This window comes from Kingella bonacorsii, from assembly GCF_016623605.1.
GTDB classification, from domain to species: domain Bacteria; phylum Pseudomonadota; class Gammaproteobacteria; order Burkholderiales; family Neisseriaceae; genus Kingella_B; species Kingella_B oralis.
The window spans coordinates 484288-595174 of record NZ_JAEHNZ010000002.1; the positions used below are offsets into that span (position 1 = coordinate 484288).

A 110887-nucleotide genomic window follows, 5' to 3' on the forward strand; every position below is an offset into this window, starting at 1 on the left:
CGCTTTCCAAAAAAGCTGCCTGAAACTCGCCAACCAAGCCAAATGGCAATACACCTGCGCCCGCGCCAACCAAACCGCCCGCAACACCGCTGCCGCCAAAGCCTTTTTTGAACAAAACTTCACCCCGTGGCAAGTGAGCGAAAGAGGGCAAGCCAGCGGCAAAATTACAGGCTACTACGAGCCCGTGCTACACGGCGACACCCGCAACACCAGCACCGCCCGCTTTCCCATCTACGGCATCCCCAGCGATTTCGTCTCCATCCCCCTTCCCGCTAACCTACGCAACAGCAAAGCCAGCGTGCGCGTTGCCCCCACAGGCAACAACCGCGGCGCGATTCAAAGCAACGGCGCATACATCGCCAACCTCGCCCAGTTCCCCATCACCGCGCGCACCACCGCGCTCAAAGGACGGTTTGTCGGCAACCAATTTGTCCCCTATTTCACCCGCGCCCAAATCAACGCAGGCGCGCTCAACGGACGCGCGCCCATCTTGGGCTACGCCAACGACCCTGTGGAACTGTTTTTCATGCACATCCAAGGCTCGGGCAGGCTGCGCACGCCCGCAGGCAATTTTGTGCGCCTCGGCTTTGCCGATAAAAACGAATACCCCTATGTTTCCATCGGTCAATATATGTCCACCCGCGGCTATTTGCCGCTGGCGCAAACCTCCATGCAAAACATCAAATCATGGATGGGCAGAAACCCAAACCGCCTCGCCGAAGTGCTCGGGCAAAACCCCAGCTATGTGTTTTTTAAAGTGCTGGACGGCTCGTCCGACCAAGGGCCTGTGGGCGCGTTGGGCGTGCCGCTTACCGGCGGCTATTCGGGCGCGGTGGACAAACACCACATCACGCTCGGCGCGCCGCTTTTCTTGGCGACTTCGCATCCTGCCAACGCCAACGCCGGCCTAAACCGTCTGATTGTCGCCCAAGACACAGGCAGCGCGATTAAAGGCGCGGTGCGCGTGGATTATTTTTGGGGCTACGGCGACGAAGCGGGGCAGCTGGCAGGGCGGCACAACGCCACGGGTTATGTGTGGCAACTGCTGCCGCTGGGCGTGTTGCCGACTTACCAGCCGTAAACCAAACTATCGCCGCACAATTTTCGGGCTGCCTCATACGATTGCGTAAGGCAGCCTGAAAACGTGTTGGGCATAGCGGGCAGGATGATTTTCAGGCTGCCTTTGTTGAACATGCAAAGGCAGCCTGAAAACATGGGGCGCGGGCAAAGCAAACCGCATCGCGGCTTAAACGGGCGAGCAAAAAATTCAGGCTGCCTAAAACGCGATAACACGTTCTAGGCAGCCTGAAAACCGATACGGCTAATTAATGCCACTTATGCACTTGGCTGCCAATCACGCCGCCCAATGCCGCGCCGCCCAAAGTGGAGCCGGTGTCGCCGCCGATGAGCGAGCCTGCCGCGCCGCCGATTACCGCGCCGGCGGCGGTGTTGCGTTGCTGCGTCGTCATGCTGTTGCACGCGCTTAAACCCACAGCCAAAGAGGCAACAAACAGAATATTCAAAACAGATTTTTTCATGATTTTGTCCTTTCACAAGGTGTTTATGCGGCGCGAATGCAACCGCATCGCAGCCATCTTATAGGCAACCCGAGTATTTGGCAACGGCGAACCCGCGCTTTTGCGGTAACTTAAAAAACGTTGCGCTTGCTTAAAGATTGGTTAAGCCGCCTTAACCCGATTGGCGCGCGGCAAACAAGCGCCGCCGCAGAGGCAGCCTGAAAATGCAGTTGGTTAAACGCGATGATACGGCGTTGCCGCCTTGTCTCAATTTTCATCAGCCATACACTCCTTAACGCTTCTTAAAACATCTTATCCGTTTCTTGCCAATTGCCACCCCGCCCCCTATACTGCCCCGCACAACCACGCGCAACAACATTCTGTTTTCTTCGCATTATCAACCGCTAACCCAAAGAGGCCCGCATGGAAAAAAACACCAGCCACGCCAAAGTTCACCCCCCGGCGGAACACAAAACCGATTTCATCCACGACGACACGCAGCAAAACCTGCCCGAAAACCTATCGCTCAAAAGCGCGCAGCCCACGGCAACCAGTTGGCGCGGCGTGCTGTTTACGCTGATGGCGGCGGCGATAAGTTTTGCGGCATATTGCCTCCTGCCCTACGACAACAACGCCAACAAAGGTTTGGCGATTTTGTTATTCGTGGGCCTGCTGTGGCTCACCGAAGCGGTGCACATCACGATTACCGCGCTGCTGGTGCCCGTGCTCGCGGTGGTGTTCAAAATCCCCAACATGAACACCGGCGCGGCGCTCGCAGGCTTTGCCGACCCTGTGATTTTTGTTTTTTTCGGCGGCTTTGCCCTTGCCAGCGCGTTGCACATCCAGCGGCTGGATAGAAAAATCGCCTTGCAGGTCATCGCCTTGTCGCGCGGTAGCCTGTTTACCGCGGTGATGCTGATTTTTGCCGTAACCGCGTTTCTTTCCATGTGGATCAGCAACACCGCCACCGCCGCCATGATGCTGCCGCTCGCCATGGGGCTGATGTCGCATCTGGACCCCGAAAAAGACCGCCGCACGTTTGCCTTTGTGTTGCTGGGCATCGCTTATTGCGCGGGCATCGGCGGCATGGGCACTTTGGTGGGGTCGCCGCCCAACGCCATCGCCGCCAAAGCCTTGGGGCTGGATTTCACCGGCTGGATGGGCTACGGCTTGCCGATTATGCTGGTGTTGCTGCCCATGATGCTGGTTTCGCTGTTTGTGGTGTTGCGCCCGCAATTTTCTGCCGGCACGGTGCAGGCACAAACCGAAGACATCCCGTGGAATCTGCACCGCGTGCTCACCGTGCTGATTGCGGTGGGCACGGCGTTGGCGTGGATGCTGAGCGGTAAAATCGGCAAGGCAACGGGCATCGCTTCGATTGACAGCATCATCGCGCTGATTGCCGCCGCGCTGGTGGTGGTATTTGGTACGGTGGGCTGGCGCGAAGTGGCGCGCAACACCGACTTGGGCGTGTTGTTTTTGTTTGGCGGCGGCATTGCATTGAGCAGCATGATGAACCATTCGGGCGCGTCTGCCGCGCTGGGCAACGAAGTCGCCCGTTTGCTCAGCGGCGCGCCGCACGGCGTGGTGATTGTTGCCGTTACCACCTTCATCATCCTGCTCACCAATTTCACCAGCAACACCGCCTCTGCCGCGCTGCTGGTGCCGATGTTTGCCAGCATTGCCGCGCAAATGGGGCTGCCCGAGCGCGTGTTGGCGCTGGTGATTGGTATCGGCGCGTCGTGCGCGTTTATGCTGCCGGTTGGCACGCCGCCCAACGCGATTGTGTTTGCCACGGGCAAAATCCGTCAGCGTGATATGGTGGGCGCGGGTTTTATGCTGAGCGTGCTGAGCATCGCCGCGATTTCGGTGTGGGCGTATTGCTTTTTGATGTAAGACCTGTGGTTTTAGCTTCGCTGAAACTCACTTCGTTCGTTTTCAGGCTGCCTATTTGTGCCCGCCCGGTAAGGCAGCCTGAAAAGCTATAATCCTCCTTTTTATCACCGTTTCATTTGTAGCCATGATTACCGTAAACTGCCCCACCTGCCACGCGCCCGTTCAATGGCAGCCTGAAAACGCATACCGCCCCTTTTGCAGCGAACGCTGCAAGCTGATTGACCTGGGCGCATGGGCGGACGAACAACACGCCTTGCCCGCGCTGCCCGAAACGCCCGAAGAATGGGATGCCTTGCACCATGACTGATTACATCGTGCTGCCCGGTCATGCGGGCGTGGACGAAGCGGGGCGCGGCTGCTTGGTGGGCAGCGTGTTTGCCGCCGCCGTGATGCTGCCCGCGCATTATGACTTGCCCGGCTTAACCGATTCCAAAAAACTCAGCGAAGCCAAGCGCGACGCGCTGGCGGCGCAAATCAAACGGCAGGCAACCGCATGGGCGGTGGCATCCGCCAACCCTGCCGAAATCCAACGGCTGAATATTTTGCACGCCACCATGCTTGCCATGCGCCGCGCCGTTGCCGCGCTGCCGAGGCAGCCTGAAAAAGTGTGGATAGACGGCAACCGCGTGCCGCCCGATTTGGCGGTGCCCGCCGAAGCGGTGGTGAAAGGCGATGCCAAAATCGCCGCCGTTTCCGCCGCGTCGATTCTCGCCAAAACCGCGCGCGATGCCGAAATGTATGCCCTGCACGAGCGGCATCCCGAATACGGCTTCGCGCAACACAAGGGCTACGGCACGGCAGCGCATCTGGTGGCGCTGCAACGCTATGGCGCATTGCCTGAGCATCGCGCGGATTTTGCGCCGGTGAAGCAGATTTTGGCGCAAGGGCGGCTGTTTGGCTGACGGCTGAACCATCAGGCAAAAGCAGCCTGAAACCGAGGGATACACGGTTTCAGGCTGCCTTTTGTCTGCCCGAGCTTGCCTGTTTGGGCTGCGCCGAAACCCGCTGCGCCCGTTTGGGCTTCGTTGCGGCCTGCGGTTTTCAGGCTGCCCTGACGCGCGGGCGCAATGCGGGTAAAATCTGCGTTTTCCAACCCGCCATAAAGGAAGCATCATGTCCAAACTGACCCCCCGCGAAATTCTCACCGCCAGCCCCGTTGTGCCCGTGATGGCGATTGACGATTTGTCCACCGCCGTTGATTTGGCGCACGCCTTGGTGGCAGGCGGCATCCGCACGCTGGAAATCACGCTGCGCACGCCCGCGGGCTTGGATGCCATCCGCCTGATTAAAAAGGAAGTGAAGGGCGCGATTGTGGGCGCGGGCACAGTCATCAACGAAAAACAACTGAAAGCCGTTGCCGATGCGGGAGCGGCGTTCGCCATCAGCCCCGGTTTGCACAAAGCGCTCGCCAAAGCCGGCGACAAGGCGAACATTCCGCTCATCCCCGGGGTTGCCACGCCTAGCGAAGTGCAGCTGGCGTTGGAATACGGCATGGAAACGCTCAAACTGTTCCCCGCCGAAGTGGTGGGCGGCACAGCCATGCTCAAAGCCCTGTATGGCCCGTATGCTAACGTGCGCTTCTGCCCCACGGGCGGCATCACGCTGCAATCCGCGCCCGAATATTTGGCGCTGCCCAACGTGTTGTGCGTGGGCGGCTCGTGGCTCACGCCCAAAGAAGCGGTGAAAAACAAAGATTGGGACGCAATTGTGCGCTTGGCAAAAGAAGCCGCGGCGTTGAAAGCATAACGGCAGCCTGAAAACCCCAACCGTTTGATGTTTCGCCAAACGGTTTTCTGTTAGGCGCGGTTGGTTAAAATGAAATTCGGTTTTCAGGCTGCCCTATCCGCCGACAAAGGCAGCCTGAAACGCAAAAACCCGCTAAAATCCGCCTTATTTTTCGCACAAACCCTACCATGCAAACCTTATCCATCCTCGGCAGCACAGGCAGCATCGGCGTTTCCACGCTGGATGTGGTCGCCCGCCATCCCGACCGATTCCAAATCTTCGCCCTCGCCGGGCACACCCAAACCGCCAAGCTCGCCGAGCAATGCCGCCAATTTAAGCCGCGCTACGCCGTGGTTGCCGATGAAGCGCACGCCGCCGCACTGCGCCAACAATTAGGCAGCCTGAAAACCAAAATCAACACCGAAGTCCTGCACGGCAAACAAGCCCTGATTGACATCGCCGCCGCAAGCGAAGTCAGCGGCGTGATGTGCGCGATTGTGGGCGCGGCAGGGCTGCCCTCGGCGCTGGCCGCCGCCGCGCACGGCAAAACCATCTATCTGGCGAACAAAGAAACGCTGGTGGTGGCGGGCAGCCTGTTTATGGAAACCGCCCGCCAAAACGGCGCCGCCATCCTGCCTATCGACAGCGAACACAACGCCATCTTCCAAGTGCTGCCGCGCGACTATTCGGGCAGCCTGAACGCGCACGGTATCGCCTCCATCATCCTCACCGCCAGCGGCGGCTCGTTTTTGCACACCGATTTAACCGACTTCCCCGCCATCACGCCCGCGCAAGCGGTCAAACACCCCAATTGGTCGATGGGGCAGAAAATCTCGGTGGATTCCTCCACCATGATGAACAAAGGCTTGGAGCTGATTGAAGCGCGCTGGCTGTTCAACTGCCCGCCCGAGAGGCTGGAAGTGGTCATCCACCCGCAATCGGTGGTGCACAGCATGGTGCGCTATGCCGACGGCAGCGTGCTCGCCCAGCTGGGCACACCCGATATGCGCATCCCCATCGCAAACTGCCTCGGGCTGCCGCAGCGCATCGCATCGGGCGCCGCCGCGCTGGATTTCAGCCGACTTGCCGCGCTCACCTTCCAGCCGCCCGATTTCCAACGCTTCCCCTGCCTGAAACTCGCCTACGACGCGCTCGCCATCGGCGGCGGCGCCCCCTGCGTGCTCAACGCCGCCAACGAAATCGCCGTTGCCGCCTTTTTGCGCGGGCAAATCCTGTTCACCGACATCGCCCGCGTGGTGGAACACAGCCTCGCGCAGCACAGCCGTTCAGGCAGCCTGAAAACGCAAACCCTGGCAGACTTGCTTGCCTTGGATAACGAAGTGCGCCACACGGCGGCAGAATTCATCCAATCGGGCAGCCTGAAAGCGGGTTTGTGAGCTTCTGCGAAGCTAAAACCGCCTAGCGCAATCCGCCCAATACAAAAAGATACTGTATTTCACGTCAAGGCTAAAATGCAAAAATTGTTGATTTGCGTCAAGTTTTGTTAATGTTTTGCCAGTGCATGGCGTTGCGCCACCATACCCACGCTTTTTGCTGGGCTTTGAATTGGCTTTGCTAGTTGGTTTGCCGTTTTGCGGGGGCTAGCCCCCACACCCCCAGTCTAACTTGCGACGCCGCGCGGGCAGGCGGGCGGGGCGTTGCCCCTTTCACCTGCCCTTTCGGCATAGTGTGGGGTCGCTTCCAAACAGTAAAGGGGGTATTCATAAAGGCTTCGCCTTTACAAAGCTTCCCCCTTGACTGTTTTCCAGCTCTGCTCTGCCCTAACATGCCGTTTCTCATCAAACAGCTCATTGTGTTTGATGCAGTAGTAAGCGTATTTGACCAGCTTAACCATCATCAGCACATAGACTTGTTTTACAGGCTTTGTCTTTACTTTTTCGTCAAACCAGCCGCGCCATAGCTTGCTTCTTGTACAAGCTACCCTTGCGGGGGTGTAAAGGGCTTTGCGGATTGACCTATCGCCCATCTTAGATAGCTTTGCAATTCCTTTGTGTTTGCCTGATTGTCGCACTACGGGCGATAAACCTAGCCAACTGATTAGCTTTTTGGCGGTAGAAAATTTGTCTATATCCACCAGCACGGACAGCAGGATTTGGGCAGTGGTTTGCCCGATGCCGACGATGCTCGTTAGGATTTGTTGTTGCTTCTGTAAGGTTTTGTCTTGCTTTATCAGGTTTGCAACGCTTGCTCGGCAGCTATTTAATTCTTGTTCCAGCCATTCAATAGCCCGCTTAATCGACTCTTGGCTAAATTCGTCTGCTACGTGGGCGCGGTTCTTTTCCATGGTAAGCAGTTGGTTGATTTGCTCTGCTCTGCGACATAGGCTTTTTAGTTGGGCTTTGGTTTTACTTTGAGGTTGCCATAGGTTAGGGCATTCTGTTTGGCAGTATTGTGCGATTAACTTTGCATCTTGTTTGTCGGTTTTGATGCGTTTGAGTTTGAGTGCTGCGTAAGATTTTATGATGCTGGGATTGACTACGCTTATAGCAATTTGGCTTTGGTGTAGATGGATGGCGACGGCGATATAGTACACGTTGGTTGCTTCGCAGCAGACGTGTACTCTATTCAGTTCTACTTGCTGCTCAATCAACCAGTTTTGCAGCTCTGCAAAACCTGTTTCGTTGTTGTCTATGATTTTGTGCATTGGTGGGGCTTCATTCCTTAATAAAGCACAGTCTATTTTGTCTTTTGAGATGTCTAGACCTAAATAGCTGTGATACTTTGCTTGGCTGTTTCCTTGTGTGTGATTCATAATCAAACCTTATGAATGCGGGCTTTTGACCAAGATACTGTGATGATTGCGCTCAAAGAGATAACCGCATGAACCAATCTTTTTGAATGCTTGCAAAACAAGGCAGCTATACGGTGGTTTCATGCGGTTAGGAAGTTTATTGGATAACGGCAAGTTTGTCAGAACGTCCTGCGGTTAAACTGGGTAGCGGTTTGCCATCCAACTCCAAGATTTGATTACTGGACACATTTTCAGGCTGTCCTATGCTTTGGCTTTGCGCTGTGTCTTGGGCATATGTACTTTGTGGCTCTCTGAATGGGTCAAATGGCAAACCGTTTTCTACATAGTCTAAACACACTTCTTGGCTAATTTCTTTTAGCTTGGTTGCTTGGTCGGAATAGCAAGTACAGCCTGATTTGCCGCCTTTGATACACGCGGCGATGCGCTCATATTGTTTGACTTGGCGGACGCTGTTGTAAAGCGGTTTGGATTCGGGGCGCTCTGCCAAAGTGGGAATAAACATATCTGGATTTAAATCTGCACCTTGATTAACTTGTGGGATAGCGTTTTGTTTTAGATTCTCTATGTTGCCTGTAAGTGTGGCGGGGCTGGATGCGCTTGGATTATCGCTGCTCTCGACTGCCATGCCCGCTTTGACCTTATAGCCTTGATACATCCGATAGCCCATCCAACCGACTAAACCAAAGATAAACGGGATAAAAATCAGCATGGCAATAATCACATAATACCAGCGCGATTTAACATGACCGTGCCCTGTATGGGCTTCTGCTGATTTGTAATACTGAAAGACCTCTTCACGGATTTTATGGCTGCTGGATAGGGCATTTCTTGCTTGAGCAGTGGGATTTAGGGCTACTTCATTCCATTCTAAGCGCGTCAATCCGCCCATTTTGTTAGCGGCGATATGGATATGTTTACCGACTACTTCACGCAAGTTGATGTCTATGATTTTGGGTGATTGGGTAATTAGGATTAAATCAATCGCCGAATGTCCGTGTACATTCAACCATGCGACTTTATCGGGCATCTTGCTACCGGGTGAACGAGCGGGAAACAGATTTTGCACTTCGTCGTAAACGACAACAGAACCAACATTCTCTTTCCATTGCAGCCATACATTTAAATCTTCCCAGCTATGTCCCTCGGGTGGTTTGTGGTGTGGTATTTCTAGCCCATTGATATTGCTAAATAGTTTACGACCTTTGTAATAATCATCAAACATCAGCATTTCTACAACAAAGGCTGTTTTGCCAATTCTTGGTTTACCTGTTACCAGAACAATTTGTGCCATTGCCTTTCCTTTATTGCTTCACTAGCCTTTTTTGCCTGTCGGCATCAATTTGGTTAATGTTTTGAACGTCAAAATAAAGGTTAAGCAGCCTAGAAAAATATTCAGAACCGTGCCACCACCTGAAATATAAAAGAGTTGCAATAGACCAGCAGGAACGCCTTGTACGGATGCTGCGATGCGCTCCTTAAAGCCTGAAATCAATGCTTCCAAGCCTACATAAGTTACAGCGGATAAGCCGAACGCCGTCATAATTCTGCCTGCGAGCGTGCCTAAACCATTTAATAACATGGGTATTAAAGCAGCTAGAAATTTCATGTTTTCCCTTATTCACGAATCGTGCGAGCACAAAAAAACGCAGCAACGAGCCAAGCAAACGCAATAATCATTGGACGCAGCATGCTGGCTAAATCACATGCGGGTTGTAGGCTAAATCCAAAGGTTGAACCGAATGCTTGAAATTGCACAGGAACAGGACACACGCCATCCGTTGGGAAGACGTTGTCGGGTGTGAATTTAAGCGAGACTTCCTCTTTTGGAATATCAAAATCGGTATCTGTTGTTTCAGGTTTATCAGGGACGGTATCACACGCGAGAATGTCGGGATGCTCTTTGCACAAGTCTATCGGTGCGGGCTGGGATGCGGGTTGTGTCTTTTTGTCGGGGTTGTCGGTTTTTTTGTCGGGGACGGCGTTGGGGTCTAGCTTGGGCGCTTGTGGGCTGTCAGGGGTTAAGTCGGGACGGTCTGTTATCACTTCTTTAACTGAACCGTCGCTGTTAAACGTCCACTTGCTTTGCTTGGCTTTGCCGTCGGCAGGGTCGGTGTAGGGGCGGGATTGGGCGATTGTGCCATCTGTAATGAGTATTTTTGGTTCGCCATCTGGTTGTACTTCAGAAGTTTTTACCCACTCATCTGGGGATTCAGCCGCTTCTGGCGTGCCTTCTTCTATAAATTCGTCTAGCGTCATGGGGACGTAATCAACGTATTTAAAAATGACTACGCCATAATCATAGGTCATCCTGTTATATTCAGGAGCAGAAAAACAATGACCACCCCAACCGACATAATCAAAATGGTGAGTTTTACCATCCTCGACAAATGTTTTAGATTGGCAATAGGCTTTGGCTACTGCACTAGCGGATTCAATTCCTTTGGCATAGTCCAGTACTTCGCATTCGTTGTTTAAATTGTATTTACATAGGTTTTCTACTTCGAGAGATGTCTTGTTAGAGCCACTTACAACAGTATGTGAATTTTTAGTAGCGATTACAATGTAGGTGTTGTCGTCGGCTTCGCGGACGAAGTCTTTGCGTTCGTCGTTCCATGAGAATTTGGAGCCAGAAATTGCACTAGAAACAAGTTGCCAAACTAGGAATTGCCAACCTGTTCTTAAAGTAAGGCTACCTAATGCTTTTCCACCTTTTAAAATCGCTGGTCCCGCTGCCCGAGCCTTTTGTAATAAACTCGCAAATACTTTTCTTTTATCAACTGATGCTCTTACCGATGCTGGAATCGTACTTGCGGATTGTGCTCCGTTACTGCCAACTACTGTTGAAGGAAGTGTTGCGCTGCCCTCAAACGAACTTCCTCTTAATTTGTGAGCAAGTCCGCTTATATCGCGTGTTCTGTCGTATTCAACAGTATATTTACCATCTCTAACAACGGTTCTTAACCCATTTTGGTTAAAACCGCTATCAGCAAGAGCGATGCAAGGGATAAGGGTACAGACTAGAAATAGTTTTTTCATTCTCTACGGATTAACTCTTTTTCCCTTTCCTGCTCACGCTGCTTTTTCATAAATTCCGCAAATTCTATTTGTTCGGAAGTAGGTGGATTTGTTGGCGGCGGAGTGGGATTAGGGGCATTGTCAAAAAACATATCGTCATCACTATTATCAGAATATGTTTCAGATTTTTTATCTTTCATATCTAAAATAGCATATAAAGAACCACATAAAATAAATAAAAAAATACTTAAAAACTTTCCAAACCCTGTTAAGCCCTGATATTTATTCATCCAAACATGGATAATGGCAGCCCCAACGGCTAATAATGTCCCTTTCAACATTTCAAACCCTTTCATAATGAAAGGTTTGAATGTAGCACGCTCATTGCGCTTTTGCTAGATGAATAGCTTCAATATCAGCATTAGGGCAAAAAAACTGTATAGCGTCCATATGTCAATCATGGGGTTTCTCGTCTTGTTCACTCATGCTGCGGATTAGGCTGTATATTTGTCTGAATAGGAATATCAGGGATACGATGCCAATAATGGGGGCGGCGAGTTCTGCGCCCAGTTGTATTTGTTCTTCTAGGCTGCATTCGGGAAAGCTGAGTTGGATTTTTTGACCGTTTAAGTACCAATCTTTCCCTTGTTTTACTGGACGAATCATTAAGCCTTCTGCGGTTATGGTTGGGGGCTGCTGACTGAGTAGATAGTCATGCGCTGCTTCGCTGTTGACAAAGCATTGGTAGCCGATTCTGTAACCCATTCAGTACCCCCTTTGGTTTATTTCGCAGTTTTGGTCATACCAGCTGCCAAGCGAAAGCCTTGAATCAAGACGATTACGGACAATACGGCTGTACCGATTGCAGTAATCATCACGGCAAACTTGGCAATTTCGGTTGCTGCTGCTGTACCGATTGATGCAATATCTGCACCGCCATCAGCAAGAGCGAGCATCGGGGTTGCCATTGCTGCTGCGAATAAGGCACGTTTATTTGCGATTGCGCCTTTGGCTTTTTGAATAAGGTTCATGATGTGAACTCCTTAAAAGTTGATAAAAGGCTTTTATTTTTCAGGCAGCCTGAAACCTGATTACTTCATCCGCGCTTATTAGCCGTATAGGTAATAGGCGGATGTAAATAATCCTATAAGGCAGATGACTAGTGCGACAACGCAGAACTTAAACCAAAATGGGATGGGTTGTTTCATGCTCATAATGTTTCCTTTGCCTTTCATATTGTTTGGGGGCGGTTAGTTGGGCTTTTATCCGCGCGACCGCCCGACACGCGGCAAGGTTTTGGGTTGTTTAGCCTTTGGCTTTGTCTTGGCTAGTTGCTGATTGCCCCAGCACTTCTAGCTTGGTTACTAGGTTGATCATGCCGTTACCTTTTTTAACGGGCATGAACTCCACTTCTACTTGACAGGGGAGTTTGCCGCGTAAGTGGGCTAATTTGATGTGGTCGGCTTCTGTGCCGTATTCCAGCTCTAAGACATCTACGCCAAACTCTTTTTGCTGTTGCTCGTAAACGGGAATTTCTACGTAAACGCGGGTGTAGTCGTATTCTTGTCCTGAACCTTCTACTGTGCCTTTGTTCCATTTGACTTTACGAAGTTGTGCTTTCATGTTTTGCCCTTTCTTGGCGGTTGGTTAAAGTTGGTCATACCATGCTGCCTGCCAGCTTTTGTCAAAGGCTTGCTGCATTCGGAATAGCTTGGCTTCTTGGGCGAGCTTGTCCATTCGTTGATGGAATTTGGCTTGCCGTTCTCTTTCGCTGATTTCGTGCATGTAGTTTTTGACTTCGGTATTGTGCTGTTTGGCTATGTGTTGCATTTGATGGATGTACTGGACGTTGGCTTGGCGGCAGTCGTGTTTGTCTGCGCCTAGGCGTTTGGGTAGTTTGGTTTTGCCCCCTTTCAACAAAACTTTGATTTCTTCGTCGTCAAAGCCAAACCGTTCCAGTGCGTTAATACAGGGGCTGCAGGCTTGGCTTGCGTACTTTAAAACGTGTTCCAAGTTAATCATTTCGGTTTTTTTGATGCGCTCGGCTTTCTTTGGCTGTTCGAGAAATCGGCTGAATAGGTCTTGGCAAATGGGGTAGGCGGCGGTTAGGTAGCTGCCTGCGCTGATTAAAATATCGTGTGGGATGATGTAGTCGCGGTTGCGGAGTTGTAATTCAAAGCGTACCCATGGGCTGCTGTTGTCGCCTTGTTCGCAACCTTTGTCGTAAACGCGTACCATGCGGCTGCTGTTGGGTGTGCCTACATAAAAGGTTTTGCCGGTGCGTTTGTCATCTAGCCAGTCGTAGCCGTGTAGCCTTGCTCTTGGGCGTTGTCCTTTGTTGTCAAAGCAGCCGCTTTCCAATGCGGTTTTGGCTTGGTCGGGGGTGAATTCGCCATCGATGAAGTCGTGGGCTAGGTCTATGCGGGTGATTTTGGCAAAGGGGGCGAAGACGGTTAGCCAGCTATGTAGGCGCTCTTCCCAGCCGTCTTGGGCTGCGGTTAAGCCGTCGCCGTATAGGTGGATCATGATGCTGTCTTTTTGGTTGATGCCGCCAAAGGCGATTACGCCGTATTTGGCTGTTTCCGTACCCATGACAAAGCTGTATTTGTAGCCGTTGATGCCGTTTTTTTGTTGGTAGATGCCGAAGCCCATTAGGGTGTGCATGAGTTCGGAGAGTTTTTCGGCAAGCTGGCGGATGTTGTCGGGATGTTGGTCGTCTATGGGTAGGTCGGGTTCAACTAATACGTCTTGGGTAAAGGTGAAAGTTAATGTGTCTATGTGGGCTGCGGTGGCGTTGCCTTGACGAAGTAGGATCTCTTTGAGTTTGCCGTTTACCATGACGAATTGGCTGGTTTTGGTGCTGTGGGCGTGTAGGGTGGGTTTTTGGGCTTTGCTGCTTTTGTCCGCCGTTTCACAAGATGCGCCGTTTTGTCCCCCCGTGTTACTAGCGGGGGCGCTTTGCGCCGCCGTGTCTGCAATCGCCTGACGGCTGCTTGCCGCCACGTCGTCGCGACCGCTCGCCGCTTGCTTTTCTAGGCGTGAAAAACCGCGTTTGGCATCGGCTTTGCGGGTGTAGCTGCGGATGAATTGACCGTTGATGTATAAATCAAATGTGCCTTGTTGGTTTTGAGTAATTTCGCAGATGTTCATTTGCTTACCCCTGTTTTCTTAATTTTTCCACGCCGTATGCTTTGGCGGCTACAACCTTCCCCGCATTCACATAGCGAATTTTCTCGCCGTCCGCCGAGCGGTGCCGCTCTCCATACACCTTGATTTTCAACCTGCCATCGGGCATTTGCTTGATGATGTCGCAGTACATCAGGTAACGGATTTCCGAAACCGAATTAAACGCGTGGGTACATTTCAACAGATACCGCCCCTGCCATTTTTCAGGCTGCCTTTGCATGATTTTTCTCATTGCCTAAACCCTCGCAAAATCCAAAGCCAGATGCTCGTATTCGCCCTTTTCTTCGTTGCGCTATCTTCTTGCTTCTCTCTTTGCGGCTTGTTGGTTTTGACGGGCGAGTTGTCGCCAGTCGGTTTTTTCGTAATCAATCGCGTGCTCAAAAATGTTTAGATGCTTGGCTTCAAACTGGGCTACTCTTTCGCAAACTTCGGCTAGGGTTTGACAAATGCTGGTTTCTATTGCGCCTGTGTTTGTTGCGTTAATAACTAGCATGTTTAGCTGGTAGTTTTGGCTTTCGGCATTGCGTTTGATTTGGACGGATAGATCGATGTTCATGAGAAAAGCCCCTTAACTCTTTTAAGTAAGGGGCTATCAGCCTTATGCTTGAATAATTGCTTGGCTTGCCAGCAAATGATACTTTGTCAGATTTAGCCCCTATGGAGTTTGTAATATATAAGGCAGCCTGAAATCCGTTTTCAGGCTGCCTTGTTTTTATTCGCAGCAACAGGTTGCCCCGTTTCCCACAGCGCGCGCTTTTGCGCCGCCGTCATCCGTTTCAACACCCGTTCCAGCTTGCTCGCCGCGCTGCGGTCCAAACAGCACGCCACAATCCGCATTTCCCGCGCCCGATGGCTGCGGGTGTATTTCGCCCCCTTGCCCGCCAAATGCGCCGCCAGCCGCGCCTGCGGGCGGTTGCTGATGCCCGCGTATAACGCGCCGTTGGCGCACAGCAATAAATAAACACACCAATTCATAACGTTGTCCGATGGTTGGAACGCGCGGATTTTAGCAAAACGGCGGGCGCAAACGGCAGCCTGAAAGCGGGTTTGCGCGCTTTTGCGAAGCAAAACCGTAAAACGGCTTGGCGGCTTGCCAACCGCTTGCCCGCAAGCGCCGCCCGATTCGCCCAACACAAAAGGCAGATAAGCCTATCTGCCTTTGCGAACTGCGGGGTTCGGCTGCCCTTTCGGCGTTGCCGCGCTGCGATGCGCCGCCAGTCGTTTTCAGGCTGCCGCTGTGTTACATCCCGTCGTGGTGATGGTCGTCATGGTGGTGGTCATCATCGTCGTGGTCATGGTCATCATCGCGGTGCACGGAAATCACTTTGCCGGTTTTGGCGTTCACGCGCACTTCGTATTCGCCTTTGCGGTTTTCAATGTCGATTTCGTAGTACGCGCCGTGGTGGCTGCTGCGTTCAAAATCCACATTATCCACTTTGCCGCCGCCCACGCGGGTTTTGGCGATGGATACGGCTTTGGCGCGGCTGATGTAGCTGCCGCTGTTTTTCGCTTGCGCGGGCAAAGCGGCAAAGCCAAGCGACAGGATGATGCTGGCTAGGATGGTTTTTTTCATGGAACACTCCTTGGAGGTTGCGGCAATCATGCCGGGAAGCGCAGCATTATAAAGGTTTTTGCCCGGCTGAAATTGAACTCGGGTTAAGGGCGGGTAAAATCGGGAGAGATGGGCGCGGTGGCCGGTCTGCGAAGCGCCCCAACTAATCTGTTTGCTCCGTTCCGCGCTGGTGGGGATGCCTAACAACAAGGCTTCAAAATACCCCAAACCATCATCACAATAAACGGCGAAACAGCAAAGGCAGCCATCGCCAAGCCAATCAAAATAAAACGAACAAATAACCTGCCGCTTCCTTCAAACCCCGCTCATGGAAAGCGTGAATGCAGGTGCCAAGATAAAGTAAAATAGCCTTTTCAGGCAGCCTGAAAAGCATTCCGACCATGTATGGCATCATAGATTTCCCCTTATATCTTATCGGCGCGGTTACCATTGTGTTGATACCCGGTCCCAATTCGCTCTATTGCCTTGCCGTTGCCACCCAACAAGGCGCGCGCCAAGCGGCAAAGGTGATGGCCGCCATTTTCTTGGGCGACAGCGTGCTGATTTTATGCGCCGTGGGCGGAGTCGCATCACTGCTCAAAAGCCACCCCCTATTGTTTGGCGCACTCAAATGCGCGGGCGGCTTATACCTTGCCTATCTCGGCATCAATATGCTGCGCGGCGCATGGGCAGCCCGCCGCCGCACCGCTGCCCAAGCCCCCGCCACCGTACACGCCAATGATAACGTTTTCCGCCACGCCCTGCTGCTGAGCCTGTCCAACCCCAAAGCCGCCCTGTTTTTCCTATCGTTTTTTATCCCCTTTGTGAACCCGCAGTATCCCCACCCCGCGCTCAGCTTCTTTATCCTTGCCGCTGTGATGCAAACGCTCAGCATGTGCTACCTTGCCACGCTTGCCCTAGCAGGCGACAAACTGCTCGCCAAACTGCGCCACAAACGTAACCTTGCCGCGCTTGGTGCCGCCGCTGTCGGCTTACTCTTTTGCCTGTTTGCCGTTAAACTTTGGCAGTCTGTGTTTTTTGCTTGATATTTCGCTTGCACACGGCTTGCCGGCAAGCTGCCTGTCATCCGCACCCGCACTAAGGCAGCCCGCGTAGCGAAGCGGAGTTGCGAAGCCAAAAACCCAAAGGAACCCCACCATGACCGACTTTGAACGCATCTACACCCAATGGCACGAATACGCCCGCACCCGCAACACCGAAGCGCTGATTAGCCTCTACGCCGACGACGCGCAATTTGAAAGCCCACTGGTGCCCGTTATCATGCAGCAAGACAGCGGCACGCTGCACGGGCGCGCAGCCATCCTCGCCTTTTTGCAGGAAGGCACGCGCCGCCGCCCCAACGAGCTGGTGCGCTGGTATCGCACGGGGCAGTATTTTGTGGCAGGCGACACGCTGGTGTGGGAATACCCGCGCCACACGCCCGAGGGCAACCAAGTGGACATCTTGGAGCTGATGCAGATTCAAAACGGCAAAATCCAAGCGCACCGCATCTATTGGGGCTGGTTTGGCACGCAGATGCTGATACAGTCCGCCGCCAATAAAAAATAGATTTCAGGCTGCCTATCGGCACGCGTATACGCCCCCAAGGCAGCCTGAAAACCCCTTTCAACCCAACCCAACCGAAAGCGCATCCCATGACCATCCGTTTCACCGAAACCGCTTCCGCCGCCCAATCCGCGCAAGCCCTTGCCCAAGCCGTCGCCCAAAACCTGCGCGACACGCTGGCAACGCAAGAACGCGCCACGCTTGCCGTATCGGGCGGCAAATCGCCCATCGCCTTTTTCCAAGCGTTAAGCCGGCAAGATTTGGACTGGGCGCGGGTCAACATCACGCTGGTAGACGAGCGCATCGTCCCCACCGCCCACGCCGACAGCAACACCGGCTTGGTGCGCCAACACCTGCTGCAAAACCGCGCCGCCGCGGCGACATGGCTGCCGATGATTGACGATGCCGCCAGCGAAGGCAGCCTGAAAACCCCTGCCGCCGCCGTTGAATTTGCCCTGCGCCATTATGTGCAACCCGACGTGCTGGTGCTCGGCATGGGCGGCGACGGGCACACCGCCAGCATCTTCCCGCAAGCCCCGCAGTTTGCCGATGCCGTGCGCGCCGATTACCCCCAGCCCCTGCTGCACACCAGCCCCATCACTGCGCCGCACGAGCGCATCAGCATGACGCTGGCCGCCATCGAAGCCACGCTGCACGTTTATCTCGCCATCGCAGGCGCAGACAAACGCCGCGTGTACGATGCCGCCGCGCAAGCGCAAACCGCGCAATACCCCATTAGCTATGTTCTCCACTCGCAAAAGGTCAATGCCCATGTCTTCTACAACGACTAACTACCCCCGCCTGATTGCCGACATCGGCGGCACCAACGCCCGCTTCGCGCTGGAAACCGCGCGGCAGCAGTTTGAACACATCGAAGTGCTGCCCTGCGCCGACTACGACACCATCGTGGATGCCGCCAAAGAATATTTGAAACGCGTGGGTAACCCCAGCGTGCGCAACGCCGCCATCGCCATCGCTAACCCCATCGTGGGCGACTGGGTGCAAATGACCAACCACCACTGGGCGTTTTCCATTGAAACCACGCGCCAAGCCCTGCATTTGGACAACCTGCTGCTGCTCAACGACTTCACCGCGCAAGCGCTCGCCATCACCCAAACCGCCGCCGCCGATTTGGTGCAGGTGGGCGGCGCGCAGCCGATTGAACACGCCCCCAAAGCCGTTATCGGGCCGGGCACAGGCTTGGGCGTGAGCGGCTTAATCCCCGCGCCAAACGGCGCCTACGTTCCCCTTGCGGGCGAGGGCGGGCACACCAGCTTCCCCCCGTTTGACGATGCCGAAATCATGGTGTGGCAATACGCCAAGCGCAAACACGGACACGTTTCCGCCGAACGCTTTTTAAGCGGCTCGGGTTTAATGTTGATTCACGAGGCCCTTGCCGAGCGCGAAGGCGTGAAACGGCAAAAGCTCACCGCCGCCGAAATCAGCGAAAAAGCCCTCAGCGGCACCTCGCCCCTTTGCCGCCTCACGCTGGATATGTTCTGCGCCATGCTCGGCACGGTCGCCTCCAACCTCGCGCTCACGCTGGGCGCGCGCGGCGGCGTGTATCTTTGCGGCGGCATCATCCCGCGCTTTATTGATTATTTTCAATCGTCGCCGTTTCGCCAGCGTTTTGAAAGCAAAGGGCGGTTTGATGCCTACCTTGCCGCCATCCCCGTTTACATCGTGCAAAGCCGATACCCTGGTATTGTGGGTGCAGCGGTGGCATTGGATAACCACTTGCAGCATTTGTAGCAATGGGTAAGGCAGCCTGAAAACGGTATTTCCCATTTTCAGGCTGCCTATTTATAGAATTGGATAGATAAAAAAATGGGTATAACAAATAAAGCAAAGCCTTGGTTTGATGATACAGACCCCAGTAAGCCCTATTATGGAAAGCTAAGCGATAGCGAAATAGAATTTGTAAAAAATCAGATGGTTTTCTTTGATTCCGAAGGTGTTTTTACAAAAGATGCCTTGGTTGATTTTCATATTTTGTTGGATTTTGAAGCGTATAAAGATTTTGAAATCTTATATCCATTATTTAGATGGATTTGTAACCACAAAAAAATAAATAGCAATAATGAAATATATTGGTTTCCCTTGGGCATAAATATTGATGATTACAATCCCATAATGCTAGCGAAAACAGGGTTGGATTTTTCTTTTTTAGAGATAATTTCAGCATCTATGATGCAAATGCTTAATGGTGCATATTGTGCCGCCGACAAAAATGGAAATTTTTTAGCTATTTTTGTTGATGGGTATTATTTATTAGTGGCTCTAAAAAAAGAATGGTGTGTTAAGGATATAAACAAGTATCTGAATACATGGTTTGATTTAGAAAATAGCTGCGATTGTTATGTGCTTGGAAAACTTAATTTCGCTAAATCGCTATACGAAAAGGCAGCCTGAAATGCCGCCTATCCCATCACCCGCAAGGGCAGAGATTCAACCTCTGCCCTGTTTGCTTGTGCCGTTACAACGCTTTGCCCGCTTCGCCGATAATCTGCAAGCCGCCGCTGGGGGTGTAGCGCAGCAGGGTGGCGCTGGCGTTGGGCACGCTGCGGTAGGCGATGGCTTGCGGGTTGATGCTGCGCAACAGGGCGGTGATGGCCATGCCGTGCGACACGATGAGCACGTTTTGCGCGGGGGATTCGGTTTTAGCTTCGCAGAAACGCGCGTTGCTCGTTTTCAGGCTGCCTTGATTTATATCGGCAAGGCTGTTGGCGATGATGTGTTGGATGCCGCGATGCAGGCGACGGATGAATTGGCTTTCTTGCTCGGCGCGTGGGTCTATGCGGTGGAGCGTGTGCATCAGTTGGTTGTTGCTGTGTTTGCCGCTGCGGTAGTCGGCGAGCCAGTCTTCCGTGCTGTCGTAGCCCAATTCTTGCGCGATGGTTTGGTGGATGTGGCGCGAGGGTTGTCGTTCAAACGAGCCGAAGTGGTATTCGCGCAGGTCGTCCAACGCGACGGGCGTGATGTGCGGCTGGCGGGCGTGTTGTAGGATGATTTGCGCGGTGGCGGCGGTGCGCGGGCTGGTGCTGCAATAGGCGGCGGCGATGGGGATTTGGGCTTGGGCGATGGCGTTGCCTGTTTGCGCGGCGCCTGCTTTGCCTTCGGCGGTGAGCGGGGAGTCGCACCAGCCTTGCACGATGCCTGCGGCGTTGTATTCGGTTTGCCCGTGGCGGATAAGATAGAGGTTGAGGGTGGCGGGCATGGGGTGTCCTTTTGCTTGGGGGGATTGCGTTGAAGGGATGTTTTCAGGCTGCCGCATGATGTTGGGGCAGCCTGAAAACGCTGCGGGGCGTTGTTAAAAAGGCAGCCTGAAAGAATGATTTTCAGGCTGTCTTGCGTTGTTTATGCCACCCAGCCGTACACCACATAAGCCAGGCAGCCAAGCAACGCGCCGGCAGGCAGGTCAACCAGATAATGCTGCTTGGTGTACACGCACGATAGGGCAATCAACAGCGGGAACAGCAGCCCCCACGCGCCCAAGCCGCTCCATGCGTGCAGCGTGGTGAGCATGGCAACGGAAACGTGCATACTGGGGAAGCAGTTGGTGGATTGGTCAAACTTTTGCACGAACAGCAAAAATTTTTCCGACCACGTTTTGCCGGTGTTGATGCTGCGCCAATGCTCGGGCGTGGAGACGGGAAACAGCCAGAAAAAAATCATCTGCATAAACAGCAATACCAAAAAGCTGAACGCCATTTTGTTGAAATGGCCGCTGTCTTCGGCAAGCAGGTTCAGATACAAAATGGCGGGGTAATACAAAAAGCTGTACACCCAAGACCATTGCGGTTTGAAAGGGATGGCTTCATCAATCGGCGAGCGCCATACGATGGGTTTGCGCAGCGGATGGCGTTGGGTGAAAAAATAAAACTGATACGCGCCAACGATTAAGATGCCGCTTAATACCAGATTGACGAAGTAGTCGCTAAATTCCATGTGAGCGTCCTTGCGGTTGAAAAACCGGGCGATGCTGCCTGAAAACGGGGTTTTGCGCAAGGTTTTCAGGCTGCCTTGGCGGCGAAACCGCTATAATCGCGCGTTTTTATGTTTACGAGTGGGCAAGATGGTTCAACGTTTGATTATCGGCATCAGCGGCGCAAGCGGGTTTGCCTATGGCTACAAGGCATTGCAACTGCTGCGAGCCGTGCCGCAGGTGGAAACGCATTTGGTGGTTTCCAAAGGGGCGGAGCTGACCCGCGCTTCGGAAACCGCCCTCAGCCGCGACGAAGTGTACGCGCTGGCGGATGTGGTGCATCCGATTGGCAACCTCGCCGCCAGCATCGCCAGCGGTTCATTTCGCACAGCGGGGATGCTGGTTGCGCCCTGCTCCATGCGCACGCTGTCGGCGATTGCCCATGCCACCAGCGATAATTTGCTTACCCGCGCGGCGGATGTAACGCTCAAAGAGCGGCGGCGGCTGGTGTTGATGGTGCGCGAAACGCCGCTGAACCTCGCCCATTTGGACAATATGCGCCGCGTAAGCGAAATGGGCGGCATCGTGTTCCCGCCCGTGCCCGCGCTTTATATGCAGCCTGAAAGCGTTGACGACATCATCACGCAAAGCGTGGCGCGCGCGCTGGGCTTGCTGGGCGTGGAATTGGCGCAGCAGCAGGAATGGCAGCCTGAAAACAGGTAAAACGGGCGATGCGGACGGTTTGATAAATGGCGGCGAACCTTGATTTTCAGGCAGCCTGAAACCATATAGCGGCTCACTGTTCATTCACACTTAAAGGAAAAACCATGACCGACCAACGCACCCGCTTTATTTTTGATAACCAGCCCATACGCGGTATCCACGTTCAGCTCACCGACGTTTGGCAACACATCGCCCAGCAAAAACCCTACCCCAAAGCCATCCGCCGCGCCCTAGGCGAACTACTGGCCGCCGGCGCGATTCTATCCAGCAATTTGAAACTGGACGGCACGCTCATCGTGCAAGTGCAAGGGCAAGGCAGCCTGAAAATGCTGGTGGTGGAAGCCACCTCCGAAGACACCGTGCGCGCCACCGCCCGCTGGGACGAAACCGCCGCCATCGCCGATGATGCCGATTTAACCCAACTGTTGGGCGACAACAGCGTGTTCGTGCTCACCGTGCAGCCCAAAAACGGCGAACCGTGGCAAGGTGTCGTGCCGCTGGAAGGCGGCAGCATCGCCGATATGCTGATGCACTACATGACCCGCAGCGAACAGCTGCAAACCCACATCGCCCTCGCCGCAGACGACAACCACATCGGCGGCTTGCTGCTGCAACGCCTGCCCGAAGAAGAGCTGGACGATGCCGCATGGGAACACGTTACCACGCTGGCGGGCACGCTCACCGCCACCGAGCTTTTGCACCTAGATGCGCAAAACCTGCTGTATCGCCTGTTCCACGAAACTCCGCCGCGTGTGTTCCCCGCCGAAGATTTGGAGTTCGCCTGCACCTGCTCGCGCGGCAAAGTGAGCGACATGCTGCTGATGCTCGGCGGCGAAGAAGTGGGTAAAGTGGTGGCCGAAGAAGGCAGCATCACCGTGGATTGCGATTTCTGCAACCAACACTACACCTTCGACGAAACCGACATCAACGCGCTGTTCGGCATGGACGTGGTGGCGGCGGTGCAGCGGCATCCCGCGCATTGATTTTGAATCAAGTATCGTTTTCAGGCTGCCTGATTGGAGACAACAGGCAGCCTGAAATTTTTGTATTCAATAGGGCGGTAATGAGCCGTTGCCGTTCCATTTGGATTTCAGGCTGCCTACCGCATCGCCCCATTGTTCTCCTGCATCATCGCCGCCCGCTGCTGTTGCCGATACGCCCACGGCGCAAGCGGGTTTTTACCGTGCCATAAGCCGATTCTTTCCTGCTTCGCCCGCGCTTCGGCTTGGCTGTATTGCGCGTAATCCGTTGGGTTTTGCCGTTTGCGCGCGATGCTGCGGTAGTGCCACGCGTTGCCGTTTTCAATTTGCGCGCGGTTGATGTCTTGCCCGCCCAGCGTGATGGTGGCGATTTGGCGTTGGTAGCGGTCGGTGTCGTGGATGGTGAGCCGCACCGTTTGCCGCTCAACCAGCTGCCGCAGCGCGTCGCGGCTGGCGATGCCGTGCGCTTGGTCCAGCTCGGGCGCGTCGATGTAGGCAAGGCGGATGCGCCGTTTTGCGCCGTGCGCATCGGTTACGCGCACTGTGTCGCCATCGTGCACGCCGGTTACGCGGGCGGTGTAGCTGATGGGCAGTTGGGCGCAGGCGGCGAGCGGAAGCAGCAGCGCGAAAAGGGGGAGCGTGTGTTTCATGGTTTCAATCGTTTGAGTGGTGCGGTTAAACGGAAATGCCGCCCGATAGGATGCCCCTTGCAGAGGTTCAACCATACGGGGCAGCTTGAAAATAGCGTTGCCCGTTGCGGCGAAATCGGCTGCGTAGTGTACTGGATGATGCGGCGCAGAGAAAGCCGAATGCGGCACGGCAAATCATTTATAATTTCAGGCAGCCTGAAAGCCGCAGGCTTCAACGAAGCTAAAACGAGCAACGCACGTTGCCGCGAAACGAAAACCGCAAAGGAACCCCCATGTTTGCAAAATTCATCCCCATGCTCGCCCTCGCCGCCATCCCCGCCGCCCAAGCCGCCGCGCCCAATCTGATGCTGGCGCAAGAATACAAAAACCAAAACATCCAAGGCTGGGCGATGAGCGAAAAGCTGGACGGCGTGCGCGCCTATTGGGACGGCAAGCAGCTAATCAGCCGCCAAGGCAACGTGTTCGCCCCGCCTGCGGGCTTCACCCGCGATTTTCCGCCGTTCGCGCTGGATGGCGAGCTGTATATCGGGCGCGGCAAGTTTGAAGCGGTATCGGCGGCGGTGCGCACGGCGGGGCATTCTTGGCAGGGCATCAAGCTGTATGTGTTTGATGCGCCAAAAGAAAGCGGCAACCTGTATCAGCGTTTAGCCAAGGCGAAGCAGCATCTCGCCAAGCATCCCAACGCCAATTTTGCCGTGCTCGCGCAAACGCCGGTGCAAAACGAAGCCCACGCGCGGCGGTTTTTGCGCGAAATCGAAGCGCAAGGCGGCGAGGGCGTGATGCTGCGCAACCCCGACACGCCGTATCAAGGCGGGCGCAGCAGCGATTTGTTGAAGCTCAAATCCGCCCACGATGCCGAATGCGTGGTTACGCAACACCATGAAGGCAAAGGCAAATATGCGGGCATGCTCGGCGCGTTGTCGTGCAAAAACCAGCTCGGCGAATTTCGCATCGGCTCGGGCTTTAAAGACGCACAGCGCAAAAACCCGCCCAAAATCGGCAGCACCATCACTTATAAATACCGCGGCTTCACCAGCAAAGGCACGCCGCGCTTTGCCACGTTTTTGCGCGCGCGAACGGACAAATAAAACGCAAATCATTGCATTGAGGTCGCATTGAGGCAGCCTGAAAAGCGGAAAGCGGGTTTTCAGGCTGCCTCAAAGCCCTTAAAATCCACCGCTTTATCGCAGCCCCAGCCAAAGGAATCCCATGAAAACCCAACTGCTCGCCCTTTTGCTCCTTGCCGCCGGCGCATCGGCATGGGCGCACACCGCAACGGAAAAGGCGTTCACCTGCCCGATTGGCGGCGAAACCTTCTCGCAAACCATTGACACCTCGGGCACCAGCTTCGGTATGATGACCGACACACGCCCGGTCGGGCCGATTGCCGCGCCGTTTGCCATTCCGCAATGCCCCAAAAACAAATTCGTGATGTTTAAAAACCAATTCAGCAAGGCAGAATTGGCGAAGTTTGAGCGCGTGGTCAACAGCGCGGAATACCAGCAAATCGCCGCGCAGTCGCCCAGCTATTTCGCATGGGGGCGTATGATGGAGCTGGCGGGCGAAAACACCGATGCGCAGCAAATGATGAATATTTTTTTAAAGGCAAGCTGGCAGAGCGAAAGCCAAGAATCGTTTAGCAAAACGCTGGAATACGCCGATAAGGTGTTGGCAAACAAGGCAATCAGCAGCAAAGATGCCATTAACACGCAATTTTTGCGTGGCGAAATGCTGCGCAAGCTGGGGCGGTTTGACGAAGCCAAGCGCGTGTTTACCGCGCTGCAAAAAAATCCTGAAGTGAAAAAAGACCAACTGTTTAGCCAGCTTGCCGCGCTGCAACTGAGCTTGGTTGCCAAAAAAAGCATGGTGTCGGAGATTATTGATTTTGATAAGAAATAGGGTTTTCAGGCTGCCTATGTGAACACAAGGCAGCCTGAAAAAGAATAAATAGATGACTATAAAAGAAAATTTCGCAAACCAAACGGTTAGCCCATTACCCCACGCTTATTCACAAATTACTCAATCCAATAAGAGAAAGTCATGCTCGGTGTTGCCATTTTGCTCGGTTTAGCCCTGTGGTTCATTATTGTTTGTCTTGCCACATTTTTACCGTTGATACTGATTAAAAACAAGCGTGCTGCGTGCATCGTTGCTTTTATTGGTTTTATGCTCACCTTTGGTGGCTGGTGGATTAAATGGTTCATTGAGGGGCAACGTACCTATTGGGCAGGAGTGGAAGCCTGCAAGCAGGCAAAACTGACTATCTATGTACAGCCTGAAAAATGGATTGAAATGGTAGGCGGGCATAAGGCTTGGCAGGAACTTGCCGATTCCGAAGAAAAAGAAATGTCCGAGCTCTCCGAAAAAGAAAAGCAGACATATCCCGCTACATTCACTTTTAAAGGAATTAAATATGACTTTCACTACATAACCCATAAGCGTGTATTAGTCTATGGTACAGACCATTATGCATTTAATGATTACGCAAGTTTAGATAGCTATCTTTACTACGATTGGGAAACCAAGACCGTACTATATACATATACTTGGTTCTCTGGAAATGGCAATTCTATCGTAAACGTAGCTGGCGTAAGTTTATCCAATCTACTCGGCATCCGAAATGGGCATAAAGAGTGTAACCCTGAGAATGAACTTGAAATATATAAAAAATATTTTTATTGGAAATAACCTAAACTAGGAGATGAACAAATGAGTAAACATACCATTCAACAAATTGCCAATTACACCGCTCTGGTAAAAGTTAACCATGCCAATTTTGCCAACAGCAAGCAAATCGGATAATTGACACAAAGTAAAGCTAAACATAGCGCACCATAATGTCGCAAAATGATTTCTGCTCCCCCTTAACCCCAAAATAAATTTTAGGCTGCCTTTATGAAACACACAAAGGCAGCCTGAAAACAATCCCCCCAACACGCTTTCAGGCTGCCTAACATCCCATTAGGCAGCCTGAAAACTATTTTTCTATCACCAACTCAATGCGGCAAGTGATAAACCTGCGCCAACGCTTTGACTACATGAATATCATGCGAATCGGCTTTGTTTAACGCGCGCGTGGGCGAATGCAGCAGCTTGTTGGTGAGCTGCACCGACAGCCGTTCCAGCACTTCTTCGGGCGGCGTGCCTTTGGCAAGCTGGCGCATGGCGTGGTTGAGCACTTGCTGGCGGGCGCGTTCACCTTCATCGCGCAGGGCGCAAATCAGCGGCACGCGCTGGCGGCTTTGCTGCCATGCCACAAATTCGTTCACTTTGGCTTGCACCATCGCTTCGGCTTGGGCGGCGGCGGCGGCGCGAGCTTCTTTGCCGTGCACCACACGCTCTGCCATGTCGTCCACGGTAAACAGGGCGATGTGCGGCAGCTCGGCAATGCTGGCTTCTATGTCGCGTGGCACAGCCAAATCCAGCATAAATTGCCGGTCGGTTTTATCAAAGCCTACGGTTTTCAGGCTGCTTGTGCGTTGCGCGGCGGCGCGTGCCATCATCTCGCGTGTTATCACGGGCAATTCGCTGCCGGTGCAAGAGATGATGATGTCGTAGCGGTGCAAAATTTCGGGCAGGGCTTCCAGTTTGCAGGCTTGCGCGCCGTTGCCCAGTTTGCTGCATAAATTGGCAGCTCGGGTGAGCGTGCGGTTGGTAATCATCAGGCTGCGCGGTTGTTTGGCGGCAAAATAGGTTGCCACGCTTTCGTTCATTTCGCCCGCGCCCACAAATAACACGTTCAGGCGGCTGATGTCGCCCACGCTTTGTTCCGCCATACGCACCGCCGCGCTTGCCATGGAAACCACGTTGTCGCCCACGCCGCTTAGGCTGCGCACTTCTTTGGCAGCCTGAAACGTGCGTTGAAACAGGGCGTTGAGCCATGTGCTGATGCTGCCTTGTTCGCGCGCGATGCGCACGGCTTCTTTCATTTGCCCCAAAATTTGCGCCTCGCCCAGCACCATGCTGTCCAAACCGCAGGCAACGCGGAAGGCGTGGCGGATGGTTTCGCTGCATCCGAGCGTGTAAAGATAGGGGCGGATGTCGGCGGCGTTCACGCCTTGGTAGTGCGCCAGCCAGCTGATAATCATGTCGGCATCGCCCACGCAATAGAGCTCGGTGCGGTTGCAGGTGGAAAGGATAACGGCTTCGGCTGCGGCGTTCACGCTCAAATCGCGCACGGCATCCGCCAAGGCTGCGGCGGAAAAGGCGAGTTGTTCGCGGATGGCCAGGGGGGCGGTTTGGTGGTTGAGCCCAATAACGGTGAGTTTCATAACGTGGTTTGTATTATTGGAAATGATTGGCGCGATTATAGCAAAAAATAAAGAGCTTATTGAAACTTTAAGATTTTGACTATTAAATGCGATTCATTCTCATCTGGGATGTCAGTTTTGCTCTATATTTGGCATAGGCATATAATTAAATTTTCCACGCATGTTTGGGGAATCACATGGATTTGCACGCGATCCGGCAGGATTACAGCAAGCAGGAATTATCCGAGGCGCAATGTTTGGCGGACCCGATTGAGCAGTTTGAATTGTGGCTGAACGAGGCGATGGCGGCGCAGGTAAACGAGCCGACGGCGATGAACGTGGCAACGGTGGGTGCGGATAACCGCCCCACTAATCGCGTGGTGCTGTTGAAAGAAGTGAACCCGCAGGGTTTTGTTTTTTTTACCAATTACGCCAGCCGCAAGGGGCAGGCGCTGGCGCAGCATCCGTTTGCCGCGCTCACTTTCTTTTGGCCTGAATTGGAACGACAGGTGCGCATCGAGGGGCAGGTTTTCAGGCTGCCCGAACACGAATCGGATGCCTATTTTGCCAGCCGCCCCTACACCAACCGCGTGGGCGCGTGGGCGAGCGAGCAAAGCCGGCCGATTGCGAACAAGGCGGTGCTGGTGGCGCGGGCGGCGATGTTTGGCGCGCGGCATCCGTTGAAAGTGCCGCGCCCGCCGCATTGGGGCGGCTATGTGGTGCGGCCCGACCGCGTGGAATTTTGGCAGGGGCGGCCCAGCCGTTTGCACGACCGCGTGTGTTATGTGCTGGCGGATGGCGCGTGGCAAAAAATGCGGCTTGCGCCGTAGTTTTCAGGCTGCCTTGATAGGCAAACTGATAGGCAGCCTGAAAATGGCGTAAACATGGTTTTCAGGCTGCCAATTGAGCGATAAAACAATAATCAAGAGGAACAAAAACAATGGCAAAAAAATTTCCAATTTTCCCCAAGCATCCCGAGCGGATTTGCTGGGGCTGCGACAAATATTGCAAGGATGATGATTTGCTGTGCGGCAACGGCTGCGAGCGGATTCAGCATCCGATTGAGCTGGACGGCCCCGAGTGGTACAAAAACGGCGATTGGAGCAATTTGCTGAGCAAAGAGCAGCAGATTGAGTTGGGCTTGATTGCGCCCGAGCCGGAGCCTGCGGCTGCGCCGAAAGTGAAGCCGCATATCAAGCTGCCGGTTAAGCGATAAGGTCGGGGCAGCCTGAAAAGGCAAACACGCTTTGCGGCGGGGCAAAGCGTGTTTTTGTTGGTTGCAGCCAATCACATGTTGCAACGAAAAAGGCAGCCTGAAAACGAGTTCCCCCGTTTTCAGGCTGCCTTTGCGGGCATAAATCAAACCGAACGTTTGAACATATTGCCGTATTTTTGATTGAATTTGTCCACGCGGCCTGCGGTGTCCACAATTTTTTGTTTGCCTGTGTAGAAAGGATGGCAGTTTGAGCAAACCTCAATGTTGAAGTTTTCTTTTGCCATGGTGGATTTGGTTACGAATTGGTTGCCGCAAGAGCAGGTAACGTTGACTTCATGGTATTCGGGATGAATTTCAGGTTTCATGTTTTTTCCTTAAAAAAGCGAGCGTAGGGGTTTTGCCTGCGCCTCATTGAACGAAGCCGCGCATTATCCTGATTTTTCATTTGTTTGGCAAGAAGCCGGTGCTTTTGTGCATTTAAGGCAGCCTGAAAATCCAGTACAATCCCCCGCTTTATTTTTCCAAGCGCAAACCGATGAAATACCTACCCTATTGGCTGGTGGCGATTGCCGCCGTCATCCTTGACCAAATCAGCAAATCCGCCGTTCTCGCCCGCTTTGCCTACCAAGAGCGGCTCAACATCATCCCCCATTTTTTTGACCTCACCCTTGTGTACAACCCCGGCGCGGCGTTCAGCTTCCTTGCCGACATGGGCGGCGCGCAGAAATATTTGTTTATCGTGCTGGCGTTTGTGATTAGCGGCTATCTGGCGCGCGGCATCGCCAAAAACGAATTCGGCAAGCTGGGCAACTGGGCAGCGGCGATGATTATCGGCGGCGCGTTGGGCAACGTGATTGACCGCTTTGTGCACGAGAAAGTGGTGGATTTTTTGCTGTTTTACTGGGGCGAGCATTATTACCCCGCGTTTAACGTTGCCGACAGTTTTATCTGCGTGGGCGCGGTGTTGCTGGCGATTGACAGCATCAAGCATAAAAAGGCAGCCTGAAAATGGCACAGCGCCACGACAGCCAAAAACCTGTTTTCAGGCTGCTTCGCCCAATCGGTTTCCCCCGCCAAGGCAGCCTGAAACCACCAACATCATCAAGAGAAAAACCATGACCCAAAAAACCATTATGCTCGCTAACCCACGCGGTTTTTGCGCGGGCGTGGACAGAGCCATTTCCATCGTAGAACGCGCGTTGGAGTTATTTGGCGCGCCGATTTATGTGCGCCACGAAGTCGTGCACAACAAATTTGTGGTGGATGGCTTGCGCGATAAAGGTGCGATTTTTATTGACGACTTGGCGGAAGTGCCGCAGGGCGCAACGCTGATTTACTCGGCGCACGGCGTATCCAAAGCGGTGCAAGCCGAAGCCGCCGAGCGCGGTTTTCGCGTGTTTGATGCCACTTGCCCGCTGGTTACCAAAGTGCACAAGCAAGTGGCGCGACTGGATGCGCAGGGCTATCAGATTATTATGATTGGGCACGCGGGGCACGTGGAAGTGGAAGGCACAATGGGGCAACTGCCCAGCGGCAAAATGCTGTTGGTGCAAACGGTGGAGGATGTGGCGGATTTGGTGGTAGCCAACCCCGATAAGCTGGCGTATGTGAGCCAAACCACGCTGTCGGTGGACGAAACCGCCGATATCATCGCCACCCTCAACGCGCGTTTCCCGCTTATCAAAAACCCGCACAAGGAAGACATTTGCTACGCCACCACCAATCGCCAAGCGGCGGTGAAAGATTTGGCGGCGGATTGCGATATTGTGATTGTGGTTGGCTCGCCCAATTCGTCTAACAGCAACCGTTTGCGCGAAGTGGCAACGCAGCGCGGCGTGGAGGCATATATGGTGGACAACGCTTCGTTGTTGCAACGCGAATGGTTTGACGGCAAGAATAAGGTGGGCGTAACGGCGGGAGCGAGCGCGCCCGAGGTGCTGGTGCAGCAAGTGATTCAGCAAATTAAAGATTGGGGCGTGGATAAGGTGGAACAGGGCGATGCGGTGGATGAGCATATGGTGTTTGCCTTGCCCAAGGAGTTGCGCGAATAGTAGAGGCAGCCTGAAAATTGGATTTCAGGCTGCCTTAAACCTTGCGTGGTAAGCTACGCCGATATCTATCAAAAAAGATATCATCATGCAAACCGCCAAAATCTTTATTACAGGGCGTTCCCAAGCCGTTCGCTTACCCCAAGCCTTTCAGTTTGATACATCAGAAGTCATCATCCAGCATTTTGGCAACGGTATTTTACTGATGCCCAAAAACAATAATTGGCAAAGCCTGCGCGAAGCCGTTGCCGAGTTTGAACCCGATTTTGTGCTGGAACGCGGCGAGCAAGCCTAAAAACGAGTTGCGAGGCATATCTGTTTATACTGGATAACTGGATTACCCCCCAAAGGCAGCCTGAAAATGAATCCCCCATTTTCAGGCTGCCTTTTACCCACGCCCTTAACCGCTTTAAGCTATAATCGCGCCCATTTTTCAAGCAAAAATTTCAGGGAATTGACCATGGACAAACTCAAAATCATCGCCAATGGCAAACTTAACGGCGAAATCACCGTATCGGGCGCAAAAAACGCCGCGCTGCCGCTGATGTGCGCGGGCCTGCTCACATCGGGCACGTTGCGGCTCAAAAACGTGCCCATGTTGGCGGATGTCAAAACCACGCAAAAGCTGCTGCAAGGCATGGGCGCGCGCGTGATGACCGACAACATCAGCGAGTTTGAAATCAACGGCGGCACGGTAAACAACACCCACGCGCCGTATGATTTGGTCAGCACCATGCGCGCTTCTATTTTGGTACTCGGTCCTACTCTGGCGCGCTTTGGCAAAGCCGAAGTGAGCCTGCCGGGGGGCTGCGCGATTGGCAGCCGCCCTGTGGACCAGCATCTGAAAGGCTTGGAAGCGATGGGCGCGCAGATTACGATTGAACACGGCTATGTGAAAGCCGTTGCGCCCCAAGGCAAGCTGCAAGGCGCGCGCGTGGTGATGGACGTAGTAACCGTGGGCGGCACAGAAAACCTGCTGATGGCGGCGACTTTGGCGCAAGGCGTTACCACGCTGGAAAACTGCGCGGTTGAGCCCGAAGTGGTGGACTTGGCGGAATGCTTGGTGAAAATGGGCGCGAAAATCAGCGGCATCGGCACGGCCACCATGACGGTGGAAGGCGTGAACGAGCTGCACGGCTGCGAACACAGCGTAGTGCCCGACCGCATTGAAGCGGGCACGTTCCTGTGCGCGGTGGCGATGACCGGCGGCAAAGTAACCCTGCGCCATGCCGCGCCCAAAACCATGGAAGCGGTGTTGGACAAGCTCACCGAAGCGGGCGCCATCATCACCACGGGCGAGGATTGGATTACGATAGAAATGCAGCAACGCCCCAAAGCAGTAAATATCCGCACCGCCGTGCACCCCGCCTTCCCCACCGATATGCAGGCGCAATTTATGGCGATGAACGTGGTGGCAGACGGCGTGAGCAAAGTAACTGAAACCATTTTTGAAAACCGCTTCATGCATGTGCCCGAGCTCAACCGCATGGGCGCGAACATTTCGGTGGACGGGCATACCGCGCTGCTCACGGGCGTAGAAACGCTCTCGGGCGCAACCGTGATGGCAACCGATTTGCGCGCCTCCGCCAGCTTGGTGCTGGCAGGCTTGGTGGCCAGCGGCGAAACGATTGTGGACCGAATCTACCACCTAGACCGCGGTTACGAATACATTGAGAAAAAACTCGGCGGCGTGGGCGCAAAGATTGAGCGCATCCGCGGATAAGCGTTTTCAGGCTGCCTTTACTGGATAAGGCAGCCTGAAAACGCTAATGCACTCATCTTTTTCGTTAATTTTTGTTTGCGCCCTTTTCTAAACCCATAAAATCGCCTACCCTTACGCCTTTGCGTTTTCAGGCTGCCTGAAACAACACGACAACAAAAGGAAAGACACACAACTATGTCTCAAACTTGGAAAAAAATCGCCCTCTACACCTGTGGCGCAATCAGCGGTGTGGCGCTGAGCATCGGTGCGCAAAGTTTCGCCGCCGACAAAAAAACCGACGACAACCTGCCCATCCAATCGCTCAAAACCATGGCGGAAGTGTATGGGCAAATTAAAGCCAACTATGTGAACAAATCCGACGACGACAAGCTGCTGGAAGAAGCCATCAAAGGCATGGTGGCGGGGCTGGACCCGCATTCGGAATACATGAACAAAAAAGGTTATGCCGAAATGAAAGAATCCACCACTGGCGAATTCGGCGGCTTGGGCATGGAAGTCGGCTCGGAAGACGGCTTTGTGAAAGTGATCGCGCCGATTGAAGACACCCCCGCCGAGCGCGCAGGCGTGAAAAGCGGCGATTTCATCGTGAAAATCGACAACGAATCCACGCGCGGCATGACGGTGAACGATGCCGTCAAAAGAATGCGCGGCAAACCAGGCACCAAAATCACGCTCACGCTCTCGCGCAAAGATGCCGACAAACCGATTGTCGTGAACCTGACCCGCGCGGTGATTAAAGTGCAAAGCGTGCGCTCGCATTTGCTGGAAAACGGCTACGGCTACATCCGCGTAACCCAGTTCCAAGAGCGCACGGTGGCTTCGGTTGCCGAAGCGGTGAACAAATTAACCCAAGAAAACAAAGCCCCGCTCAAAGGCTTGGTGCTGGATTTGCGCGACGACCCCGGCGGCCTGCTTAACGGCGCGGTGGGCGTGTCTGCCGTGTTCCTGCCCAAAGATTCCGTAGTCGTAAGCACCAAAGGGCGCGACAACAAACAAGGCATGCTGCTCAAAGCCCGCCCCGAGGATTACATCTTGTCGGTAGGCACCGACCCCTTGGCTTCGCTGCCCGCCGAAATCAAAAACATCCCCATCACCGTGTTGATTAACTCAGGCTCGGCTTCGGCTTCGGAGATTGTGTCAGGCGCGTTGCAAGACCACAAACGCGCGGTCATCGTGGGCACGCGCAGCTTCGGCAAAGGCTCGGTGCAATCGGTGATTCCGATGTCTGGCGGCGGCGCGTTGAAAATCACCACCGCGCTGTATTACACGCCCAACGACCGCTCCATCCAAGCCACCGGCATCGTGCCCGACGTGGAAGTGAAAGACAAAACCCGCACGTTTGAAAGCCACGAGGCGGATTTGTCAGGACACATTGACAACCCGCTGGGCGAAAACGGCGTAAAAACCGCCATTTCCGCTTCCGAACCCGACAGCAAGGAAGAAACCCAGCCCGCTGCCGCCAGCGAGCCAAAACCAAAATTGGAAGATTTGGCTTCGCGCCGAAAACCCGACCCCAGCAAAGACGACCAACTGCGCAAAGCGTTGGACTTGCTGAAAAACCCAAGCGAATGGCAGCAGTCTTTGGGGCAGGGCGTGCAAAAGCTAGCGGAAGAGAAAAAGAAAGCCGATGAGAAAAAAGCGGCGGAAGAGAAGAAAAAATAAACGGTAAACAAAACCCCGCCCGATGCGGGGTTGCGCTGAATTTCAGGCTGCCTGTCGGTTACGCGACAGGCAGCCTGAAAACCAATGGGCAGCCATCCGCTCAATTTTTATCTAAACGGGAAACATCATGAAAACACCCATTCTTGCCTTTTTATTGCTCCTGACCGCGTGCCACACCGCAAGCGCTCATGCCGATGCGCCCAATCCGGCCGTTGATATGAACGGCATCGTCCAAATTTCGTTTGAACAGGCGGAGTTTAGCTATCAGGGGCAAACGTATTATCTGGACGACGAGCGCGGCGTGTTAAACGAATGGATTAAGCAGCAACGGGCGGCGAGCAAGGCGTTTTTTATCAAACAAAACGTTTGCTTGAACGGCACAATCCGAACCCGAGCGCAAAACAATCCGCACGGCTTTGGCGCGTTGGGGCGGTATGAGCGGGCGGTTGTGGTGCGCAAGATGTGTTGATGCGGGGCGATAAGGCAGCCTGAAAGTGTGCGAATGCGTTTTCAGGCTGCCTTTGCTATGCGGTAAAAGGCAGCCTGAAAACGGCGTAACGCTTCCCGCCGCACGCCGTCCCGACACAAAAAAGACGGATTCTCAAAAAATCCGTCTTTTTGTTTGCGTTTCGTTTTTCAGGCTGCCTAAACCACTTCGCTCACTTGCGGTTCGCGCCGCAGCAGGGTAATCAAATCGGCAAGGCGTTTTTTCATCTCGCGGCGATCGATGATTTGGTCAATCGCGCCTTTTTCCAGCAAGAATTCGGCGCGTTGGAAGCCTTCGGGCAGTTTTTCGCGCACGGTTTGCTCAATCACGCGCGGGCCGGCAAAGCCAATCAGGGCTTTGGGTTCGGCGACCACGATGTCGCCCAAGAAGGCGAAACTGGCGGACACGCCGCCCATGGTGGGGTCGGTGAGCACGGAGATGAACGGCAACCCTTTTTCGTTGAGCAGGTGCAGCGAGGCGCTGGTTTTGGTCATTTGCATCAGCGAGTTCAGCCCTTCTTGCATGCGCGCGCCGCCCGATGCGGCCACGCAGATGAAGGTGCAGTTGTCGGCAACGGCGCGGCGCACGCCTTGCACGAAGCGCTCGCCCACCACCGAGCCCATTGAGCCGCCGATAAAGCGAAATTCAAACGCGGCAATCACCACGGGCAAGCCGTGCATCTGCCCGCGCATCACCACGAGCGCGTCGTCTTCGCCCGTGGCTTTTTTGGCGGCGGCAAGGCGGTCGGGGTATTTTTTGCTGTCTTTGAATTTCAGGATATCGGTGGGGTGGATGTTGGCACCGATTTCTTCGCGGTTGGCTTCATCCAGCAAGAGGTTTAGGCGTTCGCGGGCGGTGAGGGCTTCGTGGTGCCCGCATTTGGGGCAGACTTTGTGGTTTTGGCTCAGCTCGGTGGCGTATTGGGTTTCGCCGCAGGATGAGCATTTGTGCCACAAGCCTTCGGGCACGCCTGATTTTTTGTCGTCATTTTTTTTGATTTTCGGGGGGAGGATTTTGTCAAACCAGCTCATGGGGTTGTCCTTATGTGGGTTTCAGGCTGCCTTGGGGTTTCAGGCTGCCTGATGTTGGGGTTTAGAACCTGTATCCACTATTTCCATAGGCATCTTCTATGCCCTAAAAACGCGGCTACTGCGTTAAAAATGCTCGCAAGGTGTTCAACCTTGCTGCGCTTTTTGCCTTGTATCCACGCTTTTATGTCATAAAATCTACCTATGGAAATAGTGAATACAGGTTCTTAGATTGCTTGTACTAATTTTTGCGGGGTGGAATATAGCGGGTATTGTTGCGCTTGGCAAAGGGCAGCCTGAAAATTGTGTTCGGGTTTAACGCGCGGGCAGCGCAATCGGTTTTCAGGCTGCCTTATCAGGCGGGGAAACAATAATAGGCAGCCTGAAAAGTATGACTCACAAATTCTGCGCCAGCCAATTCCATGCGCGGCGCAACACGCCCGCTTGGTTTTCAGGCTGCATCAGTTGCGGCGCAGGCTCGCGCGCCATCGCTTCAAAATATTGCCAATCGCTCTCGTCGATGGTGGGTTTGAGCAGAAAATACACTTCGCCGTGGATGGGGAAGCCCGATTCGTGCACCATGCGGGTGAGCATTTGCAGTTCGCTTTGCGTCATGTCGCTGGCAAAATGGCTTTGCGGATGCAACACGACGATGCACGGCTGGTTGCGTTGCACCATGCCGCTTTTGGCGAGTGCGTTTTGAAAAATATCGACGGCCACTTGCTCGTCGTCGATGGCAACGCGCGGATGCGAAAACGGGCAAGGCTTCATCACATCGTCCACCAAGCCGATGCGCAGCGTGGTGGGCATTTTGAAGCTGGCGCGGTGGTTGGACATATTGTGAATTTCAATGATGCCAGCCGACAGCGACACCAGCAGCACGGGAATATGCGTTTGAATAACAGCCATGATTGTCGTTCCTAAAATGTGTAGCCCGTTTGCAATTCATCATCGCCCACCAGTTGCAACAGCAGCGCATAAAGCGGCGCCAGCTCTTCGTAACGGCGCGATGTGCGGCGCAAGTAGTTCAAAAAGCGCGGGATTTCGGGGCGGTATTTGTCTTTGCCGTCGCGGTGCCACAGCCGCGCAAAAATGCCCGCCACTTTCAAATGCCGCTGCACGCCCATGAATTCATACCATTTATAAAACGTGTCAAACTGCGCAGGCACAGGCAAGCCCGCCGCGCGCGCTTTTTCCCAATAGCGGATCACCAAATCCAGCGTAAACTCTTCATCCCATTCAATAAACGCATCGCGCAGCAGCGAAACCAAATCGTAAGTGATTGCGCCGCATAAGGCATCCTGAAAATCCAACACCGCAGGGCGACCGCGCGTGAGCATCAGATTGCGCACGATAAAATCGCGGTGCACATACACTTTGGGCTGCGCTTCAATCACAGGCAGCAGCGTGTCCATCGTTTGTTGCCATAATTGGCGTTGCGCAAAATTCAGGCTGCCGTTTAATTCTTTTGCCACAAACCATTCGGGAAACAAATTCATCTCGCGCAGCAAAATCTCGCGGCTGTATTCGGGCAAGCGGTCGGGCCGGCTGGATTGCTGCAACACAATCAGCTCGTCAATCGCTTCCAGCAGCAAGGCTTTGTGCGCCTCGGGCGTGTTTTCTTGCTGCATCGCTTTTAAGTATTGCACATCGCCCAAATCGTTTAACACGATAAACCCCAGCTCCAAATTTTTGGCGAGCACGGTGGGCACATTCAGGCTGCTGAATAAATCGCGCACTTTCAAATAATTCGCCACGCTTTCGCGCATTTTTTCGGGCGGCGCGTCCATGCAAATTACCGTGCTGCCATCGGCAAAGGTGGCGCGAAAATAACGGCGAAAATCGGCATCCGCAGCAGCAAAGCTTAGTTCAAAGGGTTGATTGGGGTAAACGCTGGTGAGCCAGTCTTTTAGCAGGGTTTCTCGTTGCATACTGTGAATTATCGGGTTTTCGGTTAAAATAGCCCGTCATTTTAACTTTAAAACCGTTGCAAGGTGTGATTTTGTCTCGTTCATTTGTAAGCAAACCATTAGTCGCCATGCTGGGCATTGCCTTTTCAGGCAGCGCGTGGGCGGTGTCGGACACATGGCAGCCTGAAAAGCTGGGCTGGGTGTGCCGCGCGCCCAATCCGCAAGCTAAAGGCGTTGCCCCCGCCCGCAAAACAGGGCTGCCCAAGCTGCCGCAAGATGTAACCCGCATCGAAGCAGATAAAGCCGCAGGGCAAACCAATGTGCGCCACCGCGCGCAGGGCGATGTGATTATTGAGCGCAACGACGAAACGCTGAACGCCGATTGGGTGGACTACGACCAGCCCAGCGAACACGTTTACGCGGGCGACCAATTCACGCTCACCCGCGCCGATGGGCAAACCGTGCAAGGCGATAAGCTGGATTACGACCTCGCCAAGCATTCGGGCAACGCCAACAACACCGAATTTGTTGCCGAGCAAAACAGCAAACGGCTGCAAGGCGTGGCACGCAGCCTGAAAATGTATGACGACAACCATCACGCCGCGCAAGAAGTCAAATTCAACACCTGCGAAACAGGCGACACATCGTGGTACATCCAAGCCGAAGAGCTGACCACCAACCGCGAAACAGGCATCGGCGTGGCAAAAAAAGCCAAGCTGGTGTTTGCAGGCGTGCCGATTTTGTACACGCCGTGGGTGGATTTTCCGATTAACGGCAACCGCAAAAGCGGTTTTTTAGTGCCGACCATGTCGGTGGGCTCGGATGGCGCGTCGGTTGATTTGCCGTATTACTTCAACCTTGCGCCCAACTACGATGCCACGCTCACCCCCGGCTACATCGGCTCGCGCGGCGCGCGCATCGGCGGCGAGTTTCGCTATTTGCAGCCCAAATACACAGGCAGCGTAAACGTTAAATATATGCCGCACGACAGCAAACGCGGCTTAAACAACCGCGCGGCGCTAAGCCTGAAACACAGCCAAACCTTCACATCCAAGCTCACAGGCGGCATCGATTTCAACCAAGTTTCCGATGACGACTACTACCGCGATTTTGCAGGACGCAACGAGTTAGCCGAAAGCACCAACCTCAACCGCAAAGCATGGCTAAACTACCATCAAGACCTATGGGGCGCGCCGTTCAACGCAGAATTGATGGTGCAGAAATACCAGATTCTCAACGACTCCAACGGCAACAAAAACCCCGTGTATTCCATCTTGCCGCGCTTGTCTGCCACTTGGGCAAAAAACATCAACCCCCACGCCGAGCTAGACATCAAAACGCAGTTCACCCGTTTTGACCACAAAGACATGCAAAGCGGCAACCGCGCCGTGATTTACCCCAGCATCCAATGGGATTTCCACAATACATGGGGTTATGTGCGCCCCAAAGTGGGCGTGCACGCCACGCGCTATTGGCTGGACAAATTTGGCAGCCTGAATTCGCGCAACACCTCGCGCATTTTGCCGATTGTCAATGTGGACAGCGGCATCACGCTGGAACGCCAAGCCAAGCTGTTTGGCGGCAGCTTCGTGCAAACCGTTGAACCCCGCCTGTTCTACAACTACACCCCCAGCAAATCGCAAAACGATTTGCCCAATTTTGACTCGTCGCTCAACGATTTTAGCTACGACCAACTGTTCCGTGAAAACATCTATTCAGGCAACGACCGCATCAACGCCAACAACAGCCTATCCGCAGGCTTGCAAACCCGCTTGCTTAATCCCAACACAGGCTACGAATACTTCCGCGCAGGCATAGGCGAAAAATATTATTTCACGGGCGATGAAGTCGCCCTTTCAGGCAGCCTGAATCAAAACGAGCGCAAAAACGGCGACATTGTTGCCTTTGCCAGCGGGCAAGTTGCCCCCAGCTGGTTTGCCGACAGCAACTGGCATTGGAGCGCCGACAACAAAGCCACCCAACGCTACGACTTAGGCATCCGCTACAACCCCGAAGCAGGCAAAGTGTTGAGCGCGCGCTTCAAATACGGGCGCAACGAAGAAATCTATTCAGGCTTCTACGACAAACTGCGCCACATAGACCTTGCCGCGCAATGGCCCATCAGCAGCAACCTATACGCCGTGGGACGGCTCAATTACAGCACTTCCCCGCGTGCCATCTTGGAGCAAACCGCAGGGCTGGAATACAAAAACCCCTGCGGCTGTTGGAGCGCGAGCTTTGTTGCCCAACGCTATGTAACCGAATGGCAGCCCGTGCAAGACAAATACAAATACAAAACCGCCTTCTTCTTCACTTTGCAGCTGAAAGACCTCAGCAACGCAGGCACCAACGCCCAAGAGCAACTGCGCCTAGGCATACCCGGCTACACCAAAACCAACGAGGTAAACAAATGAACCGCAAAATCGTCCCCCTAATCCTAGCAACCACACTCGGCATCGCTTTTCAGGCTGCCCATGCCGACACCATCAAACCGCTCAACCGCATTGCGATGGAAGTCAATTCTAGCGTGATTACCTACCGCGACATCGAACGCACCGTGCGCGAGCTTAAATCGCGCAACGCAGGGCAAAACATCCCCGAAGAGCAATTTGTTCAGGCTGCCAAGCAACGCCTGCTGGAACGCGCCCTGATTGCCGATGCCGCCCGCCAGCAGCAGCTTAAAGCCACGCCCAGCGGCATAGACGAAGAGCTCAAACGCCGCGCCGCAGCGGAAAACACCAGCGTAGAAAATCTATACAAAAAAGCCCAAGCCAACGGCTACACCCGCGAAGCCTACCGCCTAGAAGTCGCCAAAGACGTGCTGGCGGATTATCTGTTAAGCGATTTGAACAACAATGTAAACATCAGCGATGCCCAAATCAACGAAGCGCTAAAAAGTGGCGCAGCCCTGCCGCAAGGCACGCCCTATCCCGTGTACACCATCCGCCGCATCATCTTGCAAGCGGGCAACCAAGCCAACATGGGCGCGGTAGAAAAACGGATGCAGCAAATCGCCCAAGCCATCCAACAAGGCAGCGACTTTGCCACCATCGCCAAACGTTACTCGCAAGAAGCCGAAGCCGTGAACGGCGGGTTGCACGAAGTAAGCGACGATATGCTGCCTGAAAACGTGGAAAAACTGATTCACCAAATGCAGCCCAACCAAATCACTTCGCCGCAGCGCGTGGGCACAAGCTGGCAAATCGTGCAACTGGTATCCAGCCGCACCGAAAACGACCCCGCCAAAATGCAACGCGAAGCCGTGCGTCGCCAGCTAGTGCAACAAGCGCGACAAGCCAACCAAGCGCAATTTGTGCAACAGCTACAACAAAACGCCGTAGTGCGCGAGTATTAAGTTTATAGAGAGGCAGCCTGAAAACATGAAATAGCGTTTTCAGGCTGCCTAAAATATATTTGAACGAGTAAACAGACGCGCAGCAACCTAAGGCAGCCTGAAAAATAAGAAATGCCGTCATTCCCGCGTAGGCGGGAATCTTGTTTGATATTCAGAAATAATTGTAAAAACAAAATGTTGTTTAAGATTAACCAAGATTCCCGCCTACGCGGGAATGACGGGCGTTACTATTTTTATTTTGATTTTAGGTTTTGCAAAAGTTTCAGGCTGCCTGATTATCCATCCCTCAAAGGCAGCCTGAAAATAGCCCGCAGCCCAACCCCATTTTCAGGCTGCCTCCCTTTCCCTCTCCACCCCACAAGGACAAAACATGAAACTGCTCATCATCGGCAACGGCGGGCGCGAACACGCCCTCGCATGGAAGCTCGCCCAATCGCCCAAAGTCGCTACCGTTTACGTTGCCACGGGCAACGCAGGCACAGCCGCCGAGCCGAAAGTGCACAATCTCGCGCTCACCGCCCATGCCGATTTGATTGCCTTTTGCCAACGCGAAAACATCGCCTTCACCGTAGTCGGGCCCGAAGCGCCGCTTGCCTCAGGCATCGTGGACGATTTTCGCGCTGCAGGGCTGCCCATTTTCGGGCCCACCCGCGCCGCCGCCCAGCTGGAAAGCTCCAAAGATTTTGCCAAAGCCTTTATGCTGCGGCACGGCATTCCCACCGCGCAGTATCAAACCTTTGAACACGCCCCCGCCGCGCACGATTATGTGAACCAAAAAGGCGCGCCCATCGTCATCAAAGCCGACGGGCTGGCGGCGGGCAAAGGCGTCATCGTTGCCATGACTTTGGACGAAGCCCACGCCGCCATCGACGATATGCTGCTGGGCAACAAAATGGGCAACGCAGGCGCGCGCGTGGTGATTGAAGATTTTTTGCAGGGCGAAGAAGCCAGCTTTATCGTGATGTCCGACGGCGACAACGTGCTGCCGATGGCAACCAGCCAAGACCACAAACGCCTGCTGGACGGCGACAAAGGCCCGAACACAGGCGGCATGGGCGCATACAGCCCTGCGCCCGTGGTCAGCGAAGCCGTGTATCGGCGCGTGATGGACGAAATCATCCTGCCCACCGTTCGCGGCATGAAAGCAGACGGCATTGAATTCACGGGATTTTTATACGCGGGCTTGATGATAGACGCGGCAGGCGCACCGCGCACGATTGAGTTTAACTGCCGCTTCGGCGACCCCGAAACGCAGCCGATTATGAGCCGCTTGGACAGCGATTTGGTGGATTTGATTGAAGCCGCGTTGCAGCGCAAACTGGACAGCGCAAGCGCGCAATGGAAGCCGCAAACCGCCGTGGGCGTGGTGCTTGCCGCGCAAAATTATCCCGACACACCGAAAAAAGGCGATGTCATCCACGGCATCGACGCGGCGAACCAAATCGGCAAAGTATTCCACGCGGGCACGGCGTTGAACGAGCGCGGCGAAGTCATCGCCAACGGCGGGCGCGTGTTGTGCGTGGTGGGTTTGGGCGACGATGTTGCCGCCGCCAAACAGCGGGCGTATCAGGCGTTGGCAGAGGTTCGGTTTGACGGGATGCAGTATCGGACGGATATTGCGGATAAGGCGATGGGACGGTGAGGGGGGTGATGGCGTTTCAGGCTGCCTCTCTTGCATTCAACAAACGCATGAGGCAGCCTGAAAAAGCGTAAACAACGCGACAATTGCCAACATATCATGCCCAACAAGGCGCAGCACAGGTATCGGAGAAGCACATGGAATCGCTTTGGACTGAAACACTGCGCTTATATATTCGGCACACCATTAGCCCGGACGGGCGCGATACCTTTGAATCCACGCCCCAACTTGCAAAAGCCTTGCGGCGTGTTGCCAGCCGCCCATCGGGCGACACGCTGCTGGATTTGGGCTGCGGTTGGGGCGCTTCGCTGAAACCGTTTGCCAACCATTTTGCGCATATTATCGGCGTGGATTGCAATGCTGAAAATCTGCGGGCAGCACGGCAAAAATATCAGGAAATGCCGCATATTTCGTTTATGCAGGGCAATCTGTTGCAGCTGCCATTGCCGCCCGGCTCGGTGGATTTGCTGGTTTCTTCGCTGATGCTGCATCAGGTATCAGATGAAAATCAGCTTGCCCTTTTTCAGAAAATCCATTCTTTGCTGAAAGATGATGGTGAAATGGTGTTTGCCGATGAGCTGATTCTGTTTGACCCCGAAGCAGAACCCGAACGCTTTAACCGCGTTTACCGCTATTTGCTGGCAAACACCACGCCAAAAGACGTTTACGAACAGCAAATCAAACCCTATCTGGCAGATGGCTATGTTTACACTTGGCAGGACATGAAAGCCAACACGCCGCCCGAATTTTGGTTTCATACGCTGCCTCATCTTCAAACCAAGCTCCATGCTGCCAATCTTGTGTTACGCGAAGTGAAGGAATTAACGCCTTTTTTGGGGCTGTTTAGAGTAACCAAGCAGGCGTAGGCTATTGCCGTGCAAAACATAATAAAGCAGCCTGAAAATCCATTCAGGCTGCTTTGTTTTTATTCTCTTATTAACGCTGCGGCGCAACGGGCGCGGAAGCGGGTTGCGCTTTTTGTTTGGCCGCTTCTTTTTCCTTGCGCTGCTGTTCGCGGATAAGGGCGCGGCTTTCACGCGTGCGTTTGGCTTTGGCGAGCGCGCCGTCGATGCGTTCAATCAGCGGTTTTTTCAGATGGTTTTTCGCTTGGGCAAGCGGCGCGCCTGTCAGCAAGCCGAATGCGGCAACAAGGGTGATAAAGGATTGGCGTTGCATAGTGTTTCCTTTCGTTTGCGGCAGCCTGCACAGCGTAGTGGAGTTGCGAAGCTAAAGCGGGCTAGGGTTATTTTACTGCGTTTCATCGTCTGATTTAATGGTGTGGGGCTCATCAAGGGCAGCTAAAACCGTAAAGCCAAGCCACCAACACGGCGGCAGGATAAGCCCCCACCAATAGCTGTATTGGAGCATCAAATAAACGGGCAGCCCGATTAAAAACAAACCCGTGCCGCCAAACAGCATAATGGGCAGCGCGGCAAGAACGGCGGCCAGCAAAGCGAAAAAAAAAGCCAGCCCGAGTAGCGCAAGAATGCCGTAACCCACAACCGTCAGTATGAAATCCAGCATTTCAGGCTGCCTTTTGTTTACGATGCCAGCAGCACAATCACGCTATACACGCAAACAAACGCCGCCACCGCCATCATGCGTTTGAGCGCAGAAGGATTGGGCAGCGGGGCCAACCAACTGTCCGCCGCGCCCGCCAAGCCGCCCAGCGAGAATAGGGCGATGGCGTAGTCAAACCAGCGTGCGGCAGCCTGAAAATCGGCGGCGCCAAATTGGGCGTTAAACGCGGCGTTGCCTTGCGTTTTGCAGTAAATGCCTGCGCCCAACGCGACAAGGCTCGCAACGGCGGCAAGGGCAAAAGGGCGGGAGCGTTTCATGGTTCAGCCCCTCTTTAATTTGTTTACAGGGTTAATCGAGGGATGGGATAACAGGTTTTCAGGCTGCCTCATGGCATCTAACGACACTCCGCCAACACCGCACTCGCCGCCAATTCATCCGTGTTCAATTTCAACATTTCGTGCAACTGGGCAAAATCGGCTTCCAGCGCGGCGACTTTTTCAGGCTGCCGATACCAATCCAGCAGCGCGGCGGCGAGTTTTTCGGGCGTGGCATCCGCTTGCAACAGCTCGGGCACAACGGCTTTGTTTAACAGGATATTCGGCAGCCCCACGTGCGGCACTTGGATTTTGCGCTTCACCAGCCAATAAGTGAGCGCGGAAAGTTTGTAGCTGATGACCATCGGGCGTTTGCACAACGCCACTTCCAGCGTTGCCGTGCCGCTGGTAACCAGCACCGCATCCGCCGCCGCGCAAGCCAATTCGGTGCGCGCCGCTTGCAGGCGAATGGGCAGTTTTTCAAATTCAGGCTGCGCCAGAAAATGCTGCAAACGCGCGCGCGCGGCGGCGGTGGGGTAGGGCGAGATGAACTGCGCGTTGGGCAGCTCGCGCAAAACAAGCTGCGCCGTGCGAAAGTAAATCGGCGCCATTTGGTTGATTTCGTTCACTTGGCTGCCCGCCAGCAGCACGAACACGGGCGTATCCGCCGCCAGTTTCAGGCGTTCGCGCGCGGCGGCTTTGTCGGGCTGCATCGGCAGCGTTTGCGCCAGCGGATGCCCCACAAACAACGCTTTGCCGCCCGCTGCTTGGTATAACGGCGCTTCCATGGGAAACAGGCACAGCACTTGGTTCACTTGCCGCACAATCTTGTTCACGCGCTCGCGCTTCCACGCCCACACCGAGGGCGAAACATAATGCACGGTGGGAATACCCGCCGCTTTAAGCTGCGCCGCCACGCCCAGATTGAAATCGGGCGCGTCAATGCCCACAAACACAGACGGGCGGATTTGCTTTAACCGCGCCACCAATTCGCGGCGGATTTTTAAAATTTCAGGCAGCCGCTTGATGACTTCGGCATAGCCGCGCACGGCAAGGCGTTCTTGGTCAAACAGGCTTTGGCAGCCTGCGGCTATCATGCGCGCGCCACCAATGCCGATAAATTGGGCATCGGGGCGTTGTTTTTTGATGGCTTCAATCAGATGTGCGCCGAGCAAATCGCCCGAGGCTTCGCCTGCACACAGGGCGATGGTTAGAGGTTTGGACATGATGTTTTTTGAATAAGCAAGAACGGGGCTATTTTAAAGGAAATGGCAAAGGGCAGCCTGAAAAGATAGTTAGATTGATATATATCTCGCTAAAATAATCAGCCTGAAAATAGTTTTTCAGGCTGAAGTTACGTTCAGTAAAAATTTATTATTTTAGTTTATCAAGAAGATTCTGAATGACATCTTTTAGTGGAATGTTATCAGTTAGGATGGTAAAACTAGATTTTTCCTCATTTTCTTTATCATCTCTATCATGCTGCACTCCAAACTTTGCAGTTAATGTGAGAAGAATAGATAAAACAGTACTCGCCATAAAAATTAGCATTAACGGAATATGCCAAAAGTACGATGTGGTTTTTTGACAAAATGCTAGTATTAGATAAATAACAATACATGCAGATAAAAGAATTACTAAAATAGCAAGAGTAGAAAGTGCACCTATTACAGCCCAATGAAATAATTTAATTCTTGCTCCATCAAATTGTTGCTGTCGAAAGGAACTATTTAATTCTTCATTGGCTACTGCTATGGTTTGTGCTGGAGGAGGAGTCTCTGGTGTGGTTTCAGATTGCTCGTTTGATAAAGGAAAACCATTTTCAGTTAAATTTGTCATGATATAAAACCTAATTTTTTTAATCGAAATAGCATTGCCTGCTCTGAGACCCAAAAACTTTGAGCGAGAGTTGTAACATTTACTATTCCTTGCTCAAAAATAAGGTGTCTTAGGGCTCCACTAGGCATAAGTAACTCAGCAGCAAACTCATTCGCCTCTATTTCATCTGGTTCATACATACCATTTGTATCACGATACAAGGTATCTTCTTTATTACCATGATTAAGCATGTAATGTCCTAATTCGTGTGCAATAGTAAATCTTTGACGATTGGGATGATGATTTGAGTTTATAGTAATAATATATTTCTTTTTGGTTAAATCATAATTAAGTTTTCCTGAAATATTATCTGGCATTGATTTGTAAATAAGCTCTACATCATCAATTTTGTTGATAATTTTATCAGGTGCTATTGGGATTTCTCTATCCCATAAGCGCGTTAATAGGCTTTGGGCATAGTTGACAGCTTTGGTTGACATAGTGTCCTCCTATTCTCGAAGTCATTAACAAAATGAGTTAATTTGCGTAATTATACGGATAAAAATACTACTCATGTCAATGAAGTGTAAATTATTTAAAAGTTCTAGTATTTTTCAGGCTACCTATTGCCTGCATTCAAACAGTTAAGCTGCCACGTTCACATACTTCAACGCCACAAACTGCTTCTCGCTGTCCACTTCGCTCACCGCCAGCTTGATTAGCGTTTTGGGCGCGATTTCCAGCGGGATGCCCGTGGCGCGCGCCACCAGCGGCAGGCCGTCGATGCGCACGAGGTCGTCTTTCAACACCGTGGCGTTGATTTCGCGCACGTTTTCCTGTTCCAGCCACACCAGCGACCAATAGCTTTCCATGTTGTCTTGGAACTCGCGGTAGGCGGCGTAGGTGGTTTCAAACGCGGTTAGCTCGGTAAACAACGCGCTGTCGTTTTTGCCAAAGCACGGCGGGCGGTTTTGCAGCAGCGTTTGCAGCTGCTTTTGGTTCACATAATCGCAGGCGCGGCGCAAGGGCGATGTGAACCAGCCATAATGTTGCACGTTCATGCCGATGTGTGGCTCGGATTGGGTGCTCATGCGCACGCGCCCGCTCGGCTGCACGCGGAAAATACCGCTGGTGTCGTTGTCGTGCAGCATTTGCGCCCATGTGGTGTTTGCCAGAATCATCATTTCGCTCACCAGCGTGTCTATCGGCGAACCGCGCTCGCGGCGGGTGATTTGCACTTTGCCGTGTTCGTCAAATTCAATGCCGTAGTCGTATTTTTTGGGCGCGGCGGGGTCTTCGTAGCGGTCGCGGCGTTTTTGCAATTCGTGCGCCAAATGGAGCAAGTAGATTAAATCGGCATGATGGGGAAACTGCGGCTCAGTCGCGCTGCCGATGCCTGTTTCGCTGTTGAAAAAGGGTTCAATGTCTTGAATACGCAGGTTGGTTTCAATGAACACGCGCTCAATTTTGGTTTCGGGCGCGGAAAGCTCGCCCTCGGCGGACACGTTGAAATACACGCTGAATGCGGGCCGCGCCGCGCCGGCGTCCAGGCTGAACGTGCCAATCCAGCTTTCGGGCAGCATGGTGATTTTGTGCGCGGGGTAGTACACGGTAGATTGGCGTTGGAACACGATGCGTTCCATTTCGCTGTCGGCTTCGATGGCGAGCGCGGGGGCGGCGATGTGGATGCCGATGCGTTTGGCGCCGCCGCCCAAGTCTTGCACGGAAAGCGCGTCGTCCACTTCGCTGGTGTCTTGGTCGTCAATGGAAAAGGCGGCGACGTTTTCGGCAAGGGGTAAATCGTTTTCAGGCTGCCTTGGCGCGGCGATGTGGGCAAAGCCTGTGCCTTGCGGGAAGTTTTTGTATTCAAAACGTTGCACTAGATAATCGGGCAGCGCGTGAATTGCGCCGATGTGTTTGGCAAGCTCATAGGCGGAGCATTTGAGCGCGTCGGCGGCTTTGTTAAACGCTTTGTAGGACAAGGCTTGTTTATCGGGCGCGTGCAAAATTTGCGGCAAATCAGCGGCGATTTCGGCGGGGAGGCAGCCTGAAACCATGCTTTGCGCCCACGCTGCTATTTGCGCTTCTTGCTCGGCTTTGCGTGCCATGCTGGCGAGGGCTTGCTGCAAGATGTCGGCGGGCGCGGCGCGGAAGTTGTTTTTGCCTTTTTTGTGGAAATACATCGGCGCGGCGTAGAGCGCGATGAGCGTGGCTGCAAGCTGGGTTTTGCCGGGTTGGCTGCCGAAATATTCGGCGGCGGCGTGTTCGGCGGAAAATTCGTCTTCGCCCACGGCTTCCCACAGCAGCGCGGTGTCTATTTCGGCGGCTTCGCTTTGCGCGGCGGCTAAAAAGGCTTCCATGTCGCCGTCAAATTCTATGAATGCGTTGGCGGCTTTGATTTTGACGCGCTTGCCGTGTTGGGTGTCGGCTTGGTAGGTGGCGTCGTTTTTTTGGACGATGCTGGCAACTTTCAGGCTGCCGCCGTCTTCGTAAAAGATGTTCATGGGCGTGGGCTTGGATGGGGTAAAAGGGGGCGATTATAGCCCAAAGGCAGGCTGAAAACCGATTGGCTAGATAAATTGGGCTGAACTGAGCCGATATGAAAAAACCCTGTTCGCTTGGAACAGGGTTTGGGGATTTGGTGCCCAGGGTCGGACTCGAACCGACACACCTTGCGGCGGGGGATTTTGAGTCCCCTGCGTCTACCAATTTCGCCACCTGGGCAGGTGTTGAAGTGCGCCATTTTACGGATTTTTGCGGGGGTGTCAAATGGTATTTGGGTGGAGGTGGATAGGGGGTTGTTTGGTATGGGGATTTTGTTTTAAGGGCTGTTTGTGCAAAATCTATTGCTACCAATAGAGCGATGGTGGTTTGCTGACGTTTTACTAATCTGCACACTATCGTTTTATGTGGCTGGCGTTTAAGGCAGCCTGAAAATGGGTTACTGCTTTGTGGTTGGCTTTTGGGTGTATAGTCGCTCCAATTAAGCCTTATACAGCGTTGGCTCGCCTTGCTGTACTACTTGTACTATCTGCGGCTCGCCGCCTTGTATAAGACTTAATTGGAGCGACTATAGTTTTAACCATGCGCTTCATGCCGACGGGGCACTTACTTTTCTTTGCTTCGCCAAAGAATGAGAACCTGTATTCGCTATCTGCACGGCTGCTTTTGTATTCATTGAACGCGCCTACTGCGTTGCCAAGCCAAGTTAATAGAACCACTATTAACTTGGCTTGGCGCCTTGTATTCGTATTCACTGAATACAAAATCCGCTCGCGCAGATAATGAATACAGGTTCTGGCAAAAGAAAGGCGACCCCGACGTGCAGGTTTGGCTGCGCCAAACTTCCCGAAGGCTGCATCCTTTTTTCGGTGCGTGCGAACTAGTCGCACTTCGTGCGCCGTCGGACAAGCGCACGCTTGTTCCCGAAAAAAGGATGCTGCGTTCGGCTGGACGTAGGGGAGAGTGGCGGCAGCATTAAATATTTGTGAAGCGTTAGGCAGCCTGAAAGCCAATTCATTCAGCACAAAACCGTTTGGCTCAACATTAAACGGTTTTGTTTTTCAGGCTGCCTTTGGTTTCGCAAGGTTTTCAGGCTGCCTCATCTGCCAGTTTTTTCAATTCGTACACCAAATCTAGGGCTGCGCGGGCGGTTAAGTCGTCGGGGTGGATGTGGCGCAGTTTTTCGGCTAGGGGGTTGGGCGTGTGCTTGGCATCGTGTTCGGCATTGTGTTCGGGCAGGGGGGCGAACATATCCAGCTGGGGATGCTGTTGCGCGGTTTGGGCTTCTAGCGCGGCAAGGTGTTTGCGCGCGGTGTTGAGCGTGCGGCTGGGGATGCCTGCGAGTTTGGCAACGGCAATGCCGTAGCTTTTTTCGGCGGGGCCGGCTTCTATGTGGTGCAGGAACACGATGTCTTGCCCTTGTTCTAGCGCGGATAGGTGCATATTGAATGCGCTGGGGTGGTTTTCAGGCAGCCTTGTGAGTTCAAAATAGTGGGTGGCAAATAGGGTGAGCGATTGGTTTTTGCTAATCAGGTGTTCGGCGATGGCTTGGGCGAGGGCGAGCCCGTCGAAGGTGGAGGTGCCGCGCCCGACTTCGTCCATAAGCACGAGGGATTGCGCGGTGGCGTGGTGCAGGATGTAGGCGGTTTCGGACATTTCCACCATAAAGGTGGAGCGGTTGCCTGCCAAATCGTCGGATGCGCCGATGCGGGTGTGGATTTGGTCTATGGTGCCGATGGTGGCGGCTTCGGCGGGAACGTAGCTGCCGGTGTGGGCGAGCAGGGCGATGAGGGCGACTTGGCGCATATAGGTGGATTTGCCGCCCATGTTGGGGCCGGTGAGCAGGGTTAGGCGGCGGCTGGGGGTGAGCTGGGTGTGGTTGGGGGTGAAGTGTTGGACTTGTTGTTCTACTACGGGGTGGCGGCCGTTTTGGATGTGTAGGCTGCTGTGGTCGGTGAACTGGGGGGCGGTGTAGTGGTGCGTGCGGGCGGTGTGGGCGAAGCTGTTGAGCACGTCTAGCGTGGCGGCGGCGCGGGCGCTGCGTTGGATTTGGGGGAGTTGTGCTTGCAGCTGGCGCAGCAGTTCTTCGTAGAGTTGTTTTTCTAGGGCGAGACTGCGCTCTTGGGCGGCTAGGTATTTGTCTTCAAAGGCTTTGAGTTCGGGGGTGATGAAGCGTTCGGCGTTTTTGAGGGTTTGGCGGCGTTGGTAGTGGGCGGGGGCGTGTTCGGCTTGGGCTTTGGTGAGTTCTATATAAAAGCCGTGTACGCGGTTGTATTCTAGTTTCAGGCTGCCTATGCCTGTGCTTTGGCGTTCTTGTTCTTCCATTTGGCGCAGGGTTTCGCTGCCGTGGGTGTGCAAATGGCGCAGTTCGTCTAGCTCGGCGTGGTAGCCGTGGTTGATGACGTTGCCGTCTTTGAGCCATACGGATGGCTCGGGCAACAGGGCGCGTTGCAGCTGCTCGGCGATGGCGGCGGTGGCGGGGAAGCTGTCGCCTAGAGTTTGCAGCAGGGGGCTGGGGGGCAGCCTGAAAGTGGATAGGGTGAGCAGGCTGTCGCGCAGGGCGGATAAATCGCGCGGGCGGGCGCTGCCTAGGGCGATGCGGGCGGCGATGCGTTCTAGGTCGGCGATGGTTTTCAGGCTGTCTGAAAGCTCGGTGCTGGTGTTATCGGCGAGCAGGGCGGCGACGGCGTCTAATCGGGCTTGGATGTGGTCGCGATTGCGCAGGGGGTGGTGCAGCCATTGGGCAAGCAGGCGGCTGCCCATGTGGGTGGCGCAGTTATCCAGCGTGGAAAACAGGGTGGGGGCTTTTTTGCCCGATAGGGTGGCGGTGATTTCCAGATTGCGGCGGGTGGCGGCATCTAGGGCAATGTATTGGTTTTCTTGTTCTAGCGTGATGGCATCCAGATGCGGCGGCAGCTGGCTTTGGGTGAGTTTGAGGTAGTTGAGCAGCGCGCCTGCGGCGGCGATGGCGGCGGGGTGGTTTTCAGGCTGCATCCCGTATGCGCTTAAATCTTGGCTGCCGAAGTATTGGGTGAGCAGGGAGAACGCGGTGTCGGGGGCGAACTGCCAGTTGTTGAGGCGGGTGATGCTGGTTTGTGCGGCGATGTGTTCAGGCAGCCTGAAATTATCGGGGGCGAGCAGTTCGGCTACTTGCAGGCGGGCGAGTTCATCGGCAAGCTGGTCGGCATGGATGATTTTGGCTTTAAATTCGCCGCTTTCCAGCGCCGCCCATGCCAGCGCGGTTTGTTTTTTCAGCACGGCAAGCGCGCCGATGCGGTTGGGCTGTTTGTCTTCCAGCAGGGCACTGTCGGTGAGTGTGCCAGGGGTGATGATGCGCACGACTTTGCGCTCCACCACTTTGCCCGCCACAGGCTCGCCGATTTGTTCGCAGATGGCAACGCTTTTGCCCAGCTTCACCAGTTTGGCGAGGTATTGCTCCACGGCGTGATACGGCACGCCTGCCATTTTGATGGGTTCGCCGCTGATTTGCCCGCGCGTGGTGAGCGTGATGTCCAACAGCTTGGCGGCTTCGATGGCGTCGTCAAAAAAGAGTTCGTAAAAATCGCCCATGCGGTAGAACACGAGTTTGTCGGCGTGTTCGGCTTTGATGTTGAGGTATTGCTGCATCATGGGGGAGAGGGGTTTGGACATGGCTCGGCTCGGGCGGATAAAAGGGGCGATTATAGTTTAGGCAGCCTGAAAAACAAAAAATCGGCTCAAAAGCCGATGGCGTTATTCCCGCCGCAGTCCTGCCGATGGCAACGCAGCGGGCAACCAACCCAACCAACCGGAAAAGGCAGCCTGAAACCCGGTGTGGCGGGGCTGAAACCCGTTTACGCGCTGATGCAAAGCGAAAACAACGTAACCCGTTCAGCCCTGCCGTATCGGTTTTCAGGCTGCCCGGGTTACCCCGCTACACCCGCTGCTTCAAGCCCGTCACCGCCGCCATCGCCAGCAGCAACACCGCCGCCGCGCCAAAATACAACTGGTTTTTCTGCCAGCCCGCATCCAGCAGCCGCCCCACCAACATGGGCGACACCATCGAGCCAATCCGCCCCACGCCAATTGCCACCGCCACGCCCGTGCTGCGGAAATCCGCCTCCCACAGCGCGGGGTTGATGGTGTACAAGCCCGCGATACAGCCGTTGGACAGCGCGCCCAGCACTACCGCCAACACCAAAGCCAGCGATAAATTTGCCGTGGCGGGCACAAACGCGCACACCGCCGCCGCAGCCAAGCCCGCAAACGCCAGCAGCATGGTGCGCGCGCCCCAGCGGCTCACCAAATAACCGAACAGCAGCGACCCCGCCGCCCCGCCAATGGAAATTGCCATGCCTACCGTTTGGCTGCTCGCCTTGCTCATGCCCGCCTCTTCCAGCAGCGTGGGCGTCCACGAGCTGATGAAGTAATACGCCGCCATCACCGCAATGAACGCCAACCAAATCAGCAGCGTGGTTTTCAAATAATCGGCTTGGAACAAGCGCAACACCGACACGCCGCGCGCGCGATGCTTCGCCTCGGGGAACGCCCAATCGCCGTGCAGCCCCATCTTCGCCGCAATCGCGTCCAGCCGTGCCTTTGCATCGGCGGGGCGGCGGTTGAGCAGATAATCCACGCTTTCAGGCAGCAACGCCACCAACGCCACAAACGCCATCGCCGTAAGCACCGCGCCCACCATAAACACCGAGCGCCAGCCGTACTGCGTTTGCAGCATCACCGCCGACATCCCGCCCACCATCGCGCCCACGCCGAAGCCCGAGGCATAAACCGCAATCGCCAAGCCGTGCCATTTTTTATTCGCATACTCGCTCACCAACACATTGGTGCACGGCAAAATCCCGCCCACGCCCAAGCCCGTGAGCACGCGCGACGCCACCAGCCACGCCATCGAATGCGACCACACCGTCAGCAGCATTCCCGCCGCCGACAGCAACACCGACAGCATCAGCACAGGGCGGCGGCCCAGCCTGTCCGCCAGCGGCCCCAGCAGCAGCGACCCCGCCGTCATGCCCACAAAGCCCGCGCTCATCAGCGAGCCAATCTGCCCGCCGGTCAAGCCCAGCTCGCTTTTGATGCTTTTCGCCGTGAACGCCACCGCCAGCACATCAAACCCGTCCAGCATATTCAGCGCCACCGCCAAAGCCACCACCAGCCATTGAAAACCCGTCATCGGGCGTTGTCGAATCTGTTGTTTCAAATCCATATCGCGCTCCCACAGGCAGCCTGAAAACCCGTTGCGCGGGCGATGTGGGGCAGCCTGAAAATCCGTTTTAACAAAAAGCGGCAGACTATAATCAAGCCGCAACCAAAATACAAATCCGAAAAATACGCAATCAACATGAAAATGCTTCATGCAAAAAAGCATCGGGTAGCCTGAAAAGGCATTACAATTTGCCCGCTTGGGGCGCGGCAACGCCATCGCGCAAAGCCACGCCCCATCTCAATTGAACCCGCCCGGCCGTTTTCAGGCTGCCTATTCCCATCCACACAAGCCCACCATGATTAACCTGCTCATCATCGCCCACGAAACCCTCGGCACCGCCTACACCGCGCTCGCCCGCCACATCCTGCCCCTCAGCGATTTTAGCCACATCCACCAACTGCACGTCCAACCCGACGACGACCACGCCGCCATCATCCAACGCGCCCAAGACCGCCTCGCCCGCACCGCGCCCAACCACGGCACGCTCATCCTCACCGACATCTTCGGCGCCACCCCCTGCAATGCTGCGCTCAAACTCGTTATCCCCCGCCAAACCAGCATGGTTACCGGGCTGAACGCGCCCATGCTCGTCAAAGCCCTCACCCATTGCGCCCACAGCACCGACCTCGCCCGTTTCACCGAAACCGTGCAACAAGCAGGCATCAACGGCATACTCGCATTTACCGAACCCCCCGATGGTGGGGCATAGGCAGCCTGAAAAGCCGACAGCATGCCGCCCATGCGTTTTTAGGCTGCCCGCGCACATCAAGGCAGCCTGAAAACACCCATCCGCACAGCCCGACACAACGCCCATCCCCAAGGACTTCCGCCTATGCACACCCAAACCGTAACCATCATCAACAAACTCGGCTTACACGCCCGCGCATCCGGCCAATTCGTCCAAACCGCCGCCCGATACCAAAGCGACATCTGGGTCAGCAAAGGCGGAAAACGCATCAACGGCAAAAGCATCATGGGGCTGATGATGCTCGCCGCCGCCCAAGGCAGCCAAATCCAAATCGAAGCCGACGGCGCAGACGAAGCCCAAGCCGTCCAAGCCCTAACCGCGCTGATTAACGACTACTTCGGCGAAGGAGAATAACCATGCTCGTCATCCACGGCTACCCCGCAGGCAGCGGCATCGCCATCGGGCGCGCCCACCTTATCCGCCGCAACACTTCCGAAGTCCCGCAAATCAGCCTTGCCGAGGGCGACATCCCCGCCGAAGCCACCCGCTTTGAAACCGCTGTCAAAACCACCCGCAAGCAGCTGGAACACATCCGCAGCAACATCCCCGAAAACGCCCCCACCGAGCTGGGCGCATTCATCTCGCTGCACCTGATGCTGCTCACCGATGCCACCCTGTCTCGCGAACCCATTGATATTATTGAAGAACAGCAAATCAACGCCGAATGGGCGCTCAAAATCCAAACCGAACGCCTCGCCCAGCAATTCGACGAAATCGACGACGAATACCTGCGCCAGCGCAAACAAGACATGCTGCAAGTCGTGGAGCGCATCCAAAAAAACCTCATCGGGCAAAGCACCGAACTCAATCTGGAAGGCACGCTGCTGGACGACATCATCCTCATCGCCCACGACCTCTCCGCCGCCGACACCATCCACTTCAAAGACCAACGCATCGAAGGCTTCGTAACCGACATGGGCGGTCCCACCAGCCACACCGCCATACTCGGGCGCAGTCTCAACATTCCATCCGTGATTGGGCTGGGCGCGGCGCGGCGGCTGATTCGCGAACACGAATGGGTGATTGTGGACGGCATCAGCGGCACGCTCGTCATCGCCCCCGACGAGCTTATCCTCGCCCAATACCGCCAGCAACAAGCCGCCTATCGCAGCCAGCAACGCGCCCTGAACAAACTCAAAAAAACCGCCGCGCAAACCCAAGACAACGAAGAAATAGAACTGCTCGCCAACATAGAAAGCAGCGAAGACATCAAAGCCCTGCACCAATTGGGCGCAGACGGAGTCGGCTTGCTGCGCAGCGAATTTCTCTTTCTCAACCGCGACGCCCCGCCCGACGAAGACGAGCAATACCGGTTTTACACCGACATCGTCAAAAAGCTCAAAGGCAAGCCCCTCACCATCCGCACCATCGATTTGGGCGTGGACAAAAACCCCCGCTGGTTCGGCAACAACAGCACCCCCAACGCCGCCCTCAACCCCGCGCTCGGGCTCACAGGCATCCGCCTAAGCCACGCCGAGCCCGTATTATTTCGCACCCAGCTGCGCGCCATTCTCCGCGCCGCCGTTCACGGCAAAACCAAAATCATGTTCCCCATGGTCGCCAGCCTGTCCGAACTCAAACAAAGCCTGATTCATCTAGACACCGCCAAAAAACAACTCGCCGAGCGCAACGAAGCCTACGGCGAGACGGAAATCGGCTGCATGATAGAAATCCCCTCCGCCGCGCTCACCGTGTCCAGCCTGCTCAAACACGCCGATTTCATCTCCATCGGCAGCAACGACCTCATCCAATACACCCTGTCCGTAGACAGAAACGACGACAGCGTCAGCTACCTCTACCAGCCCGCCCACCCCGCCGTGCTCAAACTGCTCGCCCACATCATCCGCACCGCCAACCGCCTCGGTAAACCCGTATCCCTATGCGGCGAAATGGCAGGCGACCCCCGCTTCACCCGCCTGCTGCTCGGGCTGGGATTGCGCACCTTCTCCATGAACACCGTCAATCTGCTCGCCATCAAAGACATCATCTTGCGCAGCCACCGCGAACGGCTGGAAAACGACATCTCCCGCCTGATGCGCAACGAAGACCCCGACAAATCCGACGGCTTATTGAAAAAGCTCAACGCGATTGAATATGGCGGATAACATAACGGCAGCCTGAAAACGATATTTCACGTTTCAGGCTGCCTATTGGTTTACAAAGCGGATTGCGTTTTCAGGCTGCCTCATGATGGGCAGCCCTATGCGCAAAGGCAGCCTGAAACGCTGAATGGAGCGGCGACGGCTCATCGCCAAAATGCTCATTGTTTCAAGCTGCCGACCCTTTTCAGGCTGCCGATTGGTTTGCAAAGCAGATTGCGGTTTTCAGGCTGCCATTGCCCGTCTTTTGCCCGCGCAGGCGTTTCGCCGCCTACCACGAGCAGGGGCAAGCCCCTGCACCCCGCCCAATCTCCACCCTTTCTTGCATCGTTTCAGGCTGCCTTATCGCGTACGCCCCAAAGGCAGCCTGCGTAGCGAAGCGGAGTTGCGAAGCTAAAACCAAAAAAAGGACAACCTCAAAGGCTGTCCTTTTTCATCCAAGCAAAATTACGCTTCTTGTTTGCGCGCAGGCAGTTTTTCTTTAATGCGTGCCGCTTTACCCGTTAAGCCGCGCAAGTAATACAGTTTTGCACGACGCACATCACCGCGGCGTTTCACCTCAATTTTTTCCACGTTAGGCGAATACAGTTGGAAAGTACGCTCCACACCTTCGCCGCTGGAAATTTTGCGAACGATAAAGTTGCTGTTCAAACCGCGGTTGCGACGCGCAATCACCACACCTTCATACGCTTGCAAACGGCTGCGGTTACCCTCCACCACGCGCACAGATACCACAACGGTATCGCCGGGGGCAAACTCAGGGATTTCTTTGTTCAAGCGAGCAATTTCTTCTTGCTCTAATTGTTGGATTAAATTCATGATTTTTCCTTAATATAATATGGATTACGCCTGTTGCTCTTGCTCCGAACGGATTTTGCGTAAGAGGCGGGCTTCCTGTGGGAGTAAACAACGCCCGTCCAAAAGTTCGGGACGACGTTGCAAAGTGCGGCGCAGCGATTGTTCCAATCGCCATTCCGCTATCAGCGCATGATTGCCCGATTTCAAAACCTCGGGAACGCTCATGCCCTGAAATTCTGTGGGGCGCGTGTAATGCGGGCAATCCAGCAAACCATTGGCAAACGAATCTTGCTCGGCAGACGCGCTATCGCCCAACACATTCGGCAGCAGGCGCAGCACCGCATCCATCAGCATCATCGCGGGCAGTTCGCCGCCCGATACCACAAAATCGCCAATGCTGATTTCTTCGTCCACGCTGGTTTGCAACACGCGCTCGTCAATGCCTTCATAGCGGCCGCACAGCAGCACCAAATTATCCAAGCGCGATAATGCTTGCACTTTGGCGTGGTTCAGCGGCGCACCTTGCGGGCTTAAATACACCACACGGCTGTTTTCAGGCTGCCTTATGTAATGCTGTTTGGCGGCATCAATGGCAGCCTGAATCGGCGGCGCCATCATAATCATGCCCGGCCCGCCGCCGAACGGGCGGTCATCAATATAGCCGAGTTTATTATCGGCAAACTGGCGGGGATTGATGGCGGCAAATTGCCAGAGATTTTGCTTGAATGCGCGCCCTGTTACGCCGTATTCGGTGATGCTGGCAAACATCTCGGGAAAGAGCGTAATGGCTTGAATAAACATCAATAATCCAAGCCCCAGTCGCAAGTGATTTGGCGGTTTTCGTTGTCCACGTTATCAATAAATTGTTCAACGAAGGGAATCAGTTTTTCGCCATGCTCGCCGCGCACAATCAGAATGTCGTGTGCGCCTGTTTCCATCAGATTGATGACTTCGCCGAGATTGATGCCGTCGCGGTTTTTGACTGCCATGCCGATTAGGTCGGCCCAGTAATACTCGCCTTCTTCGGTGGGTTCAAATTGTTCGCGGGGGACTTCGATGGTGTAGCCGCGCAATAGGGCGGCTGCGTCGCGGTCGTGGATGTGGGCGAGTTTGACTTGGAGTTCGTCGCCTGCCATTTTGCCGCTTTCCACTTCGGCTAGGATGTGTTCTTTGCCTTTGCTTAAACGCCATTGTGGGTAGTCTAATAGGCTATCGGTGTATTCGGTATTGGATTGGACTTTTATCCAGCCTTTGATGCCGAATGCGCCTTTGATGTAGCCCATTGCTACCCAGTTTTGCGTGTGGCTCATGGCGTGGAAATTAGGCGGCGACTTTTTGTTCTGCTACCAATTTGGCAACGGCAGCGCTCACTTGTGCGCCGTTGGCAACCCAGTGGTTCAGGCGGTCGGCATGGATGCGGATGCGTTCTTGTTTTTCGTTGGCTACGGGGTTGAAGAAACCTACGCGCTCAATAAAGCGACCATCGCGGCGAGCTTGTTTGTCGGCTGCAACGATGTAGAAGAAAGGACGTTTTTTAGAGCCGCCACGGGCTAAACGGATAACTACCATTATTGGGATTCCTTAGGAAAATTAGGGATATGGAAAAACCGCGCATTTTAGTGTGTTTTGCGGAGGTTAGGCAAGTGTTTATTTGTGTTTCGTGCGCTGGTGGGCATTATTGGGGATGCTGCATTGAAGTTGAAACAATGGAGGACTACAATGTTTTGTTAAATATAGTGAATGAATGTTAAGCGATGGCGACGTTGGTTGGGGTTAGTCGTTTTGTATTCATTTAACTCATCATGTTAATTGTAAGGAGAATAATGATGTTGAACTTGGAACAAACTTTGCAACGTGTTATCCCGCTGGCAACCCAGTTGCGCCATGAATTGCACGCGCACCCTGAATTGTCGGGGCAGGAGGTGTGGACGAAACAGCGGTTGATGGATTTTCTGCACGAGCATTCTGGCTTGGAATTGTTTGACCGTGGGCATTATTTTTATGCGTTGTATCGCGGCAAAAGCAATGCGCCTGCGATTGCGTTTCGGGCGGATTTTGACGCGCTGCCGATTGAGGACGAAATTGACGCGCCGTATCGTTCGCAATGCGCGGGGGTGGCGCATAAATGCGGACATGATGGGCATTCGGCTACGCTTTGCGCGCTGGCTTTGACGGTGGAGGCGATGCAGCCTGAACGCTCGGTGGTGTTTTTGTTTCAGCCTGCGGAGGAGACGGGGGCGGGGGCGAAAACGTGTTTGGGGGTGTTTGATGAGCAGGATATTGGCGAGTTTTATGCGTATCACAATTATCCGGGCGAGCCGTTTAAAACGGTGTCGCTGCTGGCGGGGACGATTTGTTTAACGTCTAAGGGGTTGAGTTTGTTTTTTGATGGCAAGCCTGCGCACGCGAGCCAGCCTGAAAATGGGATTAACCCTGCTTATGCGATTGCGCGTTTGATTGGGGAGATTGAGCAAATTCAGGCTGATGAGTCGCTGTTTGAGGGGTTTATCCGCTGCACGATTGTGAATGTGCAGGTGGGCGAGGCGGCGTTTGGGGTGTCGGCGGGCGATGGGGTGCTGCGGCTGACGATTCGGGCGTATCACGAGCGGGATTTGGATAAGTTGGAGCGGCTGATTGTGGCGGCGGCGGGGGATTTGTGCGCGGCGCGGGGCATTGGGCTGCGCACGGAAAGCTGCGACCATTTTCCTGCAACGGTGAACGATGAGCGGGCGGTGGCGAAGGTGTGGGCGGCGTGTGAACGCGCGGGCGTGCCGATTAAGGAATTGCCTGTACCGTTTCGGGCTTCGGAGGATTTTGGTTGGTTTTTGAAACGGGTGCTGGGGGCGATGTTGTTTATTGGCACGGGGGAGACGGCTGACCCGCTGCATACGGTGCATTATGATTTTCCTGATGATTTGATTGAGGTGGGGGTGCGGACGTTTTTGGCGTTGGTGGAATCGGATAGGGTGTTGTGAAGCGTGGGGCAGCCTGAAAATAGGATTTCAGGCTGCCTTACAGAATGTCAATTTTGTGAATGTGATGGTGGGGATTATGATGGTTATGTTGGGCAAAACGGGGTGGGATATGTTGGTGCAAGGTTGGCGAGAGAGGCAGGTGTTAGAGCGATTAAACGCTGCGCCAACAAGCACTTGGCGATTGGTGGAGATGGAAATTAAAGTGAAAGGGAGCAAATTTTTTGGATTTGACTTTGGCTACTACACTAAGGTGATGGGTAATGAGTTGTATATTGAGATTGGTGCGGGTAGTTTGCAACCAGACAATTCGTGGCGGTTGCAGGTAAACGGGCAGTCTTTGCTGCTGGCGGTGGCGCGTGATGATGGGGAGGCGGTGGTGCCGTTGGATGGGGAGTTGAATTGTTTGCAGGGGTTAAGCAGTGCTGAGCGGGCGCGTTTGAAAGGGGAAATACAGCGGGCGGTGGAGGCAGGGGCAACGGGGAATATAATGGTTGAGGCAGCCTGAAAACGGGATTTCAGGCTGCCCCGGGCGTTCATCCCATCCACTATAATGCGTGTTCCCACCAACCCGAAACGGAGCGTAACCATGCAACACACAGCCACTTTGAACAACGGCGTAGCCATGCCCTTGCTGGGTTTGGGCGTGTTCCAAATGGCAGACAAAGCCGAGTGCGAACAAGCCGTACACGCGGCGATTGACAGCGGCTACCGCCTGATTGACACCGCCGCCAGCTATCAAAACGAAACGGAAGTTGGCAATGCGCTGCGTGCGCACGGCATTGACCGCAAAGAAATTTTCTTGACCACCAAATTATGGGTACACGGCAACAGTTACGAAGGCGCGAAAGCCCAGTTTGAACGCAGCCTGAACCGCCTGCAAACGGATTATGTGGATTTGTATCTCATCCACCAGCCCTACGGCGATGTGTTCGGCGCGTGGCGGGCGATAGCGGAATTGCAGGCGGCGGGCAAAATCCGCGCCATCGGCGTGAGCAATTTTTCCCCCGACCGTTTAACCGATTTGGCGGTGTTCAGCGGCATCAAGCCTGCCGTAAACCAAATTGAAGTGAACCCGTTTAACCAGCAGCTTCATGCCGTGCCGTTTAACCAAAGCGAGGGCGTGCAGCCGCAGGCATGGGCACCGTTTGCCGAAGGGCGCAACAATCTGTTTGCCCATCCCGCGCTGGCGCCGATTGCGCGAACGCACGGCAAAAGCATCGGGCAAGTGGTTTTGCGTTGGCTGGCGCAACGCGGAGTGGCAAGCGTTGCCAAATCGGTGCGCCCCGAGCGCATGGTGGAAAACCAAGCCATTTGGGATTTTGAACTGAGCGAAGCTGAAATGCGCCAAATCACGGCGATGGACACCGCTACCAGCGCGTTTTTCTCCCACCGCGACCCCGAGCGCATCAAATGGCTGGCGGGGCGAGAAATGGATGTGTGAAACGGAACGGGCAGCCTGAAAAACGGGTTTGGGTTTCAGGCTGCCTTTTGTGTTGTGATTATTTTATTAAGGAACGGAAACGATGCGCCCTTTAACGTGTGAAATCCGCTTGGATTATTTGCGGGACAATTATCAATATTTGAAAGCGCTGCACGGCAACAAGCTGCTGGCGGTGATGAAGGCGAACGCTTATGGGCACGGGGCGGTGCAGTGTGCGCACGCATTGCATGATGCGGCGGACGGTTTTGCGGTGGCGTTTTTGGAAGAGGCGGTGGAGCTGCGCGAGGCGGGAATTACCAAGCCGATTGTGGTGCTAGAAGGGGTTTTTCAGGCTGCCGATTATGCGGCGGTGGCGGAATACCGCTTGTGGCCGGTGGTGCATTGTCAGGCGCAGTTGGAGGGGCTGCTGGCGTTTGATTGGCGCGAGCCGGCAACGGTGTGGTTGAAGATGGACAGCGGGATGCACCGCACGGGCTTTTTCCCGCATAACTATGCGGCGGCGTTTGCGGCGCTGCGCCAGAGCGGCAAGGTGGGGGAGATTGTGAAGATGTCGCATTTTGCCTGCGCGGACGAAGCCGAGCGGGGGATGACCCAAATGCAGTTGGAGGCGTTTGACTTGGCTTGCGCGGGGCTGGACGGGGCGGAGAGCTTGGCGAATTCGGCGGCGATAATGGCGTATCCCGAGGCGCGGCGCGATTGGGGGCGGGCGGGGCTGGCGTTGTATGGTGTGGACCCGTTCGGCGCGTTTTCAGGCAGCCTGAAACCGGTGATGCGCTTGAAAAGCGAGGTGTTCGCCGAGCGAGTGTTGCAGCCGCACGAGCCGATTGGCTACGGCGCTTCGTTTTACACCAAGCGTTCCACGCGGGTGGGCGCGGTGGCGGGGGGCTATGCGGACGGCTATCCGCGCCGCGCCGCGAGCGATACGCCGGTGGCGATTGACGGCGTGCGCAGCCGTTTGATTGGGCGGATTTCCATGGATATGCTCACGGTGGATTTGCAGCAGGCGGATATGGGCGTGGGCAGCGAGGTGGAGCTGTTTGGCGACATCATCAGCGTGAACGAAGTCGCCGCGGCGGCGGGGACGATTGCTTACGAGGTGTTGTGCAATGTGAAGCGGGCGAAGCGGGTTTATAGTTGATTAGAATTTCAATGATACGGCGTTGCCAACGCCCTGATGTACTATTCGTACACGGCTCTCGTTGTCGCCTTGTCTTATTTTTATTTTAATCAACTATTATTTGGCGGCAGCCTGAAAATGGGGGAATAGGTTTTTCAGGCTGCCTATGCGCGCTGGTTTGCCGGAGGCAGCCTGCGGAGCGTAGCGGAGTTGCGAAGCTAAAACCATGCGGTGCATTCGCCTTTATCGGGCAAACATGGCACAATGCGCTGTTTTTTCAGGCTGCTGTATGTTAATGGATAATAATTAAGGCAGTCCGACCCCATTCCAAAGGATGTAACCATGCTTAAACACTCTTTTCTCGCCGTTGCCGCGCTCGCCCTGCTTGCCGCGTGCGCGGGCGACGGCAGTTCCAAAAATCCCGCGATGAAAGCGCAGGGAAGCTGGAAAGAAATCGGCAAAATCAACGAGGGCAACATCGATGTGTCCTACGATACGGGCAGCCTGAAACGGCAAGGCGACACCGCCACGCTCACCGACCGCAAATACGTGCACAAGCCCAGCAAAGAAAGCTACCGCAACACGCCCGAATACAAATACGCCATCAGCCAATGGGCGTTCCAATGCGACGCGCGCAATTTCCGCATCACGCAAGCGCAGTTTTTTAACGACAAAGGCGTGTCGCTCGCCAAGCACCAATATTCCGCCGGCCAAACGCGCTACGAAACCGCCCTGCCCGACACCCCCGCCGCCAGCCTGCTGAACATCGCGTGCGCGCCGAAAACCGCCAAGTAGTCCGACCAATCGTTACCAACAGGCAGCCTGAAAGCCGATTTTCGCTTTTCAGGCTGCCCTTGCAATCAACCAACCTATTGTTTTTGTTTACAGAGAACCACCATGCCCAATCTAACCGTTTACAACACCCTTACCCGCCAAAAAGAACCTTTTGCCCCGCTCAACCCGCAAAACGTGCGCATGTATGTGTGCGGCATGACCGTGTATGACTACTGCCACCTCGGGCACGCCCGCGTGCTGGTGGTGTTTGACATGATTGCCCGCTGGCTGCGCCAACACGGCTACCCGCTTACCTACGTGCGCAACATCACCGACATCGACGACAAAATCATCGCCCGCGCTAATGAAAACGGCGAAACCATCCAGCAGCTCACCGCCCGCTTCATCGCCGCCATGAACGAAGATTCCGACGCGCTGGGCGTGCAACGCCCCGATGTTGAACCCAAAGCCACCGAACACATCGCGCAAATGATTGCCATGATTGAGCAACTCATCGCCAACGGCAAAGCCTACGCCGCCGATAATGGCGACGTGTATTACGCCGTGCGCGAGTTCCCCGCCTATGGGCAGCTATCGGGCAAATCGCTGGACGACTTGCGCGCCGGCGAGCGCGTGGAAGTGGACGGCTTCAAGCGCGACCCACTGGATTTTGTGCTGTGGAAAGCCGCCAAACCCGAAGAGCCGCATTGGCAAAGCCCGTGGGGCAACGGACGACCAGGCTGGCACATTGAATGCTCCGCGATGGGCGACGAACTGTTTGGCGACACCTTTGACATCCACGGCGGCGGCGCAGATTTGCAATTTCCCCACCACGAAAACGAAATCGCCCAAAGCTGCGGCGCACACCACGGCATCAGCGGCGAACACGCGCCCCACGCCGCGCACAAAATGATTGACAGCCATGTGAAATACTGGCTGCACAACGGCTTTATCCGCGTGGACAACGAAAAAATGTCCAAATCGCTGGGCAATTTTTTCACCATCCGCGACGTGCTGAAAAAATACGATGCCGAAGTGGTGCGCTTTTTCATTTTGCGCGCCCACTACCGCAGCCCGCTCAACTACTCCGATGCCCATTTGGACGATGCCAAACACTCGCTCACCAGCCTGTATAACGCCTTGGGCAACGTTGCCCCTGCCGCATTTGTATTAAGCGAACACGCCAACGACTACACCCGCCGCTTCTACGCCGCGATGGACGATGACTTTGACACCGTAAAAGCCGTTGCCGTGTTATTTGAATTGGCAAAAGAAATCAACAAAACCCAATCTGCCGAACTTTCAGGCTGCCTGAAAGCCTTGGCAGGCGTGCTTGGATTGCTGCAACGCGAACCCCACGAATTTTTGCAAAGCGGCGCAGCGGATAACGGCTTATCAGCAGACGCGATTGAAGCCCTGATTGCCCAACGCAACCTTGCCCGCGCCAACAAAAATTGGGCAGAATCCGACCGCATCCGCGATGAACTCGCCGCGCAAGGCGTGGTGCTGCGCGATGCGGGCGGCGAGACGACTTGGACGCGGGAGTAGGCGGGGCGATTGTTTGTATTAGCTTGCAATGAAATCAAGGCAGCCTGAAAACGGATGATGATGATGCGTTTTCAGGCTGCCTTTGTATGTGGCAAAGCAAGTAGGGGGGGGGCGGCGGCTTTGCCACGCACCATTTAAGCATGGTGAGACGGTGCATGAGCAAGCTCACGCCCCCTACTGTGGATGCCCCCAAACATTTTCAGGCTGCCTCAGCAATCCAAGGCAGCCTGAAATCTTATTGTTTGTGAACGCGAATGTTGGCTTATTTCGTTGCCGTAGTTGCCGCAGCCGAAGCCTCAGCAGCTTGCACGGGCGCGGCAGATTTGAACCATTTTTGGTAAATCTTGTCAAACGTGCCATCTGCTTTCACTTGCTCTATGCCCGCGTTAAGTTGTTTGAGCAATTCGGGCTTGTTTTTGGCAACCGCCAGCGCGTAATAACTTTTGGGCGATGTTGGGTCAACAATCACGCGCAATTTTTGGTCTTTGTAGTTATTGGCGTAATAAGTGAGCGGCGCGTAATCGCTAAAGGCGGCATCCACCTCTTTGCGCATCACTTGCTGCACCGCCGACCACACGCTGGTGTTGTGCACAATAGAGCCATTGCCTGCTTGTATTTGTAACACCATGTCTTCGCCCACGGAGTCTTCTACAATCGCAACTTTTTTGCCTTTTAAATCATTGGTGGAAGTGATGGGGCTGCCTTCTGGCACCAATATCGCTTGCGTAGTTTCAAAGTGGGAATTGGTGAAATCCACCAAGGCTCTGCGCTCGTCTGTAATAGAAATCGCCGATACTGCCAAATCTGCCCCTTTGCCCAAGCCTTCCAGCATTCCTGTGAAATCGTGCGGGATAAAGTTGGGGCGGAAGCCTTGTTTGTCGCCGATGGCGGTAACCAAGTCAATACCAAAGCCCGAAGGGCGGTTATCCGCATCTGCCATCACAAACGGGGCAATCCCGTTGATGTCAAAGTAAACATTGTAAACAGGGCGCGTGTCATTAACCGCCACATCGGAGGCCACTTTGGGCTCGGCAACTTTTTGCACTTCGGATTTGCCGCAGCCAAGCAATGCCAATACGGCAACTAGGGGAATTAAACGTGTCATTTTCATAATTTATCTTTCGCGTTTTCAGACTGCCTCAGATTATTTGCGCAGGCTAATTACAATCGCTGCGCCGCGGTTGCGCCAAGTAATCGGAATCACAAACGAACGGTCTTTGCGGGGCAATAAAATTTCATCGGGCGCGCCGCGCAACACGATGGGCACAGAAATTTCAAATTCTTCGCCAAATTCGCTACGGGCATTGCCCGCAATGGTATTCGCCACTTCGCCCACCAAGTCCACCATCAAGGCTTCGCTGGTGTCTTTTTCGCCAATCAATACCAATAAGCGTTCCAGCAATTCTTTGGGGGCGGTGAAATACACCACGCCTTGATTTTTGCCTGAAATGGCAATCACGCCCGTGAAATCTTTGGCAGAGGGGATTTTGTTTTCAATCAAATAGGGCGTGCCCACCACCAACTCTTCGCCCGCAATCATTTGCGCAAAATATTTTTGCACACCGTCCAAAAAGACTTGTAATTTTTCTTCTTTCATAATCAAACTCCTTGGTTCAAAAGGGTTTTAGCGCCGCTGAAACTTGCTTTGCTTGTTTTCAGGCTGCCTTGTTTCGTTTGTCTGAGGCAGCCTGAAAAAGGGTGGTTAATCTTCCAACATCTCGTTTAAGGCTTGGAACAACTCTTCATCCGAAAAAGGCTTGTAGAGAAAACCGCGCGCACCCAGTTGCAAGGCTTTGATGCCTGTTGCTTTGTCGGAAAGGGCGGATACCACAAGGATATTGGCGTTTTCATCTAGGCTGGTGAGCTGGTAAATGCACTCCAAGCCGTCCATTTTGGGCATGGTTAAATCCATGGTAACCACATCGGGATGATGCTGGCGATAGAGCGCGATGGCTTCTTCGCCATTGGCAGCGGAGGCAACCACTTCAAAATCCATCGTGCCCGAGCCGCGCGAAATGCGATTACGGATAACGTTTGAGTCATCAACAATCATGATGCGTTTAGACATAAAATCAAATCCTTATCTTAACTTTGGCAGCGTGAAGCTGAATCGGGTGTAGCCATGCAAGCGGCTGGCAACGTTTACCGTGCCGCCCAGCGATACGATGCGGTCTTTAATAATATCCAAGCCCACGCCGCGCCCTGCGTCTTCGGTGCTTTTTTCGGCAGTGGAGAAGCCTGGGGTAAACAGCAAGGAAATCAGCGCACGCTTATCCAGCTTGGTGGCTTCTTCGGCGGTGTATTTGCCCAATGCCACCGCTTTTTGCGCGATGGCGGCGTAATCAATACCGTTGCCGTCGTCTTCAAAGGTGAGCAAGAATTTGTCGCCTTGGTCTTTCAGGCTCATGTGAACGTGTCCCACGGGCAATTTGCCGCGTTGGCTGCGCACTTCGGGCGTTTCAATGCCGTGTACCACTGAATTGCGCAAGAGCTGAATGGCGACTTCGTTTACGATGCCATCCACTTTGCTGTTGCCTGTGGTTTCCAAGCCACTGTATGTGAACGCTGCTTGTTTGTGGTTGCGGGCGGCGATGTCGGCAATAAAGCTGGCGTAGCGCGCATTGGGGTTTTGCGCGGCGGTGGATTGCCCTGTGTTGCTCATCACCACGGGCGCGCCACCGCCAATTTTGGCGAGCAAGTCTTCAATGGTGTGGTTCAAGCGAATCAACTCTTCCAGTTGCACCGCCAAGCCCAAGAAGTTTTCGCCCGATAGTTTGGGCATTTGTTTCAAACGGTTGAGGTTGGTTTCAAAGTTTTCTGCCATAGTGGTAAAGCCACCCAGTTTCAAAGCGGAAGATTCGCCTTTCATACTGTGCACTTCGCGGTAAATGGCGTTCACTTTTTCGTGCAGCGAGCTGGTGTTGTCGCTTTGCGATTTCAATACGGTGTTGATGTTTTGAATGTGTTGATTGGTGTTGTCAATAAAGTCATTGAGCAAGGTACGGTCGGTGTGCAAAATATTGCTCAACATTTCCAGTTGCACGTCATTTTGCTCGCGCTCTTGTTCCATTTTTTGTTGCAACAGCACAGCATTGGTTACATCTTCCACGTTTACCAACACGCGGGCAATGTCTTTGCCGTGATATACGCGGTGGAAGTTGAAATCCAGATAGCGTTCTTTGTCGTCAATTTTCACTTTTTGGTGAATCAAGGGGTTCAAAGAAGCAATCAAACGTTCTTTGGTGCGGGGGTTGTAGAGCTGCCCCACGAAGTCGTTGGTAGTGTTCAAGTCGTTTGCGTTAATCAAGTTGCTTAACACATCCAGCAAGTTTTTGCCGCCCACATTTTTTTGACCAATCAGGCTTTCCAGTTGTTTGGAGTATTGCGAACCAATGGTTAAGTCTCTATCCAGCAGGAACAGACCTGTGGTTACGGTGTCCATAATCTCGGTGGTTTCTTTTCTTGCTTCGTCGGCTAATTTATCGGCGGTGAGCAATTTGCGGATGAAGTAGAACAAGAACAGCGCAAGGTATAACACCGCGCCCACAATGCCGAAAATCTCTACGTTTCTTAATTGGTTGGTGCGGTCTTCCAATTTGGCACGTTTGCTTGCCAGCAAGAAATTGGAGATTTCGGTGAAACGGGCGTTGTTGTTTTGCAAACTCAATAGAGCGGTATTGAGCAATGCGCTATCGGCTGCGGGGTCATTAGCAGCTTTTAAGTAGGCATCAACAGATGGTTTGGCATCTTTCCATTTTTTAACCATTTCTGCCATCAATTTCTTTTTAACCCCTTTATTGGAAGCGTCCACCAGATATTGTTTGCCATCAATAGAAGTGTAGTCGCCACCTTGAGCGGTGGCTTGCAGCGAGCGCGAGAAGATGTCTTGCGCTTCTTTCAAGCGTTTTAACGCGCCTTGCACCACGGGGCTTTGCGGGTCTTGGTGGGTGTTCAGTTGCAGCAGCTGAATGTTTTCCAGCATTTCGCCGTAGGAGTTTGCCATCTCGCTGGTAATGTAGCTTTGGATGGAGTCTTCCTCGATTTCGCTGGAAATATTGTTGGCGTAAATCAGCAGGGCTGCGAGTAGCACAACAAAGAAACCGATTGAGATAATCATCCCGCGATACCGATTCAAGCCAACGGATACATTGGCTTTGGGCGTAGTATTGTCGCTCATGGATTTTCCTTTATAGAAGTAAAAAAGTGTGTTTTCAGGCTGCCGGGAGGTGCAGGCTAAACGGGATGGCGCTCATCCGTTGAATCAGGCGGGCAAGTTGCACGGCACGCCGAACCGGTGCGGTTAGGTTGGTTTTATGGCTGGGGGCGATATGTGCAGCGGCATCGTGTAAACATGCTGCTTCTTGCCTTATCAAAAGTTTGCAAATTATTACAGAAAGCCTTGCGGGAAACAAGCTGGGCAAGGGCGGGCTGTTGAAATTTTGGGGCTTTAAATAGGCGGCAGGTGTTTTACAAGCAAGAAGCGTGCATGTTTGTGTAAAGATTGGCGGAGTGTGGTGCGGGGGTGCCTGCGGTGGTGGGGCTGTTATAATTTTGTTTTTGTTTGCGGGGTTGATGATGAACGATGCTTGGCAAGATGTTTGGCAACAGGGGCGCTGGCAAGGCGCGGCGCAAATGCACTCGCCCAACTGTTGCCCGCGCCCTGACGGGGAGACGGTGAGCTTGGTGGTGTTGCACAATATTTCGTTGCCGCCGTTTGAATATGGCACGGGCGCGGTGCAAAAATTGTTTACCAACCGGATTCAGGCTGCCGAACATCCGTTTTTTTCGCTGCTGACGGCGTTGCGCGTATCCAGCCATTTTTTTGTGGCGCGGACGGGGGAAGTGGTGCAGTTTGTGTCGTGCGACGAGATGGCGTATCACGCGGGAGTGTCGGCGTTTCGCGGGCGCGAGAGGTGCAATGCGTTTTCCATCGGCATTGAGCTGGAAGGCTGCGATTTTGAGCCGTTTGCGGCGGCGCAATATGCGGCGTTGGCGCGGCTGCTGGGCGCGGTTGCGGCGCGGTATCCGATTGAGGCGGTTACGGGGCATCAGGACATTGCGCTCGGCCGCAAGACTGACCCGGGGCATTTTTTTGATTGGGATGCGGTGCGGGCGATGGGGTTTTGCGTGGATAGGAACGAGTAGGTTTCAGGCTGCCTTGGATGTTGAGGCAGCCTGAAAAGCATTTGGACGGCTTATTTTTGCTGTTCAAACGCGCTGATTTCGTGCACTTTGGGGGCGTAGCTGCTGTGTGCGTCGTGGCGCAGGTTGAGCCAGATGTCCACCAATGCCCATGCGGCAGGGGCGGCGATGACGTTTTGCCCCATGCACAGGATTTGCGCGTTGTAGTTTTCTACTGCGCCGCGCACGCTGGTTAAATCATGCGCGGTGGCGGCGCGGATGCCAGCCACTTTGTTGGCGGCGATGGCGGTGCCGATGCCTGTGCCGCAGATGAGGATGGCGCGCTCGGCTTCGCCTGCGGCGACGGCTTGGGCGACGGCAAAGGAGAGCTGCGGATAGCTGGTGTCGGTGGACATATCGCGCAGGCTGCTGATGCGTGGGTCGGCGGCGAGGTGGGCTTGGAGGGCATTTTTCAGTTCCATGCCGTTGGCGGGGGCGGCGATGATGAGTTTCATGGGATGTCCTTTTTGGGTTGGGGGATGGTTGGGGTGGGATTTTAACCTTGCGCGTTGTGCTGCGGACTCCCCCTTTGGCTTTGCATCAGTTCGCATGACTAAATCAAAGATTCAGACAAAGGGGCAAGGCTGCTTAATTATGTGGCGGCAGCCTGAAAATGGGGAATGGCTGTGGGCAGGCGGTGTTACTTGGCGGCAAGCTGTTGCTGCGTCACGGCGCGACAAGGAGCAAATTTTGCCGGAATGGCGGATGCTGCACGGGGTACAGGGGCTTGCCCCTGCTCGTGGCAGGCGGCGAAACGCCTGCGCGGGCGGAAAATCAGCGATGGGCAGCCTGAAAGCTCGTTTCCATTTTCAGGCTGCCTATCTGTTGTGTTGCGGCAGCCTGAAAAGCGTTTGGGTGAAACAGTGAGGCGGTGGGTTGCGTTATTTGGGCGGCGCTGGGCGGGTTTCAGGCTGCCTTTATGCTTTATTTCACTGCGGCGGATTGCTTGGCGAGGCGGTACCATTTTTGCGCTTCGCGGGGGTTTTTGTTTACGCCCAAGCCGTATCGGTAGAGGTCGCCGAGGGCTTGGAAGCTGGGGGCGGTGATGTGGTCTTGGCGGGTGGTGTGTTTGAGATAGAGGGCGCGGGCTTGGGCGAAATCGCGTGGCACGCCTAGCCCTTGTTCGTAGAGTTTGGCAAGGCGGTATTGCCCTGTGATGTCGTTGTTTTGGTCGGCTTGTTGGTAGTAGGCGGCGGCTTGGGCGTAGTCTTGGGCTACGCCGAGCCCGCGTTCGTAGATGATGCCGAGATAGAGGGCGGATTTTTTGTCGCCTGCTTGGTAGGATTGTTGCAGCAGGGCGAGGGCTTTGGGGTAGTCAAACGCTGTGCCGCAGCCGTTGAGGTATTGCACGGCAAGGTTGCGCCTAGCTTGGCGGTTGCCTTGCTGCGCGGCTTTGCTGCTCCATGCGAGGGCTTGGGCGCAGTCTTGGGCGATGCCGAGGTTGCTGTTTAAATAGGCTTCGCCAAGGCGGGCTTGGGCTTCGGGGTTGCCTTGCTGGGCTTGGGTTTGGATTTGTGGCAGCGTTATCGGTGCGGGGGCGGCGATGGCGAGCAGGGGCGTTAGGATAAGGGCGGCGAAAAATTTGGCTGGGGGCATGGCGGTTCCTTTGGGGCAGCCTGAAAACGGGGTAATCCTATTTTCAGGCTGCCTCTGTTTAATCCTGCAAACTCAATTCAACGTGCGTGGTTTCCGCCGCGTCATACGCTTCCACGATTTTTTGCACCAGCGGATGGCGTACCACGTCTTCGCTGGTGAAGGTGTGGAAATATAGCCCTTCCACGTCGCGCAGTTTTTCTTTGGCATCGCGCAAGCCTGATTTGATGTTGCGCGGCAAATCCACCTGACTCAAATCGCCCGTAATCACCGCTTTCGCGCCAAAGCCGATGCGCGTTAAAAACATTTTCATTTGCTCGGGGGTGGTGTTTTGCGCTTCATCCAAAATCACATACGCGCCGTTGAGCGTGCGCCCGCGCATATAGGCGAGCGGGGCGATTTCAATCAGCCCTTTTTCCATCAGCTTGGTTACGCGGTCAAAACCCATCAGGTCATACAGCGCGTCATACAGCGGGCGCAGGTAGGGATCAACCTTTTGCGCTAAATCGCCCGGCAGAAAGCCCAGTTTTTCGCCCGCTTCCACGGCGGGGCGCACCAGCACGATGCGTTCGATTTGGTGTTTTTCCATCGCGTCCACGGCGGCGGCAACGGCAAGATAGGTTTTGCCCGTGCCTGCGGGCCCGAGACCGAACACGACATCGTGGTTGAGCAAGGCGCGGATATAGCCGTTTTGGCGTGGGGTGCGCCCGCCGATGTTGCCGCGCTTGGTGTGGAAATGGTAGGCGTGGTTGTCGTTGCTGCGTTCAACGTGTTGCGCGTCGGCGGTTTTGGCTTCCACGGCGGCAAGCTGGATGTCTTCGGCGGTTAGGTCGCGGCTTTGTGCGGTGTCGGCGAGCGCGAGCAGGGCGCGGCGGGCGGCGTGGGCGTGCTCGCCGATAAAGGTGAAATCGGCGAAGCGGCGGCTGGCTTGCACGGCCAGGGCTTTGCCCAGCGCGGCGAGGTTTTCGTCCAGCGCGCCGCACAGGCGTTGCAAGGTGGTGTTGTCGATGTCGTCAAATTTTAGGCGGACGGTGTGGGTCATAAGGGTTTCCTTGTTAATACAAAATAGGCGGATTTTGCTCCTTTTTGGCGCGGATTAGAACCGCTAATTCTTGCAGGCGGGCGATGTTTTCGTTGATTTGCCCGATGACGGCAGAGGGGCTTAGCTTGCCCGTTGCGCCCAGCGCCCAAACCAGCAGATAGGCTTGCAGCAAAGCCTGCCGCCATGAATATTCTTGGGTGGGCGTTTTGCCGTAGCGTTCCAGTTCGTCTTGCGCGTCGTTTACTTGCGCGCCGTCCAAGATTTCTTGCTTGGCTGGGGGGCAGGTTGGGCAGGGCGGGTAGTTTTTTGGAACATGGTTACGCCGATTGCGTGGCATGAATGTTTATGGGCGGGGGTGGGTTTGAGGCAGCCTGAAAACAGGTTTTATGGCTTTTCAGGCTGCCTATTTCGTCTGCCGCGCCTGCCATTGTTGGATGCACGGGGCTCTAAAACGTTCCTGATCGACTTGGAATTTTTTCGGCAGCATCGGGCTGCGCAGTTTGGGCAGGCGGTTTTGGGCAAGCAGTTCGCCGATAAGCGAAACGTCTTTCAGGTTGCGCGTATCCATCAGCTCCAAGCCTTCCAGCTGCGGCATTTGTTCCAAGCCGTTCAGGCTGCCGATGGCGGGGTTGATTAAATCGATGCTGGTAAGGTTTTTCAGGCTGGTGAATTCGGTCAAATCTTTGCCTTTGTAGGAATACAGGCTCAAAAGCCTCAAGCCCGCCGCCTTGCCGATGTTGATGATGTGTTTGGGGTCGGTGGGGTTGGCTTGCAGCGATTCCAAAGCGATGAAGCGCGAAACGTCCAGCCGGGGCATTTGTTTGTCCCAAATACTTAAATTTTTCAGCTTGGGCATGGCGTAAAGCTGTTCAACATTTTTGATTTCGGTGGTTTCCCGCGGCAGTTCGTTTATCCACAGTTTTTCCAGCTCAGGATAGAGGGCGAGCGGGGCGAAATCGACGGCGGCGGGCCGGCGCATCAGCGCGCTTACTTCTGCGCTGTCTGCTTTGCAAAAGGGGGAATAGCCGATTTGCAAACCGGCGCGGTGCTGTTTTGCCAGCAATACGCCTTCTTCCAAAAAATTGGCGGGGACGACGATATCGTTAATCGGGTGGAGGGGTCTGTAGGTCTAGTTGTGGTAGATAAATTTGTTCACGGTTTTTCCTTTGCGGCGGGTTGGGGATTGGGTTTCAGGCTGCCTTTTGTGGCATGAGGCAGCCTGAAATGCGCTGCGCGTTGGCGCGTTGGCGATATTGAGGCAGCCTGAAAAGCAAAAACAGATTTTCAGGCTGCCTCAACCGCCCGCTTCCTGCCCGTTCAACGGCAGATACACATCCAAAATCGCCTGCCCGTATTTGGCGATTTTGGCATCGCCCAAGCCGTAGATAGGCGGCAGGTCGGCAAGGGTGCGCGGCTGCTGTCGGATGATGTCTTGCAGGGTTTTGTCGCCGCAAATCATGTAGGCGGGAATGTTTTCGCTGTGGGCTTGGTCTAGCCGCCATTGGCGCAGGGCTTGCCAGATGCGCTCTTCGCGCTCGGTGCGCAGCCATTGTGTTTTCAGGCTGCCTGATTGGGTGGCTGCTTTGTCGCGTTTGAGCGGGCGCAGCATGATGCTTTGCTCGCCTTTTAACACGGGCAGCGCGGCGGGGGTAAGCATTAGGGCTTGGTGGTGCGTGGGGTGGGCGGCGATGAGGTTTTGCCCGATGCATTGGCGGATGATGTTGCGCCAGTTTTTATCGGTTAAGCCTGCGCCGATGCCGAAGGTGCTGAGTTGGTGGTGTTGGTTGCGGGTTATCCAGTCGTCTGCTTTGCCGCGCAATACGTTAATCACATAGCCTGCGGCGTATTGCTGCCCGACGCGGTAGATGCAGCTTAGTAGTTTTTGCACCAGCTCGGTGGCATCAAAGCGGATGGGCGGGTGCTGGCAGTTGTCGCAGTTGCCGCAGGGTTGGCTTTCTTCGCCAAAGTGGCGCAACAGCAACACGCGGCGGCATTCGGCGGTTTCGCAGATGTCAAACATGGCGTTGAGCTTTTGCAGCTCAATCTGCTTTTGCTGCTCGCTGACGGTGCTTTCTTGGATGCGCTCGCGCAGCAGCATTAGGTTGTTCATGCCGTAGCACAGCCAGCTGGTTGCGGGCAAGCCGTCGCGCCCTGCTCGTCCGCTTTCTTGGTAAAAGTGTTCAATGCTTTGCGGCATATCCAGATGGGCAACATAGCGCACGTCTGGCTTGTCTATGCCCATGCCAAAAGCAACGGTGGCAACGATGATGATGTTGTCTTCGTGGGTGAAGCGGTGTTGGTTTTGGCTGCGGGTTTGGATGGGCAGGCCTGCGTGATAGGGCAGCGCGTTGAGCCCGCTGTCGCATAAATATTGCGCGATTTCTTCCACACTTTTGCGGCTTAGGCAATAGACGATGCCGCTTTGCCCTGCGGCTTGTTTTTGGATGAAATCCAGCAGTTGTTTTTTGCCGTTTTGCCGTTCTATCACTTGGTAATGGATGTTGGGGCGGTCAAAGCTGGATATAAACTCGGCGGCATCGCCAAGCTGCAAATAGTGTTTGATGTCTAGGCGGGTTTGGGCATCGGCGGTGGCGGTGAGGGCGATGCGGGGGATGTGGGGATAACGCTGGGCGAGGATGCTGAGCTGTTGGTATTCGGGGCGAAAGTCGTGCCCCCATTGGCTCACGCAATGGGCTTCGTCGATGGCGAATAGGCTCACGGCGGTGTGGTCTAAAAAGCGCAGGAATTTTTCGGTGGTGAGCCGCTCGGGGGAGACATACAGCAGTTTCAGGCTGCCTGCGTCGATGTCTTGGGCGATTTGGCGGATGGTGTCGGCGGGCGTGCCGCTGTGCACGGCGGCGGCATGGATGCCCACGGCGCGGGCGTTGGCAACTTGGTCGTCCATCAGGGCAATGAGCGGGGAGATGATGATGGCGACACCTTGGCGCATCAGGGCGGGGATTTGGTAGCACAGGGATTTGCCGCCGCCTGTGGGCATCAGCACGAAGGCGCTGTTGCCTTGGGCGATGGTGTCGATGATTTGGGCTTGGTTGCCGCGAAAATTGGGGTAGCCGAAGGTGTCTTGAAGGATTTGCTGGGCGGGGGTCATAGGGCTGATGGGGGATGGGGAACGGGGGATTTTAGCATTGGGGCAGCCTGAAAACGGGTTATTGGCTTTCAGTCTGCCTTGGGGGATTAGCGGGGCGGGTTAATTGGATAGGTGGGGATGTGCGGCAGTTTGTTTTGCGGCTTGGGGCCGGTGATGCAGTGCTGCCAAACCGTCCAAAACCGCGCGCCGCGGCGGGCGTATCGGGGGAGCTGCGTCCACGGGACTTGCGGGTGCTGGTGGTGGGCGAGGTGGTAGTGGTAGTTGAGAAAAAACAGGCGCACGGGCTTGGGCACGATTAAATTCCACGCGCCGTTGTGGGCATCCAGCGGCGAGAAGGCGTGGTCGGTATATTGCAGGTTGCTCCATTGCCAGCCGAACACGGCGTAGCACAGCAGCCATGATTGCCATGTCAAATCCAGCAGCGTGAACAAGGCAGCCTGAAAAGCGATGGCACCCCAGATTTCGGCTTTGGCGGCGAGCGGCAAGGCGTTGAGCGCGCCGATATAGTTGCTTGCGCCCGTCTGCTCGCCGCCTTGCTTGCCGAACGCTTGGCGCAGGGCGTTGCCGACAATGCGCGGGGTGAGTGAAAAGACAACCGCGCCCAGCACGGCGGTCGCCCAATACACGCCGGTGTAGATGGCATACCATTGGGCGTATTTGAGCCAGCGGATGTCTTGCGGGTGCAGGATGTCAAATTGCTCGGAGGGGCTGCGGTTGTTTTGGTGGTGCACGAGGTGGAAGGTTTTTTGCAGGGTGTAGCCCGTGGGAAACCATGCGGCGGCGTAACGCCCTGCACAGCAGTTGAGGGTTTGGTTGGCGGCGAAGATGCCGTGCACACTTTCGTGCAGCAGCGAAAACAGCGTGTTGTTGCTCAACGAGAACAGCAGGGCGGCGGGCAGGGCGAAATACCATGCGGCGTGCGCGGCGGTGTGGAGCGCGAGCAGGTTGGCGAGGCTGGCGGCGGTGAGAATGGCGAGGTTGAGGCGGGTGGGGGGCATGGGGTGTCCTGTTTTTTTGGGGGGAGTAAGAGTAGAGGCAGCCTGAAAAGTGGTTCAGAATAACTAGAATGGATTTTGCCAGAACGTGCGTTGCGCCGCACGCCACGCTTGGGGTGGGTACATTGTGGCTGGCGTTTGAGGCAGCCTGAAAATGGTTTGTGTTTTGTGGTTAGCATTCGTTTAGCTTTAACCATGCGTCTCGTGCCGACGGGGCACTTCCTTTTCTTTGCTTCGCCAAAGAAAAGGAAGCAAAAGAAAGGCGACCCCGACGTGCAGGTCTGCTGCGCAGACTTCCCTCACTACGCATCCTTTTTTCGGCGCGTGCGAACTAGCCGCGCTGTGCGCGTCGTCGGACAAGCGCACGCTTGTTCCCGAAAAAAGAATGCTGCGTTCGGCTGAACGTAGGGGTGGGGGTGGCAGTATTAAACGTATGCGGTGGGATTAGGCAGCCTGAAATGCGGGTGTTGTAGGTTTGGTTTCATTGGAATGGTTTTTCAGGCTGCTTTTGGGGGCTGCGGGCAAGGGTTGGGCTGCAGTGGGGTGCAGGGGTTTGCCCTGCTCGTGGTAGGCGGCGAAACGCCCTGCGCCGGCGAAAGTTAGGCGAGGTTAAAAGGCAGCCTGAAAATGCAGACTGCGTGCGCAGCAAAGCTGCACACCCTACGGCTGAAATTCAATCTATCCAGCAAAAATCGTTTGGCGCAAGCCAAGCGGTTTTGTTTTTTCAGGCTGCCTTTTGGGATTGCGCTGTTCAGGCAGCCTGAAAACGACTAAATAAAACATTGCCTGATATTAACCAAGATTCCTGCATGCGCGGGAATGGCGGCGGGTAGATACATTTGTCGTTTGGTAAAGTTCAAATATTGTGTACCCCAAGGCAGCCTGAAAATGTGGGAAACCAAGCCGCTTATTCTGACCGCCCATCGGCTTGGGAAAGCCAATCCAGCAGGCGGGGGTCGGATTGTTTTAGCAAGTCGTAGGGTTCGGGCGGTTGTTGGGCGAGGGTGTAGGTTTTGTGGCTTTTGAGTGTTGTCCAGCGGTCTTGCTGGGGCTGGGGCGTTGCGCCGTTTTCTTCTTCAAAGACGGGGATGTAGCCTGTGGCTTTGATTTTGCGGGCGGGGAAGTTGATGCTGATGGCGGTGCCGTAGCCGCCGTTGCGCATATAGCTGCTGGAATCTGCGCCGATAAGGATGAATGCGCCGTGTTGCAGCCGGTATTTGTAGGCGTTGTGGCTCACGCCGTATGAGCCGCAGGAAAGCCAGTAGCCCAGATTGAGGGTGAGTGTTTGGTTTTTGATGACAAGGCTGTTGTTGCCCAACGGGTCTTCTAGGCAGGGGGTGTCGCGGCTGTGTTCAGTCGGCAGCCATGTGGCGCGGGCGGCGGGTTGGAAGCCGTTTGCACCGGCAAGCAATACGGTGAGACGGCGGGGGTTGAGGTTGAGTTCGGGCGCGCCGAGGCTTTCGTTTTTGATGATTTTGCGCGGGTCTTGTTGTTGCTCGATAATGACTTTGTCGGCGCGTCCGTCGCCGTTGAGGTCGCCGCTGGCTTGTTGGACGGTTTTCCATGCGGGGGCGGCGGTGGCGAGGCTGGGGAACAGGGCTAGGGCGAGGAGGAGGGCGGGTTTCATGTTGGGTTTCCTTGTGAACAGGGTTGGGGGGTGTAGGCAGCCTGAAAATGGGGAATAAGGCGTGTAAGGGGTTTTAGCTCCGCAACTCCGCTTCGCTACGCAGGCTGCCTCAAATGGCTATATCGCCGCCGCATCAATATACGGCACGCGCCCATCCAGCGGATAGGGTTCGCTATCAAACTGCACGGTAAACAATTGCCCGCCGCTGGGGATGCCGGCGTAATCGGCGAAGGCGGGGCGCAGCGGGTGGCGTTCGTGAAACGCGCCGATAAGATAATGCAGCCCTGTGCCGTGGCTGGCGCGGTAGGCTTGGCGCAGCAGGGCGCGGAACACGGCAAGATTATCGTTTTGCACCGCCATCAGCGAAAGATAGGCGTATTTTAGGGCTTCGCCTGCGCGGGGCAGGGGTGCGAGCGGGGTCAGCCTTGCGAGGGCGTTGTAAACGGGGCGGATAAACCGCCATGCGCCGTGGTAGGCATCAATGTGGAGTTGGCGAAACGCGCTTTGTTGCCAAAGGGCGAGCGTGCCGATGATGCTGCCGTTTGCTTCGGCAAGCAGGATGTTTTCAGGCTGCATGCCACGCAGCCGCCCGTTGTTTAAATCGCTTGCGTGGAAAATGGGGGCGAATTGGTAGCGGGCGTTTTCGCGGTTTAAAAAGGCGACAATATTTGCCCAATCGGTGGCGGTGGCGCGGCGGATGGCGATGGGATGCGGCGCGGCGATGGCGGGTTTTTGCCGGCCTAGCAGGATGAGCGGGGTGTGTACCGTGCCTTGCGCGTGGTAGGGCGGCAAGCCTGCGCGTTGGGCGGCGATGGTGGCAAGCGCGGCGCGGTTGTCTTGCAATATCATGGTTGTGTAAACAGCCGCGGGGTCGGCGGCGTGGCGTTGGCGCAAAAATTGATAGGCGCGGCGCAGGTGGATGCTGTTGCGGTAGGCGGTTTGCACGCGCAAGTCGGCAAGGTAAACGATGTTTTGCGCTTGCCCGTTGATGTAGGCGGGGAAACGATACCGCGCGCCCACGCCGGCCAGCGCGCCTGTTTGCGTGTCGCGCCCGACAAACACTTCCGCGCTTTGCCCCAGCACGCTGCACGCGGCAAAATAAGACGGCTCGCGCCGAAACGACAGCGACAACCCGCCTTGCTGCATGGGATTATCGCGCAGCAGTCGGCGCAAATCGGCATCATCGGCGGCTGAGGCAGCCTGAAAAGAGACTTGGGGCATGGCGGGCAAGGGTTGCGGGGTAAAGGTATAATTGTACGCATAAACTTGTTTTCAGGCTGCCGCTATGTTTCCCCGTTAGGCAGCCTGAAACGCGGTTCAACGCCATCCAAACCATTCCCAACCCAAGCAAACCATGTTCTCCACGCTCAAAACCATCTGGCAGGGCTTAACCCAAAAGGGCAAAGTCTTCCCGCACCAACTCGCTTTCACCCTGCTTATCCCGCTGCGCAATATCGCCCTGTCGCCACGGCAAGTGGTGGAGCGGCTGCATTTGTTGCCACAGCATCGCGTGCTGGAAGTGGGCTGCGGCGCAGGTTATTTCAGCCCCGCGCTGGCGCAGGCCGTGCCGCAAGGCGAATTGGTGCTGGCGGACATCCAGCCCGAAATGCTTGCCTACGCGCAAAAGCGGCTGGCAAAACGCCCAATCCGCAATGTGCGCTATTATCTTTGCCAAGGCACGCCTTTTGATTTCCCCGACCGCAGCTTTGACCGCATCGTGTTGATTGCCGTGCTCGGCGAAATTGCCGACCAAACCGCCTATTTGCAAGAGTTCCACCGCCTGCTGCGCCCCGATGGCATCGTGTCCATTTCCGAAACCGCAGGCGACCCCGACAAGCTCAGCCGCGCCCAACTTACCGCGCTGATGCAGGCGCACCAATTTGTCCTCACCCAAAGCTACGGCACGGAAAAAAACTACACCCTAAACTTTCAGGCTGCCTAACTCCATCCAAAAAAAAGGAACACCCATGTCGCTGAAAAACCATTGGTACATCGCCGCCACCGAAGCCGCCGTGCGCAAAAAACCGCAAGCCGTGCAAATCTTCGGGCAGCACTATGTCGTCTTCCACACCCAAAACAACCAATACGCCGTCCTGCTGGACTGCTGCCCGCACCGCAACGTTCCGCTATCGGGCGGCAAAGCCATCAGCGGCAACATAGAATGCCCCTACCACGGCTGGCAATTTGACGGCGCAGGCAAGCTCGCCCACATCCCCGCCACGCCCAGCTGCTGCCACGACGTGCACATCCCCACCGCCCACGCCATCGCCCAAGACGGCTACGTTTGGCTGTGCATCGGCGAACCCGCGCGCAAAAAACCGCTGCCCTTTCCGCACCTTAACGAAGCAGGCTGGACAACCTTTCGCATGAACAAACACTTCCACGCCCCCGTTGCCCAATGCCTAGAAAACTTCCTAGACTGCCCGCACGCCGTGTATGTGCACCGCGGCTTGTTCCGCAGCCCCACCCGCCAAGCCATGCAAGCCGAGCTGCGCTATCTGGATGACGGCGCAGAAGTGGAATACCACGGCGAGCCACGCCAACAAAGCGTGGTGTGGGACACCCTGCAAAACAGCCACACCCAAATGCGCCACACCGACCGCTTCATCGCCCCCAACACATCGCGCGTGGACTACATCTTCTCCGACAGCAAACACTACATCATCACATCATCCTGCACGCCAATTAACGACAACGAAACCCAAGTGCACACCGTCATCAGCTACAAATACGGCAAACTCGCCCCGCTGATTCGCCTGTTTTTCCAGCCCCTATCGCATATCATCATCGGGCAAGACATCAAAATGCTCAAACGCCAGCACGACACCATCCAGCGCTTCGGCGGCAAACCCCGCTTCTATCGTAGCCACGCCGATTTGCTGCTGCCCGCCATAGAAGCATGGCGCAAAGCGCTGGACGAAAACAGCCCCCCGCCCGAAGCCGGCAAAAGCGAGATGCAGGAGCTGTTTTTGTAACGGCGTGATTTTGCGAATGAGTGAACACCATGGCGCACGCCCAAAGGCAGCCTGAAACCCAAATGGAGCGTCGGCGGCTCGCCGACACATCGCCCGCCACACACAATCGCCATTTGGCAACGAGCCGTCGCCGCTCCATGCCAAAGGCAGCCTGAAACGTAGTTCAGCGTAGCTAAAATCCAACAAAACCAACCCCACTCCATCCGTTCAACATCCCCCCAACCATGACCCCCAACCGCCTGCTCGCCCTTCTCACCCTCCTCGCCACCCTCGCCTTCCACCTCTGGCAAAACTACTTCGCCCCACACGGCGGCAGCATCGCCCTACCCAAAAGCCTGTGGCTTGGGCTCACCCTCTACTGCTGGCTACTGCAACCCCCGCTCATCATCCGCCGCAGCCGCAATCCCCGCGCCCAAACCATCTGGCGACTCTTCTGGGCAATCATGCTCATCCGCGCCAGCGCCGAGCTATGGCTACTCTACGGCGCGCACCAATGGAAATACAGCTACGGTATCGCCCACGATCTCCTCTCCGCCGCCCTGCTTTACATCGGCGCCCGCCACGCCCAAAGGCAGCCTGAAAACGAACACAACGAGTTTCAGCGTAGCCCAAACCCCAAACGCCCCACGCCCGAAATCCAACACATGAACATCATCGCCACCATGTTCCTGTGCGAAGCCCTGTTTGCCTACTACATTTCTCACTTCAACGCCAACCAACCCCACGCCCGACTCTGGTTCATCAACTGGCAGCGCGCGCATCTGCCCAACCTTATTTTCACCCTTCTCAGCGAAGCCATCCTGCTAAAATGGCTGTACCGCATAGACCAATGGCTCAACCGACATGACTAACCCCCTAACCACCCACACCCAAACCCCACAAACCCTAAGCGAAGCCCAAATCGCCCAACTCTACACCCTATACCAAACCTACTACGGCGGCACCACGCCCGAGCTATTTTGCCGCGATTTGCAAGAAAAAGACCAAATCCTCATCCTGCAAGACGGCAACACCCCCGTCGGCTTCACCACCCTCAAAATCATCCGCGCCGAACACCAAAACCAACCCGTCCGCGCCGTCTTTTCGGGCGACACCATCATCCGCCACGAATACTGGGGCAGCCAAACCCTGCCGCTGGCATGGTGCGAACTCATCGGCAAAATCCAAGCCCGGCAGCCCCGCATCCCGCTTTACTGGCTGCTGATTGTGAAAGGCGACCGCACCTACCGCTATCTCAACGTGTTCAGCAAGCAATACTACCCCAACCGCAAAACCCCCACCCCACCCGAAATCCAAAGCCTGATGAACCAGCTCGCCCGCGAACGCTTCGGCGCGCACTACCTGCCCGAGCGCGGCATCGTGCACTACCCGCAATCGCAAGGACACCTCAAAGCCCGATGGCACAACAGCGCCGCCGGCCGCAACCCCGAAGCGCAGTTTTTCGCCGAAAAAAACCCGCACTACCAGCAAGGCGACGAACTCGTCTGCCTCGCCCTGCTGGATGCTGGCAACCTCAAATCCTTCGCCCTGCGCGGCTTTTTGGCAGGGCAGGCGGCGCAACAACAGGCAGCCTGCGGAGCGTAGCGGCGTTGCGAAGCGAAAACCGACAACCCCATTTTCAGGCTGCCTCATGCCATCAAGGCAGCCTGAAAGCCGCGTTTCATGTTTTCAGGCTGCCTCAAACCGTTAAGGCAGCCTGAAACCCAATCCGACAACTCCAATCTAAAAGGAGTCCCCATGCCCATCCCCGCCAAACTCAAAAAACGCTGGGACATCTATCCCACATTGGAAGACGTGCTTTCCGCCACGCAAAACCTGTCCGTCTCCCCCTTCGGCACAACCGAAAACGGGCTGCTGGACTTTCGCGGCATCAAACTGGAAAGCGGGTTGGACAAAAACTACGCGCAAACCTACGAACTGCCCGTTTCCCTGCACCGCGCCGATTTCAGCGGTTCAACGTGGACGTGCTTCACCATCAGCTCCACGATGGACGACGACGAAATCTGCAACATCACCGACTGCGTATTCGACGAGAGCAAATTCCACAACGGATTGGCATACCGTGTGGAAAACATCCGCAACTGCTCGTTCCATGCCTGCGTGTTCAAATACTGCGTCTATTTCAACACCATCGAAAACTGCACCTTCACAGGCATGAAAAAAAGCAATACCAAACTGAGATTTCTCTGCGATTCGATTAAAAACTGCCTGTTTGAAGGCGAAATGCGGAAAATCAATTTCGGCGGCTCGCCGCTGGAAAACTGCACCTTCAAAGGCACGCTGTATGACTGCTCGTTTGAAGGGCTGAACATTAATTCCGACAAATGGAAGCAGGGCTACGTCAGCCCCGACGAAGTGGATAACCGCTTCAATAATTTAGACTGCACCGAAGCCGAATTCATTATGTGCACCTTCCACAGCTTCTGCTATTTGGACAGAGTCAAACCCTCGCCGAACAACTGCTTGGTTCACATCACCGACGAATTGTTCGCCGAACTCAACCGCCTGATTGCCAGCCATGCCGATGCGGATTTGAAAGACAAGCTGCTCACCTATGCAAACTCGTTTTACCGCCCACATATCCAAACACCCTATAAGTTCGCCCACGCCGACGATTTCGTCCACGCCAACAAACCCGAAACCATCCCGTTTGCCCGCCAGCTTTACGATTTCGTCTGCCAAGCCGCCGAAGCCACCGGTTGCCGCGTGAGATAGTTTTGGCTGCGCCGAAGCTGCGCTTTCAGGTTGCCGCAACAACCACATTCCCTTACTCAACCCCAACTCAAACCATGACCTACAACTGGAAACACTACCCCCAAACCTGGTACGCCATCGCCATCGCCCACCAGCTCAAACCCAAGCAAATCCTATCAGGGCAACTGGGCGGCTTGCATTATGTTGTTTACCGCAGCGAAACAGGCAGCCTGAAAGCCGCCGATGCCTTCTGCCCGCACATGGGCGCGCACCTAAAAGGCGGCAAAGTCGTGCAAGAAGCCATCGCCTGCGGGCTGCACGGCTGCCACATCGCTCCGCAAAGCCAAACCCACGCCGCCGCCCCCGTAACTCAAGCCGTGCAGCAAGGCTGCTGCCTCTCCACCCGCGCATGGCACGTGATAGAACGCTTCGGGCTGGTGTGGCTCTATCCGCCCACGCCAGAAGCCCCCAGCATCCCCCCGTTCAACATGGTGAACGAACACGATCACCTGTGGACGCACACCGATCGCCTGATTGCCGCCGACTGGCGCGCCATGATTTGCAACGGCTTTGATATTTCCCACATGCAAACCGTGCACCAACGGCAAATCGTCGGCGAGCCACAGTTTTTCAGGCTGCCCGACAGCGGCAACCGCCCGCAAGGCTTTTATATGGACTACCAAAGCCGCGTGCTGCAACACGGCGGCTGGTCCAGCGCGGTTATCCAAAAACTGTCGGGCGGACGGCTCGCGCTGCGCCATACCTGCATCGGCACGGCGGTGATGGTGCAAAGCAAAGTGGGCGCGTTCCAAACCACCGGCATCTTTGCCACCCTGCCGCAAGACGCGCCCGACACCCCGCCCGAGCAACGCCGCACCCGCGCCTTTGCCGCCATCGCCGTGCCCAAAGCCGCGCCCTATGCCCGCGCCCAACTGCTTGCCGCCCGATTGCTGTATATCGCCTTTCTGCGCAAAGATTTTGGCGTGGTGGAAAATATGCGCATGCGGCTGGACGGCGTGGCAGACATCGGCGTGCAGCAAGTGAGCGCGTTTCAATCGGAATTGGCGGAAATCCAACCCGAGCCGTAAACCATTTCAGGCTGCCTTTTAGCCAGAGGCAGCCTGCATAGCGAAGCTAAAACGTATTCCGCGCCGCAAAGTAGGTCGGGCATTCATGCCCGACAAACCCCGACAAATGTGAACAATATCAGGCATCAATCCCAAACCAACAAACTATTGCCACGCCCAACAGCTTTCAGGCAGCCTGAAACGGATAACCCCATGCCCACCAACACCCAAACCCGCCACCAAAAACGCATCGCCGCCCTTCGCGCCCGCAAAGTTTCGCTAATGAACAACAGCAAATGGGCGTGACTATTTGACACACTTTGGCGCAGCGCAGGCTTGCAATACGCCCAAGCCAAACCCCTCACCAGCGACCAGCTATACGACATAGAACTAGAAATCTATTCCGACCAACATCGCGGCTACACCAGCGACTACATCGCAGGTCCGATTGCCTTGGTGGAAATTGAATACATCATCATACTGCTGCCCGAAACCATCTGCCGCGAAACCCTTGCCACCGCGCTGGCAAAAAGCGGGCAATACGACACCGAATGGCTTACAGGCAGCCTGAAAATCTACGGATACCGTTAGGAAACCCATGCCCCCCGAAACCCTCTTCCCCAAACGCCCCACCCCCGCCCCTTGCCGCCCGAACTCGCCCATTTTCACAGCCCCAGCTACCAACACGCCCTCACCGCATACAACCTCGCCCACGAAATCCACGGCGATGCCATACTGTTTGACCACGCCCAAGCCGCCCGCAGCAACCGCCAACTTTGGCGCGATTATCCCGAATTGCGCGGGCAATACTGGCAAATCGGCAGCTCAGGGCAGGGCGACTTTTGGTTACTGCGCCGCGACGGCAATATCTGCTGGTACGACCACGATTTAGGCGAAATCACCCCCGCCGCCATCGTTGATTTCGACATCACATTTGACCAATTTCTAGCCCTATCCGCCTACCTCGCGCAAATAGAACGCACCCTAGACACAAACGAACACTATTTCGCCGCCCCCGCACACCGCCAAGCCTTTGCCCACGCACTCAACCACATTGCCCAAGGCTTGTTTGCGCGTTATCCGTATCGGTATTTTGATTAGCCGATAGGACAGCCTGAAATCCCATTTTTAACCCAACCCGAAAGGAAAACCGATGAAAACCACTGTAACCTTCCGCTCCAACGCCTTCCCACCCGTAAAAAACGACACCATCAACGCATCCATGCGCTAGGGTCTGTTGACAATCAGCCTTGCGGCGGTGTTTTTGGCAAAAAATACCCGCCTGCCGCGTCAAAAATGCTCGCAAGGTGTCCAACCTTGCTGTGCTTTTTTCCTTGCATTCGGGCATTTTTTACTCAAAAAACCGTCTCGCAAGCCGAATGTCAACAGACCCTAAAAACTCGCCCAATGGCTTGCCGCCGAATTGCCCAAGCACGGTTTGCCCGTAACCGATTGCTATGACGAGGATTGGGGCTGGGAAATTGAATTTGAGCACGCCGGTTTCCCGCTGCGCTTGGGCTGCGGCAATATGGACGAAGAAGCGGGAGCGGGCGAAGCGGCGGCATTCTGCTGCTTTATCACGCCCAGCCGCGCCACGCTGCGCCCGCTCAAACGTCTGTTTCGCGCCGTGGACACCCGCCCCGCGGTGGGCAAGCTCGCCGATGCGCTGGATGCCGTGTTGCGCGCGCATCCGCAAATCAGCGACATTGAATGGCAAGACGAACAGGCAGCCTGAAAGCCCGCCGACCCGTTTTAACTTCGTTGAAGCCCGCGGCTTTCAGGCTGCCGCTTAATCCCATCATCACCAAGGACCCTTATGGCACGCAACAGCGAATCACTCAACACCTTAATCTCCACCAGCGGCACCATCGCCGGCATGGGCTTGGCAATCGTCGGCATTTTGGCGGCGAAGCAGTCGATGCAATACAGCGAAATGATTTCGGACGATATGTTTCTGTTTTCGTCCATCGGCTTTTTGCTGGTGGTGGTTATCGGCTATCTGGCGCAAAAACATAGCGAACAGCATTACTACGCCCGCTTGGTGCGGCTGGCGGAATGGCTGTTTTCGCTGTCGCTGCTGCTGGTGGTCGCCGCGGCGCTGGTGCTGCTGTATGCCGAGGCGTAAGCCCAAAGGCAGCCTGAAAACCTATCCGCGAAAAGAAATCCCATGTGGCAAAAACTGCAAACGCTCCCCAACCAACAAACCCACAGAGGCAAAATCCTCTACTGGCACATCCGCGATGGCGCAGTATGGCACCAACACCGCAAAATCCGCCGCGCCGACCCTGCCACGCTAGAAGTCTTCCAAATACATGGCGGCTCAGGCTTTATCGCCCGCGATAAAAACCACGTTTACCACGCATGGACAACCCTAAAAAACATCGACCGCGCCAGCTTTGAACACATTGCCGCCTACCTCTGGCGCGACAAAAACCACGTTTACGCCGAACACGAAACCTCCCTGCGCCCCATTGCCGAAGCCGACCCCGCTACCTTCCGTTACCTCGGGCAAGACTGGGCGGCCGACCAATGCCACGCCTATTACGCCGCCCGCCGCGTCAAACACTACACCCGCCCCGACACCCTGCGCCTCATCGGAGCATGCTACGCCGCCGATGCCGACCACGTTTACTGGGACGGCAAACTCCTGCGCCAAGCCGACCCCGCCACATGGCAGTTTGTTGCCGCTGCCCCTGCGTTCTCCCGCGATGCCCGCCATGTTTACTGCTACTGGGACCCGCTCCCCGAAGCCGACCCCGCAAGCTGGCGGCATCTGCACGACAGCTTTTCCAAAAAACTCCGCCACGTCTATTACGGTACACGCATCATCCCCCACGAAAACCCCGCCGATTGGAACACGGAACGCGCCCAGACTACCGATGTTATGCGTGTCATGCGGCACATCGCCCAAGCCCAAGCAGACGATACGGCAGCCTGAAAACCGCAGGTTTCAACGAAGTTAAAACCCGTTGCCCCGTTTTCAGGCTGCCTATGCAGGCAACACCCAAGGCAGCCTGAAAATCCAAAAAGGAACCCGCCATGAGCAACACCCATTACGTCTGCTTCCCCTGCCGCACCGCCGTCAAACGCGCAAAATCATGGTGCCGCGGCGACGAAGAACGCGCCCCGCGCTGCCCCCATTGCGGCGGCGCGTGCACCGAATTGGACTACCGCGCCCCCGTTCCGCCCAAAAACAAAGGCAAAGCATGGGCGGCGCTGTTCGCCCGCACCCTAGCCGAACAACGCCGCCGCAACGGCTACGACCCCGCCGCGCTTGCCGCCCGCAAGCACCAACTGGAACGCGAAGCCGCCGCCCTGTCGGCACGGTTAAACAACGCGAAAAACCCGCCCCATCCCGACCATGCCAAGCAAATCCGCCGCGAACTGCGCCTCGTGCAAAACGCGCTGGTGTGGTACGGCGTGCGGCCGGATGAGGCAGCTTGAAAACCCGCGCCACGGAGCCCCCCATGTTCAACTTCTTCCGCCGCCCCAAAATACTCACCTTCGAGCAAATCCGCGCCGAAACCGACCGCCTGCGCGCCCTTATAGGCGCACCCGATAATGTGTGTCCGCTGCTCAGTTCCTCGTTTGGCGACGGCTCGCCCTTTCTCCGCGTCGTGGCAGACGGCTATATTTACGCCAACGAAGAGCGCGGTCATGTTTACAACGAAAGAAAAACGCAGGATTTAGACGAACTGCTGTATTGGATAATGAAAGACATCACGTTCAGCATGGCGGTGGATTACGAAGTCGCAAACCGCGTCCCCCATGCCGACTTCCGCCGTCTGCTGTTCGCCAAGGATTTAGAATTATTAGGCAGCCTGAAACCCGAATGGCGCGAACGCAAGCAGCGGGAATACGATGCCGTTCTAGCGCAATACCCGTTTAACGATGAAATTTGATACAAGGCAGCCTGAAAATCTGTTTGCCGCCCGCTGCCCAAAAGCAGCCTGAAAGTCCGCCATGCCCCTCACCGAAGCCAACCTTGCCCACCCCCACCGCCAAGCTGCCCTGTGCGCCAAACTCAATCGCGCAGGCGTCGTATTCCGTTTCGGCGTATGGCAAGCCCCCGCGCACAGCGACCCCGAAGCCGACCACGCCGCCGCGCTTGCCGCCCTGTTTGCGCAAATTCTGCAAGCCGACCACGATGCCCAAGCCGAGCGCATTGCGCAATACCACGCCGAGCGGCTCGCCGCCGCCCGAAACGACACCGAGCGCGCAAAAATCCGCCGCGCCGCCGCGCAAAACCCGCTGCCGCCGCTCAGTTTCCATCCCCAAGCCGCCCGCAGCGCACCGTTGGACACCCGCTTTATCCAGCCCGCCGCCAGCCTGCGCCCCTGCCGCGACTACGCCCAAGCCGAATTTGACCCGCAAAACTGGTTCGTCCGCCTTTATCGCGCGTTCAACGAGCCGCCCTACGGTTTGGGCAGCCTGCCCGAAGCCGGCCGCCGCGCCCTGTGGGCAGATTTCTGCGAACAAACGGGGCTGCTGCCCGAAGCCGGCATCAGCGTGCGCGACTGGGTGCGCCACAACAGCTACAACCACAATGGCAGAGCGCAATACAGCCGACACCCGCTCAGCAACTATTTTGATGCGGGATTGGAATGGTGGGGCATCTGGTGCCTCACCATACACCATCCCCGCCGCCAAACCGTCGCCGCCCTTGCCGCCAGCGCAACCGATTAGGCAGCCTGAAAACAACAAACCACACCATTCACATCCATGCAAAAATTCATCCTCCTACGCGGGCACGAAGGCGCAGGTAAAACCACCTACGCCGCCCAACTCATCGCCCAATTCCAACGCGACTACCCCCAAGCCCGAATCGTATACATCGACAACGACCAAGCCCTCACCGACCCGCAAGGCAACTACCGCTTTGACTTTGAGCAATTCGCCGCCGCCCACCGCCAAAACCAAGCCCGCCAGCAAGCCGCTTTTGAATACGGCAAAGCCCATCCCCAAGCCGATTTGCTGATTATCAACGCCAATCCCAACCAAAAACGCAAAACTTGCGAAGCCATGCTCGCCACCGCCCGCAGCCACGGCTTTACCACCGAAACCTACCGCCTGCACCACTTCCATCCCAACCTGCACGGCGTGTCGCCCGAAGAAGTCGCCCAAAGCTACGCGCGGCTCAACGCCAACCCCGTGGACGGCGAAATCCACATCGGTAAAGTGGACGAAAAATCAACAAATTGCTATGATTAGGCAGCCTGAAAATCCGATAAACCCCCAACCACACATCAAACCAAAGGCGTACCATGCAGCCTGAAAAACCCATCATCTTTACCTACATTGAATCAACCCATCTTGAAACAGAAGAGGAGAAACTCATGCGTAATCTCAACACCCTAATGCACCGCATCTTCATGGACATTGAAGGCGTAACCGACTCCGCCCTTGTGGACGGCGCAGCAGGCAAACTGATGAAACACGAAGGCAACCACACCGATTTTGACACCCTCACCCACGGCATCGTCGCCATCTACAACTTCAAAGCCCGCATCTCCCGCGCCCTGCAAACCAAAGAGCCGATGGAATACTTTTGGGTAACCCTGCAAAACCAACACCACGTTTTCTACCCCATCCCCATGCGCCCACATATGTTTATCTACATCGCCGTAGACAAAACCAGCACCATGCCCACCAACGTTATCACCAAGCTCAAACAGCTCACCTTGCCCACCGACTAACCTCCAATCGGGCGTAACCCGTTTTCAGGCTGCCGCATACCGCCCGTATCAAAGGCAGCCTGAAAACTTGAAAATCACAGTCCCAGTCCCAAATTAAGACCGCACCATGAAATACAACCCATTCAAAAAAGGCAAAAAAATGACCGAACAAACCCAAACCCCCGAAGCAGAAAACCCAAACACAGCAGCGCAAACCGAAGAGCGCGCAGAAAACACCCCGCCCACGCTGGAATCCCTGCAAGCGCGCATCGCCGAGCTGGAAGGGCAGCTCAAAGACGAACAGCTGCGCAGCTTGGCAAACGAACAAAACCTGCGCCGCCGCTTTCAAGACGAAATCCAAGCCGCGCACAAATTTGCCGCGCAAAAATTCGCCGCCGAAATGCTCACCGTTAAAGACTATCTGGAAATGGCGCTGCAAGACCAAAGCGGCAACTTCGAAGCCATGAAAACAGGCGTGAGTATGACGCTCAACGAGCTGAACAAAGCCTTCGACCACACCCAAATCAAAGAAATCCCCGCCGAAAAAGGCAGCAAGCTAGACCCGCACCACCACCAAGCCATGCAGGAAATCGAAGCACCCGAGCAGGAAGCAGGCACCATAGTGGGCACACTCAAAAAAGGCTACACCCTCAACGAACGCGTATTGCGCCCCGCCATGGTAACCGTAGCCAAAGCCGCCTAATCCGCGACCAAAAGGCAGCCTGAAAACGGCGAATATCCGTTTTCAGGCTGCCTTTGACACAAAATCCGCTATAATTCGGGCTTTTCGCGCACCCGGTGCAGCACACTTCCCATCCATTCCACGGAACAAGTAAAAATGAATATCCTCCTGCTCATCATCATATTACTCGCCGTACTCATCGTCGTCGTCGCCTACAACATGCACCAAGAAAACCAGTACCGCCAAAAAATCCGCAGCCAATTCGGACACGCCGACAGCGATGCCCTGCTCAACGCCAGCCACCGCTCCACCCGCGACGGGCAAACCTTCGCCGAAACAGGCAAACGCCTGCGCCACAGCCCCGCACAACCCGAAACCCAAACGCCCGCCCCCGCCGCGTCCAACCCACCCAAACCCGCCGCGCCGCAAACGCAGCCTGAAAACCCAAAAACCGAATCGCCCCAAGCCAAACCAACCAAACAACCCGCCGAAAACTCCGCCGCGCAAACCGCCCACAACGAAATCAGCATCACCCTGAGCGAAAAACCCGAATTTCAGGCTGCCGAACCGGAAATTTCCGTAACTCTCGCTCCCGCGCAGCCCGCTGCCAAACCCAAAACCAACCCCAACCAATCCGAGCTGCAATTTGACCGCGCCGAGCAACAACCCAAGCGCGAAACCCCGTTCGCCCGCATCATCAACAGCGTAGCCGAAGCCGCCGAAACCCGCAAACCCCTCGTCTCGCTCGCCAGCTTGGAAAACAGCGACCTGCAATGGTTTGACAAACGCTTTGACTACATGAGCTACATCGCCCTCTACGAACCCAAAGAACTCAACGTCATCCCCCGCCTGTCGGGCAGCCACCGCTTTCAAATTGTCGGTTGCACCCTAGACGGACGATTCCAAGTCGCCGAACCCATCCCAGGCGTTGCCTACCAAGCCTTTGTAATCGGCTTGCAAGCCATCAGCCGCAGCGGTTTGGCCGGCGAAGAAGAGTTGGAACACTTCGCCCAGCAATCGCGCCAGTTTGCCGAAAAAATGAACGGCATCGCCAGCACCACCCACACAGGCGATTTCCTTGAAGCCGCTCGCCCGCTCGACGAACTTTGCGCCCGCGTAGACCAAACCATCGCCATCCACCTTGTCGCCCGCTCCAACGTGTCGGGCAACGAACTGCGCCACACCGTAGAAAAAGCAGGCTTTATGCTGATGCACGACGGCACCTTCGCCTATCTCGGCAGCGACGGCGACCCCAAATACACCATCGCCGCCCTTGATGGCAGCGTGTTCACCGAAGCCCTGCTCAGCAACCAGCCCTACAAAGGATTCAGCATGCTGTTTGACATCACGCGCGTTCCCAGCGCCGAAGAAGACTTCAACGAATTTATGAACATCGCCGTCAAGCTGTCCGGCGAACTCGGCTTAGACCTTGTGGACGACCAAGTGCGCCAGCTCTCCACCGAGTGGCTCAAAGAAGTCCGCACCTATGTTGGCGCGCGCCAAACCGAAATGCGCCGCGTAGGCATAGAACCCAACAGCCCGCTTGCCAAACGCGTGTTCGCCTAACAAACAAACCGTATCCTAAAATTTTGGATACGGTTTTTGTTTGCGGATTAGGTTGGTTTCACAGAAGCGCATATACTCGTTTTCAGGCTGCCTCTGTCTAAATGAGGTGTTAAACCTCCAAGGCAGTCTGAAACTGTGCCTCCATTTTTATGCTGCCATTTTTGCTGTTTGCTGCTTCTGTTGATAAAAGTCCCCGAACAAAAAAACCATTATTGCGCAATCATTTGACCGTTTTACAGAAACATTTTCTGTTGTGGGGATTGACAATATTGGTTTGTGTGCGTATAGTTCGCATCTTTCGCTGCTACGGCAGCCGCCTCACAAAGAGGTCTAATTTTTTTTGTTCTTTAAAAAGCAGATTACCGATAAGTGTGAGTGCCTGATGGTCTCACACTGCGACAAAAACAGACAAGAAGGATTGATGATGATTTAGGCTTTTAGTTTGAATTATTATTGATTGCCTTGTCAGTTTCTTTGAAGCAGACCAGAATAAAGTAAGTTAGAGATTAAACATAAGAGTTTGATCCTGGCTCAGATTGAACGCTGGCGGCATGCTTTACACATGCAAGTCGAACGGCAGCACGAAAGAGCTTGCTCTTTTGGTGGCGAGTGGCGAACGGGTGAGTAATGCATCGGAACGTACCGAGTAATGGGGGATAACTATCCGAAAGGATAGCTAATACCGCATACGCTTTGAGAAGGAAAGTGGGGGCTCTTCGGACCTCACGTTATTCGAGCGGCCGATGTCTGATTAGCTAGTTGGTGGGGTAAAGGCCTACCAAGGCGACGATCAGTAGCGGGTCTGAGAGGATGATCCGCCACACTGGGACTGAGACACGGCCCAGACTCCTACGGGAGGCAGCAGTGGGGAATTTTGGACAATGGGCGCAAGCCTGATCCAGCCATGCCGCGTGTCTGAAGAAGGCCTTCGTGTTGTAAAGGACTTTTGTTAGGGAAGAAAAGGATAGTGTGAATACCATTATCTGCTGACGGTACCTAAAGAATAAGCACCGGCTAACTACGTGCCAGCAGCCGCGGTAATACGTAGGGTGCGAGCGTTAATCGGAATTACTGGGCGTAAAGCGAGCGCAGACGGTTTATTAAGCAAGATGTGAAATCCCCGAGCTTAACTTGGGAACTGCGTTTTGAACTGGTAAGCTAGAGTTTGTCAGAGGGGGGTAGAATTCCACGTGTAGCAGTGAAATGCGTAGAGATGTGGAGGAATACCGATGGCGAAGGCAGCCCCCTGGGATAATACTGACGTTCATGCTCGAAAGCGTGGGTAGCAAACAGGATTAGATACCCTGGTAGTCCACGCCCTAAACGATGTCAATTAGCTGTTGGGGCACTTGATGCCTTAGTAGCGAAGCTAACGCGTGAAATTGACCGCCTGGGGAGTACGGTCGCAAGATTAAAACTCAAAGGAATTGACGGGGACCCGCACAAGCGGTGGATGATGTGGATTAATTCGATGCAACGCGAAGAACCTTACCTGGTCTTGACATGTACGGAATCTTCCAGAGACGGAAGAGTGCCTTCGGGAGCCGTAACACAGGTGCTGCATGGCTGTCGTCAGCTCGTGTCGTGAGATGTTGGGTTAAGTCCCGCAACGAGCGCAACCCTTGTCATTAGTTGCCACCATTCAGTTGGGCACTCTAATGAGACTGCCGGTGACAAACCGGAGGAAGGTGGGGATGACGTCAAGTCCTCATGGCCCTTATGACCAGGGCTTCACACGTCATACAATGGTCGGTACAGAGGGTAGCCAAGCCGCGAGGTGGAGCCAATCTCAGAAAACCGATCGTAGTCCGGATTGCACTCTGCAACTCGAGTGCATGAAGTCGGAATCGCTAGTAATCGCAGGTCAGCATACTGCGGTGAATACGTTCCCGGGTCTTGTACACACCGCCCGTCACACCATGGGAGTGGGGGATACCAGAAGTAGGTAGGCTAACCGCAAGGAGGCCGCTTACCACGGTATGTTTCATGACTGGGGTGAAGTCGTAACAAGGTAGCCGTAGGGGAACCTGCGGCTGGATCACCTCCTTTCTAGAGAAAAAGAGACGATTAGGCACTCACACTTATCGGTAAACTGTACATAAAGATGCGACACATAGGGTTTGTAGCTCAGGTGGTTAGAGCACACGCTTGATAAGCGTGGGGTCGTAGGTTCAAGTCCTACCAGACCCACCAAGAGAAGCAAGCCGCAAGTAAAAAACCTCATGAGAGGAAAAGAGAATACTGGGGGCATAGCTCAGTTGGTAGAGCACCTGCTTTGCAAGCAGGGGGTCATCGGTTCGATCCCGTTTGCCTCCACCAAGATTTCCCAAATCAAAGCAGCCTGAAAGCATGTTAGGCTATTTTAATTTGCGAAAACAACGCATCGATCTTTAACAAATTGGAAAGCCGAAATCAACAAACAAAGACAAAAGTTTGGATTGGTTTGAAATGCTGGTGCAACAGCATTTCAGGCAGCCTGAAATGCCATTTAACGCAAGTTAAAAAGCAAACAGGCAAAAAAGAAACAAACAAAAGAATTTGGGTGATGATTGTATCGACTTAATCCTGAAACACAAAAGGCAGGATTAAGACACAACAAAGCAGTAAGCTTTATCAAAGTAGGGAATCTAAGTTATAGCGGTAGTCAACGCTGGTTATAACGAAGTCAAAAGGTTCTTCAAATGATAGAGTCAAGTGAATAAGTGCATCAGGTGGATGCCTTGGCGATGATAGGCGACGAAGGACGTGTAAGCCTGCGAAAAGCATCGGAGAGCTGGCAATAAAGCAATGACCCGGTGATGTCCGAATGGGGAAACCCACTTAGTTTACTAAGTATCCTTGTCTGAATACATAGGACAAGAGAAGCGAACCCGGAGAACTGAACCATCTAAGTACCCGGAGGAAAAGAAATCAACCGAGATTCCGCAAGTAGTGGCGAGCGAACGCGGAGGAGCCTGTATAAGATAGCCAAACTGTTAGAAGAAGGAATTGGAAACTTCTGCCATAGTGGGTGATAGCCCCGTATTCGAAAACAGATTGGTGGTACTAGGTATACGACAAGTAGGGCGGGACACGAGAAATCCTGTCTGAAGATGGGGGGACCATCCTCCAAGGCTAAATACTCATCATCGACCGATAGTGAACCAGTACCGTGAGGGAAAGGCGAAAAGAACCCCGGGAGGGGAGTGAAATAGAACCTGAAACCTGATGCATACATACAGTGGGAGCGGAATAATTCCGTGACTGCGTACCTTTTGTATAATGGGTCAACGACTTACATTCAGTAGCGAGCTTAACCGGATAGGGGAGGCGTAGGGAAACCGAGTCTTAATAGGGCGACATAGTTGCTGGGTGTAGACCCGAAACCGAGTGATCTATCCATGGCCAGGATGAAGGTGCCGTAACAGGTACTGGAGGTCCGAACCCACGCATGTTGCAAAATGCGGGGATGAGCTGTGGATAGGGGTGAAAGGCTAAACAAACTCGGAGATAGCTGGTTCTCCCCGAAAACTATTTAGGTAGTGCCTCGAGTATGAGACTGATGGGGGTAAAGCACTGTTATGGCTAGGGGGTTATTGCAACTTACCAACCCATGGCAAACTAAGAATACCATCAAGTTGCTCCTCGGGAGACAGACATCGGGTGCTAACGTCCGGTGTCAAGAGGGAAACAACCCAGACCGCCAGCTAAGGTCCCAAATGACAGATTAAGTGGTAAACGAAGTGGGAAGGCACAGACAGCCAGGATGTTGGCTTAGAAGCAGCCATCATTTAAAGAAAGCGTAATAGCTCACTGGTCGAGTCTTCCTGCGCGGAAGATGTAACGGGGCTCAAATCTGTAACCGAAGCTGCGGATGCACTTTTAGTGCATGGTAGGGGAGCGTTCTGTAGGCCTGAGAAGGTGTATCGTAAGGTATGCTGGAGGTATCAGAAGTGCGAATGTTGACATGAGTAGCGATAAAGCGGGTGAAAAGCCCGCTCGCCGAAAGCCCAAGGTTTCCTACGCAACGTTCATCGGCGTAGGGTGAGTCGGCCCCTAAGGCGAGGCAGAGATGCGTAGTCGATGGGAAACGGGTTAATATTCCCGTACTTGATTCAAATGCGATGTGGGGACGGAGAAGGTTATGCTGGCAATCTGTTGGAATAGATTGTTTAAGCCGGTAGGTAGAAGGAGTAGGCAAATCCGCTTCTTTAATACCGAGACGTGATGACGAGTGTCTACGGACATGAAGCAGCAAATACCACGCTTCCAGGAAAAGCCACTAAGCTTCAGTTTGAATTAAACCGTACCGCAAACCGACACAGGTGGGCAGGATGAGAATTCTAAGGCGCTTGAGAGAACTCGGGAGAAGGAACTCGGCAAATTGATACCGTAACTTCGGGAGAAGGTATGCCCTCTAATGTAAAGGACTTGCTCCGGAAGCATCTGAGGGTCGCAGAGAATCGGTGGCTGCGACTGTTTATTAAAAACACAGCACTCTGCTAACACGAAAGTGGACGTATAGAGTGTGACGCCTGCCCGGTGCTGGAAGGTTAATTGAAGATGTGAGAGCATCAGATCGAAGCCCCAGTAAACGGCGGCCGTAACTATAACGGTCCTAAGGTAGCGAAATTCCTTGTCGGGTAAGTTCCGACCCGCACGAATGGCGTAACGATGGCCACACTGTCTCCTCCCGAGACTCAGCGAAGTTGAAATGGTTGTGAAGATGCAATCTCCCCGCTGCTAGACGGAAAGACCCCGTGAACCTTTACTGTAGCTTTGCATTGGACTTTGAAGTCACTTGTGTAGGATAGGTGGGAGGCTTAGAAGCAGAAACGCCAGTTTCTGTGGAGCCGTCCTTGAAATACCACCCTGGTGGCTTTGAGGTTCTAACCCAGACCCGTAATCCGGGTCGGGGACCGTGCATGGTAGGCAGTTTGACTGGGGCGGTCTCCTCCCAAAGAGTAACGGAGGAGTTCGAAGGTTACCTAGGTCCGGTCGGAAATCGGACTGATAGTGCAATGGCAAAAGGTAGCTTAACTGCGAGACCGACAAGTCGAGCAGGTGCGAAAGCAGGACATAGTGATCCGGTGGTTCTGAATGGAAGGGCCATCGCTCAACGGATAAAAGGTACTCCGGGGATAACAGGCTGATTCCGCCCAAGAGTCCATATCGACGGCGGAGTTTGGCACCTCGATGTCGGCTCATCACATCCTGGGGCTGTAGTCGGTCCCAAGGGTATGGCTGTTCGCCATTTAAAGTGGTACGTGAGCTGGGTTTAAAACGTCGTGAGACAGTTTGGTCCCTATCTGCAGTGGGCGTTGGAAGTTTGACGGGGGCTGCTCCTAGTACGAGAGGACCGGAGTGGACGAACCTCTGGTGTACCGGTTGTGACGCCAGTCGCATCGCCGGGTAGCTAAGTTCGGAAGAGATAAGCGCTGAAAGCATCTAAGCGCGAAACTCGCCTGAAGATGAGACTTCCCTGAGGATTTAATCCTCCTAAAGAGTCGTTCGAGACCAGGACGTTGATAGGCAGGGTGTGGAAGCACGGTAACGTGTGAAGCTAACCTGTACTAATTGCTCGTGAGGCTTGACTCTATCATTTGAAGAACTTTGCAATAAAACAAAGTGAAGCAAAGATAAAGCTTACTGATGAATACATTCATCACCGAAATAAGACAAAATAAAGTAATAAATAAAAAGTTGATAAACGGCTTGCCAATTTGACAGTTTATGTTTGGCGACCATAGCGGTTTGGTCCCACTCCTTCCCATCCCGAACAGGACAGTGAAACGAACCAGCGCCGATGATAGTATGGATTCCCATGCGAAAGTAGGTCATCGCCAAACTCCTTATGCAAAACCCCTTTGGTTGCCATCACAGCCAAAGGGGTTTAGTCTTGGCAACTTGTTGGGAAGTGTTAGACTTTATTTATTGGATTTACCAGCAAATGTTAAAATACACGGTTCTTAATTTTACAGGCAGCCTGAAAATGTCCAAAACCAAGCCCCAACACACCCGCGACAACGACACCATCCGCATCCGCGGCGCGCGCACGCATAATTTGAAAAACGTCGATTTGGACATTCCGCGCCACAAGCTGGTGGTGGTAACGGGGCTGTCGGGCAGCGGCAAGTCGTCGCTGGCGTTTGACACGCTGTATGCCGAAGGGCAGCGGCGTTATGTCGAGAGCCTGTCCGCCTATGCGCGGCAGTTTTTGCAGATGATGGACAAGCCCGATGTCGATTTGATTGAAGGCCTGTCGCCCGCGATTTCCATCGAGCAGAAATCCACCAGCCACAATCCGCGTTCCACCGTCGGCACGGTTACGGAAATCCACGATTACCTGCGCCTTTTGTACGCCCGCGTCGGCACACCGTATTGCCCCGAACACAATCTGCCTTTGTCGAGCCAAACCGTATCGCAGATGGTCGATGCCGTGTTGAAGCTGCCGGAAGATACGCGTGTGATGATTCTGGCGCCGGTGGTGCGCGAGCGTAAGGGCGAGTTTGTCGATTTCTTTGCCGACTTGCAGGCGCAGGGTTTTGCGCGGGTGCGCGTGGACGGCGAGGTCTATCAGTTGGACGAAGTGCCGAAGCTGGAAAAAAACATCAAGCACAATATCGACGTGGTCATCGACCGCGTGAAAGTGAAGGCGAACATCAAGCAGCGGCTGGCGGAAAGTTTTGAAACCGCGCTGCGCCACGGCAACGAGCGTGCATTGGCGATGGAGATGGACAGCGGCGAAGAGCATTGGTTTTCCGCGCGGTTTGCCTGCCCCGTGTGTTCGTACAGCCTGCCCGAATTAGAGCCGCGCCTGTTTTCCTTCAACAACCCGATGGGTTCCTGCCCGACTTGCGACGGCTTGGGCAACACCAATTTCTTCGACCCCGAAAAAGTGGTCGCCCATCCCGAATTATCGCTGGCAACGGGCGCGATTGACGGCTGGGACAAGCGCAACCAATTCTATTTCCAAATGATTCAATCGCTGGCGCGGCATTACGGTTTCGATGTGCAGGCTGCTTGGGAAACGCTGCCTGAAAAAGTCAAAAAAGTCGTGTTGCACGGCTCGGGCAAAGAAGTCATTGATTTCACTTACCTGTCCGAACGCGGCACCACCTTCAACCGCAGCCACGCCTTCGAAGGCATCATCCCCAATCTCGAACGCCGCTACCGCGAAACCGACAGCGAAACCGTGCGCGAAAAACTGCGCGAATACCAAAACCACCGCGCCTGCCCGAGCTGCGGCGGCGCACGTTTGCGCAAAGAAGCCCGCTACGTTTACGTCAGCGGCGAACCCTTACACGAAGTCTCCGCCTGGCCGCTGACCAAAACCCACCAATTCTTTGAAACGCTGGATTTGGACGGCAACAAAAAACAAATCGCCGAAAAAATCCTCAAAGAAATCACCGAGCGGCTCGGCTTTTTGATTAATGTCGGGCTGGATTACCTCAATCTCTCCCGCTCCGCCGAAACCCTCTCAGGCGGCGAAGCCCAGCGCATCCGCCTTGCCAGCCAAATCGGCAGCGGCCTGACCGGCGTGATGTACGTTTTGGACGAACCCTCCATCGGCCTGCACCAGCGCGACAACGACCGCCTGCTCGCCACCCTCAAACGCCTGCGCGATTTGGGCAACAGCGTGATTGTGGTCGAACATGACGAAGACGCCATCCGCGAAGCCGATTTCGTCGTCGATATGGGCCCTGGCGCGGGCGAACACGGCGGCAACGTATTGATTGCCGACACGCCCGAAAACGTCGCCAAATGCGAAAACTCCGTTACCGGACAATACCTCAGCGGCAAAAAATCTATTGCCGTGCCGTCTGAACGCACGCCCGTCAATCCCGAGCGGATGCTCGTCCTCAAAGGCGCGCGCGGCAACAACCTCAAAAACGTCACCCTTGAGCTGCCGCTCGGTTTGATTACCTGCATCACCGGCGTATCCGGCAGCGGCAAATCCACCCTGATTAACGACACCCTCGCCAAAATCACCGCCCGCGAACTCAACCGCGCCCAAGAAGAACCCGCCCCATACGACAACATCCACGGCCTCGAACACCTCGACAAAGTCATCAACGTCGACCAATCCCCCATTGGCCGCACCCCGCGTTCCAACCCCGCCACCTACACCGGCTTGTTCACCCCCATCCGCGAACTCTTCGCCGGCGTACCCCTCTCGCGCGAACGCGGCTACAACGTCGGCAGATTCTCCTTCAACGTCAAAGGCGGCCGCTGCGAAGCCTGCCAAGGCGACGGCGTGATCAAAGTCGAAATGCACTTCCTGCCCGACGTGTACGTCCCTTGCGAAGTCTGCCACGGCAAACGCTACAACCGCGAAACCCTCGAAATCCAATACAAAGGCAAAAACATCAGCCAAGTCCTCGACATGACCGTCGAAGAAGCCCGCGAATTTTTCGACGCCGTCCCCACCGTATCGCGCAAACTGCAAACCCTCATGGATGTCGGCCTAGGCTACATCCGCCTCGGCCAATCCGCCACCACCCTCTCCGGCGGCGAAGCCCAGCGCGTCAAACTCGCCTTGGAACTCTCCAAACGCGACACCGGCAGAACGCTTTACATCCTCGACGAACCCACCACCGGCCTGCACTTCGCCGACATTGCCCTATTGCTGGAAGTAATCGGTCGTCTGAAAGGCAAAGGCAACTCGATTGTGATTATCGAGCATAATCTTGATGTGATTAAAACTGCGGATTGGATTGTGGATTTAGGACCGGAAGGCGGCGATGGCGGGGGGAGGATTATTGCTTCAGGTAGCCCCGAAGAAGTGGCGAATGTTAAGGGGAGTTATACTGGGAAGTATCTGAAAAATATAGTGAATAGAATTTAAGTATAGTGTCTTGTTATATGGATTACTTAGATAATTTAAATATTACGTGAGTTAGTTATGAATCAATTTCTGCAAAGTCTATTATTTGCCATAGGCATTCCATTTTCGCTTTTTTCAGCATTGAAAATAGTTGATGATGTTTTTGGTAGTGGAGACATTGGAAAAAAATTAGCTAATAAGTTTTCTAGTGCTAGTTTTCATTCGACACCAAGAAAATGGTGTCTCAGTGCTTTTTTGGTAGTGGATAAAATTTTTGGGGAAAAACTTATTTCTCTAAGAAGTCTTATAATTTCTAGCTTAATAACAATAATTTGGGTTATTATTCAAATTATTGGATCGTATTTTTTCTATAAAAATGGAATAGTTATAGATGGTATTCTGAAAATTAACATTATGCTAAAAAAGTTCTTACTCCTACTTTCAGTATGCATTCTAATAGACTATATTTCTGTCTGTATAACAAGGCTAATTTTTAGGAAAATGATTCTAAAATATACCACGTTATCAATAATTACTGATCTTGCGGTATCAGTTTCTCTATTTTATGTGCTTTATAATTTATTTAAATATTTTTTAATTATAAAGGGATATCAAGAATTCCTTCCATATTTGCAAGATTTGCATCCAGAAGAAACTATTCCATACTGGTTAAGTTCTCCCTTTGAGGTGCAGTCTCAACTTATTGCATTAAATGATGTTTTTGCTCAACCCATAGGCAATGGAAAATATGAGCTTATTAATGGTAATTTTGAGATATTGTATAGCTTCCCAGAAGGAATGCTGTTTGTATCAAGCTTATTTACTTCTGTGTGGGTTTGGGCTTTCTCAATTTCATTATGGTTATTCAATGTATTAAAAAGAGCAACCTCGTTAAAGAATTTTCTTGTCAAAGAATCATCTATTGCTAGCAAACCATATTTATCAGTCGGAATAATTACAACAATTCTGTTTTTTATCCCTGCATTTTTATTCCACTTTGTATGGTCATTATTACAGCAAACCGTAGCCTGATTCACACCAACCACCCACAAACAAAAATCCTATGGCGCGTTATCGCAGAAACTTCATTGCCGGCGGCACGTTCTTTTTCACCGTCAAACTCGCCGACCCGAAATCGCGCCTGCTTGTCGAACATATCGGCTTCGCGTACAGCCTATATGGATGTGCAAAAACAATATCCCTTTGAAACCGTCGCCGTATGCGTACTGCCGAACCATATTCACGCCATTTCGGGATTGAAGTTTTCATAGAGGCTACGGCTCGCTTGTTATTTAGTGAATAATTTCATAAATATAATTACTAACCAAGCACATACAATATCCATAAAAAGAATCACAGGCATACGAAGTTACGGTATATGCACTAAATAACAATGTAAATATACTTATGAGCATCGCAATGGGTAGGTTTTTTATATCTCTTATAAAAAATAAATTGATCAAGGTTGCCACTGCGAATAGGCTTGCAATATAGCTTGATAATTTAATGAATTTACGTAACTGCATCCATCACTATGGTTATTTTTATGAGCCATACGGTCAAAAATATCGATGATGGAAGATTTAATAAAATTTGAGCAATAAGAAAGAAGCGATTTTTTTGCTTCATTTTATTGAATATTTTTAAATTTATCATAAATGTCTTTAGTTGTACCCATATTATCCAACCATCCTAGGAAGCCGTAGTTTTCAGAACTAATCACCCGACTGCCTAAAAAACCAATGTGCAGGCTGCTTTTCAACTCGGTTGAAGCTTCGTTTTAGCTTCGCAGAAACTTCGTTACCAGCAAGCTGCCATTCAAATATCCCATCAATAAAGGCCACCTGAAAGCGTGGGCTTCAACGAAGTTAAAACTCACTTCGTTCGTTTTCAAGTAGCCTTTTCTTAACTTGGCGGCAGTCGCAGTTTCAAAAATCAGAGACCGCCGTTATCCGCCAAACAACGCTGTTTTGCGTTCCGCGTCGGAAACATCCAGCACTTCAATTCCTTGCCCGTCCAGCACGGCCTGCGTCAGCATGGCCACGCCGCCGGAGGGGCCGATTTCCAAAATCCGCCGCACGCCCAGCGCGGGCATGCTGCGGCATTCGGCCACCCAGTCCACGGGATTGACCAACACATTTTGCGCGATGCCGCGCGCCTGTTCTGCATCCAAACCGCAGGCTGCTGCCCATTCAGCTGTTTGCGCCACGGCGGACAGCATGGCGGGGTGGTGGAAGCCGACTTCCACGTCCAGCCGCCACAGCAGGTTTTCGGGCGTTTGGCCGCTTTCGTCTTTCACCGTGTCCGACAACACGTCGCACACGCGCGCCACCGATTCGGGCTTGCCGCTGACGACAAAGCCATCCGCGCTGTTCTGCAAGCCGATACACGGGCGGTCGCCCGAATCTGCGGGGAACAGGTCGTCAATCACGGCGGCAATCTGCCCGCGGCTCACGCCCTGCACCATCACCATCGGATGCAGGCCGTCGTGCAGATACATGCCCGTTGCGCGCCCTTGCAGCGTGGCCGCTGCGCCAATCAATTCGGCCAAGGCCAGCAGTTCGGCGGCGTGCTGCGGCTCGCGCATCAGATAACGCCCGAGTATGCCCTGCGAATGCCCGATCACGCCCGCCGCCTTGCCGCTGTCCAGCCCGCGCGTTTCCAGCGTGTGCAGATTGGCGATTTGCGACAGGAAAATGCCGGGCGCGCTCACGGCGGCACGCACCAAATCAATGCCGTCCGCGCCGTTTTCCGCCCATTTGATCGGCTCGAAACCCTGCGGGCGGGCGGCGGCAATCTGCTCGGCCACAGGCGCCAAGATTCGGGCGGCAGCGGCGGCCACTTCGTTTGCCCTGTCCCGCGCCCCGTCGGCCAAAGCCTCGCGCAGGCTGCTTATCCAATCGAAACCCTGTCCGGAAAAGCAAAGGGCGAAGGGTTCGTCATAAAAATGTTCCGGCAGGCGGTTTTGTTGCAGTTGGCTCATGGTTTCACTCCCTCCGTAGTCGGTGTTGAACGGTTTGCAAAACTTAATATGATGATTGTATGACGAATAACGCGCTTGTGCCACGCCTTCGAGTCAGTCACAGCTTTCAGGCTGCCTCATTCGATTTCGCGTTATCATTCCGTTTTATTGTTGAAAGGAAATTCTATGCTCGCTGTTATGTCTGCCTCAGAAAAACTCGCCGCTGCGCAAGCCTTGTTTGTCGAAACCCTGCTGGCCGCGCTGCCGCAAAAAGCAGCCTGCACCGTATCGGGTGCGGGCGGCAGCTTTGAAGCTGAAGTAGCTTATTCGCCTGGGCTGGATTTGTGGTACGCCATGCAGCCGCAGGGCAAAAAATGCTGGAACGACTTCGGCATCGGCCAGCCTGTGGCCGGCAAAAAAGTGTCGATTGCGGCGGAAATCAACTTCCCCGCCGAAGGCCTGAACCGCGCCGTTTCCGGCGTGTTCGCGGAGGATAGCAACGGCGGCGTTTGGGTGCTGCACCGCGGCAAAATCCGCGGCGGCAAAGCCCTGTTTTTCCAATACTACCAAGGCGAAACCCTCACCGCAGACGACGGCGGCAAACCCGACACCTTCGCCCTAATTGGCAGCCTGAACGACACCGCTTTCCCCGCAAAACTCGCCGCCTTCGTGCACCAAATCCTAGCAATCAAAACCGCCGCCAAACACGCTGCGGTATAGTTTTCAGGCTGCTTTTGTGCTATGAGGCAGCCTGAAACGCTATTTTCAGGCTGCCGCAATCCGGCGGCAACCAATCTCGCTGCTCGCTGTAAGCCATCCAAGCCGTCTATTTTTAAACGTCCAACACCATCTGAACACTCAACGGCAGTCTGAAAACGTTTGGGCTTTGCTAAAACGCGCGCCCTCGGTTTGTCTGATAACGACTCTGGCTTTTCAAGCTGCATCGTTTGCAAAACGTATCAACCGCTCGCCAGCGCCATCAACGCGATTGAACAACAAGCCATCGTCGCTCCGTGCTGAATAGGGTTTCAGGCTGCCTCCGCCACCGCAAAACACTCCCCCAAAGGCAGTCTGAAACGTCTATAATCATCCCGTTCCCCCAACCAAAGGATGTGTAAAATGAACAACTTCACCCAAGACCAACTCAAACAACTCGCCGCCGCCAAAGCCGTGGAATTTGTGCCCGAAAACGAATACATCGGCATCGGCACGGGCAGCACCGTAAACTTCTTTATTGAAGCGCTCGGCAAAAGCGGCAAAAAAATCAAGGGCGCGGTAACCACTTCGCTTAAAAGCGCGGAGCTGATGGAGCAATACGAAATCCCGCAAATCCAGCTCAACGAGGTAACGCGGCTGGGCGTGTATATTGACGGCGCGGATGAAATCAACCACATGATGCAAATGATAAAAGGCGGGGGCGCGGCGTTGCTGCCCGAAAAAATCGTCGCCACGCTGTCCGACCAATTTATCTGCATCGCCGACGAAAGCAAATATGTGCGCAAGCTGGGCAAGTTTCCCCTACCGGTGGAAGTGATTCCGATGGCGCGTTCCATGGTGGCGCGCAAAATCGTGAAACTGGGCGGGCAGCCTGAATTACGCATCGGCTGCAAAACCCTGCACGGCAACGAAATTTTGGATGTGCACGGGCTGGACCTTTCCGAGCCGATGAAAATGGAAGACACGCTCAACCGCATCACGGGCGTGGTGGAAAACGGCTTGTTTGCCCACCGCTATGCCGATTTGCTGATACTCGCCAAAAAAGACGGCGCGGAAGTGATTCAAGCGCACGTTTGATGGGGATACGGTTTTCAGGCTGCCTTTTGCGGATAAAAAGGCAGCCTGAAAATTGAAATCCTAACCACAAATAAAGGCAGTCTGAAAATGCTTATCCCGTTTTCAGGCTGCCTTATGCTTACCGCAAACACCGTTTGCTCAACACCGCCAACGTCATTCCCCTCTGTGCCAACAAGCCTGCCTGCCACTGTGCAACGGGCAAATCCACCAGCGCGTGCAGCCCACCATGCCCGGCGAAATCGCCCTTTTGCGCCGCGCATACGCAAGGCAGCCAAGCCCAAAAAAGTGGCAGCGCAATCAGCGTGATGATGAGATGGGGATGGATAGCGGGTATGATGTTCTCCATTATGTGCCAACAGCCAAATTTGAGGCAGCCTGAAAACGAGCGAAGCGCGTTAAAACGCCCATCCCATTTTCAGGCTGCCTCTATCCCATTATCCAAACAATCAAAACTGCGGCAGTTTCACCGCCAAATCCGCCGACCAAGCCTGCTGCCCGTTGGCGCGCACATAGCCGTTGCCCACCATGCCGCCTTTGAGCAAGCCTTTGTATTGCAACGCCGTTTCTTTCGGAATCCGCAGTTTCACTTTAAACATCAGCTTCGCCCGCTCGTTTGCCGTTTCCACATTTTTCGGCGTGAACTGCGCTTCGGTGGCGATAAAGCTGATTTTGGCGGGGAACACCGCATCCAAGCCGTCCAGCTTAATCCGCGCCTCGTCGCCCACTTTCAGGCTGCCCACTTGCGCCGTAGGCAAGAAAATCGCCATGCTCGCATCGCTGAAATCCAGCAGGCTCACCACCTTGCCGCCCGCGCCGACCACATTGCCTGCTTGCGCGATTTTGTATTCCACCACGCCGTCTTTCGGGCTGGTGATTTGCATGTCGCTGTTGGCAGACTGCGCCAATTTAAGCTGCGCCTGCCGCGCCGCCACGCCCGCTTGCGCTTCCGCCACTTGCGCCTGCGCCTGCCGCACCGCCGCCAAGGCTTCCGCTTTCGCCGCCTGCGCCGCTTTCACCGCCGCCGCCGCGCCATCACGTTGCGAACGGCGACGCTGCGTTTCCGCGGGCGAAACCAAATCCTCGCTTTGCATCTTGCCCGCGTTATCCAATTCCATCTGCGCCAATTTTTGCTGCTGCAACTGCGCCGCAATCTGGGCATCCGCCCGTGCCACCGCTTCCTGCGCCTGTTTCACGCCCGCTTGCGCCCGCTGCACCATTTCTTTCGCCGCCAATTCGCCCGCCTGCGCCTCCTCCACGCGGCCGGAAGTCGTATCCGACGACAATTCCGCCAGCACATCCCCCGCCTTCACCTCGCTGCCCTCGTCCACATTCATGCTTTTCACCCGCCCTGCATACAGGGTGGCGACATCAATGCGCTCCAATTCCAAGCGCCCGTTGGAGGCGATAATGTTTTCAGGCTGCCTATCGGCGTGCTGCTTTTGGTAAACCGCAAAACCCGCCGCGCCCGCAGCCACAATCACCACCGGAATAATCCATTTTTTCATTGCGTTTCCTTCGCACTAAACAAAGCCTTTATCATCCAATCCACACGCTGCGCCAGCGCCTCATCAGTTAGCTGCTGCAAAATCGGCTGGCGCAATTCATCAGGCATCACGCCAATACGGCTAAACGTATTCGCCGCCAAAATCGGCAGCAAAATGCTGGTTTGCAACTGGCTAATCGCATGAATCGCCTGCTCGTCCGACATCTGCGGCGCAATTTCGCCCACGATTTGCCGCACCAGACGAAACTCGCGCAACACCAATTCCTGCACGCTTTTTTGCGCCATTTCCATATTATCCGCGCTGTCAATCAGCATCCGCGTTATCCACGGCACCTCTGCGCGCAACGATAAGGCAGCCTGAAAATACAAGCGGCGCAAACGCTCCAACGGCGGCGCATCGGCGGCAAACTCGGGTGCCAGCCAGCCAAACGCGCGCTGGAAATGCTGCGCGAACACCTGCGCCATAAAATCATCCTTGTTGGCAAACAAATGATGAAACAGCCCCGAGCTGAGTTGCGCTTGGGCAGCCAACGCGCGCACCGATAATTTTTGATAGCCCAGCTGCGGGTAAAGTCTTTCCGCCGCGCGGATAAATTGTTGGGAAGAAGAAAAATCAAGCGACATAAAAGCGGTTGGACAGCCGTCCAATAAAGGTTAAAAAATTAAGGCAGCCTGAAAACCACGCTGGCCCGTTGGCGGGATGAATTGGCAGAACAAGATGGCGGATTGTAGCCCAGCCATCAAGGTCGGCGCAATGATTTCGCGGTTCGGGCTTTGCCGCGCTTTTCAGGCTGCCTGAAACCAACGAAACCTTGTATAATCGGCCGCGCAGGCAAAACAGACAGCCGCCGCGTGGCAACACGGGGAGGAAAGTCCGGGCTACACAGAGCACAATGCCAGCTAACGGCTGGGCGTGGTAACACGACGGAAAGTGGCGCAGAGAGCAAGACCGCCGATGGCGCAACGCGCACAGGCAAGGGTGAAAAGGTGCGGTAAGAGCGCACCGTGCCGTTGGTAACAACGCGCAGCAGGCTAAACCCCATTGGTAGCAAGACCAAACAGAACGCATTGACGCTGCTCGCCGAGCGTTCGGGTAGGTTGCTTGAACTTTGTGGCAACGCAAAGTCTAGATGAATGGCTGTTCAACGACAGAACCCGGCTTATCGTTTTACCTGCACCCCCATTATCCAAGCATAAAAAGGCAGCCTGAAAACTGGTTTTTCCGTTTTCAGGCTGTCTTATCTTGCGCGGTTAAACTAAATCAGAAAATCGCTTTAATCATGCCCGCAGTAGCAGCGATACCGCCAATCAAGCCCACTGCGCCGGCGGCTGTGCCCATTGCACCGTTGACTTGATCGCGTTTGTTAGCACGTTTTTCGCGCTCCAAAGCCAATTCTTCAGACACGTTGGCACGTTGGCGGCGGTGTTGTTCCAACTCGGCGCGTGAAAGTTGCGCTTCTTTGCGGTTACGCCCTGCTTTGATGGCGGCAGAATCGCTGCCGATTGCCATATCGCCCACAGAGCTGCCGCTGGTGGTGCAACCTGTTGCGATGAATGCAGTTAAAACCAAGAATAGAATGTTATTTTTCATTGCATAAACTCCAAAGGATTAAAAATTAGTGCAGGATGTACACTTTGCGGTTGCCATAAGCGCGGTTGATGGCATCGGCTTCATCCATCATTTCTTCGCGGCGTTCTGCACGGCGTTCGCGGCGTTCTGCGCGTTCGGCGGCTTGCACGGCGCGGGAATCGGCTTCCATGGCGGCGGATTGCTCGGGCGTGGGGTTGAAGTGTTGCGTGCCGTAAGTTACGCAGCCGGTGAGGCTTGCAGCCAATACCAAGGATAATAGGGTGTGTTTCAACACGATGGTTACTCCGTTTTAAGAAAAGTAAATGGCGAGAAAATTCAGCCATATGGGTAAGTTGTTATT

General features: G+C 54.5%; 125 protein-coding genes, 3 tRNA genes, 3 rRNA genes and 1 other RNA gene (1 of these 132 cut by a window edge). 72 read left to right on the plus strand and 60 right to left on the minus strand.

All coding sequences use genetic code 11. The features are described 5' to 3' along the window. Window positions 1-1081 carry the 3' portion of a murein transglycosylase A gene (mltA, locus tag JDW22_RS07420; protein WP_200522496.1) on the plus strand. Its footprint begins 263 nt before the window's first position, so 1081 of the gene's 1344 nt are visible here — the last part of the coding sequence; its start codon lies beyond the left edge, outside the window; it ends in the stop codon at window positions 1079-1081. Here the strand turns inward: mltA and JDW22_RS07425 are convergent. Together JDW22_RS07425 and JDW22_RS07430 are read right to left on the minus strand one after the other, a co-directional pair. Beyond that, window positions 1069-1293, minus strand: a complete 225-nt coding sequence (locus tag JDW22_RS07425) for a hypothetical protein (RefSeq protein WP_200522497.1) — start codon at window positions 1291-1293, stop codon at window positions 1069-1071. The genes mltA and JDW22_RS07425 overlap by 13 nt on opposite strands. A gap of 32 nt (window positions 1294-1325) precedes the next feature. Then, on the minus strand, window positions 1326-1538 hold the full coding sequence (locus tag JDW22_RS07430; RefSeq protein WP_003798345.1) for a glycine zipper 2TM domain-containing protein: 213 nt from the start codon (window positions 1536-1538) through the stop codon (window positions 1326-1328). A 402-nt stretch (window positions 1539-1940) separates the two neighbouring features. Between JDW22_RS07430 and JDW22_RS07435 the strand changes: the two genes are divergently transcribed. From JDW22_RS07435 to rnhB, 3 genes are all read left to right on the plus strand, one after another. Then, the gene (locus tag JDW22_RS07435) at window positions 1941-3413 is read left to right on the plus strand and encodes an SLC13 family permease (RefSeq protein WP_235964987.1); all 1473 of its coding nucleotides are present in this window, start codon (window positions 1941-1943) and stop codon (window positions 3411-3413) included. A gap of 103 nt (window positions 3414-3516) precedes the next feature. Beyond that, window positions 3517-3720, plus strand: a complete 204-nt coding sequence (yacG, locus tag JDW22_RS07440; RefSeq protein ID WP_390882772.1) for a DNA gyrase inhibitor YacG — start codon at window positions 3517-3519, stop codon at window positions 3718-3720. Next, the gene (gene rnhB / locus JDW22_RS07445; protein WP_200522499.1) at window positions 3713-4315 is read left to right on the plus strand and encodes a ribonuclease HII; all 603 of its coding nucleotides are present in this window, start codon (window positions 3713-3715) and stop codon (window positions 4313-4315) included. The genes yacG and rnhB overlap by 8 nt, the downstream gene beginning before the upstream one ends. A gap of 11 nt (window positions 4316-4326) precedes the next feature. On the opposite strand, the gene JDW22_RS07450 is transcribed toward rnhB, so the two are convergent. After that, on the minus strand, window positions 4327-4506 hold the full coding sequence (locus tag JDW22_RS07450) for a hypothetical protein (RefSeq protein ID WP_003798353.1): 180 nt from the start codon (window positions 4504-4506) through the stop codon (window positions 4327-4329). A 20-nt stretch (window positions 4507-4526) separates the two neighbouring features. Here JDW22_RS07450 and JDW22_RS07455 point away from each other — a divergent pair, with 20 nt between their 5' ends. Together JDW22_RS07455 and ispC are read left to right on the plus strand one after the other, a co-directional pair. Next, complete coding sequence (locus JDW22_RS07455; protein WP_200522500.1) at window positions 4527-5159, plus strand: bifunctional 4-hydroxy-2-oxoglutarate aldolase/2-dehydro-3-deoxy-phosphogluconate aldolase; 633 nt, start codon at window positions 4527-4529, stop codon at window positions 5157-5159. 167 nt (window positions 5160-5326) lie between these two features. Further along, window positions 5327-6535: a 1-deoxy-D-xylulose-5-phosphate reductoisomerase gene (gene ispC / locus JDW22_RS07460; protein WP_200522501.1), complete on the plus strand. Its 1209-nt coding sequence runs from the start codon at window positions 5327-5329 to the stop codon at window positions 6533-6535. A gap of 341 nt (window positions 6536-6876) precedes the next feature. Here ispC and JDW22_RS07465 read toward each other — a convergent pair whose 3' ends face one another. The 13 genes from JDW22_RS07465 to JDW22_RS07525 all read right to left on the minus strand — a co-directional run bounded on the left by JDW22_RS07465 (window position 6877) and on the right by JDW22_RS07525 (window position 15685). Then, window positions 6877-7911 (minus strand): IS110 family RNA-guided transposase, encoded by a 1035-nt coding sequence (locus tag JDW22_RS07465; protein ID WP_200522502.1) that lies wholly within the window; start codon window positions 7909-7911, stop codon window positions 6877-6879. 136 nt (window positions 7912-8047) lie between these two features. Beyond that, window positions 8048-9202 (minus strand): zonular occludens toxin domain-containing protein, encoded by a 1155-nt coding sequence (locus JDW22_RS07470; RefSeq protein ID WP_200522503.1) that lies wholly within the window; start codon window positions 9200-9202, stop codon window positions 8048-8050. 21 nt (window positions 9203-9223) lie between these two features. Next, window positions 9224-9517: a DUF2523 domain-containing protein gene (locus tag JDW22_RS07475; RefSeq protein ID WP_200522504.1), complete on the minus strand. Its 294-nt coding sequence runs from the start codon at window positions 9515-9517 to the stop codon at window positions 9224-9226. 8 nt (window positions 9518-9525) lie between these two features. Beyond that, window positions 9526-10947 (minus strand): IgG-binding virulence factor TspB family protein, encoded by a 1422-nt coding sequence (locus JDW22_RS07480; protein WP_200522505.1) that lies wholly within the window; start codon window positions 10945-10947, stop codon window positions 9526-9528. Beyond that, complete coding sequence (locus JDW22_RS07485; protein WP_200522506.1) at window positions 10944-11282, minus strand: hypothetical protein; 339 nt, start codon at window positions 11280-11282, stop codon at window positions 10944-10946. The genes JDW22_RS07480 and JDW22_RS07485 overlap by 4 nt, the downstream gene beginning before the upstream one ends. Before the next feature lie 97 nt (window positions 11283-11379). Further along, the gene (locus JDW22_RS07490) at window positions 11380-11691 is read right to left on the minus strand and encodes a hypothetical protein (protein WP_200522507.1); all 312 of its coding nucleotides are present in this window, start codon (window positions 11689-11691) and stop codon (window positions 11380-11382) included. Window positions 11692-11708: 17 nt separating this feature from the next. Next, window positions 11709-11957 (minus strand): hypothetical protein, encoded by a 249-nt coding sequence (locus tag JDW22_RS07495; protein ID WP_200522508.1) that lies wholly within the window; start codon window positions 11955-11957, stop codon window positions 11709-11711. Window positions 11958-12231: 274 nt separating this feature from the next. After that, window positions 12232-12549: a hypothetical protein gene (locus tag JDW22_RS07500; RefSeq protein WP_200522509.1), complete on the minus strand. Its 318-nt coding sequence runs from the start codon at window positions 12547-12549 to the stop codon at window positions 12232-12234. A gap of 24 nt (window positions 12550-12573) precedes the next feature. After that, window positions 12574-14076 (minus strand): replication initiation factor domain-containing protein, encoded by a 1503-nt coding sequence (locus tag JDW22_RS07505; protein WP_200522510.1) that lies wholly within the window; start codon window positions 14074-14076, stop codon window positions 12574-12576. Window positions 14077-14080: 4 nt separating this feature from the next. After that, the gene (locus JDW22_RS07510; protein WP_200522511.1) at window positions 14081-14344 is read right to left on the minus strand and encodes a hypothetical protein; all 264 of its coding nucleotides are present in this window, start codon (window positions 14342-14344) and stop codon (window positions 14081-14083) included. Window positions 14345-14404: 60 nt separating this feature from the next. After that, window positions 14405-14668 carry a hypothetical protein gene (locus JDW22_RS07515; protein ID WP_200522512.1) on the minus strand — a complete coding sequence of 88 codons (264 nt, stop codon included), beginning with the start codon at window positions 14666-14668 and terminating at the stop codon, window positions 14405-14407. Between the two features lie 140 nt (window positions 14669-14808). After that, entirely contained in the window at window positions 14809-15087 is a 279-nt protein-coding gene (locus JDW22_RS07520) for a GIY-YIG nuclease family protein (protein WP_200522743.1), read from the minus strand. A gap of 265 nt (window positions 15088-15352) precedes the next feature. Then, window positions 15353-15685, minus strand: coding sequence for a PepSY domain-containing protein (locus JDW22_RS07525; RefSeq protein ID WP_200522513.1), 333 nt, complete (start codon window positions 15683-15685; stop codon window positions 15353-15355). A gap of 380 nt (window positions 15686-16065) precedes the next feature. Between JDW22_RS07525 and leuE the strand changes: the two genes are divergently transcribed. The 5 genes from leuE (at window position 16066) to JDW22_RS07550 (ending at window position 19642) form a co-directional block, all read left to right on the plus strand. Further along, window positions 16066-16710 (plus strand): leucine efflux protein LeuE, encoded by a 645-nt coding sequence (gene leuE, locus JDW22_RS07530; protein ID WP_200522514.1) that lies wholly within the window; start codon window positions 16066-16068, stop codon window positions 16708-16710. A 112-nt stretch (window positions 16711-16822) separates the two neighbouring features. After that, a complete protein-coding gene (locus JDW22_RS07535) occupies window positions 16823-17233 on the plus strand; it encodes a nuclear transport factor 2 family protein (protein WP_200522515.1) in 411 nt (136 codons plus the stop codon). Between the two features lie 86 nt (window positions 17234-17319). Beyond that, complete coding sequence (pgl, locus tag JDW22_RS07540) at window positions 17320-18021, plus strand: 6-phosphogluconolactonase (RefSeq protein WP_200522516.1); 702 nt, start codon at window positions 17320-17322, stop codon at window positions 18019-18021. Further along, a complete protein-coding gene (locus tag JDW22_RS07545; protein WP_200522517.1) occupies window positions 18002-18982 on the plus strand; it encodes a glucokinase in 981 nt (326 codons plus the stop codon). The genes pgl and JDW22_RS07545 overlap by 20 nt, the downstream gene beginning before the upstream one ends. A gap of 75 nt (window positions 18983-19057) precedes the next feature. Next, complete coding sequence (locus JDW22_RS07550) at window positions 19058-19642, plus strand: hypothetical protein (protein WP_200522518.1); 585 nt, start codon at window positions 19058-19060, stop codon at window positions 19640-19642. Window positions 19643-19706: 64 nt separating this feature from the next. Here JDW22_RS07550 and JDW22_RS07555 read toward each other — a convergent pair whose 3' ends face one another. Next, entirely contained in the window at window positions 19707-20447 is a 741-nt protein-coding gene (locus tag JDW22_RS07555) for a histidine phosphatase family protein (protein WP_200522519.1), read from the minus strand. A 140-nt stretch (window positions 20448-20587) separates the two neighbouring features. Further along, on the minus strand, window positions 20588-21178 hold the full coding sequence (locus tag JDW22_RS07560) for a phosphatase PAP2 family protein (protein ID WP_200522744.1): 591 nt from the start codon (window positions 21176-21178) through the stop codon (window positions 20588-20590). A 127-nt stretch (window positions 21179-21305) separates the two neighbouring features. Here JDW22_RS07560 and JDW22_RS07565 point away from each other — a divergent pair, with 127 nt between their 5' ends. Together JDW22_RS07565 and hslO are read left to right on the plus strand one after the other, a co-directional pair. After that, the gene (locus JDW22_RS07565) at window positions 21306-21878 is read left to right on the plus strand and encodes a UbiX family flavin prenyltransferase (RefSeq protein WP_200522520.1); all 573 of its coding nucleotides are present in this window, start codon (window positions 21306-21308) and stop codon (window positions 21876-21878) included. Between the two features lie 104 nt (window positions 21879-21982). Further along, window positions 21983-22861, plus strand: a complete 879-nt coding sequence (gene hslO, locus JDW22_RS07570; RefSeq protein ID WP_200522521.1) for an Hsp33 family molecular chaperone HslO — start codon at window positions 21983-21985, stop codon at window positions 22859-22861. A gap of 7 nt (window positions 22862-22868) precedes the next feature. On the opposite strand, the gene JDW22_RS13915 is transcribed toward hslO, so the two are convergent. Both JDW22_RS13915 and JDW22_RS07575 read right to left on the minus strand, forming a co-directional pair. Next, window positions 22869-22994: a hypothetical protein gene (locus JDW22_RS13915; protein WP_003798377.1), complete on the minus strand. Its 126-nt coding sequence runs from the start codon at window positions 22992-22994 to the stop codon at window positions 22869-22871. Then, a complete protein-coding gene (locus JDW22_RS07575; protein WP_246313980.1) occupies window positions 22978-23676 on the minus strand; it encodes a thermonuclease family protein in 699 nt (232 codons plus the stop codon). Before JDW22_RS07575 ends, JDW22_RS13915 begins: the two co-directional genes overlap by 17 nt. A gap of 104 nt (window positions 23677-23780) precedes the next feature. Between JDW22_RS07575 and JDW22_RS07580 the strand changes: the two genes are divergently transcribed. From JDW22_RS07580 to JDW22_RS07590, 3 genes are all read left to right on the plus strand, one after another. Continuing rightward, complete coding sequence (locus JDW22_RS07580; RefSeq protein ID WP_003798382.1) at window positions 23781-24596, plus strand: DNA ligase; 816 nt, start codon at window positions 23781-23783, stop codon at window positions 24594-24596. Window positions 24597-24717: 121 nt separating this feature from the next. Continuing rightward, window positions 24718-25407, plus strand: coding sequence for a tetratricopeptide repeat protein (locus JDW22_RS07585; protein ID WP_200522522.1), 690 nt, complete (start codon window positions 24718-24720; stop codon window positions 25405-25407). A gap of 141 nt (window positions 25408-25548) precedes the next feature. After that, window positions 25549-26196 (plus strand): hypothetical protein, encoded by a 648-nt coding sequence (locus JDW22_RS07590; RefSeq protein WP_003798384.1) that lies wholly within the window; start codon window positions 25549-25551, stop codon window positions 26194-26196. 308 nt (window positions 26197-26504) lie between these two features. Here the strand turns inward: JDW22_RS07590 and hemA are convergent, their stop codons facing one another. Continuing rightward, window positions 26505-27779: a glutamyl-tRNA reductase gene (gene hemA / locus JDW22_RS07595; RefSeq protein WP_200522523.1), complete on the minus strand. Its 1275-nt coding sequence runs from the start codon at window positions 27777-27779 to the stop codon at window positions 26505-26507. Between the two features lie 176 nt (window positions 27780-27955). On the opposite strand from hemA, the gene pdxH reads away from it, so the two are divergent. After that, entirely contained in the window at window positions 27956-28588 is a 633-nt protein-coding gene (pdxH, locus tag JDW22_RS07600; RefSeq protein ID WP_200522524.1) for a pyridoxamine 5'-phosphate oxidase, read from the plus strand. A 110-nt stretch (window positions 28589-28698) separates the two neighbouring features. Beyond that, window positions 28699-28974 (plus strand): DUF3079 domain-containing protein, encoded by a 276-nt coding sequence (locus JDW22_RS07605; RefSeq protein WP_003798388.1) that lies wholly within the window; start codon window positions 28699-28701, stop codon window positions 28972-28974. 143 nt (window positions 28975-29117) lie between these two features. Here the strand turns inward: JDW22_RS07605 and rpmE are convergent, their stop codons facing one another. Continuing rightward, on the minus strand, window positions 29118-29339 hold the full coding sequence (gene rpmE, locus JDW22_RS07610) for a 50S ribosomal protein L31 (protein ID WP_003798392.1): 222 nt from the start codon (window positions 29337-29339) through the stop codon (window positions 29118-29120). A gap of 170 nt (window positions 29340-29509) precedes the next feature. Here rpmE and lspA point away from each other — a divergent pair, with 170 nt between their 5' ends. From lspA to JDW22_RS07640, 6 genes are all read left to right on the plus strand, one after another. Next, window positions 29510-29980 (plus strand): signal peptidase II, encoded by a 471-nt coding sequence (lspA, locus tag JDW22_RS07615; protein ID WP_200522525.1) that lies wholly within the window; start codon window positions 29510-29512, stop codon window positions 29978-29980. Window positions 29981-30089: 109 nt separating this feature from the next. Next, window positions 30090-31025 carry a 4-hydroxy-3-methylbut-2-enyl diphosphate reductase gene (gene ispH / locus JDW22_RS07620; protein WP_200522526.1) on the plus strand — a complete coding sequence of 312 codons (936 nt, stop codon included), beginning with the start codon at window positions 30090-30092 and terminating at the stop codon, window positions 31023-31025. 85 nt (window positions 31026-31110) lie between these two features. After that, window positions 31111-31317, plus strand: a complete 207-nt coding sequence (locus tag JDW22_RS07625; RefSeq protein ID WP_200522527.1) for an antitoxin — start codon at window positions 31111-31113, stop codon at window positions 31315-31317. A gap of 165 nt (window positions 31318-31482) precedes the next feature. After that, window positions 31483-32745, plus strand: coding sequence for a UDP-N-acetylglucosamine 1-carboxyvinyltransferase (gene murA / locus JDW22_RS07630; RefSeq protein WP_200522528.1), 1263 nt, complete (start codon window positions 31483-31485; stop codon window positions 32743-32745). A 174-nt stretch (window positions 32746-32919) separates the two neighbouring features. Then, a complete protein-coding gene (locus tag JDW22_RS07635) occupies window positions 32920-34407 on the plus strand; it encodes a S41 family peptidase (RefSeq protein ID WP_200522529.1) in 1488 nt (495 codons plus the stop codon). 127 nt (window positions 34408-34534) lie between these two features. Continuing rightward, window positions 34535-34876, plus strand: coding sequence for a hypothetical protein (locus JDW22_RS07640; protein ID WP_200522530.1), 342 nt, complete (start codon window positions 34535-34537; stop codon window positions 34874-34876). A gap of 176 nt (window positions 34877-35052) precedes the next feature. On the opposite strand, the gene accD is transcribed toward JDW22_RS07640, so the two are convergent. The 4 genes from accD to amgK all read right to left on the minus strand — a co-directional run bounded on the left by accD (window position 35053) and on the right by amgK (window position 37853). Further along, a complete protein-coding gene (gene accD, locus JDW22_RS07645) occupies window positions 35053-35925 on the minus strand; it encodes an acetyl-CoA carboxylase, carboxyltransferase subunit beta (RefSeq protein ID WP_003798412.1) in 873 nt (290 codons plus the stop codon). Window positions 35926-36149: 224 nt separating this feature from the next. After that, a complete protein-coding gene (locus JDW22_RS07650; protein ID WP_200522531.1) occupies window positions 36150-36293 on the minus strand; it encodes a hypothetical protein in 144 nt (47 codons plus the stop codon). A 25-nt stretch (window positions 36294-36318) separates the two neighbouring features. Then, window positions 36319-36831, minus strand: a complete 513-nt coding sequence (locus JDW22_RS07655) for a hypothetical protein (protein ID WP_200522532.1) — start codon at window positions 36829-36831, stop codon at window positions 36319-36321. An 11-nt stretch (window positions 36832-36842) separates the two neighbouring features. Beyond that, complete coding sequence (gene amgK / locus JDW22_RS07660; RefSeq protein ID WP_200522533.1) at window positions 36843-37853, minus strand: N-acetylmuramate/N-acetylglucosamine kinase AmgK; 1011 nt, start codon at window positions 37851-37853, stop codon at window positions 36843-36845. Between the two features lie 71 nt (window positions 37854-37924). On the opposite strand from amgK, the gene JDW22_RS07665 reads away from it, so the two are divergent. From JDW22_RS07665 to JDW22_RS07680, 4 genes are all read left to right on the plus strand, one after another. After that, window positions 37925-40246 carry an LPS-assembly protein LptD gene (locus JDW22_RS07665; RefSeq protein WP_407929583.1) on the plus strand — a complete coding sequence of 774 codons (2322 nt, stop codon included), beginning with the start codon at window positions 37925-37927 and terminating at the stop codon, window positions 40244-40246. Then, window positions 40243-41187, plus strand: coding sequence for a peptidylprolyl isomerase (locus JDW22_RS07670; protein WP_200522534.1), 945 nt, complete (start codon window positions 40243-40245; stop codon window positions 41185-41187). Before JDW22_RS07665 ends, JDW22_RS07670 begins: the two co-directional genes overlap by 4 nt. 370 nt (window positions 41188-41557) lie before the next feature. Beyond that, complete coding sequence (gene purD / locus JDW22_RS07675) at window positions 41558-42829, plus strand: phosphoribosylamine--glycine ligase (protein ID WP_200522535.1); 1272 nt, start codon at window positions 41558-41560, stop codon at window positions 42827-42829. 134 nt (window positions 42830-42963) lie between these two features. Further along, window positions 42964-43692 carry a class I SAM-dependent methyltransferase gene (locus JDW22_RS07680; RefSeq protein WP_200522536.1) on the plus strand — a complete coding sequence of 243 codons (729 nt, stop codon included), beginning with the start codon at window positions 42964-42966 and terminating at the stop codon, window positions 43690-43692. A 70-nt stretch (window positions 43693-43762) separates the two neighbouring features. Here the strand turns inward: JDW22_RS07680 and JDW22_RS07685 are convergent, their stop codons facing one another. The 11 genes from JDW22_RS07685 to JDW22_RS07735 form a co-directional block, all read right to left on the minus strand. After that, window positions 43763-44002, minus strand: a complete 240-nt coding sequence (locus JDW22_RS07685) for a hypothetical protein (protein ID WP_200522537.1) — start codon at window positions 44000-44002, stop codon at window positions 43763-43765. Window positions 44003-44074: 72 nt separating this feature from the next. Further along, a complete protein-coding gene (locus tag JDW22_RS07690) occupies window positions 44075-44350 on the minus strand; it encodes a hypothetical protein (protein ID WP_200522538.1) in 276 nt (91 codons plus the stop codon). A gap of 17 nt (window positions 44351-44367) precedes the next feature. Continuing rightward, a complete protein-coding gene (locus tag JDW22_RS07695) occupies window positions 44368-44664 on the minus strand; it encodes a hypothetical protein (protein WP_200522539.1) in 297 nt (98 codons plus the stop codon). Between the two features lie 77 nt (window positions 44665-44741). After that, window positions 44742-45887, minus strand: a complete 1146-nt coding sequence (gene lpxB, locus JDW22_RS07700; protein WP_200522540.1) for a lipid-A-disaccharide synthase — start codon at window positions 45885-45887, stop codon at window positions 44742-44744. Window positions 45888-46035: 148 nt separating this feature from the next. Continuing rightward, complete coding sequence (locus JDW22_RS07705; protein ID WP_200522541.1) at window positions 46036-46500, minus strand: hypothetical protein; 465 nt, start codon at window positions 46498-46500, stop codon at window positions 46036-46038. Further along, window positions 46497-46979 (minus strand): ImmA/IrrE family metallo-endopeptidase, encoded by a 483-nt coding sequence (locus tag JDW22_RS07710; protein ID WP_200522542.1) that lies wholly within the window; start codon window positions 46977-46979, stop codon window positions 46497-46499. Before JDW22_RS07710 ends, JDW22_RS07705 begins: the two co-directional genes overlap by 4 nt. Before the next feature lie 144 nt (window positions 46980-47123). Next, entirely contained in the window at window positions 47124-48983 is a 1860-nt protein-coding gene (locus JDW22_RS07715; protein ID WP_200522543.1) for a ribonuclease catalytic domain-containing protein, read from the minus strand. Window positions 48984-49118: 135 nt separating this feature from the next. Then, a tRNA-Leu gene (locus JDW22_RS07720) sits at window positions 49119-49203 on the minus strand. Window positions 49204-50070: 867 nt separating this feature from the next. Continuing rightward, window positions 50071-52632, minus strand: a complete 2562-nt coding sequence (gene mutS / locus JDW22_RS07725) for a DNA mismatch repair protein MutS (protein WP_200522544.1) — start codon at window positions 52630-52632, stop codon at window positions 50071-50073. A 262-nt stretch (window positions 52633-52894) separates the two neighbouring features. Continuing rightward, window positions 52895-54184, minus strand: a complete 1290-nt coding sequence (locus tag JDW22_RS07730) for an MFS transporter (protein ID WP_200522545.1) — start codon at window positions 54182-54184, stop codon at window positions 52895-52897. Then, entirely contained in the window at window positions 54175-54321 is a 147-nt protein-coding gene (locus tag JDW22_RS07735; RefSeq protein WP_200522546.1) for a hypothetical protein, read from the minus strand. The genes JDW22_RS07730 and JDW22_RS07735 overlap by 10 nt, the downstream gene beginning before the upstream one ends. A gap of 59 nt (window positions 54322-54380) precedes the next feature. On the opposite strand from JDW22_RS07735, the gene JDW22_RS07740 reads away from it, so the two are divergent. The 4 genes from JDW22_RS07740 (at window position 54381) to JDW22_RS07755 (ending at window position 57406) form a co-directional block, all read left to right on the plus strand. Continuing rightward, entirely contained in the window at window positions 54381-54893 is a 513-nt protein-coding gene (locus JDW22_RS07740) for a PTS sugar transporter subunit IIA (protein ID WP_329610725.1), read from the plus strand. Between the two features lie 123 nt (window positions 54894-55016). Beyond that, entirely contained in the window at window positions 55017-55286 is a 270-nt protein-coding gene (locus JDW22_RS07745; RefSeq protein ID WP_200522547.1) for an HPr family phosphocarrier protein, read from the plus strand. Between the two features lie 2 nt (window positions 55287-55288). Then, window positions 55289-57037 (plus strand): phosphoenolpyruvate--protein phosphotransferase, encoded by a 1749-nt coding sequence (ptsP, locus tag JDW22_RS07750; RefSeq protein ID WP_200522548.1) that lies wholly within the window; start codon window positions 55289-55291, stop codon window positions 57035-57037. Between the two features lie 45 nt (window positions 57038-57082). Then, complete coding sequence (locus tag JDW22_RS07755; protein ID WP_200522549.1) at window positions 57083-57406, plus strand: hypothetical protein; 324 nt, start codon at window positions 57083-57085, stop codon at window positions 57404-57406. Window positions 57407-57478: 72 nt separating this feature from the next. On the opposite strand, the gene rplS is transcribed toward JDW22_RS07755, so the two are convergent. Genes rplS through rpsP form a run of 4 tightly spaced genes read right to left on the minus strand, consistent with a single transcriptional unit; the run spans window position 57479 to window position 59398 of the window. Further along, window positions 57479-57850 carry a 50S ribosomal protein L19 gene (gene rplS / locus JDW22_RS07760; RefSeq protein ID WP_003798459.1) on the minus strand — a complete coding sequence of 124 codons (372 nt, stop codon included), beginning with the start codon at window positions 57848-57850 and terminating at the stop codon, window positions 57479-57481. Between the two features lie 24 nt (window positions 57851-57874). Next, the gene (trmD, locus tag JDW22_RS07765; RefSeq protein WP_200522550.1) at window positions 57875-58630 is read right to left on the minus strand and encodes a tRNA (guanosine(37)-N1)-methyltransferase TrmD; all 756 of its coding nucleotides are present in this window, start codon (window positions 58628-58630) and stop codon (window positions 57875-57877) included. Next, window positions 58630-59139, minus strand: a complete 510-nt coding sequence (gene rimM, locus JDW22_RS07770) for a ribosome maturation factor RimM (RefSeq protein ID WP_200522551.1) — start codon at window positions 59137-59139, stop codon at window positions 58630-58632. Before rimM ends, trmD begins: the two co-directional genes overlap by 1 nt. Window positions 59140-59149: 10 nt before the next feature. Beyond that, window positions 59150-59398 carry a 30S ribosomal protein S16 gene (gene rpsP / locus JDW22_RS07775; protein ID WP_200522552.1) on the minus strand — a complete coding sequence of 83 codons (249 nt, stop codon included), beginning with the start codon at window positions 59396-59398 and terminating at the stop codon, window positions 59150-59152. 254 nt (window positions 59399-59652) lie between these two features. Here rpsP and JDW22_RS07780 point away from each other — a divergent pair, with 254 nt between their 5' ends. The 6 genes from JDW22_RS07780 to cysS all read left to right on the plus strand — a co-directional run bounded on the left by JDW22_RS07780 (window position 59653) and on the right by cysS (window position 65684). Then, a complete protein-coding gene (locus JDW22_RS07780; RefSeq protein WP_235964998.1) occupies window positions 59653-60804 on the plus strand; it encodes a M20 metallopeptidase family protein in 1152 nt (383 codons plus the stop codon). Window positions 60805-60880: 76 nt separating this feature from the next. Continuing rightward, the gene (locus JDW22_RS07785) at window positions 60881-61309 is read left to right on the plus strand and encodes a hypothetical protein (RefSeq protein ID WP_200522553.1); all 429 of its coding nucleotides are present in this window, start codon (window positions 60881-60883) and stop codon (window positions 61307-61309) included. 81 nt (window positions 61310-61390) lie between these two features. Further along, window positions 61391-62245: an aldo/keto reductase gene (locus tag JDW22_RS07790; RefSeq protein ID WP_200522554.1), complete on the plus strand. Its 855-nt coding sequence runs from the start codon at window positions 61391-61393 to the stop codon at window positions 62243-62245. Between the two features lie 82 nt (window positions 62246-62327). After that, window positions 62328-63383 carry an alanine racemase gene (gene alr, locus JDW22_RS07795; protein ID WP_200522555.1) on the plus strand — a complete coding sequence of 352 codons (1056 nt, stop codon included), beginning with the start codon at window positions 62328-62330 and terminating at the stop codon, window positions 63381-63383. Between the two features lie 321 nt (window positions 63384-63704). Continuing rightward, window positions 63705-64157: a surface-adhesin E family protein gene (locus tag JDW22_RS07800; RefSeq protein ID WP_200522556.1), complete on the plus strand. Its 453-nt coding sequence runs from the start codon at window positions 63705-63707 to the stop codon at window positions 64155-64157. 102 nt (window positions 64158-64259) lie between these two features. Beyond that, entirely contained in the window at window positions 64260-65684 is a 1425-nt protein-coding gene (cysS, locus tag JDW22_RS07805; protein WP_200522557.1) for a cysteine--tRNA ligase, read from the plus strand. A gap of 262 nt (window positions 65685-65946) precedes the next feature. Here the strand turns inward: cysS and JDW22_RS07810 are convergent, their stop codons facing one another. The 4 genes from JDW22_RS07810 to JDW22_RS07825 form a co-directional block, all read right to left on the minus strand. Continuing rightward, on the minus strand, window positions 65947-66789 hold the full coding sequence (locus tag JDW22_RS07810; RefSeq protein WP_235965015.1) for a substrate-binding periplasmic protein: 843 nt from the start codon (window positions 66787-66789) through the stop codon (window positions 65947-65949). A 39-nt stretch (window positions 66790-66828) separates the two neighbouring features. Then, window positions 66829-67281, minus strand: coding sequence for a chemotaxis protein CheX (locus tag JDW22_RS07815; RefSeq protein ID WP_003798487.1), 453 nt, complete (start codon window positions 67279-67281; stop codon window positions 66829-66831). A gap of 105 nt (window positions 67282-67386) precedes the next feature. After that, window positions 67387-67752, minus strand: coding sequence for a response regulator (locus JDW22_RS07820; protein ID WP_003798489.1), 366 nt, complete (start codon window positions 67750-67752; stop codon window positions 67387-67389). A gap of 12 nt (window positions 67753-67764) precedes the next feature. After that, the gene (locus JDW22_RS07825) at window positions 67765-69861 is read right to left on the minus strand and encodes an ATP-binding protein (RefSeq protein ID WP_200522559.1); all 2097 of its coding nucleotides are present in this window, start codon (window positions 69859-69861) and stop codon (window positions 67765-67767) included. A gap of 398 nt (window positions 69862-70259) precedes the next feature. Between JDW22_RS07825 and ampD the strand changes: the two genes are divergently transcribed. After that, window positions 70260-70829: a 1,6-anhydro-N-acetylmuramyl-L-alanine amidase AmpD gene (gene ampD, locus JDW22_RS07830; RefSeq protein WP_040559157.1), complete on the plus strand. Its 570-nt coding sequence runs from the start codon at window positions 70260-70262 to the stop codon at window positions 70827-70829. A 50-nt stretch (window positions 70830-70879) separates the two neighbouring features. On the opposite strand, the gene JDW22_RS07835 is transcribed toward ampD, so the two are convergent. Beyond that, window positions 70880-71320: an RpiB/LacA/LacB family sugar-phosphate isomerase gene (locus JDW22_RS07835; RefSeq protein ID WP_003798497.1), complete on the minus strand. Its 441-nt coding sequence runs from the start codon at window positions 71318-71320 to the stop codon at window positions 70880-70882. Window positions 71321-71414: 94 nt separating this feature from the next. On the opposite strand from JDW22_RS07835, the gene JDW22_RS07840 reads away from it, so the two are divergent. After that, the gene (locus JDW22_RS07840) at window positions 71415-71732 is read left to right on the plus strand and encodes a hypothetical protein (RefSeq protein WP_003798498.1); all 318 of its coding nucleotides are present in this window, start codon (window positions 71415-71417) and stop codon (window positions 71730-71732) included. Window positions 71733-71789: 57 nt separating this feature from the next. Here JDW22_RS07840 and JDW22_RS07845 read toward each other — a convergent pair whose 3' ends face one another. The 6 genes from JDW22_RS07845 to JDW22_RS07870 form a co-directional block, all read right to left on the minus strand. Continuing rightward, on the minus strand, window positions 71790-72461 hold the full coding sequence (locus JDW22_RS07845; RefSeq protein WP_003798499.1) for a tetratricopeptide repeat protein: 672 nt from the start codon (window positions 72459-72461) through the stop codon (window positions 71790-71792). 58 nt (window positions 72462-72519) lie between these two features. Then, complete coding sequence (locus tag JDW22_RS07850; protein WP_200522560.1) at window positions 72520-73500, minus strand: PhoH family protein; 981 nt, start codon at window positions 73498-73500, stop codon at window positions 72520-72522. 13 nt (window positions 73501-73513) lie between these two features. Beyond that, window positions 73514-73759: a hypothetical protein gene (locus tag JDW22_RS07855; protein ID WP_200522561.1), complete on the minus strand. Its 246-nt coding sequence runs from the start codon at window positions 73757-73759 to the stop codon at window positions 73514-73516. 144 nt (window positions 73760-73903) lie between these two features. Continuing rightward, complete coding sequence (locus JDW22_RS07860; RefSeq protein WP_200522562.1) at window positions 73904-74578, minus strand: leucine-rich repeat domain-containing protein; 675 nt, start codon at window positions 74576-74578, stop codon at window positions 73904-73906. Window positions 74579-74794: 216 nt separating this feature from the next. Continuing rightward, window positions 74795-76609: a DNA helicase RecQ gene (gene recQ, locus JDW22_RS07865; protein ID WP_200522563.1), complete on the minus strand. Its 1815-nt coding sequence runs from the start codon at window positions 76607-76609 to the stop codon at window positions 74795-74797. An 86-nt stretch (window positions 76610-76695) separates the two neighbouring features. Further along, a complete protein-coding gene (locus JDW22_RS07870) occupies window positions 76696-77607 on the minus strand; it encodes a fatty acid desaturase (protein ID WP_200522564.1) in 912 nt (303 codons plus the stop codon). A 624-nt stretch (window positions 77608-78231) separates the two neighbouring features. Between JDW22_RS07870 and JDW22_RS07875 the strand changes: the two genes are divergently transcribed. Continuing rightward, complete coding sequence (locus JDW22_RS07875) at window positions 78232-78378, plus strand: hypothetical protein (RefSeq protein WP_200522565.1); 147 nt, start codon at window positions 78232-78234, stop codon at window positions 78376-78378. A gap of 133 nt (window positions 78379-78511) precedes the next feature. Here the strand turns inward: JDW22_RS07875 and JDW22_RS07880 are convergent, their stop codons facing one another. Together JDW22_RS07880 and JDW22_RS07885 are read right to left on the minus strand one after the other, a co-directional pair. After that, window positions 78512-79231, minus strand: a complete 720-nt coding sequence (locus JDW22_RS07880) for a hypothetical protein (protein ID WP_200522566.1) — start codon at window positions 79229-79231, stop codon at window positions 78512-78514. A gap of 117 nt (window positions 79232-79348) precedes the next feature. Continuing rightward, entirely contained in the window at window positions 79349-80452 is a 1104-nt protein-coding gene (locus tag JDW22_RS07885) for a hypothetical protein (protein ID WP_200522567.1), read from the minus strand. 133 nt (window positions 80453-80585) lie between these two features. On the opposite strand from JDW22_RS07885, the gene JDW22_RS07890 reads away from it, so the two are divergent. From JDW22_RS07890 to JDW22_RS08020, 28 genes are all read left to right on the plus strand, one after another. After that, complete coding sequence (locus JDW22_RS07890; RefSeq protein ID WP_200522568.1) at window positions 80586-81173, plus strand: class I SAM-dependent methyltransferase; 588 nt, start codon at window positions 80586-80588, stop codon at window positions 81171-81173. A gap of 25 nt (window positions 81174-81198) precedes the next feature. Further along, window positions 81199-82206 carry a Rieske 2Fe-2S domain-containing protein gene (locus tag JDW22_RS07895; protein WP_200522569.1) on the plus strand — a complete coding sequence of 336 codons (1008 nt, stop codon included), beginning with the start codon at window positions 81199-81201 and terminating at the stop codon, window positions 82204-82206. A gap of 29 nt (window positions 82207-82235) precedes the next feature. After that, the gene (locus tag JDW22_RS13920) at window positions 82236-82361 is read left to right on the plus strand and encodes a hypothetical protein (protein ID WP_268884219.1); all 126 of its coding nucleotides are present in this window, start codon (window positions 82236-82238) and stop codon (window positions 82359-82361) included. A gap of 69 nt (window positions 82362-82430) precedes the next feature. After that, window positions 82431-83057 (plus strand): hypothetical protein, encoded by a 627-nt coding sequence (locus JDW22_RS07900; protein WP_200522570.1) that lies wholly within the window; start codon window positions 82431-82433, stop codon window positions 83055-83057. Continuing rightward, on the plus strand, window positions 83050-83790 hold the full coding sequence (locus JDW22_RS07905) for a hypothetical protein (protein ID WP_200522571.1): 741 nt from the start codon (window positions 83050-83052) through the stop codon (window positions 83788-83790). The genes JDW22_RS07900 and JDW22_RS07905 overlap by 8 nt, the downstream gene beginning before the upstream one ends. A 153-nt stretch (window positions 83791-83943) precedes the next feature. Continuing rightward, window positions 83944-84921 (plus strand): pentapeptide repeat-containing protein, encoded by a 978-nt coding sequence (locus JDW22_RS07910; protein ID WP_200522572.1) that lies wholly within the window; start codon window positions 83944-83946, stop codon window positions 84919-84921. A 74-nt stretch (window positions 84922-84995) separates the two neighbouring features. Continuing rightward, on the plus strand, window positions 84996-85988 hold the full coding sequence (locus JDW22_RS07915) for a Rieske 2Fe-2S domain-containing protein (RefSeq protein WP_200522573.1): 993 nt from the start codon (window positions 84996-84998) through the stop codon (window positions 85986-85988). A gap of 147 nt (window positions 85989-86135) precedes the next feature. Continuing rightward, window positions 86136-86273, plus strand: a complete 138-nt coding sequence (locus tag JDW22_RS07920; RefSeq protein WP_200522574.1) for a hypothetical protein — start codon at window positions 86136-86138, stop codon at window positions 86271-86273. Window positions 86274-86303: 30 nt separating this feature from the next. Further along, on the plus strand, window positions 86304-86558 hold the full coding sequence (locus tag JDW22_RS07925) for a hypothetical protein (RefSeq protein WP_200522575.1): 255 nt from the start codon (window positions 86304-86306) through the stop codon (window positions 86556-86558). Between the two features lie 51 nt (window positions 86559-86609). Beyond that, window positions 86610-87068 (plus strand): hypothetical protein, encoded by a 459-nt coding sequence (locus JDW22_RS07930; protein WP_200522576.1) that lies wholly within the window; start codon window positions 86610-86612, stop codon window positions 87066-87068. A 337-nt stretch (window positions 87069-87405) separates the two neighbouring features. After that, window positions 87406-87702, plus strand: coding sequence for a hypothetical protein (locus JDW22_RS07935; protein WP_200522577.1), 297 nt, complete (start codon window positions 87406-87408; stop codon window positions 87700-87702). A gap of 81 nt (window positions 87703-87783) precedes the next feature. Beyond that, entirely contained in the window at window positions 87784-88092 is a 309-nt protein-coding gene (locus JDW22_RS07940; protein ID WP_200522578.1) for a hypothetical protein, read from the plus strand. Between the two features lie 42 nt (window positions 88093-88134). Further along, window positions 88135-88905 (plus strand): DKNYY domain-containing protein, encoded by a 771-nt coding sequence (locus JDW22_RS07945; protein ID WP_200522579.1) that lies wholly within the window; start codon window positions 88135-88137, stop codon window positions 88903-88905. A 101-nt stretch (window positions 88906-89006) separates the two neighbouring features. After that, window positions 89007-89411, plus strand: a complete 405-nt coding sequence (locus JDW22_RS07950) for a hypothetical protein (RefSeq protein WP_200522580.1) — start codon at window positions 89007-89009, stop codon at window positions 89409-89411. Window positions 89412-89434: 23 nt separating this feature from the next. Further along, complete coding sequence (locus JDW22_RS07955; RefSeq protein ID WP_200522581.1) at window positions 89435-89869, plus strand: Imm63 family immunity protein; 435 nt, start codon at window positions 89435-89437, stop codon at window positions 89867-89869. A gap of 61 nt (window positions 89870-89930) precedes the next feature. Further along, window positions 89931-90653 (plus strand): hypothetical protein, encoded by a 723-nt coding sequence (locus JDW22_RS07960; RefSeq protein WP_200522582.1) that lies wholly within the window; start codon window positions 89931-89933, stop codon window positions 90651-90653. Between the two features lie 36 nt (window positions 90654-90689). Next, window positions 90690-91178 carry an ATP-binding protein gene (locus tag JDW22_RS07965; RefSeq protein WP_200522583.1) on the plus strand — a complete coding sequence of 163 codons (489 nt, stop codon included), beginning with the start codon at window positions 90690-90692 and terminating at the stop codon, window positions 91176-91178. A 53-nt stretch (window positions 91179-91231) separates the two neighbouring features. Continuing rightward, a complete protein-coding gene (locus JDW22_RS07970) occupies window positions 91232-91663 on the plus strand; it encodes a hypothetical protein (protein WP_003798553.1) in 432 nt (143 codons plus the stop codon). Between the two features lie 139 nt (window positions 91664-91802). Further along, window positions 91803-92345 (plus strand): nucleotide exchange factor GrpE, encoded by a 543-nt coding sequence (gene grpE, locus JDW22_RS07975; protein WP_235965030.1) that lies wholly within the window; start codon window positions 91803-91805, stop codon window positions 92343-92345. Between the two features lie 135 nt (window positions 92346-92480). Next, window positions 92481-93890: a cell division protein ZipA C-terminal FtsZ-binding domain-containing protein gene (locus JDW22_RS07980; RefSeq protein WP_200522585.1), complete on the plus strand. Its 1410-nt coding sequence runs from the start codon at window positions 92481-92483 to the stop codon at window positions 93888-93890. A 508-nt stretch (window positions 93891-94398) separates the two neighbouring features. After that, a 16S ribosomal RNA gene (locus JDW22_RS07985) occupies window positions 94399-95939 on the plus strand. A gap of 67 nt (window positions 95940-96006) precedes the next feature. Next, window positions 96007-96083: transfer RNA gene (locus JDW22_RS07990), tRNA-Ile, on the plus strand. 50 nt (window positions 96084-96133) lie between these two features. Beyond that, a tRNA-Ala gene (locus tag JDW22_RS07995) sits at window positions 96134-96209 on the plus strand. A gap of 369 nt (window positions 96210-96578) precedes the next feature. Continuing rightward, window positions 96579-99467, plus strand: a 23S ribosomal RNA gene (locus tag JDW22_RS08000). A 138-nt stretch (window positions 99468-99605) separates the two neighbouring features. Next, a 5S ribosomal RNA gene (gene rrf / locus JDW22_RS08005) occupies window positions 99606-99718 on the plus strand. The 16S, 23S and 5S rRNA genes sit together here with 2 tRNA genes alongside, the layout of an rRNA operon. Before the next feature lie 143 nt (window positions 99719-99861). Beyond that, the gene (gene uvrA / locus JDW22_RS08010) at window positions 99862-102717 is read left to right on the plus strand and encodes an excinuclease ABC subunit UvrA (protein WP_200522748.1); all 2856 of its coding nucleotides are present in this window, start codon (window positions 99862-99864) and stop codon (window positions 102715-102717) included. A gap of 57 nt (window positions 102718-102774) precedes the next feature. Further along, entirely contained in the window at window positions 102775-103728 is a 954-nt protein-coding gene (locus JDW22_RS08015; protein WP_200522586.1) for a hypothetical protein, read from the plus strand. A gap of 31 nt (window positions 103729-103759) precedes the next feature. Continuing rightward, window positions 103760-103903: a hypothetical protein gene (locus JDW22_RS08020; protein WP_200522587.1), complete on the plus strand. Its 144-nt coding sequence runs from the start codon at window positions 103760-103762 to the stop codon at window positions 103901-103903. Between the two features lie 741 nt (window positions 103904-104644). On the opposite strand, the gene JDW22_RS08025 is transcribed toward JDW22_RS08020, so the two are convergent. Next, complete coding sequence (locus JDW22_RS08025; protein WP_200522588.1) at window positions 104645-105679, minus strand: ACP S-malonyltransferase; 1035 nt, start codon at window positions 105677-105679, stop codon at window positions 104645-104647. A 165-nt stretch (window positions 105680-105844) separates the two neighbouring features. Here JDW22_RS08025 and JDW22_RS08030 point away from each other — a divergent pair, with 165 nt between their 5' ends. Together JDW22_RS08030 and rpiA are read left to right on the plus strand one after the other, a co-directional pair. Continuing rightward, window positions 105845-106378, plus strand: a complete 534-nt coding sequence (locus JDW22_RS08030; protein WP_200522589.1) for a restriction endonuclease — start codon at window positions 105845-105847, stop codon at window positions 106376-106378. A gap of 390 nt (window positions 106379-106768) precedes the next feature. Beyond that, window positions 106769-107452: a ribose-5-phosphate isomerase RpiA gene (gene rpiA, locus JDW22_RS08035; RefSeq protein WP_200522590.1), complete on the plus strand. Its 684-nt coding sequence runs from the start codon at window positions 106769-106771 to the stop codon at window positions 107450-107452. A 118-nt stretch (window positions 107453-107570) separates the two neighbouring features. Here rpiA and JDW22_RS08040 read toward each other — a convergent pair whose 3' ends face one another. The 3 genes from JDW22_RS08040 to JDW22_RS08050 all read right to left on the minus strand — a co-directional run bounded on the left by JDW22_RS08040 (window position 107571) and on the right by JDW22_RS08050 (window position 109580). Continuing rightward, a complete protein-coding gene (locus JDW22_RS08040) occupies window positions 107571-107798 on the minus strand; it encodes a hypothetical protein (RefSeq protein WP_200522591.1) in 228 nt (75 codons plus the stop codon). Between the two features lie 100 nt (window positions 107799-107898). Beyond that, window positions 107899-108957 carry an HlyD family secretion protein gene (locus JDW22_RS08045; protein ID WP_200522592.1) on the minus strand — a complete coding sequence of 353 codons (1059 nt, stop codon included), beginning with the start codon at window positions 108955-108957 and terminating at the stop codon, window positions 107899-107901. Next, window positions 108954-109580 carry a TetR/AcrR family transcriptional regulator gene (locus tag JDW22_RS08050; protein ID WP_200522593.1) on the minus strand — a complete coding sequence of 209 codons (627 nt, stop codon included), beginning with the start codon at window positions 109578-109580 and terminating at the stop codon, window positions 108954-108956. The genes JDW22_RS08045 and JDW22_RS08050 overlap by 4 nt, the downstream gene beginning before the upstream one ends. A gap of 205 nt (window positions 109581-109785) precedes the next feature. Between JDW22_RS08050 and rnpB the strand changes: the two genes are divergently transcribed. Next, window positions 109786-110135: RNase P RNA component class A (rnpB, locus tag JDW22_RS08055), an RNA gene on the plus strand. Window positions 110136-110217: 82 nt separating this feature from the next. Here the strand turns inward: rnpB and JDW22_RS08060 are convergent. Next, window positions 110218-110547 (minus strand): NGK_0946 family protein, encoded by a 330-nt coding sequence (locus JDW22_RS08060; protein WP_200522594.1) that lies wholly within the window; start codon window positions 110545-110547, stop codon window positions 110218-110220. 25 nt (window positions 110548-110572) lie between these two features. After that, window positions 110573-110821, minus strand: coding sequence for a hypothetical protein (locus tag JDW22_RS08065; RefSeq protein WP_003793086.1), 249 nt, complete (start codon window positions 110819-110821; stop codon window positions 110573-110575). Window positions 110822-110887 lie beyond the last annotated feature (66 nt).

Coding starts and splice junctions, on each gene's coding strand:
- cysS (WP_200522557.1), top strand. CDS start 64,260: ATGCCCAATCTAACCGTTTACAACACCCTTACCCGCCAAAAAGAACCT.
- JDW22_RS07845 (WP_003798499.1), bottom strand. CDS start 72,461: ATGCCCCCAGCCAAATTTTTCGCCGCCCTTATCCTAACGCCCCTGCTC.
- pdxH (WP_200522524.1), top strand. CDS start 27,956: ATGGATTTGCACGCGATCCGGCAGGATTACAGCAAGCAGGAATTATCC.
- JDW22_RS07585 (WP_200522522.1), top strand. CDS start 24,718: ATGAAAACCCAACTGCTCGCCCTTTTGCTCCTTGCCGCCGGCGCATCG.
- JDW22_RS07550 (WP_200522518.1), top strand. CDS start 19,058: ATGGGTATAACAAATAAAGCAAAGCCTTGGTTTGATGATACAGACCCC.
- JDW22_RS07480 (WP_200522505.1), bottom strand. CDS start 10,947: ATGAAAAAACTATTTCTAGTCTGTACCCTTATCCCTTGCATCGCTCTT.
- JDW22_RS07960 (WP_200522582.1), top strand. CDS start 89,931: ATGCCCCTCACCGAAGCCAACCTTGCCCACCCCCACCGCCAAGCTGCC.
- JDW22_RS07435 (WP_235964987.1), top strand. CDS start 1,941: ATGGAAAAAAACACCAGCCACGCCAAAGTTCACCCCCCGGCGGAACAC.
- JDW22_RS08045 (WP_200522592.1), bottom strand. CDS start 108,957: ATGAAAAAATGGATTATTCCGGTGGTGATTGTGGCTGCGGGCGCGGCG.
- JDW22_RS07465 (WP_200522502.1), bottom strand. CDS start 7,911: ATGAATCACACACAAGGAAACAGCCAAGCAAAGTATCACAGCTATTTA.
- pgl (WP_200522516.1), top strand. CDS start 17,320: ATGACCATCCGTTTCACCGAAACCGCTTCCGCCGCCCAATCCGCGCAA.
- JDW22_RS07715 (WP_200522543.1), bottom strand. CDS start 48,983: ATGAACATCTTTTACGAAGACGGCGGCAGCCTGAAAGTTGCCAGCATC.
- murA (WP_200522528.1), top strand. CDS start 31,483: ATGGACAAACTCAAAATCATCGCCAATGGCAAACTTAACGGCGAAATC.
- JDW22_RS07945 (WP_200522579.1), top strand. CDS start 88,135: ATGTGGCAAAAACTGCAAACGCTCCCCAACCAACAAACCCACAGAGGC.
- JDW22_RS07560 (WP_200522744.1), bottom strand. CDS start 21,178: ATGGAATTTAGCGACTACTTCGTCAATCTGGTATTAAGCGGCATCTTA.
- rnhB (WP_200522499.1), top strand. CDS start 3,713: ATGACTGATTACATCGTGCTGCCCGGTCATGCGGGCGTGGACGAAGCG.
- JDW22_RS07900 (WP_200522570.1), top strand. CDS start 82,431: ATGACCCCCAACCGCCTGCTCGCCCTTCTCACCCTCCTCGCCACCCTC.
- JDW22_RS07640 (WP_200522530.1), top strand. CDS start 34,535: ATGAAAACACCCATTCTTGCCTTTTTATTGCTCCTGACCGCGTGCCAC.
- JDW22_RS13920 (WP_268884219.1), top strand. CDS start 82,236: ATGGCGCACGCCCAAAGGCAGCCTGAAACCCAAATGGAGCGTCGGCGG.
- lspA (WP_200522525.1), top strand. CDS start 29,510: ATGAAATACCTACCCTATTGGCTGGTGGCGATTGCCGCCGTCATCCTT.
- JDW22_RS07510 (WP_200522511.1), bottom strand. CDS start 14,344: ATGAGAAAAATCATGCAAAGGCAGCCTGAAAAATGGCAGGGGCGGTAT.
- JDW22_RS07470 (WP_200522503.1), bottom strand. CDS start 9,202: ATGGCACAAATTGTTCTGGTAACAGGTAAACCAAGAATTGGCAAAACA.
- rpsP (WP_200522552.1), bottom strand. CDS start 59,398: ATGGTAGTTATCCGTTTAGCCCGTGGCGGCTCTAAAAAACGTCCTTTC.
- JDW22_RS07815 (WP_003798487.1), bottom strand. CDS start 67,281: ATGAAAGAAGAAAAATTACAAGTCTTTTTGGACGGTGTGCAAAAATAT.
- alr (WP_200522555.1), top strand. CDS start 62,328: ATGCGCCCTTTAACGTGTGAAATCCGCTTGGATTATTTGCGGGACAAT.
- lpxB (WP_200522540.1), bottom strand. CDS start 45,887: ATGTCCAAACCTCTAACCATCGCCCTGTGTGCAGGCGAAGCCTCGGGC.
- amgK (WP_200522533.1), bottom strand. CDS start 37,853: ATGCAACGAGAAACCCTGCTAAAAGACTGGCTCACCAGCGTTTACCCC.
- ispC (WP_200522501.1), top strand. CDS start 5,327: ATGCAAACCTTATCCATCCTCGGCAGCACAGGCAGCATCGGCGTTTCC.
- JDW22_RS07520 (WP_200522743.1), bottom strand. CDS start 15,087: ATGAATTGGTGTGTTTATTTATTGCTGTGCGCCAACGGCGCGTTATAC.
- rplS (WP_003798459.1), bottom strand. CDS start 57,850: ATGAATTTAATCCAACAATTAGAGCAAGAAGAAATTGCTCGCTTGAAC.
- trmD (WP_200522550.1), bottom strand. CDS start 58,630: ATGTTTATTCAAGCCATTACGCTCTTTCCCGAGATGTTTGCCAGCATC.
- JDW22_RS08040 (WP_200522591.1), bottom strand. CDS start 107,798: ATGGAGAACATCATACCCGCTATCCATCCCCATCTCATCATCACGCTG.
- JDW22_RS07820 (WP_003798489.1), bottom strand. CDS start 67,752: ATGTCTAAACGCATCATGATTGTTGATGACTCAAACGTTATCCGTAAT.
- JDW22_RS07625 (WP_200522527.1), top strand. CDS start 31,111: ATGCAAACCGCCAAAATCTTTATTACAGGGCGTTCCCAAGCCGTTCGC.
- JDW22_RS07545 (WP_200522517.1), top strand. CDS start 18,002: ATGTCTTCTACAACGACTAACTACCCCCGCCTGATTGCCGACATCGGC.
- JDW22_RS07910 (WP_200522572.1), top strand. CDS start 83,944: ATGCCCATCCCCGCCAAACTCAAAAAACGCTGGGACATCTATCCCACA.
- JDW22_RS07580 (WP_003798382.1), top strand. CDS start 23,781: ATGTTTGCAAAATTCATCCCCATGCTCGCCCTCGCCGCCATCCCCGCC.
- JDW22_RS07790 (WP_200522554.1), top strand. CDS start 61,391: ATGCAACACACAGCCACTTTGAACAACGGCGTAGCCATGCCCTTGCTG.
- JDW22_RS07730 (WP_200522545.1), bottom strand. CDS start 54,184: ATGGATTTGAAACAACAGATTCGACAACGCCCGATGACGGGTTTTCAA.
- JDW22_RS08015 (WP_200522586.1), top strand. CDS start 102,775: ATGAATCAATTTCTGCAAAGTCTATTATTTGCCATAGGCATTCCATTT.
- hemA (WP_200522523.1), bottom strand. CDS start 27,779: ATGAAACTCACCGTTATTGGGCTCAACCACCAAACCGCCCCCCTGGCC.
- JDW22_RS07915 (WP_200522573.1), top strand. CDS start 84,996: ATGACCTACAACTGGAAACACTACCCCCAAACCTGGTACGCCATCGCC.
- JDW22_RS07850 (WP_200522560.1), bottom strand. CDS start 73,500: ATGACCCACACCGTCCGCCTAAAATTTGACGACATCGACAACACCACC.
- JDW22_RS07670 (WP_200522534.1), top strand. CDS start 40,243: ATGAACCGCAAAATCGTCCCCCTAATCCTAGCAACCACACTCGGCATC.
- JDW22_RS07905 (WP_200522571.1), top strand. CDS start 83,050: ATGACTAACCCCCTAACCACCCACACCCAAACCCCACAAACCCTAAGC.
- rimM (WP_200522551.1), bottom strand. CDS start 59,139: ATGAGCCACACGCAAAACTGGGTAGCAATGGGCTACATCAAAGGCGCA.
- JDW22_RS07825 (WP_200522559.1), bottom strand. CDS start 69,861: ATGAGCGACAATACTACGCCCAAAGCCAATGTATCCGTTGGCTTGAAT.
- JDW22_RS07785 (WP_200522553.1), top strand. CDS start 60,881: ATGATGGTTATGTTGGGCAAAACGGGGTGGGATATGTTGGTGCAAGGT.
- JDW22_RS08030 (WP_200522589.1), top strand. CDS start 105,845: ATGCTCGCTGTTATGTCTGCCTCAGAAAAACTCGCCGCTGCGCAAGCC.
- JDW22_RS07455 (WP_200522500.1), top strand. CDS start 4,527: ATGTCCAAACTGACCCCCCGCGAAATTCTCACCGCCAGCCCCGTTGTG.
- JDW22_RS07695 (WP_200522539.1), bottom strand. CDS start 44,664: ATGAAACGCTCCCGCCCTTTTGCCCTTGCCGCCGTTGCGAGCCTTGTC.
- grpE (WP_235965030.1), top strand. CDS start 91,803: ATGACCGAACAAACCCAAACCCCCGAAGCAGAAAACCCAAACACAGCA.
- recQ (WP_200522563.1), bottom strand. CDS start 76,609: ATGACCCCCGCCCAGCAAATCCTTCAAGACACCTTCGGCTACCCCAAT.
- JDW22_RS07635 (WP_200522529.1), top strand. CDS start 32,920: ATGTCTCAAACTTGGAAAAAAATCGCCCTCTACACCTGTGGCGCAATC.
- JDW22_RS07475 (WP_200522504.1), bottom strand. CDS start 9,517: ATGAAATTTCTAGCTGCTTTAATACCCATGTTATTAAATGGTTTAGGC.
- JDW22_RS07680 (WP_200522536.1), top strand. CDS start 42,964: ATGGAATCGCTTTGGACTGAAACACTGCGCTTATATATTCGGCACACC.
- rpiA (WP_200522590.1), top strand. CDS start 106,769: ATGTGTAAAATGAACAACTTCACCCAAGACCAACTCAAACAACTCGCC.
- JDW22_RS07735 (WP_200522546.1), bottom strand. CDS start 54,321: ATGTTGATTGCGTATTTTTCGGATTTGTATTTTGGTTGCGGCTTGATT.
- JDW22_RS07895 (WP_200522569.1), top strand. CDS start 81,199: ATGTCGCTGAAAAACCATTGGTACATCGCCGCCACCGAAGCCGCCGTG.
- JDW22_RS07800 (WP_200522556.1), top strand. CDS start 63,705: ATGCTTAAACACTCTTTTCTCGCCGTTGCCGCGCTCGCCCTGCTTGCC.
- JDW22_RS07500 (WP_200522509.1), bottom strand. CDS start 12,549: ATGAAAGCACAACTTCGTAAAGTCAAATGGAACAAAGGCACAGTAGAA.
- ampD (WP_040559157.1), top strand. CDS start 70,260: ATGAACGATGCTTGGCAAGATGTTTGGCAACAGGGGCGCTGGCAAGGC.
- JDW22_RS07505 (WP_200522510.1), bottom strand. CDS start 14,076: ATGAACATCTGCGAAATTACTCAAAACCAACAAGGCACATTTGATTTA.
- mutS (WP_200522544.1), bottom strand. CDS start 52,632: ATGTCCAAACCCCTCTCCCCCATGATGCAGCAATACCTCAACATCAAA.
- hslO (WP_200522521.1), top strand. CDS start 21,983: ATGACCGACCAACGCACCCGCTTTATTTTTGATAACCAGCCCATACGC.
- JDW22_RS08060 (WP_200522594.1), bottom strand. CDS start 110,547: ATGAAAAATAACATTCTATTCTTGGTTTTAACTGCATTCATCGCAACA.
- JDW22_RS07890 (WP_200522568.1), top strand. CDS start 80,586: ATGTTCTCCACGCTCAAAACCATCTGGCAGGGCTTAACCCAAAAGGGC.
- JDW22_RS07605 (WP_003798388.1), top strand. CDS start 28,699: ATGGCAAAAAAATTTCCAATTTTCCCCAAGCATCCCGAGCGGATTTGC.
- JDW22_RS07940 (WP_200522578.1), top strand. CDS start 87,784: ATGGCACGCAACAGCGAATCACTCAACACCTTAATCTCCACCAGCGGC.
- JDW22_RS13915 (WP_003798377.1), bottom strand. CDS start 22,994: ATGGGGCGATGCGGTAGGCAGCCTGAAATCCAAATGGAACGGCAACGG.
- JDW22_RS07430 (WP_003798345.1), bottom strand. CDS start 1,538: ATGAAAAAATCTGTTTTGAATATTCTGTTTGTTGCCTCTTTGGCTGTG.
- JDW22_RS07810 (WP_235965015.1), bottom strand. CDS start 66,789: ATGACACGTTTAATTCCCCTAGTTGCCGTATTGGCATTGCTTGGCTGC.
- ptsP (WP_200522548.1), top strand. CDS start 55,289: ATGCTCGTCATCCACGGCTACCCCGCAGGCAGCGGCATCGCCATCGGG.
- JDW22_RS07950 (WP_200522580.1), top strand. CDS start 89,007: ATGAGCAACACCCATTACGTCTGCTTCCCCTGCCGCACCGCCGTCAAA.
- JDW22_RS07870 (WP_200522564.1), bottom strand. CDS start 77,607: ATGCCCCCCACCCGCCTCAACCTCGCCATTCTCACCGCCGCCAGCCTC.
- purD (WP_200522535.1), top strand. CDS start 41,558: ATGAAACTGCTCATCATCGGCAACGGCGGGCGCGAACACGCCCTCGCA.
- JDW22_RS07965 (WP_200522583.1), top strand. CDS start 90,690: ATGCAAAAATTCATCCTCCTACGCGGGCACGAAGGCGCAGGTAAAACC.
- JDW22_RS07515 (WP_200522512.1), bottom strand. CDS start 14,668: ATGAACATCGATCTATCCGTCCAAATCAAACGCAATGCCGAAAGCCAA.
- JDW22_RS07685 (WP_200522537.1), bottom strand. CDS start 44,002: ATGCAACGCCAATCCTTTATCACCCTTGTTGCCGCATTCGGCTTGCTG.
- leuE (WP_200522514.1), top strand. CDS start 16,066: ATGTATGGCATCATAGATTTCCCCTTATATCTTATCGGCGCGGTTACC.
- JDW22_RS07710 (WP_200522542.1), bottom strand. CDS start 46,979: ATGTCAACCAAAGCTGTCAACTATGCCCAAAGCCTATTAACGCGCTTA.
- JDW22_RS07840 (WP_003798498.1), top strand. CDS start 71,415: ATGACTAAATCAAAGATTCAGACAAAGGGGCAAGGCTGCTTAATTATG.
- rpmE (WP_003798392.1), bottom strand. CDS start 29,339: ATGAAACCTGAAATTCATCCCGAATACCATGAAGTCAACGTTACCTGC.
- JDW22_RS07655 (WP_200522532.1), bottom strand. CDS start 36,831: ATGGCTGTTATTCAAACGCATATTCCCGTGCTGCTGGTGTCGCTGTCG.
- JDW22_RS07555 (WP_200522519.1), bottom strand. CDS start 20,447: ATGCCCGCCACCCTCAACCTCTATCTTATCCGCCACGGGCAAACCGAA.
- JDW22_RS07885 (WP_200522567.1), bottom strand. CDS start 80,452: ATGCCCCAAGTCTCTTTTCAGGCTGCCTCAGCCGCCGATGATGCCGAT.
- JDW22_RS07590 (WP_003798384.1), top strand. CDS start 25,549: ATGCTCGGTGTTGCCATTTTGCTCGGTTTAGCCCTGTGGTTCATTATT.
- JDW22_RS08020 (WP_200522587.1), top strand. CDS start 103,760: ATGGCGCGTTATCGCAGAAACTTCATTGCCGGCGGCACGTTCTTTTTC.
- JDW22_RS07780 (WP_235964998.1), top strand. CDS start 59,653: ATGATGTTGAACTTGGAACAAACTTTGCAACGTGTTATCCCGCTGGCA.
- JDW22_RS07980 (WP_200522585.1), top strand. CDS start 92,481: ATGAATATCCTCCTGCTCATCATCATATTACTCGCCGTACTCATCGTC.
- JDW22_RS07690 (WP_200522538.1), bottom strand. CDS start 44,350: ATGCTGGATTTCATACTGACGGTTGTGGGTTACGGCATTCTTGCGCTA.
- JDW22_RS07485 (WP_200522506.1), bottom strand. CDS start 11,282: ATGAAAGGGTTTGAAATGTTGAAAGGGACATTATTAGCCGTTGGGGCT.
- uvrA (WP_200522748.1), top strand. CDS start 99,862: ATGTCCAAAACCAAGCCCCAACACACCCGCGACAACGACACCATCCGC.
- JDW22_RS07535 (WP_200522515.1), top strand. CDS start 16,823: ATGACCGACTTTGAACGCATCTACACCCAATGGCACGAATACGCCCGC.
- JDW22_RS07565 (WP_200522520.1), top strand. CDS start 21,306: ATGGTTCAACGTTTGATTATCGGCATCAGCGGCGCAAGCGGGTTTGCC.
- JDW22_RS07970 (WP_003798553.1), top strand. CDS start 91,232: ATGCAGCCTGAAAAACCCATCATCTTTACCTACATTGAATCAACCCAT.
- JDW22_RS07955 (WP_200522581.1), top strand. CDS start 89,435: ATGTTCAACTTCTTCCGCCGCCCCAAAATACTCACCTTCGAGCAAATC.
- JDW22_RS07490 (WP_200522507.1), bottom strand. CDS start 11,691: ATGGGTTACAGAATCGGCTACCAATGCTTTGTCAACAGCGAAGCAGCG.
- JDW22_RS07875 (WP_200522565.1), top strand. CDS start 78,232: ATGCAGACTGCGTGCGCAGCAAAGCTGCACACCCTACGGCTGAAATTC.
- ispH (WP_200522526.1), top strand. CDS start 30,090: ATGACCCAAAAAACCATTATGCTCGCTAACCCACGCGGTTTTTGCGCG.
- accD (WP_003798412.1), bottom strand. CDS start 35,925: ATGAGCTGGTTTGACAAAATCCTCCCCCCGAAAATCAAAAAAAATGAC.
- JDW22_RS07880 (WP_200522566.1), bottom strand. CDS start 79,231: ATGAAACCCGCCCTCCTCCTCGCCCTAGCCCTGTTCCCCAGCCTCGCC.
- JDW22_RS07745 (WP_200522547.1), top strand. CDS start 55,017: ATGCACACCCAAACCGTAACCATCATCAACAAACTCGGCTTACACGCC.
- JDW22_RS07705 (WP_200522541.1), bottom strand. CDS start 46,500: ATGACAAATTTAACTGAAAATGGTTTTCCTTTATCAAACGAGCAATCT.
- JDW22_RS08050 (WP_200522593.1), bottom strand. CDS start 109,580: ATGTCGCTTGATTTTTCTTCTTCCCAACAATTTATCCGCGCGGCGGAA.
- JDW22_RS07495 (WP_200522508.1), bottom strand. CDS start 11,957: ATGAACCTTATTCAAAAAGCCAAAGGCGCAATCGCAAATAAACGTGCC.
- JDW22_RS08025 (WP_200522588.1), bottom strand. CDS start 105,679: ATGAGCCAACTGCAACAAAACCGCCTGCCGGAACATTTTTATGACGAA.
- JDW22_RS07835 (WP_003798497.1), bottom strand. CDS start 71,320: ATGAAACTCATCATCGCCGCCCCCGCCAACGGCATGGAACTGAAAAAT.
- JDW22_RS07525 (WP_200522513.1), bottom strand. CDS start 15,685: ATGAAAAAAACCATCCTAGCCAGCATCATCCTGTCGCTTGGCTTTGCC.